The sequence below is a fragment of the Streptomyces sp. NPDC001348 genome, assembly GCF_053597535.1.
In genome coordinates, this window is the sequence record NZ_JBSFIK010000008.1 from 133929 (window position 1) to 231851 (window position 97923).

At 71.5% G+C, this 97923-nt stretch carries 95 protein-coding genes, 2 pseudogenes and 1 riboswitch; of the genes and pseudogenes, 48 read left to right on the top strand and 49 right to left on the bottom strand.

The features are described from left to right. Positions 1-326 precede the first annotated feature (326 nt). Together ACWC21_RS11240 and ACWC21_RS11245 are read right to left on the bottom strand one after the other, a co-directional pair. Positions 327-1202, bottom strand: a complete 876-nt coding sequence (locus ACWC21_RS11240; RefSeq protein WP_450880453.1) for an alpha/beta fold hydrolase — start codon at positions 1200-1202, stop codon at positions 327-329. A gap of 275 nt (positions 1203-1477) precedes the next feature. Next, positions 1478-2167 (bottom strand): metal-dependent transcriptional regulator, encoded by a 690-nt coding sequence (locus ACWC21_RS11245; protein WP_388804067.1) that lies wholly within the window; start codon positions 2165-2167, stop codon positions 1478-1480. Positions 2168-2425: 258 nt separating this feature from the next. Here ACWC21_RS11245 and ACWC21_RS11250 point away from each other — a divergent pair, with 258 nt between their 5' ends. Further along, complete coding sequence (locus ACWC21_RS11250) at positions 2426-3181, top strand: SIS domain-containing protein (RefSeq protein ID WP_450880455.1); 756 nt, start codon at positions 2426-2428, stop codon at positions 3179-3181. A 16-nt stretch (positions 3182-3197) separates the two neighbouring features. Here ACWC21_RS11250 and ACWC21_RS11255 read toward each other — a convergent pair whose 3' ends face one another. The 3 genes from ACWC21_RS11255 to ACWC21_RS11265 form a co-directional block, all read right to left on the bottom strand. Continuing rightward, positions 3198-4598, bottom strand: coding sequence for a PAS domain-containing protein (locus tag ACWC21_RS11255; protein WP_450880457.1), 1401 nt, complete (start codon positions 4596-4598; stop codon positions 3198-3200). 121 nt (positions 4599-4719) lie between these two features. Continuing rightward, complete coding sequence (locus ACWC21_RS11260) at positions 4720-5202, bottom strand: N-acetyltransferase family protein (RefSeq protein ID WP_450880459.1); 483 nt, start codon at positions 5200-5202, stop codon at positions 4720-4722. Between the two features lie 324 nt (positions 5203-5526). Beyond that, positions 5527-6627 (bottom strand): citrate synthase 2, encoded by a 1101-nt coding sequence (locus ACWC21_RS11265; RefSeq protein ID WP_450880461.1) that lies wholly within the window; start codon positions 6625-6627, stop codon positions 5527-5529. Positions 6628-6835: 208 nt separating this feature from the next. Here ACWC21_RS11265 and pdxH point away from each other — a divergent pair, with 208 nt between their 5' ends. Continuing rightward, the gene (gene pdxH, locus ACWC21_RS11270; protein WP_450880684.1) at positions 6836-7474 is read left to right on the top strand and encodes a pyridoxamine 5'-phosphate oxidase; all 639 of its coding nucleotides are present in this window, start codon (positions 6836-6838) and stop codon (positions 7472-7474) included. Between the two features lie 6 nt (positions 7475-7480). On the opposite strand, the gene ACWC21_RS11275 is transcribed toward pdxH, so the two are convergent. From ACWC21_RS11275 to ACWC21_RS11310, 8 genes are all read right to left on the bottom strand, one after another. Continuing rightward, positions 7481-8095 (bottom strand): TetR/AcrR family transcriptional regulator, encoded by a 615-nt coding sequence (locus tag ACWC21_RS11275; RefSeq protein ID WP_450880463.1) that lies wholly within the window; start codon positions 8093-8095, stop codon positions 7481-7483. Further along, positions 8083-8817, bottom strand: a complete 735-nt coding sequence (locus ACWC21_RS11280) for an enoyl-CoA hydratase family protein (RefSeq protein WP_450880465.1) — start codon at positions 8815-8817, stop codon at positions 8083-8085. Before ACWC21_RS11280 ends, ACWC21_RS11275 begins: the two co-directional genes overlap by 13 nt. Before the next feature lie 96 nt (positions 8818-8913). Beyond that, positions 8914-10074: an acyl-CoA dehydrogenase family protein gene (locus ACWC21_RS11285; RefSeq protein WP_450880466.1), complete on the bottom strand. Its 1161-nt coding sequence runs from the start codon at positions 10072-10074 to the stop codon at positions 8914-8916. Beyond that, positions 10071-11966, bottom strand: a complete 1896-nt coding sequence (locus ACWC21_RS11290; RefSeq protein ID WP_450880468.1) for an ATP-binding protein — start codon at positions 11964-11966, stop codon at positions 10071-10073. Before ACWC21_RS11290 ends, ACWC21_RS11285 begins: the two co-directional genes overlap by 4 nt. Before the next feature lie 10 nt (positions 11967-11976). After that, positions 11977-13575, bottom strand: coding sequence for an acyl-CoA carboxylase subunit beta (locus ACWC21_RS11295; protein WP_450880470.1), 1599 nt, complete (start codon positions 13573-13575; stop codon positions 11977-11979). Positions 13576-13885: 310 nt separating this feature from the next. Continuing rightward, the gene (locus tag ACWC21_RS11300) at positions 13886-15580 is read right to left on the bottom strand and encodes an acyclic terpene utilization AtuA family protein (protein WP_450880472.1); all 1695 of its coding nucleotides are present in this window, start codon (positions 15578-15580) and stop codon (positions 13886-13888) included. Then, the gene (locus ACWC21_RS11305) at positions 15577-16377 is read right to left on the bottom strand and encodes a TIGR03084 family metal-binding protein (protein ID WP_450880474.1); all 801 of its coding nucleotides are present in this window, start codon (positions 16375-16377) and stop codon (positions 15577-15579) included. The genes ACWC21_RS11300 and ACWC21_RS11305 overlap by 4 nt, the downstream gene beginning before the upstream one ends. Positions 16378-16473: 96 nt before the next feature. Continuing rightward, positions 16474-18189: an NAD-dependent malic enzyme gene (locus tag ACWC21_RS11310; protein ID WP_450880475.1), complete on the bottom strand. Its 1716-nt coding sequence runs from the start codon at positions 18187-18189 to the stop codon at positions 16474-16476. Positions 18190-18512: 323 nt separating this feature from the next. Here ACWC21_RS11310 and ACWC21_RS11315 point away from each other — a divergent pair, with 323 nt between their 5' ends. Further along, positions 18513-19040, top strand: a complete 528-nt coding sequence (locus ACWC21_RS11315) for a DUF1062 domain-containing protein (RefSeq protein ID WP_450880477.1) — start codon at positions 18513-18515, stop codon at positions 19038-19040. Between the two features lie 93 nt (positions 19041-19133). Here the strand turns inward: ACWC21_RS11315 and ACWC21_RS11320 are convergent, their stop codons facing one another. Beyond that, positions 19134-19721 (bottom strand): Uma2 family endonuclease, encoded by a 588-nt coding sequence (locus ACWC21_RS11320; protein WP_450880479.1) that lies wholly within the window; start codon positions 19719-19721, stop codon positions 19134-19136. A 95-nt stretch (positions 19722-19816) separates the two neighbouring features. Next, the gene (locus ACWC21_RS11325) at positions 19817-20497 is read right to left on the bottom strand and encodes a GDSL-type esterase/lipase family protein (RefSeq protein WP_450880481.1); all 681 of its coding nucleotides are present in this window, start codon (positions 20495-20497) and stop codon (positions 19817-19819) included. 98 nt (positions 20498-20595) lie between these two features. Between ACWC21_RS11325 and ACWC21_RS11330 the strand changes: the two genes are divergently transcribed. Both ACWC21_RS11330 and ACWC21_RS11335 read left to right on the top strand, forming a co-directional pair. After that, positions 20596-21597 carry a WD40 repeat domain-containing protein gene (locus ACWC21_RS11330; protein ID WP_450880483.1) on the top strand — a complete coding sequence of 334 codons (1002 nt, stop codon included), beginning with the start codon at positions 20596-20598 and terminating at the stop codon, positions 21595-21597. 151 nt (positions 21598-21748) lie between these two features. Then, positions 21749-23266 (top strand): cellulase family glycosylhydrolase, encoded by a 1518-nt coding sequence (locus ACWC21_RS11335; RefSeq protein ID WP_450880485.1) that lies wholly within the window; start codon positions 21749-21751, stop codon positions 23264-23266. Between the two features lie 66 nt (positions 23267-23332). Here ACWC21_RS11335 and ACWC21_RS11340 read toward each other — a convergent pair whose 3' ends face one another. Further along, positions 23333-24913: an alpha/beta hydrolase gene (locus tag ACWC21_RS11340; protein ID WP_450880487.1), complete on the bottom strand. Its 1581-nt coding sequence runs from the start codon at positions 24911-24913 to the stop codon at positions 23333-23335. A 283-nt stretch (positions 24914-25196) separates the two neighbouring features. Continuing rightward, a complete protein-coding gene (serC, locus tag ACWC21_RS11345; RefSeq protein WP_450880489.1) occupies positions 25197-26315 on the bottom strand; it encodes a phosphoserine transaminase in 1119 nt (372 codons plus the stop codon). Positions 26316-26423: 108 nt separating this feature from the next. Between serC and ACWC21_RS11350 the strand changes: the two genes are divergently transcribed. The 6 genes from ACWC21_RS11350 (at position 26424) to ACWC21_RS11375 (ending at position 35087) form a co-directional block, all read left to right on the top strand. Then, positions 26424-29258, top strand: a complete 2835-nt coding sequence (locus tag ACWC21_RS11350) for an FAD-binding and (Fe-S)-binding domain-containing protein (RefSeq protein ID WP_450880491.1) — start codon at positions 26424-26426, stop codon at positions 29256-29258. 88 nt (positions 29259-29346) lie between these two features. Further along, positions 29347-30468: a lipid II:glycine glycyltransferase FemX gene (locus ACWC21_RS11355; protein WP_450880493.1), complete on the top strand. Its 1122-nt coding sequence runs from the start codon at positions 29347-29349 to the stop codon at positions 30466-30468. 211 nt (positions 30469-30679) lie between these two features. After that, complete coding sequence (locus ACWC21_RS11360; protein ID WP_389154757.1) at positions 30680-30811, top strand: hypothetical protein; 132 nt, start codon at positions 30680-30682, stop codon at positions 30809-30811. A 115-nt stretch (positions 30812-30926) separates the two neighbouring features. Beyond that, positions 30927-33032 (top strand): ABC transporter ATP-binding protein, encoded by a 2106-nt coding sequence (locus ACWC21_RS11365; protein WP_450880686.1) that lies wholly within the window; start codon positions 30927-30929, stop codon positions 33030-33032. Between the two features lie 82 nt (positions 33033-33114). Next, entirely contained in the window at positions 33115-34002 is an 888-nt protein-coding gene (locus ACWC21_RS11370) for an EamA family transporter (protein WP_450880688.1), read from the top strand. 77 nt (positions 34003-34079) lie between these two features. Further along, positions 34080-35087, top strand: coding sequence for an aldo/keto reductase (locus ACWC21_RS11375; RefSeq protein WP_450880495.1), 1008 nt, complete (start codon positions 34080-34082; stop codon positions 35085-35087). Between the two features lie 119 nt (positions 35088-35206). Here ACWC21_RS11375 and thpR read toward each other — a convergent pair whose 3' ends face one another. Continuing rightward, a complete protein-coding gene (gene thpR / locus ACWC21_RS11380) occupies positions 35207-35791 on the bottom strand; it encodes an RNA 2',3'-cyclic phosphodiesterase (RefSeq protein ID WP_450880497.1) in 585 nt (194 codons plus the stop codon). Between the two features lie 40 nt (positions 35792-35831). Here thpR and ACWC21_RS11385 point away from each other — a divergent pair, with 40 nt between their 5' ends. Continuing rightward, the gene (locus ACWC21_RS11385) at positions 35832-36344 is read left to right on the top strand and encodes a GNAT family N-acetyltransferase (RefSeq protein ID WP_450880499.1); all 513 of its coding nucleotides are present in this window, start codon (positions 35832-35834) and stop codon (positions 36342-36344) included. A gap of 20 nt (positions 36345-36364) precedes the next feature. Here the strand turns inward: ACWC21_RS11385 and ACWC21_RS11390 are convergent, their stop codons facing one another. Both ACWC21_RS11390 and ACWC21_RS11395 read right to left on the bottom strand, forming a co-directional pair. Further along, a complete protein-coding gene (locus ACWC21_RS11390; RefSeq protein ID WP_450880501.1) occupies positions 36365-37717 on the bottom strand; it encodes an MFS transporter in 1353 nt (450 codons plus the stop codon). A gap of 34 nt (positions 37718-37751) precedes the next feature. Next, positions 37752-38189: a MarR family winged helix-turn-helix transcriptional regulator gene (locus tag ACWC21_RS11395; protein WP_388804150.1), complete on the bottom strand. Its 438-nt coding sequence runs from the start codon at positions 38187-38189 to the stop codon at positions 37752-37754. A gap of 154 nt (positions 38190-38343) precedes the next feature. Here ACWC21_RS11395 and ACWC21_RS11400 point away from each other — a divergent pair, with 154 nt between their 5' ends. Then, on the top strand, positions 38344-38526 hold the full coding sequence (locus ACWC21_RS11400; RefSeq protein ID WP_450880504.1) for a ribbon-helix-helix protein, CopG family: 183 nt from the start codon (positions 38344-38346) through the stop codon (positions 38524-38526). Between the two features lie 22 nt (positions 38527-38548). On the opposite strand, the gene ACWC21_RS11405 is transcribed toward ACWC21_RS11400, so the two are convergent. Continuing rightward, positions 38549-40000 carry an NCS2 family permease gene (locus ACWC21_RS11405; protein WP_450880506.1) on the bottom strand — a complete coding sequence of 484 codons (1452 nt, stop codon included), beginning with the start codon at positions 39998-40000 and terminating at the stop codon, positions 38549-38551. Positions 40001-40151: 151 nt separating this feature from the next. Between ACWC21_RS11405 and ACWC21_RS11410 the strand changes: the two genes are divergently transcribed. Further along, positions 40152-40436, top strand: coding sequence for a DUF2530 domain-containing protein (locus ACWC21_RS11410; protein ID WP_450880508.1), 285 nt, complete (start codon positions 40152-40154; stop codon positions 40434-40436). A gap of 161 nt (positions 40437-40597) precedes the next feature. Here ACWC21_RS11410 and ACWC21_RS11415 read toward each other — a convergent pair whose 3' ends face one another. The 3 genes from ACWC21_RS11415 to ACWC21_RS11425 form a co-directional block, all read right to left on the bottom strand. Then, positions 40598-41428 (bottom strand): hypothetical protein, encoded by an 831-nt coding sequence (locus tag ACWC21_RS11415; protein WP_450880510.1) that lies wholly within the window; start codon positions 41426-41428, stop codon positions 40598-40600. A gap of 232 nt (positions 41429-41660) precedes the next feature. Further along, positions 41661-42527, bottom strand: coding sequence for a hypothetical protein (locus ACWC21_RS11420; protein WP_450880512.1), 867 nt, complete (start codon positions 42525-42527; stop codon positions 41661-41663). A 188-nt stretch (positions 42528-42715) separates the two neighbouring features. Then, complete coding sequence (locus ACWC21_RS11425; protein ID WP_450880514.1) at positions 42716-43783, bottom strand: alpha/beta fold hydrolase; 1068 nt, start codon at positions 43781-43783, stop codon at positions 42716-42718. Positions 43784-43889: 106 nt separating this feature from the next. On the opposite strand from ACWC21_RS11425, the gene ACWC21_RS11430 reads away from it, so the two are divergent. Next, on the top strand, positions 43890-44651 hold the full coding sequence (locus tag ACWC21_RS11430; RefSeq protein ID WP_450880516.1) for a TetR/AcrR family transcriptional regulator: 762 nt from the start codon (positions 43890-43892) through the stop codon (positions 44649-44651). 215 nt (positions 44652-44866) lie between these two features. Here ACWC21_RS11430 and ACWC21_RS11435 read toward each other — a convergent pair whose 3' ends face one another. Further along, the gene (locus ACWC21_RS11435) at positions 44867-48013 is read right to left on the bottom strand and encodes a sacsin N-terminal ATP-binding-like domain-containing protein (RefSeq protein WP_450880518.1); all 3147 of its coding nucleotides are present in this window, start codon (positions 48011-48013) and stop codon (positions 44867-44869) included. Between the two features lie 207 nt (positions 48014-48220). Between ACWC21_RS11435 and ACWC21_RS11440 the strand changes: the two genes are divergently transcribed. Next, positions 48221-48439, top strand: a complete 219-nt coding sequence (locus tag ACWC21_RS11440) for a type II toxin-antitoxin system VapB family antitoxin (protein WP_450880520.1) — start codon at positions 48221-48223, stop codon at positions 48437-48439. Positions 48440-48488: 49 nt separating this feature from the next. Further along, a complete protein-coding gene (locus ACWC21_RS11445; protein WP_450880522.1) occupies positions 48489-49022 on the top strand; it encodes a hypothetical protein in 534 nt (177 codons plus the stop codon). A gap of 1 nt (position 49023) precedes the next feature. Here ACWC21_RS11445 and ACWC21_RS11450 read toward each other — a convergent pair whose 3' ends face one another. From ACWC21_RS11450 to ACWC21_RS11460, 3 genes are read right to left on the bottom strand one after another with little or no spacing between them, the layout of a single operon-like run. Further along, on the bottom strand, positions 49024-49233 hold the full coding sequence (locus ACWC21_RS11450) for a DUF397 domain-containing protein (RefSeq protein WP_450880524.1): 210 nt from the start codon (positions 49231-49233) through the stop codon (positions 49024-49026). A 37-nt stretch (positions 49234-49270) separates the two neighbouring features. Further along, on the bottom strand, positions 49271-49480 hold the full coding sequence (locus tag ACWC21_RS11455; protein ID WP_450880526.1) for a DUF397 domain-containing protein: 210 nt from the start codon (positions 49478-49480) through the stop codon (positions 49271-49273). Further along, positions 49477-50352 (bottom strand): helix-turn-helix domain-containing protein, encoded by an 876-nt coding sequence (locus tag ACWC21_RS11460; RefSeq protein ID WP_450880528.1) that lies wholly within the window; start codon positions 50350-50352, stop codon positions 49477-49479. The genes ACWC21_RS11455 and ACWC21_RS11460 overlap by 4 nt, the downstream gene beginning before the upstream one ends. A gap of 146 nt (positions 50353-50498) precedes the next feature. Between ACWC21_RS11460 and ACWC21_RS11465 the strand changes: the two are divergent. The 4 genes and pseudogenes from ACWC21_RS11465 to ACWC21_RS11480 all read left to right on the top strand — a co-directional run. Further along, a pseudogene (locus ACWC21_RS11465) lies at positions 50499-50912 on the top strand (ATP-binding protein); the annotation flags it as partial. Positions 50913-51168: 256 nt separating this feature from the next. Continuing rightward, positions 51169-52047, top strand: coding sequence for a helix-turn-helix domain-containing protein (locus ACWC21_RS11470; protein ID WP_450880530.1), 879 nt, complete (start codon positions 51169-51171; stop codon positions 52045-52047). A gap of 52 nt (positions 52048-52099) precedes the next feature. Then, on the top strand, positions 52100-52684 hold the full coding sequence (locus tag ACWC21_RS11475) for a Uma2 family endonuclease (protein WP_450880532.1): 585 nt from the start codon (positions 52100-52102) through the stop codon (positions 52682-52684). Positions 52685-52758: 74 nt separating this feature from the next. After that, a complete protein-coding gene (locus ACWC21_RS11480; RefSeq protein ID WP_450880533.1) occupies positions 52759-52998 on the top strand; it encodes a hypothetical protein in 240 nt (79 codons plus the stop codon). 78 nt (positions 52999-53076) lie between these two features. Here the strand turns inward: ACWC21_RS11480 and ACWC21_RS11485 are convergent, their stop codons facing one another. Beyond that, positions 53077-54003 (bottom strand): DUF3027 domain-containing protein, encoded by a 927-nt coding sequence (locus ACWC21_RS11485; protein ID WP_450880535.1) that lies wholly within the window; start codon positions 54001-54003, stop codon positions 53077-53079. 335 nt (positions 54004-54338) lie between these two features. Here ACWC21_RS11485 and ACWC21_RS11490 point away from each other — a divergent pair, with 335 nt between their 5' ends. From ACWC21_RS11490 to ACWC21_RS11505, 4 genes are all read left to right on the top strand, one after another. Next, the gene (locus ACWC21_RS11490) at positions 54339-55784 is read left to right on the top strand and encodes an MFS transporter (protein WP_450880537.1); all 1446 of its coding nucleotides are present in this window, start codon (positions 54339-54341) and stop codon (positions 55782-55784) included. A gap of 110 nt (positions 55785-55894) precedes the next feature. Next, positions 55895-56371, top strand: coding sequence for a DUF2771 domain-containing protein (locus ACWC21_RS11495; protein WP_450880539.1), 477 nt, complete (start codon positions 55895-55897; stop codon positions 56369-56371). Between the two features lie 11 nt (positions 56372-56382). Continuing rightward, positions 56383-57039 carry a futalosine hydrolase gene (locus ACWC21_RS11500; RefSeq protein WP_450880540.1) on the top strand — a complete coding sequence of 219 codons (657 nt, stop codon included), beginning with the start codon at positions 56383-56385 and terminating at the stop codon, positions 57037-57039. Beyond that, complete coding sequence (locus ACWC21_RS11505) at positions 57036-57926, top strand: 1,4-dihydroxy-6-naphthoate synthase (protein ID WP_450880542.1); 891 nt, start codon at positions 57036-57038, stop codon at positions 57924-57926. Before ACWC21_RS11500 ends, ACWC21_RS11505 begins: the two co-directional genes overlap by 4 nt. 9 nt (positions 57927-57935) lie before the next feature. Here ACWC21_RS11505 and ACWC21_RS11510 read toward each other — a convergent pair whose 3' ends face one another. Then, positions 57936-58319: a cold-shock protein gene (locus ACWC21_RS11510; protein ID WP_450880544.1), complete on the bottom strand. Its 384-nt coding sequence runs from the start codon at positions 58317-58319 to the stop codon at positions 57936-57938. Between the two features lie 176 nt (positions 58320-58495). On the opposite strand from ACWC21_RS11510, the gene ACWC21_RS11515 reads away from it, so the two are divergent. After that, positions 58496-58750: a hypothetical protein gene (locus ACWC21_RS11515; RefSeq protein ID WP_450880546.1), complete on the top strand. Its 255-nt coding sequence runs from the start codon at positions 58496-58498 to the stop codon at positions 58748-58750. 57 nt (positions 58751-58807) lie between these two features. Here ACWC21_RS11515 and ACWC21_RS11520 read toward each other — a convergent pair whose 3' ends face one another. Together ACWC21_RS11520 and ACWC21_RS11525 are read right to left on the bottom strand one after the other, a co-directional pair. Continuing rightward, a complete protein-coding gene (locus ACWC21_RS11520) occupies positions 58808-59437 on the bottom strand; it encodes an HAD family hydrolase (RefSeq protein WP_450880548.1) in 630 nt (209 codons plus the stop codon). Positions 59438-59492: 55 nt separating this feature from the next. Continuing rightward, complete coding sequence (locus ACWC21_RS11525) at positions 59493-60482, bottom strand: hypothetical protein (RefSeq protein WP_450880550.1); 990 nt, start codon at positions 60480-60482, stop codon at positions 59493-59495. Between the two features lie 239 nt (positions 60483-60721). Here ACWC21_RS11525 and ACWC21_RS11530 point away from each other — a divergent pair, with 239 nt between their 5' ends. After that, positions 60722-63259 carry a helicase-associated domain-containing protein gene (locus tag ACWC21_RS11530; RefSeq protein ID WP_450880552.1) on the top strand — a complete coding sequence of 846 codons (2538 nt, stop codon included), beginning with the start codon at positions 60722-60724 and terminating at the stop codon, positions 63257-63259. A gap of 314 nt (positions 63260-63573) precedes the next feature. Continuing rightward, positions 63574-65217 carry a DNA repair helicase XPB gene (locus ACWC21_RS11535; protein ID WP_450880554.1) on the top strand — a complete coding sequence of 548 codons (1644 nt, stop codon included), beginning with the start codon at positions 63574-63576 and terminating at the stop codon, positions 65215-65217. 35 nt (positions 65218-65252) lie between these two features. On the opposite strand, the gene ACWC21_RS11540 is transcribed toward ACWC21_RS11535, so the two are convergent. Further along, entirely contained in the window at positions 65253-65432 is a 180-nt protein-coding gene (locus ACWC21_RS11540; protein WP_450880556.1) for a hypothetical protein, read from the bottom strand. A gap of 285 nt (positions 65433-65717) precedes the next feature. Between ACWC21_RS11540 and ACWC21_RS11545 the strand changes: the two genes are divergently transcribed. Further along, positions 65718-67817: a HelD family protein gene (locus ACWC21_RS11545; RefSeq protein ID WP_450880558.1), complete on the top strand. Its 2100-nt coding sequence runs from the start codon at positions 65718-65720 to the stop codon at positions 67815-67817. 264 nt (positions 67818-68081) lie between these two features. Beyond that, the gene (locus ACWC21_RS11550) at positions 68082-68354 is read left to right on the top strand and encodes a hypothetical protein (protein ID WP_450880560.1); all 273 of its coding nucleotides are present in this window, start codon (positions 68082-68084) and stop codon (positions 68352-68354) included. A 296-nt stretch (positions 68355-68650) separates the two neighbouring features. Here the strand turns inward: ACWC21_RS11550 and ACWC21_RS11555 are convergent, their stop codons facing one another. The 3 genes from ACWC21_RS11555 to ACWC21_RS11565 form a co-directional block, all read right to left on the bottom strand. Continuing rightward, entirely contained in the window at positions 68651-69421 is a 771-nt protein-coding gene (locus tag ACWC21_RS11555; protein WP_450880562.1) for an alpha/beta fold hydrolase, read from the bottom strand. A gap of 99 nt (positions 69422-69520) precedes the next feature. Then, positions 69521-70219: a copper homeostasis protein CutC gene (locus ACWC21_RS11560; RefSeq protein WP_450880564.1), complete on the bottom strand. Its 699-nt coding sequence runs from the start codon at positions 70217-70219 to the stop codon at positions 69521-69523. Between the two features lie 103 nt (positions 70220-70322). Continuing rightward, positions 70323-70991, bottom strand: coding sequence for a maleylpyruvate isomerase family mycothiol-dependent enzyme (locus ACWC21_RS11565; RefSeq protein WP_450880566.1), 669 nt, complete (start codon positions 70989-70991; stop codon positions 70323-70325). A 17-nt stretch (positions 70992-71008) separates the two neighbouring features. Between ACWC21_RS11565 and ACWC21_RS11570 the strand changes: the two genes are divergently transcribed. From ACWC21_RS11570 to ACWC21_RS11580, 3 genes and pseudogenes are all read left to right on the top strand, one after another. Then, on the top strand, positions 71009-71194 hold the full coding sequence (locus ACWC21_RS11570; RefSeq protein WP_450880567.1) for a transposase: 186 nt from the start codon (positions 71009-71011) through the stop codon (positions 71192-71194). Between the two features lie 100 nt (positions 71195-71294). Further along, positions 71295-73112: a phytoene desaturase family protein gene (locus ACWC21_RS11575; protein WP_450880569.1), complete on the top strand. Its 1818-nt coding sequence runs from the start codon at positions 71295-71297 to the stop codon at positions 73110-73112. Between the two features lie 40 nt (positions 73113-73152). Next, positions 73153-73341: pseudogene (locus tag ACWC21_RS11580) on the top strand (hypothetical protein); the annotation flags it as partial. 88 nt (positions 73342-73429) lie between these two features. On the opposite strand, the gene ACWC21_RS11585 reads toward ACWC21_RS11580, so the two are convergent. Further along, positions 73430-73945: a MarR family transcriptional regulator gene (locus tag ACWC21_RS11585; protein ID WP_450880571.1), complete on the bottom strand. Its 516-nt coding sequence runs from the start codon at positions 73943-73945 to the stop codon at positions 73430-73432. Between the two features lie 114 nt (positions 73946-74059). Between ACWC21_RS11585 and ACWC21_RS11590 the strand changes: the two genes are divergently transcribed. The 3 genes from ACWC21_RS11590 to ACWC21_RS11600 all read left to right on the top strand — a co-directional run bounded on the left by ACWC21_RS11590 (position 74060) and on the right by ACWC21_RS11600 (position 76824). Continuing rightward, positions 74060-74902 (top strand): alpha/beta fold hydrolase, encoded by an 843-nt coding sequence (locus ACWC21_RS11590; protein ID WP_450880572.1) that lies wholly within the window; start codon positions 74060-74062, stop codon positions 74900-74902. 145 nt (positions 74903-75047) lie between these two features. Next, positions 75048-75692: an HD domain-containing protein gene (locus tag ACWC21_RS11595; RefSeq protein ID WP_450880574.1), complete on the top strand. Its 645-nt coding sequence runs from the start codon at positions 75048-75050 to the stop codon at positions 75690-75692. A gap of 28 nt (positions 75693-75720) precedes the next feature. Continuing rightward, entirely contained in the window at positions 75721-76824 is a 1104-nt protein-coding gene (locus ACWC21_RS11600; RefSeq protein WP_450880576.1) for a GNAT family N-acetyltransferase, read from the top strand. Positions 76825-76831: 7 nt separating this feature from the next. On the opposite strand, the gene ACWC21_RS11605 is transcribed toward ACWC21_RS11600, so the two are convergent. Together ACWC21_RS11605 and ACWC21_RS11610 are read right to left on the bottom strand one after the other, a co-directional pair. After that, positions 76832-77104, bottom strand: a complete 273-nt coding sequence (locus ACWC21_RS11605) for a DUF4031 domain-containing protein (RefSeq protein ID WP_450880578.1) — start codon at positions 77102-77104, stop codon at positions 76832-76834. Positions 77105-77111: 7 nt separating this feature from the next. Continuing rightward, positions 77112-77495, bottom strand: a complete 384-nt coding sequence (locus tag ACWC21_RS11610; protein ID WP_450880580.1) for a hypothetical protein — start codon at positions 77493-77495, stop codon at positions 77112-77114. 55 nt (positions 77496-77550) lie between these two features. Between ACWC21_RS11610 and ACWC21_RS11615 the strand changes: the two genes are divergently transcribed. The 4 genes from ACWC21_RS11615 to ACWC21_RS11630 are packed head-to-tail and all read left to right on the top strand — an operon-like array spanning position 77551 to position 81485. After that, positions 77551-78447 carry a MurR/RpiR family transcriptional regulator gene (locus ACWC21_RS11615; protein WP_450880582.1) on the top strand — a complete coding sequence of 299 codons (897 nt, stop codon included), beginning with the start codon at positions 77551-77553 and terminating at the stop codon, positions 78445-78447. Between the two features lie 54 nt (positions 78448-78501). Beyond that, positions 78502-79437, top strand: coding sequence for an N-acetylmuramic acid 6-phosphate etherase (gene murQ, locus ACWC21_RS11620; RefSeq protein WP_450880584.1), 936 nt, complete (start codon positions 78502-78504; stop codon positions 79435-79437). A gap of 15 nt (positions 79438-79452) precedes the next feature. Continuing rightward, positions 79453-80916: a PTS transporter subunit EIIC gene (locus tag ACWC21_RS11625; protein WP_450880586.1), complete on the top strand. Its 1464-nt coding sequence runs from the start codon at positions 79453-79455 to the stop codon at positions 80914-80916. Beyond that, complete coding sequence (locus ACWC21_RS11630; protein WP_450880587.1) at positions 80913-81485, top strand: hypothetical protein; 573 nt, start codon at positions 80913-80915, stop codon at positions 81483-81485. Before ACWC21_RS11625 ends, ACWC21_RS11630 begins: the two co-directional genes overlap by 4 nt. 18 nt (positions 81486-81503) lie before the next feature. Here ACWC21_RS11630 and ACWC21_RS11635 read toward each other — a convergent pair whose 3' ends face one another. The 3 genes from ACWC21_RS11635 to ACWC21_RS11645 all read right to left on the bottom strand — a co-directional run bounded on the left by ACWC21_RS11635 (position 81504) and on the right by ACWC21_RS11645 (position 83210). Next, positions 81504-82628: an NADH:flavin oxidoreductase gene (locus ACWC21_RS11635; RefSeq protein WP_450880588.1), complete on the bottom strand. Its 1125-nt coding sequence runs from the start codon at positions 82626-82628 to the stop codon at positions 81504-81506. A gap of 142 nt (positions 82629-82770) precedes the next feature. Beyond that, complete coding sequence (locus ACWC21_RS11640) at positions 82771-82980, bottom strand: hypothetical protein (protein ID WP_450880693.1); 210 nt, start codon at positions 82978-82980, stop codon at positions 82771-82773. Next, positions 82977-83210, bottom strand: a complete 234-nt coding sequence (locus ACWC21_RS11645; RefSeq protein ID WP_450880589.1) for a hypothetical protein — start codon at positions 83208-83210, stop codon at positions 82977-82979. The genes ACWC21_RS11640 and ACWC21_RS11645 overlap by 4 nt, the downstream gene beginning before the upstream one ends. A 116-nt stretch (positions 83211-83326) precedes the next feature. Between ACWC21_RS11645 and ACWC21_RS11650 the strand changes: the two genes are divergently transcribed. The 4 genes from ACWC21_RS11650 (at position 83327) to ACWC21_RS11665 (ending at position 86177) form a co-directional block, all read left to right on the top strand. Beyond that, complete coding sequence (locus ACWC21_RS11650) at positions 83327-84166, top strand: helix-turn-helix domain-containing protein (protein ID WP_450880591.1); 840 nt, start codon at positions 83327-83329, stop codon at positions 84164-84166. Next, on the top strand, positions 84150-84359 hold the full coding sequence (locus ACWC21_RS11655) for a DUF397 domain-containing protein (RefSeq protein WP_450880593.1): 210 nt from the start codon (positions 84150-84152) through the stop codon (positions 84357-84359). The genes ACWC21_RS11650 and ACWC21_RS11655 overlap by 17 nt, the downstream gene beginning before the upstream one ends. Positions 84360-84624: 265 nt before the next feature. After that, a complete protein-coding gene (locus ACWC21_RS11660; protein WP_450880690.1) occupies positions 84625-85440 on the top strand; it encodes a hypothetical protein in 816 nt (271 codons plus the stop codon). 59 nt (positions 85441-85499) lie between these two features. After that, positions 85500-86177 (top strand): Uma2 family endonuclease, encoded by a 678-nt coding sequence (locus tag ACWC21_RS11665; RefSeq protein WP_450880595.1) that lies wholly within the window; start codon positions 85500-85502, stop codon positions 86175-86177. Positions 86178-86258: 81 nt separating this feature from the next. On the opposite strand, the gene groL is transcribed toward ACWC21_RS11665, so the two are convergent. The 4 genes from groL to thrC form a co-directional block, all read right to left on the bottom strand. Continuing rightward, the gene (groL, locus tag ACWC21_RS11670) at positions 86259-87881 is read right to left on the bottom strand and encodes a chaperonin GroEL (RefSeq protein ID WP_388804265.1); all 1623 of its coding nucleotides are present in this window, start codon (positions 87879-87881) and stop codon (positions 86259-86261) included. A 319-nt stretch (positions 87882-88200) separates the two neighbouring features. Then, positions 88201-88407: a cold-shock protein gene (locus tag ACWC21_RS11675; protein ID WP_019057200.1), complete on the bottom strand. Its 207-nt coding sequence runs from the start codon at positions 88405-88407 to the stop codon at positions 88201-88203. A 442-nt stretch (positions 88408-88849) separates the two neighbouring features. After that, the gene (locus ACWC21_RS11680; RefSeq protein WP_450880597.1) at positions 88850-89125 is read right to left on the bottom strand and encodes a ubiquitin-like small modifier protein 1; all 276 of its coding nucleotides are present in this window, start codon (positions 89123-89125) and stop codon (positions 88850-88852) included. 41 nt (positions 89126-89166) lie between these two features. Further along, a complete protein-coding gene (thrC, locus tag ACWC21_RS11685; RefSeq protein WP_450880599.1) occupies positions 89167-90453 on the bottom strand; it encodes a threonine synthase in 1287 nt (428 codons plus the stop codon). Positions 90454-90471: 18 nt separating this feature from the next. Further along, positions 90472-90645: riboswitch (SAM riboswitch) on the bottom strand. Positions 90646-90775: 130 nt separating this feature from the next. On the opposite strand from thrC, the gene ACWC21_RS11690 reads away from it, so the two are divergent. Together ACWC21_RS11690 and ACWC21_RS11695 are read left to right on the top strand one after the other, a co-directional pair. Beyond that, on the top strand, positions 90776-91720 hold the full coding sequence (locus tag ACWC21_RS11690; RefSeq protein WP_450880601.1) for a glucosyl-3-phosphoglycerate synthase: 945 nt from the start codon (positions 90776-90778) through the stop codon (positions 91718-91720). A gap of 128 nt (positions 91721-91848) precedes the next feature. Then, positions 91849-93285, top strand: coding sequence for an alpha,alpha-trehalose-phosphate synthase (UDP-forming) (locus tag ACWC21_RS11695; RefSeq protein WP_450880603.1), 1437 nt, complete (start codon positions 91849-91851; stop codon positions 93283-93285). An 82-nt stretch (positions 93286-93367) separates the two neighbouring features. Here ACWC21_RS11695 and otsB read toward each other — a convergent pair whose 3' ends face one another. From otsB to ACWC21_RS11710, 3 genes are all read right to left on the bottom strand, one after another. Next, a complete protein-coding gene (gene otsB, locus ACWC21_RS11700) occupies positions 93368-94243 on the bottom strand; it encodes a trehalose-phosphatase (protein ID WP_450880605.1) in 876 nt (291 codons plus the stop codon). Between the two features lie 363 nt (positions 94244-94606). Further along, positions 94607-94840: a DUF3263 domain-containing protein gene (locus ACWC21_RS11705; RefSeq protein WP_450880607.1), complete on the bottom strand. Its 234-nt coding sequence runs from the start codon at positions 94838-94840 to the stop codon at positions 94607-94609. Positions 94841-94875: 35 nt separating this feature from the next. Continuing rightward, positions 94876-96144 (bottom strand): ABC transporter substrate-binding protein, encoded by a 1269-nt coding sequence (locus tag ACWC21_RS11710; RefSeq protein WP_450880609.1) that lies wholly within the window; start codon positions 96142-96144, stop codon positions 94876-94878. A gap of 109 nt (positions 96145-96253) precedes the next feature. Here ACWC21_RS11710 and ACWC21_RS11715 point away from each other — a divergent pair, with 109 nt between their 5' ends. Then, the gene (locus tag ACWC21_RS11715; protein ID WP_450880610.1) at positions 96254-97195 is read left to right on the top strand and encodes an ROK family protein; all 942 of its coding nucleotides are present in this window, start codon (positions 96254-96256) and stop codon (positions 97193-97195) included. Continuing rightward, on the top strand, positions 97195-97923 hold a 729-nt coding region (locus ACWC21_RS11720), incomplete at its 3' end, for an N-acetylglucosamine-6-phosphate deacetylase (RefSeq protein ID WP_450880612.1). The genes ACWC21_RS11715 and ACWC21_RS11720, both read left to right, overlap by 1 nt.

A 97923-nucleotide genomic window follows, 5' to 3' on the forward strand; every position in this document is an offset into this window, starting at 1 on the left:
ATGCGGCCCCGCCGCGCGGGCGCGAACAACCGCAGGCACCACGCAGCCCCGGCTCACCCCAACCCCCCAGGGGCGCGGGACTGTGCCGACATGCGGCCCCGCCGCGCGGGCGCGAACAACCGCAGGCACCACGCAGCCCCGGCTCACCCCAACCCCCCAGGGGCGCGGGACTGTGCCGACATGCGGCTCCGCCGCGCGGGCGCGAACAACCGCAGGCACCACGCAGCCCCGGCTCACCCCAACCCCCCAGGGGCGCGGGGAACTGCGCGACAAGCCACAACGCACCGGCACTCGCATACGACAGAACCCGGCAGATGAGAACGCGCTCAAACCCCCTGCACCGATTCAAGAAACGGCTCCACAGCCCCCCGCCAAGCCTCCGGCTGGTCATAGTGGACAAGGTGCCCCGCGTCCGCGACCTCCGCGTACTCCCCGCGCGGCAGCACGCGGACCATCTCCTGGGCCTCCGCCCGCCCCAGCTCCCCGTCGAGTCCGCGTACGACCAGCGCGGGGCACTCGACCAGGGCCAGTTCCTCCCAGTGCGCGTCGTACACCCAGGTCTCGCGGGATTTGAGCATCTGCTCGGGTTCGAAGACGGGGCGCCAGCCGTCCGGGGTCTCGTGCATGACCTCGGCGTAGAACGCGCCCCGGCGGGGGTTCGGGCGCTCCACCCGGGGATCGTCCTCGCCGAACCACTTGCGTACGTCGGCGAGCGTGGCGAAGGGGAGGGGCCAGGACCGGAACCAGTCGGCCCACTCTCGCTGCGAGGCCGCGCCGAGCGCGGAGGCCCGCATGTCGCAGATGATCAGGCCGCGCACCAGGTCGGGGCGCTTGGCGGCGAGCTGCCAGGCGGTCAGCGCGCCCATGGCGTGGCCGATGATGACGGCGGGCGCGAGGCCGAGCTGTTCCAGGGCGGCCTCGGCGTCCTCGATGTACGCGTCCCGGGTGTAGGCGGCCTGCGGGGGCTTGTCGCTCTGGCCGTGGCCCCGCTGGTCCAGCGCGACGGCGTGGTACCGCCCGGAGAGCCAGCGGGCGGTGGACGCCCAGTGCGCGGCACGGCCCATCAGGCCGTGCAGTAACAGCACGCCGGGCCGCGTCCGGCCGGAACCCGCGGCGGCCGGGTCACCCTTGGGAGGGTCCTCGTACTCCCAGGCGGCGAGTCGCACGCCACCCGCCCCCGTCACATCGATGCGCCGTGCCATGGGTCAGGCCCCCCTAGCTCCGCTCGGACACCCGCACACTATCGAATGACTATTCGAAAATTCCGGATCTGCGATCAACACCCCTCATTCGAGTGACACCCCTCAAGGAATGATCGTCGCCGCCCAGGGGATCTCTACTGCGGGGGGCGGACCGCTCGGGGAAACCGGTCCGCGGGGAATGACCCTGAGAGCTCGGGGCTCCGGGTCAGCACAGGGGAGGACAGGCCCCGGCGCCAGACGGCGCCGGGGCCTTCCACCTGTCCGCGGCCGGCGGATCAGGGCTTCGCCACGAACACGTGGGAGGCCACGTCCGCCTCCAGCTCGGCCGCCTCGCCCCCGCTGCCGACCAGCACACCGCCCGCCGCCTCCGTCACGCTCACCACCGAACCGGGCTGCACACCGGCCCGGCGCAGCGTGTACATCAGCTGGGCGTCCGTCTGGATGGGCTCACCGATCCGGCGGACCACGACCGTCTTGCCGTCTCCCGGATCCAGGTCGGCCAGCGACACCATGCCCTCGTCCAGGAACGGATTCGCACCGTCCTTCTCACCCAGCTCCTCCAGGCCCGGGATCGGATTGCCGTACGGCGACTCGGTCGGGTGACGCAGCAGCTCCAGCACGCGACGCTCCACGGCCTCGCTCATCACGTGCTCCCAGCGGCACGCCTCCGCGTGCACCTGCTCCCACTCCAGGCCGATCACGTCGACCAGCAGACACTCCGCCAGGCGGTGCTTGCGCATCACACGCGTGGCCAGCCGACGGCCCTCGTCGGTGAGCTCCAGATGCCGGTCACTGGCCACCGACACCAGGCCGTCACGCTCCATCCGCGCCACCGTCTGGCTCACCGTCGGCCCGCTCTGGTCGAGCCGCTCGGCGATGCGGGCGCGCATCGGGACCACGCCTTCCTCCTCGAGCTCGAGGATGGTGCGGAGATACATCTCCGTGGTGTCGATCAGTCCGGACATACGTGCCCCTTGATTGCTTCTGCCGGAAGCTCGCCGCTCCCCGGCGCGTGCGCTGGCCCTGACCCCAATTCTGACGCATACCAGTGACAACCGTGCCGCGCCACCGAAACCCACACGGCGAGGAGCACGCCCACACCGCGCCCGCCCCGGCCACCGTCACCGTATTGACAGCGCACTGGTCCAGACCGCACGGTGATCCGCGACACAGACGCCACGCACACAGGCGCCGCGAACACAGACTCCGCGAAGGGGCAACGCATGAGCGACGGCACGCCGGCCGACCGGTTCCTCGACGCCGCCATCGGCCTGCTGCGCCGGGTCAAGGAGGAGGAGTCGCAGACCATCACGGCCGCCGCCACGCTCCTCGCCGACACCGTCGAGGCCGGCGGCCGGCTGTTCGCCTTCGGCGCCGGCCACTCCTCGCTCGCCGCACAGGACGTCGTCTACCGCGCGGGCGGTCTCGCCCTCATGAACCTGCTCGCCGTCCCCGGCGTCGTCGGGGTCGACGTCGTCCCCGCCACCCTCGGCTCCGCCCTCGAGCGCGTCGACGGCCTGGCCACCGCCGTCCTCAGCACCTCACCGCTCCGCGCCGGCGACACCCTCGTGATCATCTCCCTCTCCGGCCGCAACGCCCTCCCCGTCGACATGGCGGCGGGCGCCCGCGCCCTCGGCGCCAAGGTCATCGGCGTGACATCGCTCGCCTACACCACCGGGACCACGTCCCGGCACTCCTCCGGGACCTTCCTCAAGGACCACTGCGACATCGTCCTCGACTCCAAGATCGCCGTCGGGGACGCCGAACTCACCCTCGACACCGTCCCCGCGCCCTTCGCCCCCGCCTCCACGGTGGTCACCGCCGCCCTCCTCCAGGCGGTCATGGCCACGGCAGCCGCCACCCTCGCCGACCGCGGCATCGAACCCCCGCTGCTGCGCTCCGGCAACGTGGACGGCGGCCACGACTGGAACCGCCGCGTCTTCGAGCAGTACCGGGACCGGATCTTCTATCAGCACTGAGCGCTGCGAACGGGGGTCACCCCGGCGCGGGCCCCTCCCCGACCGCCCCCGCCAGATCCAGCGCCACCGCGATCCGCACGGCGACATCCTCGGCGTACGCCGCGTCGGACCGCTCGAACCGGCTCCGCCCACGCCCCCGCAGGAAGGTCACCACACCCAGCGTCCGACCCCGGCTGCGCAGCACCGCGCACAAGGCGTGCACGCTGTCGGCGGGCCACTGCCGTGCCAGAGCCCACTCCCGGGCCCGCTCGGCCGGCACGTCACCCGCGTCCGCCCGCACGGCCCCCACCCGCTCCACGCACTGCAGCGCGGGATGCCCCTGCTCGTACAACACCGGCAGACCGGCCGCCCCCGTCACCAGACTCGGCCCGGGCGCCCCGGAGGGCGTCGCCGCGATCCGCACCAGCCGCACCGGCCCGGACGCCTCCGCCACCACCGGAAGGGCACCCGCCACCCGGTCGATCAGAGCATGGTCGGCGAACCCGGCCAACGCGAAGTCCAGGTGGATCGTGGCCGCCTCCGCCGGGTCCTCGCACTCCGCCGCCGCCCGCGCCGCCCGGTGCAGCTGGTTGCTGCGGAAACGCAGCAGCGCCGCCTCCTGCTCACCCTGCTTCGCCTCGGTGACGTCCTGGAACATCCAGCTCACCCCGAGCGGCACCGGCTCCTCCGCGAGCGGCGAGGCCAGCCGCAGGAACCAGCTGCGCCAGCACCGCCGCCGCTCACCCTCCGACGTGCGCACGCTCACCCACATCTCGGCGGGGGCGGGCGGCGCACCCTCGGCCAGCACATGGGTCAGCGCGCCCTCCAGCTCCTCCACACCCTGGGACAGCAGCTCCCCGAGCGGCCGCCCCAGCCCGGACGTACGCCCCACCCCCAACGCCCGCGCCGCGTGCGCGTTCACCACGGCGGGCCTGAGGTCGGCGTCGACGAGCACGACACCCCACGAGGCGTCCTCGAACAACGCCTCGCTCAGAGCGATGGACCGCTCCAGGTCGATCTGCGCGTGCACCTCGCTGAACGCGCAGTACACCCCCGCCGGCTTGCCGTCGGGCCCGCGCACGGCCGCGGACTGGGTCCGTACGAGCACCCGCCCGCCGTCCTTCGTCACCAGAGCGAACTCGTGCACCTGCCGACCGGGCGCGTGCATCGCGGACAGCAGCCGCCCCTCGACCTCCCCCGCGTCGGCGGTGCGCACCGCCCAGCCCGCGAACCCCTTGCGCCCCACCGCCTCCGCCGCGGTCCAGCCCAGGATCCGCTCCGCCTCACGGTTCCAGTGCGTGACGACCCCGTCCGCGTCGAAGGCGCACAGAGCCGCGTCCATACCGTCGAGCAGAGCGGCGAGCAGATCGGCTCCGTCCCGCTCGGGCCCGTCGGGCCCCAGCTCATCGGTGGTCCCACTACGCCGGGAAGCACTCACCTGGACCCCCTGCAGGCTGTGTCCGCGGTTACGGCACGAAGGTTCGCTCACTCACCTTCATTCAACTCGAACGTGACGCAGCGCACACTCGGTTCCCACAAGATTGAAGGAATCGTTGTAGTCAGCCGCTCTCTTTGAGAGTGCCCAGCCGGAGGTCGACCCACTCGTCGCTCTCCCCCTCCAGCACATACCGCTCGACCTCGACGAAACCACATTTCCCGGCGAACCTCAGCCCGCTCTCATTGACCGCCAGCACACACGTCTCGACCGCCTCCGCCCCCAGCACGCGCGCGTGGGCGAGCCCGTCCTCGTACAGCGCCCTGCCGTACCCGCGCCCCCGGCACTCGGGCAGCACCCGCGCGATCACCGTGGCCACGCCGTCCTGCGGCGGGCGCACGGTGGAACACCCGACGAGCACATCACCGACGTACGCGTTCACCAGCCGATTACGCCGCAACCGCCCCCGGGCGTCCTCCGACGACATGGCTGCCGGCGGCACGACCACGTTGTGCACATGCCGCCACTGCTCCAGCGCCGACTCGTCCTCAACGGGCCGAATCGTCAACCCCGGCCGCGGCTCAGCCGTCCCACGTCGCTCCGTCATGCCCGGGACGCTAGGTGAGCAGCGCGAACGTGTGCAACGAAAAAACGGTTGATCGGGAGCCGGGCGGTTCCTACTGTGTGTCTTACGCCGAAAGGAGGTGATCCGGTACATGAGTGAATCCCGGACGCGCGAGGTGGCTGCGGGCTAGCGGCCCGTCACCACATGAAGTGCGGTGCCGGACCAGCACGTGACACGCGTGCAGCCGGCCAATCCCAAGCAGTCACCCGACCCGCGAGCTCGCCGGTACGTCCGGCCGGCTCCCCCGCCGCGAGGCGGAGGGACCCGAGCTCGCGGGTCGTCTGCGTTCTCGCCGCAGGTGGGGTCTCAGTGCGCGATGTCCGCGTAGCCCTCGATCTCCTGCGGGCTGCGGGAGCCCGGGCCCACGTAGCGGGCGGAGGGGCGTACGAGGCGGCCCGTGCGCTTCTGTTCCAGGATGTGCGCCGACCAGCCGGCCGTGCGGGCGCAGGTGAACATCGAGGTGAACATGTGCGCCGGGACCTCGGCGAAGTCCAGGATGATCGCCGCCCAGAACTCCACGTTCGTGGCGAGGACACGGTCCGGGCGCCGGTTGTGGAGCTCCTCCAGGGCCGCCTTCTCCAGCGCTTCGGCGATCTCGTAGCGGGGGGCGCCCAGCTCTCGGGCGGTACGGCGCAGGACACGCGCGCGGGGGTCCTCGGCCCGGTACACCCGGTGCCCGAAGCCCATCAGGCGCTCGCCCCGGTCGAGGGCGTGCCGGACGTAGGCCTCCGCGTCGCCGGTCCGCTCGATCTCCTCGATCATGTGGAGCACGCGCGAGGGGGCGCCGCCGTGCAGCGGGCCGGACATGGCGCCGACGGCGCCGGAGAGGGCGGCGGCCACGTCGGCGCCGGTGGAGGCGATGACGCGGGCGGTGAAGGTGGAGGCGTTCATGCCGTGCTCGGCGGCGGAGGTCCAGTAGGCGTCGACGGCGGCGACGTGCTTGGGGTCGGGTTCGCCGCGCCAGCGGATCATGAACCGTTCGACGACGGACCGCGCCTTGTCGATCTCCCGCTGCGGCACCATCGGCAGGCCCTGGCCGCGCGCGGACTGGGCGACGTACGACAGGGCCATCACGGCGGCGCGGGCGAGGTCCTCGCGGGCCTGCTCGGCGTCGATGTCCAAGAGTGGCTTCAGACCCCAGACCGGGGCCAGCATGGCGAGCGCGGACTGCACGTCGACGCGGATGTCCCCGGAGTGGACGGGGATCGGGAAGGGTTCGGCGGGCGGCAGGCCGGGGTTGAAGGCGCCGTCGACGAGCAGCCCCCAGACGTTCCCGAACGAGACGTGGCCGACCAGTTCCTCGATGTCGACGCCCCGGTACCGCAGGGCGCCGCCCTCCTTGTCCGGTTCGGCGATCTCCGTCTCGAACGCGACGACTCCTTCGAGCCCGGGTACGAAGTCGGACATCAGGCGGCTCCTTGCGAGGTGTGAGTGAGGTGTGCGGCGCATGGGCTGCGAAGGTCCTCGGTCCCACTCGCACGATATCCCTGAGTGCCACCTTTGGGGAGACCGAACGGCACTGAGTGCCACACAACACGGTAGGGGGATACGGCAGGATGACCGCGTGACCGACCGTGACGTGACCGACCGTGACACCTTCCGCGACCCCGCCGACATGCGCAAGCAGTACCGCACGGAGGGCCTGGACGAGCACGAGCTGGCCCCGCATCCGATGGACCAGTTCACCCACTGGTTCGAGGACGCCGCGCAGGCGACCCTCCAGGGCACGCTGCACGAGCCGAACGCGATGGTCGTCTCGACCGCGGACGCCGCCGGCCGTCCCAGCTCACGCACGGTCCTGATGAAGCAGTACGACGCCGACGGCTTCGTCTTCTTCACCAACTACGGCTCACGCAAGGCGCGCGACCTGGCGGAGAACCCGCATGTGTCGCTGCTCTTCCCGTGGCATCCGATCGCCCGCCAGGTCATCGTCACCGGCATCGCCCGGCGCACGGGCAGTGACGAGACGGCCCGCTACTTCCGCACCCGTCCGCACGGCTCGCAGCTCGGTGCCTGGGCCAGCGCCCAGTCCTCGGTGATCGCCTCCCGTGCCGAGCTGGACGCTTCGTACGCCGAGCTCGGTGACCGTTATCCGGAAGGCGAGGAGGTCCCCGTCCCGTCGGACTGGGGCGGCTTCCGGGTCGCTCCGCGGTCGGTGGAGTTCTGGCAGGGGCGGGCGAACCGCCTGCACGACCGGTTGCGGTACGTGGCGGAGCCGGACGGCGGCTGGCGGGTGGAGCGGCTCAGCCCCTGAGGACGCTCAGTCCCTGAGGACCCCGTCCAGGATCCGCGCCCACTGCGCCACCACCCGCTCACGGCGTCCCCGGTCGTCGGTGAGGAGGTTGGCGAGGCCGAGGCCACGGGCCATGTCCAGCAGGCCCTGGACGGTCTCCCGGACGCCCGGGCGGGACTCGTCGGCGCCCAGCAGGTCCACCGCGATGCGATGGGTCTCGCGGCCGACGCGGGCCTCCAGCTCGGTGACGCGGGGGCGGAGCTGGGGCTCGTCGCCGGCGGCGACCCAGAGGTGGAGGGCGGCGCGGAAGAGCGGGCCGGTGTAGAGGTCGACGAGGGCGGAGACCACGGAGCGGCGGTCGGTGGCGCCCTCGGGGAAGAGGGCGCGCAGGGCGGTGGAGCGTTCCTCGGCGACGTATTCGACGGCCGCGGTGAAGAGGTCCTCGCGGGTGCGGAAGTGGTGCTGGGCGGCGCCCCGGGAGACGCCCGCGTGTTCGGCGACGACGGCGACCGTGGAGCCCGCCCAGCCGCGTTCGGCGAGGCAGGCCACGGCGGCCTGGAGGAGCCGCTGCCGGGTGGCCCGGCTGCGGTCCTGCTTGGGGACGCGCTCGGTCGGTTGCTCGTCTGTGCTCACAGCACCCATGAAGGTTCCCGTCGTTCCAGGAAGGCCGTCATCCCCTCGCGGGCCTGCGGGGAGGCGAACAGCCGGGCCGAGAGCGCGGTGAGGTCGGCCGCGTCCCGGTCGAATGCCTCCAGCACCCTAGCCGTGAGCAGCCGCTTCGTCTCGGCCAGCCCCTGGGGGGAGGAGCGGCGCAGACCGTCGAGGACGGGCCGCAGTACGGCGTCCACATCGTCCCCGGCCGCCGTCAGCAGGCCGGTCCGCACCGCCTCCGCCGCGTCGAGGCGTTCCCCGGTGAGGTAGTAGCGGGCGATCGCGCGCGGGTCCGTGCGGGGCAGGAGGGGCAGGGAGATCACGGCGGGGGCCACTCCGATCCGTACCTCGGTGAAGGCGAAGGTGGATCCGGTGGACGCCGCGGCGATGTCGCAGGCCGCCAGCAGGCCGAGGCCCCCGGCCCGGACGTGCCCGGTCACGCGCGCGAGGACGGGTTTGCGCAGCTCGACGATCCGTCTGAGCAGGGTGACCAGCGCGTCGGGGTGCGGGGGGTCGCGCAGGTCGGCGCCGGCGCAGAAGGTGTTGCCGGTGTGGGTGAGGACGACGGCCCGAACGCCGGTGTCCTCGGCGCAGTCGGTGAGGGCGTCCGCGAGTTCGCCGACGAGCGCGGCGGACAGGGCGTTGCGGGTGTCCGCCGAGTCGAGGCTGAGTGTCTCGATGCCACGCGCGCGTGTACGGCCGATCAGCGTCACGATCCCTCCTCGAGTTCGCTTGGTCCCCGCGGTTGCCGGCGGAGGATCTTGCCGGAGGCGGCGACGGGTACGCCGTCCTCCTCGCGCGTGCCCGGATCAGTAGGACTTGGGCAGGCCCAGGGTCTGGTGGGAGACGTAGTTGAGAATCATCTCCCGGCTCACCGGGGCGATACGAGCCACGCGCGCGGCGGTTATCAGCGAGGCGAGCCCGAACTCGCGGGTGAGGCCGTTGCCGCCGAGGGTGTGCACGGCCTGGTCGACGGCCTTCACACAGGCCTCCCCGGCCGCGTACTTGGCCATGTTGGCGGCCTCGCCCGCACCGGCGTCGTCCCCGGTGTCGTAGAGGTGGGCGGCCTTCTGCATCATCAGGCGGGCCAGTTCGAGGTCGATGTGCGCCTGCGCCAGGGGATGGGCGATGGCCTGGTGGGCACCGATGGGGGTCTTCCAGACGGTGCGGTCACGGGCGTACTCGACGGCGCGGGCGAGCGCGTGGCGGCCCATGCCGATCGCGAAGGCCGCCGTCATGATCCGCTCGGGGTTGAGCCCGGCGAACAACTGGAGCAGTCCGGCGTCCTCCTCACCGACGAGCGCCTCGGCGGGCAGTCGTACGTCGTCCAGTGTCAGCTCGAACTGCTTCTCGGCGGCGTTCAGTTCCATGTCGATGGGCCGGCGGGTGAAGCCCTCGGCGTCGCGCGGCACGATGAACAGGCAGGGCTTGAGACGACCGGTGCGAGCGTCCTCCGTACGGCCGACGATCAGGACCGCGTCCGCCCTGTCGACGCCGGAGATGAACACCTTGCGGCCGGTGAGCAGCCAGTCGGTGCCGTCGCGGCGGGCGGTGGTGGTGATGTGGTGGGAGTTGGATCCGGCGTCGGGTTCGGTGATGCCGAAGGCCATGAGCCGGGTGCCGTCGGCGAGGCCGGGCAGCCAGGTCCGTTTCTGCTCCTCGGTGCCGAAGCGGGCGATGACGTTCCCGCAGATGGCCGGGGAGACGACGAGCATGAGGAGGGGGCAGCCGGCGGCGCCGAGTTCCTCCAGGACGATGGCGAGTTCGCTGATGCCGCAGCCTCCGCCGCCGTACTCCTCGGGCAGGTTCACGCCGAGGTAGCCGAGCTTGCCGGCCTCCGACCAGAGTTCGTCGGGGTGGCCGCCGCCGGCGACGACGCGGGTGATGTAGTCACGGCCGTAGCGCTTGCCGAGGGCGGCGACGGCGGCCCGCAGGGCCTTGTGCTCCTCGGTTTCCAGGGTGCTGCTCATCTGTCCTGAACCTCCTCCTGTGCGGCCTGTGCGACCTGTTCGGCCTGTTCGGCCTGTACGACGGCGAGCAGGGCGCCGACCTCCACCTGCCGTCCGGGTACGGCGTGCAGGGCGGTGAGCGTCCCCGTGACGGGAGCGGTGATCCGGTGCTGCATCTTCATCGCCTCCAGCCAGATCAGGGGCTCACCGGCCCGTACGGCGGCGCCCTCGGTCAGGTCCTCGGCGACGCGGACGACCGTGCCGGGCATGGGGGCGAGGAGGGAGCCGGGGGCGTGGTGTGCGGTGGGGTCGGGGAAACGGGGCAGCGCGGTGAGGACGGTGGCGTTCACGTACACCTGGTCGCCGCCGTACCGGGCCACCTCGTACTTCCTGCGTACGCCGTCCGCTTCGAGGACGACGAGACGGGTGTCCGCGCGCACGACCCGCACCCCGTCCGCGGTCAGGCCCTCCCGGGTGTGCCGGTAGCGGACCTCGTGCTCCTCGCCCGCCATCAGGTACCGCTTGGTCTGCGGCTGGGAGGGCAGGTTGCGCCAGCCGCCGAAGCGGGAGCGGCCGTGGGCGTCGGCGAGGGCCGCGGCCAGGGGGGCGTACGGGTCGGGTGCGGGCCGGGTGAGACGGACGAGGTGGCGGTCGTAGAAGCCGGTGTCCATGCGGCCCGTCGTGAACTCCTCGTGCCGCAGGGAGCGGGCGAGGAGGTCGCGGTTGGTGACCGGGCCGTGGATCTCCGCCCGGTCCAGGGCGCCGGCGAGGGCGCGGATCGCCTCCGCGCGCGTGGGGGCGTGGGCGACGACCTTGGCGAGCATCGGGTCGTAGTGGACGCCGATGGTGTCGCCGTCGGTGTAGCCGGTGTCGAGGCGGACGCCGTCGGGCACGGCGAGCCGGTGCAGGGTGCCGGTCTGGGGGGCCCAGTCGCGGGCGGGGTCCTCGGCGTAGAGGCGGGCCTCGACGGCGTGGCCGCGCGGGCGGGGCGGCTCGGCGTCCAGGGCGTGGCCCTCGGCGACGCGGATCTGCAGGGCGACGAGGTCGATGCCGAACACGGCCTCGGTGACGGGGTGTTCGACCTGGAGGCGGGTGTTCATCTCCAGGAAGTGCGCCCTGCCGTCGGCGGTGACCAGGAACTCGACGGTTCCGGCGCCGGCGTAGGAGGTGAAGTGGGCGGCGCGCACCGCCGTCTCGTACAGCTCGGCGGTGAGTCCGGGTTCCAGTCCCGGGGCCGGGGCCTCCTCGATCACCTTCTGGTGGCGGCGCTGCAGGGAGCAGTCACGGGTGCCGAGCGTCCACACCGTGCCGTGGGTGTCGGCGAGGATCTGCACCTCGACGTGCCGGCCGTTCTCCACGTACGGCTCGACGAAGACCTCACCGTCCCCGAAGGCGCTCGCCGCCTCCGCGCGCGCGGCGGCCAGTTCGGCGTCCAGGTCGGCGAGCCGCCGCACGACCCGCATCCCGCGTCCGCCGCCGCCCGCCGCGGCCTTCACCAGCACGGGCAGGTCGGCCTCGGTGACCTCGCTCAGGCCCGCGATGTTCATGAGCTTCTTGGCGCGTGTCTTGGACGCCATCGCCTCGATCGCCCGGGGTGGCGGGCCGATCCAGACCAGGCCCGCGTCCAGGACGGCGCGGGCGAAGTCGGCGTTCTCGGAGAGGAACCCGTACCCCGGGTGCACGGCGTCGGCGCCCGCCGCGACGGCGGCCTTCACGATCAGGTCGCCGCGCAGATACGTGTCCGCGGGCGCCGCGCCGGGCAGTCGTACGGCCGTGTCCGCCACGCGCGCGTGGAGGGCGTTCTCGTCGGCGTCCGAGTGCACGGCGACCGTCCGGATTCCCAGCTCGCGGCAGGTGCGGAACACACGGCAGGCGATCTCGCCCCGGTTGGCGACGAGCACAGAAGTGATCACTGGTGGTTCCTCACATCCGGAAGACGCCGAACCCACCCCGCGCCCCCTCGTAGGGCGCGGTGTGGATCGCGGACAGGCACAGGCCGAGGACGGTGCGGGTGTCGCGCGGGTCGATGACGCCGTCGTCGTACAGCCGCCCGGACAGGAACATCGGCAGCGACTCGGACTCGATCTGCTGCTCCACCATGGCGCGCAGCGCCGCGTCCGCGTCCTCGTCGTACGGCTGCCCCTTCGCGGCGGCCGACTGGCGGGCGACGATCGACAGCACGCCGGCGAGCTGCTGCGGGCCCATGACGGCGGACTTGGCGCTGGGCCAGGCGAACAGGAACCGCGGGTCGTAGGCGCGGCCGCACATGCCGTAGTGCCCGGCGCCGTAGGAGGCGCCCATGAGGACGGACAGATGGGGGACGCGGCTGTTGCTGACGGCGTTGATCATCATCGCGCCGTGCTTGATGATGCCGCCCTGCTCGTACTCCCGGCCGACCATGTAGCCGGTGGTGTTGTGCAGGAAGAGGAGCGGGATGTCCCGCTGGTTGGCGAGCTGGATGAACTGGGCGGCCTTCTGCGACTCCTCGCTGAAGAGCACCCCGCGCGCGTTGGCGAGGATCCCCACCGGATAGCCGTGCAGGGACGCCCAGCCGGTCGTCAGGCTCGTCCCGTACAGCGGTTTGAACTCGTCGAAGTCGGAGGCGTCGACGAGCCGGGCGATGACCTCGCGCGGGTCGAAGGGGGTTTTCAGGTCGCCCGGGACGATGCCGAGGAGTTCCTCGGGGTCGTACTCGGGCGGCTCGGCCGGGCCGGGATCGGGGTGAGCCTTGCGGTGGTTGAGGCGGGCGACCACGCGCCGCGCCTGCCGCAGGGCGTCGGGTTCGTCGACGGCGAAGTGGTCCGCGAGCCCGGACACGCGCGCGTGCATCTCCGCGCCGCCCAGCGACTCGTCGTCGCTCTCCTCGCCGGTCGCCATCTTCACCAGCGGCGGCCCGCCGAGGAAGACCTTCGCCCGCTCCCTGACCATGATCACGTGGTCGGACATGCCGGGGATGTAGGCGCCGCCGGCCGTGGAGTTGCCGAAGACGACGGCGACGGTCGGGATCCCGGCGGCGGACAGCCGGGTCAGGTCCCGGAAGATCGCGCCCCCGGGGATGAAGATCTCCTTCTGGGAGGGCAGGTCCGCGCCACCCGACTCGACGAGGCTGATGCAGGGCAGCCGGTTGGCGAGCGCGATGTCGTTCGCGCGCAGGGCCTTCTTCAGGCTCCAGGGGTTGCTGGCGCCCCCGCGCACGGTCGGATCGTTGGCGGTGATCAGGCACTCCACGCCCTCGACGACACCGATACCGGTGACGAGGGAGGCGCCGACGGTGTACTCGCTCCCCCAGGCGGCCAGCGGTGACAGCTCCAGGAACGGCGTGTCCGGGTCCAGGAGCAGCTCGATCCGCTCCCGGGCGAGCAGCTTGCCGCGCTTGCGGTGCCGCTGGACGTACTTCTCACCGCCGCCCGCGAGGGCCTTGGCGTGCTCGGCGTCCAGATCGGTGAGCCTGGCCAGCATGGCGTCGCGGTTCGCCCGGTACTCGGGGCTCGCGGTGTCCAGCGTGGAGGGAAGGACGGTCACCTGAACTCCTCCGAGGTTGCGCCGACCTTCAGGTCGGGGAGGCGTCGACTTACCATGCGATAGCACAAAGAGCCGGATTTTGCCGTAAAAGAGAAAGAGGGCCCCAAAGACCGGTTAAGCTGTTCGCTGTGCGCTGCGAGAACCAAGCACGCATAACGCGCTGCGCGAGAGCCAAGCCGGCGCAATCCAACGCTTTCGGGCAACCGGGCAGGTTCCGTCCCGGCTGGTGTTGATGGAGTAAGACCTCTCGGGTCGCTGATCTGTGGGGCTTCCTGAGCCAGGAATCCCCCTGCTTCAGCCGGGGGAGGGTTCAAAGCAGGGCCTCCGGGATGTCCAGGTGGCGGGAGCGCAGCCATTCGCCGAGGGCCTTGGCCTGCGGGTCGAAACGGTGCTGGGCGGCGACACCCTCGCCGAGGAGTCCCTCCACGACGAAGTTGACGGCACGCAGGTTGGGGAGCGGGTGCCGGGTGACGGGCAGGTCGCGGCTCTCCGGGATCAGCTCCCGGAACCGGTCGACGTCGAGCGTGTGCACGAGCCACCGCCAGGCCTCGTCGGTGCGCGCCCACACCCCGACGTTCGCGTTGCCGCCCTTGTCGCCGCTGCGTGCGCCGACGACACGGCCGAGGGGGGCGCGGCGGGTGGGGCCGGGCGGGAGCGGGTCGGGGAGGGGAGGCCGCGGTACGTCGTGCGGTACGAGGGTGTCGGGGGCCGGGGAGACGGGCACCCGGCGGCCGTCGTGCAGGACGGCCACGTGGTCGACGGCGTCCTGGGGGACGTACACGTCTTTGAACACCCCGTAGGGGACGCCCTTGCCGGGTGGCGCGAGCACATGGAAGCCGGGGTAACTGGCGAGGGCGAGTTCCACGGCGGCACCGCCGAACGCGCGCCCCACCACCTCCTGGTCCGGGTCGCGTACGACGAGCCGGAGCAGCGCGCTGGCGGTCTCCTCGGTGGCGGCGTCGGGCCGGTCGGTGCGGACCAGCTCCCAACGAACCTGGGCGGGAGGGGACTTGGCGAGCGCGTCGGTCATCTGCGCCCGCACGAGGCGGGCCTTCGCCTCGATGTCGAGCCCGGTGAGGACGAAGACGACCTCGTTGCGGAAGCCGCCGAGCCGGTTGAGGCCGACCTTGAGGTCCGGGGGCGGCGCCTCACCGCGCACCCCCTCGATCCGGACCCGGTCCGGTCCCTCCTGGCTCAGCCGTACGGTGTCCAGCCGGGCGGTGACGTCGGGTCCCGCGTACCGGGCGCCGCCCGTCTCGTACAGCAGCTGGGCGGTGACCGTGCCCACGTCGACGAATCCGCCGGTGCCGGGGTGCTTGGTGATGACGCAGCTGCCGTCGGCGCGGACCTCGGCGAGCGGGAAGCCGGGCCGGCGGACGTCCCGCTCGCCGTCCTGGAAGAAGGCGTAGTTTCCGCCGGTGGCCTGCGCCCCGCACTCCAGGACGTGTCCGGCGACGACGGCGCCCGCGAGCCGGTCGTGATCGGTCGGCCGCCAGCCGAAGTGGGCGGCGGCCGGCCCGGTGACGAGGGCCGCGTCGGTGACCCGCCCGGTGACGACGACGTCGGCGCCTTCCCGCAGACAGGCAGCGATGCCGAAGCCGCCGAGGTAAGCGTTGGCGGTGAGGCTGCCCGGGTGCACGGCGGTGCGGTCGTCGCCCTCGACGTGGGCGACGCGGGCGGGGATGCCGAGGCGGTCGGCCAGGTCGCGGACGGCGTCGGCGAGTCCGGCGGGATTGAGGCCGCCGGCGTTGGTGACGATCCGCACTCCGCGCTCGTGGGCGAGGCCGAGGCACTCCTCGAGCCGGCGCAGGAACGTGCGGGCGTAACCGGCGGCGGGGTCCTTGAGCCGGTCCCGGCCGAGGATGAGCATGGTCAGCTCGGCGAGGTAGTCACCGGTGAGGACGTCGAGTTCGCCGCCGGTGAGCATCTCGCGCATGGCTTCGGAACGGTCGCCGTAGAAGCCGGAGAAGTTGCCGATGCGCAGGGGAGCCGCCTGGGCGGTCACTCCCCCGCCCCCTTCGGTGTGCGGCCGGTGCCGGGCGGGCCCGCGAAGGCCTGGGCGATGTCCAGCCAGCGGTCGGCGTCGGAGCCCTCGGCACGCAGGGCGAGGTCGGCGCGGTGTGCGCGCTGGGTGACGAGCAGGCAGAAGTCGAGGGCGGGGCCGGTGACGCGTTCGAGGGCGTCTTCGGGGCCGTACGTCCACGGCTCGCCGTCGCCGGAGGGCGGGGTGAGCTCGATCCGGAACTCCTCGAAGGGCGCGGGCAGTCCGTGCACGCCGAAGGCGAAGTCACGGGTGCGTACGCCGAGGCGGACGATGTGCCGGAGCCGGTCGGTGGGCGTGCGCACCACCCCCAGGGCGTCGGCGACGTCCTGCCCGTGCGCCCAGGTCTCCATCAGCCGGGCACTCGCCATGGACGCGACGGACATGGGCGGGCCGTACCAGGGAAACCGTGCATCGGCGGGTGCGGCGCGCAGGGCGTCCTCCAGGGCCTTGCGCCCGCCCCGCCAGTCCGCGAGCAGCCGCGCCGCCGGCTTCCCGGCCCCCTCCTCCGCCCCGTTGTCCACGAAGTCTCCCGGGGCGGCCAACGCCTTCTCGACCTCGCGGGCGAAGGCGTCCCGATCGGTCACGGCGAGCAGGGACGAGTGGTCGGTCCAGGCGAGGTGGGCGATCTGGTGGGCGACGGTCCAGCCGGGAGCAGGGGTCTCGAGCGACCACTGCTCCGGGCTCGACTCGGCCACCAGAAGGTCGAGTTCCTCGCCCTCCGCACGCAGGTCGTCGATCACGGGCGTCGGGTCAGCCATGGGGGGAGCATGGCAGCGGGAACGGAAACAATCAAGCGTGCTTGCATTTATTGTCTTGCATTCGTTGCCGGGTGGAACGGCGGGTTCGCGGGTGGCTCACACCGCCTCGATCGGCGGATAGACGGGCGCCCACGTCACCGCCCGCACGGCCGCGTCCACGTCGTCCAGGTCGGCGCGCGCGACGCCGTCCTCCGCGGCTGCCGTCGCCACCGCGGCAGCGACCGCCGCGGAGGTCTCACGCAGGTCGTGGATGGGAGGCAGTACGGGCGCGCCCGGGTCGGTCACGTCCGTCTGCCGGGCGACCGCGTCCGCCGCCGCACGCAGCATGCGGTCGGTGACCTGTGAGGCCTGGGCGACGATCGCGCCGAGTCCGAGGCCGGGAAAGATCAGGGCGTTGTTGGCCTGCCCGATGTGATACGTCGTACCGCCGTGCTCCACCGGGTCGAAGGGACTGCCGGTGGCGACGAGCGCCTTGCCGTCGGTCCAGGCGATGAGGTCGGCGGGCTTGGCCTCGGCCAGGTCGGTGGGGTTGGAGAGCGGGAGGACGATCGGGCGTGCCGTGTGCTCGGCCATCTCCCTGACGAGGGACTCGGTGAAGGAGCCGCCCTGGCCGGAGGTGCCGATGAGGATGGTCGGGCGGACCCGGCGCACCACCTCGGCGAGCGGGACACCGGGCAGACTGTCGTCGCGCCGCCAGTCGGAGACCTCGTCGGCGGGGCGGGCGTACGGCACCTGGAAGTCGCGGAGCTTGTCGCCCTGGTCGTCGGTGAGCAGGCCGTAGCGGTCGACGCACCAGAAGCGGGCGGTGGCCTCGTCGGCCGACAGGCCCTCCGACACCAGGGCGTCGCGGAGCTGTTCGGCGATGCCGATGCCGGCACTGCCCGCGCCGAACACGACGATGCGGTGCTCGCGCAGGGGCACGCCGCTGGCCTTGGCTCCCGAGAGGACGGCGGCGAGATTGACGGCGCCGGTGCCCTGGATGTCGTCGTTGAAGGTGAAGACGTGGTCGCGGTAGTGGTCGAGGATGCGACGGGCGTTGGCGGGACCGAAGTCCTCCCAGTGGAGCAGGGCCCGCGGGAAGAGCTTGGTCGCGGTGGTGACGTAGGCGTCGATGAAGGCGTCGTAGGTGTCGCGGTCGACGCGGGGGTGCCGGTTGCCGAGATAGAGGGGGTTGTCGAGGAGTTCCTGGCGGTTGGTGCCGACGTCGAGCATGACGGCGAGGGTGCGGCGCGGGTCGACACCGGCGGCGGCCGTGTAGACGGCGAGCTTGCCGACGGCGATGTCGATGCCGCCGACGCCCCAGTCACCGATGCCGAGGATGCCCTCGCCGTCGGTGGCGACGATCAGGTCGACGTCGTCGGGGCCGAGGCCCGCGGCGCGCAGGGAACGCTCGATGTCGCCGGGGGCGTCGACGGAGAGGTACACGCCTCGGGGGCGCCGGTACTCGTAGCTGTAGCGCTTGATGGCCGTGCCCACGGTGGGGGTGTAGACGATGGGCAGCATCTCCTCGAGGTGGTCTGCGACGAGCCGGTAGAACAGCACCTCGTTGCGGTCGTGCAGAGCGGTCAGGTACACGCTCTTGGCCAGGTCGCCGGGCTGCTCACGGAACTGCGCGTAGGCACGCTCGGCCTGCTCGTCCTGGGTGAGCACACGCGGCGGTACGAGACCGACGAGATCCAGGTCCCGGCGCTCCGCGTCGGTGAACGCGGTGCCCCGGTTGAGCCGGGGATCGGCGAGGACGGCGCGGCCGCGGGCCGTGGTCCTCAGGGGCTTGTAGGTGGTGTCCCGCTCGGTCGTCCGCTCGCTCGTCATGGGGCCTCCTGACGGAAGGTCTGCGCCGGTAACTGCACGTATCGCCTTTCCGTCCAGCTCTGTCGCAATCAGGGGTGTGACGGAGTTGTCGTGACGGGTGGGAGGTGTGGGGTGCGCGGTGCTCGAAAACCGGTGGAGCGGCGCCGCTGTGCGGCATTACCGTGCTGCCGACCAAGTCGTCTGGGACAGGACGTGCCGTTGTACACCGTGTGAGACCTCCCGAGTGCTGATTCGTCGCGCGTCGCGCAAGTGCGCCGCGCTCCTTTCTGCTGCGGATTTCTCACTGGAACCGGTGTACTTCTGTGCTCGAAAACTGGGTGGTCATGCCCACCTGCCTGCCCCTCGTCGTCCGTCGTTGCCACGCGTGCGCGTCCGAACGCTTCCGGGCGAACGGCAAGTTCCGTGTCAACGCCAACCACAAGCTTGTCGACGCCTGGCTCCTCGTGCTCTGCACCGCATGCGGAGTCACCGCCAAGCTCACGGTCCTGGAGCGGATGAACGTGCGCTCCGTACGACCCGAGCTGCTGGACCGGCTGCACGGCAACGACCCCGGCCTGGCCGCTGTGCTGCTTCAGGATCCGGTCGTGCGGCGGCGCAATCGCATCGCCCTCGACTGGGACGGCGCCTGGCGCCTGGACACCGGCGGATCGGAACACCTGGACCGTGAGGTGGTCGACGTCTCGGTCCGCTTCGCGGCGCGGATTCCCGTCCGGCCGGTGCGGCTGATCGCTGAAGGCTGCGGCCTCTCACGGGCCGAGGTCGGGAGACTGGTGGCGGAGGGGAAGCTCGTCTCGGCGGTCCGGCTGAACGGCCGGCTCTCCGGCGACTTCACCTTCACGCTGAAGCGCTGAGCCCTCCGCGCGCCTGGCTGGGCCTGTTCGGCAATCCTGTCGGACAGACCCGGCCGAGGTGCCGGGCTCCTCCGGCGGGCCGTCACGGAGGAGTCAGTCGCAGGGGAACTCGTCCGTCGTGAGGGTGAGGCCGACCACCGTGTCGGTGAGGTCCACGTCGTCACCGAAGTCGACCTTCGTCTCGGTGGCGTAGTCGTCGCCCTTGGGGTGGGTGTAGACGTGGCAGCGGCGCTGGTACGGGTCGGCGATGAGGTACACGGGCACCTCGGCCTTGGCGTAGGCCGCCTTCTTCGGACCGTAGTCGTTGGCGGCGGTGCCCTTGGAGATGACCTCGGCGACGAACTCGACGTCCTCGTGACGCCAGCGGCCGTCCTCGGTCTTGGCGGCGCCCTCGGCCATCGCGGTCACGTCGGTCGCGAACCCGTTCAGGTGTCCCGGGTAGTCGATGCGCACGTCGGACTTCACACGCTTCCGCGGATACTTGGTCCGCAGCTGCTCGTAGATGTCCGCGATGATCTCCCAGTGGGTGTCCCGCTGTGGCGACATGTAGACGAACCCCTCGACGATCTCGACCTTGTATCCCTCGGGGACGGGCATCGTCTCGAGCCGCTCGAAGATCTCGTCGAGCGTGATCGTGTCGTCGCTCTCGGCCATCGCGATCCTGTCTTCAAGGACGGTCATCCTGGCGCTCCTCCCCGGCTGCTCCCCGCACGAGCGCAGCCGCGCGGTACAACGATACGCACGGTCACCAGGTCACGCGGGGACACGAGCGTCGTTCAGGCGTACGAGCCGTACTCCCCGCCCACCCCCCACTCCTCCCACATCGCCCCCGCGAACGCCCCCGCCAGCTTCCGCTCCCCGCTCTCGTTCGGGTGGGTGCCGTCGTACGTGTCGGTCTGGATGTCGTACGACTCCGGGATCGGGGCCAGCAGGAGGGAGGACGTCGGCTCGTCGAGGTCGGCGACCGTCTTCTCCAGCAGCTCGTTGAAGCGGGTCAGCTCAGCGGCGAAGGGCTCGTCCGCCTCCGCCCGGATGTTCGGGATGACCGGCAGCAGCACCATCCGCACCCGGGGACCGGCCTCCCGCGCCTCCCTGACGAACTTCCGCACGTTCTGCGTCGTCTGCTCCGCGTTGGTATAGAAGCCCAGGTCGATCAGGCCCAGCGAGACCAGGAGCACGTCCGGCCGGTGCTCGCGCACCGCGTGGCCGATCAGCGGGGCCATGTGGGCCCAGCCCTCGCCCCAGCCGGCCAGGTGGGCGCGGGGGAAGTCGGGGGCGGCGTACGCGTACGAGGTCGGGGAGTCCGTCGCCTTGTCGTAGAGCGTCTCGCGCGGGCCGACGAACGTGAAGGGGCCGTCGTACGTGGCGCACAGGTGCTGCCACAGCCGGTAACGCCACGTGTGTTCGCCCGCGCTTCCGATCGTCATGGAGTCACCGACGGGCAGGAATCTGAGCATCCGCTCATGATGGACGATCAGTGGACGGTCGAGCGGACGGCTCGGGTGTGAGGCCCGCCACCTCCGTCAACGGCGGCGCGGGATGGCAGTCTTGGGGCATGCGCCGATCGCTCGCCCTGCTCGCCGGGGTTCTGCTCACGGGTGTGTTCGCCGTGCCCGCCTCCGCCACCGACGGTGACGGCGCCGGTGACCAGGGGTTCACGATCAAGGACTCGCGGATCACCGAGTCCAGCGGTCTGGCCGCCTCCCACCTGCACCCCGGGATCTACTGGACCCACAACGACAGCAACGACGGTCCGTACATCTACGCCGTGGACAGCCGGACCGGGAAGACCGTGGCCACGCTGACCCTGAAGGGCGTCGGCTCCCCCCGGGACGTGGAGGCGATCTCCATCGGGCCCGGGAACGAGATCTACGTCGGGGACATCGGCGACAACCTCGGCGGCAAGTGGCCCTATGTGTGGGTGTACAAGCTGCCCGAGCCGAAGGTGCTGAAGGACCGGACCGTCCTGGCCAAGCAGTACGTCGTCAAGTACGCGGACGGGCCCCGCAACGCCGAGTCGCTCCTCGTCCACCCGAAGACCGGGCGGGTCTACATCATCGACAAGAACGAGGACGGCGGACACCTTTACGAGGGGCCTGCCGAGCTCTCCTCCACGGGCAGCAACATCTTCCGTCCCGTCGCCACCGTCGACCTGTGGGCGACGGACGCCGCCTTCTCGCCGGGCGGCCGGCAGCTCGCCGTACGCGGGTACTTCGGCGGCATCTACTACGACTGGAACGGCGGGAGGATCAAGCGGCGGGGACGGCTGGACGTGCCCCTGCAGGGGCAGGGCGAGTCCGTCAGCTACTCGCCCGACGGGACCAAGCTGATGTACGGCAGCGAGGGCGCCGACAGCGCCGTCCAGGCGGAGGACGCGCCCGGTGACGCCTCGTCCGGCGACTCCCCGTCCGGGAAGGGCGGTTCCGCGGCGGGCGGCGGCGGTGGAGGCGGCGGTGCCGCGTCCGACGGCTTCAAGGTGGGCGCACTCGCCGTCGCCGTCGGAGCGGTCGCCTTCCTGGGGCTGCGGCGGCGACGGCGGACGAGCGGCGGGGGCTGAGGGCCCCGCCGCGAAGCCGCGGGACCGGAATCCGCCCGGGCACCCTCTCTTGACGTGGGCATGGTGGCTCAGTTTCCTTGTGGTGCGCGGCTTATGGGAGCGCTCCCATACAGTTCCGGGGCCGCGCCTCCCCCCGAGAGGAACCAGCCATATGTTCCGCAGCTTACGAAGGGCGCTGTGCGCTGCCGCGGCGGCGCTCCTCATCCCGCTGGCCGGGGCGCAGACGGCGCACGCCGACAGCGCTGCCACCCCCGGTGCCGGCTACTGGCACACCAGCGGCCGGCAGATCCTGGACGCGGCCGGGCAGCCGGTCCGGATCGCCGGGATCAACTGGTTCGGCTTCGAGACCGGCAACCACGTGGTGCACGGCCTCTGGTCACGCGACTACAAGAGCATGATCGACCAGATGAGGTCGCTGGGCTACAACACCATCCGGCTTCCCTACAGCGACGACATCTTCAAGAGCTCCACCGTCCCGGACAGCATCGACTTCTCCGGCGGCAAGAACGCCGACCTCCAGGGGCTCAACTCCCTGCAGGTCATGGACAAGATCGTGGCCTACGCCGGGCACGACGGGCTGAAGGTCATCCTGGACCGGCACCGCCCGGACTCCGGCGGCCAGTCGGCGCTCTGGTACACCGCGTCCGTCCCCGAGTCCACCTGGATCGCCGATCTGAAGTCGATCGCGGCGCGGTACAAGGGCCAGGACACCGTCATCGGCATCGACCTGCACAACGAGCCGCACGACCCCGCCTGCTGGGGCTGCGGCGACCAGGCGACCGACTGGCGGCTCGCCGCCGAGCGCGGGGGCGACGCGGTCCTCTCCGTCAACCCCAGCCTGCTGATCTTCGTCGAGGGCGTGCAGACGTTCAACGGTGTCTCCGACTGGTGGGGCGGCAACCTGATGGGAGTCGCCCAGTACCCGGTGCGGCTGAGCGTCGCCAACCGGATCGTGTACTCGGCCCACGACTACGCCACCAGCGTCGCCCAGCAGAGCTGGTTCAACGACCCGGCCTTCCCCGCGAACATGCCGGGCATCTGGGACAAGTACTGGGGCTACATCTTCAAGCAGAACATCGCCCCCGTGTGGGTCGGCGAGTTCGGTACCACTCTCCAAGCCTCCGTGGACCAGAAGTGGCTCGCCGCGCTGGTGAGTTACCTGCGGCCGACCTCCACCTACGGCGCGGACGGCTTCCAGTGGACCTTCTGGTCGTGGAACCCCGACTCCGGTGACACCGGCGGCATCCTCAAGGACGACTGGGCGACCGTGGACACGGTGAAGGACGGGTATCTCACGAGTGTGAAGGCACCGCTCTTCCCCGGGACCGGCACCGGCGGGGGCGACGGGAACGGCGGCGGTGGCGGTACCGCCGCGTGCAGCGCCTCCTACACCGTCAGCAGCGACTGGGGCGGCGGGTTCAACGCCGAGGTGAAGGTCACCAACACCGGGACCACGGCGATCAGCGGCTGGAAGGTGACCTGGACCTGGAGCGGGACGCAGAAGGTCACCAGCATGTGGAACGCGTCGTACACGCAGACCGGCGGGACGGTCACGGCCGTCAACGCCGCCCACAACGGCTCGGTCCCCGCGGGTGGTTCGGCGAGCTTCGGCTTCGGGGGAGCGCCCGGCGGCGGCGGGGTGCCCAGCGTGAGCTGCAGCGCGTCATGACAGAAGGGCGCCCGGTGTGGCACCGGGCGCCCTTCCGGCGTCCGTGGGGCCCGTCGGGGCCGGGGATCAGAAGCGGGGCGCCCCCGGGGTGAACGGCGGCACCGGCGCGATGGGCCGGCTCACGCCGGAGCCCTCGCGGGCGGGCGCCTTGCAGGTGACGTCCTCGGCGGGAAGCCGTCCGTTGCCCAGGTAGGCGTTGACGGTGCGGTCGGCGCAGGAGTTCGGGTCCGATCCGTAGACGCCGTGGCCCTCGCCGCCCTTGACGTACACCATGCGCGAGCCCTTCAGCGCGCGATGCATACCGAGGCCGCTGACCAGGGGCGTCTGGGAGTCCCACTGGTTCTGGACGGTGAGCAGGCCGACGTTGTCGTCCACCTTGGTAACGGGCTCGGCCGGCTTGTCCCAGAACGCGCAGGGCATGATGTTGGAGGCGAAGTCGCCGTAGAGCGGGTACTTCGCCTTGTCCCGGATCGCGTCACGCCGGTACTGCTCGGGGTCGCGCGGCCAGGCCGCGGTGTCACCGCAGACCACGCTCCAGAAGACGGCGGTGCCGTTGTCGGCCGGTGGCTGGGCGGCGCGTGTGGTGAACCGGCTCGGGCTCCGCCGGTCGCCGGTTGCGGGGAAACGGCGGAGGGCCGCATGGCCGTCGGCGGCCTTCTTCACGTCGGCGATCATCTCGGCCGCTGCCCGGGGGCTGAAGAACAGGGCGCGCACGCCGGCCCGGATGTCGTCCCCGGTGACCTTCTGGTCACCGTCCACGATGGGGGTGCGGTCGGCCCGGGCGATCAGGTCCCAGAACGTCTTCTTCACCTTGGCCGGGGTGTCGCCGAGTTTGTAGGTGCGGTCGTGCCGTGCGGTCCACTTCGTCCAGCGGGTGAACGCCGGCTCGGTGCCCTCCGCCCAGACCTGGATCATGCCGCGCCAGACCCGTGCGGGGTCGACCGAGCTGTCCAGCACGAACCGGTCGGTCTGCTTGGGGAACATCTGCGTGTAGACGGCCCCCAGGTAGGTGCCGTAGGAGATGCCCAGGTAGGAGATCTTCTTCTCGCCCAGCACGGCGCGGATGACGTCCATGTCGCGGGCGGTGTTGCGGGTGGTGATGTACCGGAGCGTGTCGCCGTTCTTCGCACGGCACTTGTCGGCGACCTTCCGGGCCCACTTGACGTCGTTGCCGAACGTCTCCGCGTGGTAGGCGTGTTGGAAGTTCTGCTCCGTGTCGTTGAGACCGCAGGTGAGGGGATTGCTGCGGCCCACGCCCCGCGGGTCGAAGCCGACGAGGTCGTACTGTTCGCGGACCTTCTTGGGCAGCACGTCCTTCACCATGACCGGCATGTCGAGGCCTTCGCCGCCCGGACCGCCGGGGTTGGACAGGAGCACACCGTGCCGCTTGCCGCTCACGCTGGTCTTCCAGCGGGAGATGGCCAGTTTGATCGTCTTGCCGTCGGGCCGGCTGTAGTCGAGCGGGACCTTGATCGTCGCGCACTGGAACGCGGCGGGCGTCGACGTGTCACATCTGTGCCACGCGGGCGTCTGGTTCGTGAATCTCCCCAGCGGTTCCGCCGCTGAGGCCTGAGCCGGGGCGAGAGCCGGGACCAGCGTCGCCGTGATCCCCGCGGCGAGCACGGGCGCGAGGCGTCCTATCCGCACGATGGCCGTTCCTTTCGGTGGGTTCCAGGACGGCTCGACGATTTCGTGTCACACGGGTGCGCGAATCCCTCTGTGGTGCTGTCTTGCTACGACTCGCGGAGGACACGGAAAGAGACGTACGGAGGAGAACCCGAACGGGCTGACGACCATCCGCAGCCACCGGTGACGGGCACAGCGAAGGGCGCCCCGCGGTACTCCGCGGGGCGCCCTCAACGTCCTTACTGGCGTGCGGCCTTGCGCAGGACGCCCTCAGGACGGCCCTCAGGACGTGCTCAGAGCATGCTCAGAGCTTGTCGATCACGTAGTCGACGCACTTCGTGAGCGCCTCGACGTCCGCCGGGTCGATCGCCGGGAACATCGCGACGCGCAGCTGGTTGCGGCCGAGCTTGCGGTACGGCTCGGTGTCGACGACGCCGTTGGCGCGCAGCACCTTGGCGACGGCCGCCGCGTCGATCTCGTCGGAGAAGTCGATCGTGCCGATGACCTGGGAGCGCTTGGCCGGGTCGGAGACGAACGGGGTCGCGTGCTTCGACTCCTCCGCCCAGCTGTAGAGGCGGGTCGAGGAGTCCTTCGTACGGGCCGTGGACCAGGCGAGGCCGCCCTGGCCGTTGATCCACTCCAGCTGCTGGTTCAGCAGGAACAGGGTGGCGAGCGCCGGGGTGTTGTACGTCTGGTTCTTGCGGGAGTTGTCGATCGCCGTCGGCAGGGAGAAGAACTCCGGGACGTGGCGGCCGGACGCGTGGATCCGCTCGGCCCGCTCGATCGCGGCCGGGGAGAAGACGCCGATCCACAGGCCGCCGTCGGAGGCGAAGGACTTCTGCGGGGCGAAGTAGTAGACGTCGGTCTCGGCGACGTCGACCGGGAGGCCGCCCGCGCCGGAGGTGGCGTCCACGAGCACCAGCGCGCCCTCGTCGGCGCCCGCGACCCGCTTGACCGGGGCGGCGACACCGGTGGAGGTCTCGTTGTGGGTGAAGGCGTAGACGTCGACGCCGGCCTCGGCCCGTGGCTCGGGGTGGGTGCCGGGGTCGGAGGCGATCACGGTGGGCTCGGCCAGCCAGGGCGCGAGCTTCGCGGCCTTGGCGAACTTCGAGGAGAACTCGCCGAAGTTCAGGTGCTGCGACTTGTTCTCGATCAGGCCGTGCGTGGCGATGTCCCAGAAGGCGGTGGAGCCGCCGTTGCCCAGGACGACCTCGTAGCCGTCGGGGAGGGAGAACAGCTCGGCGATGCCTTCGCGCACCTGGCCGACCAGGTTCTTCACCGGGGCCTGGCGGTGGGAGGTGCCCAGCAGGGACGTACCGGTGGCGGCCAGCGCGTCCAGCGCTTCCGTCCGCACCTTGGAGGGGCCCGCGCCGAAACGTCCGTCGGCGGGCTTGATGTCAGCGGGAATCTGGATCTCAGCCACGAGGCGAGGTTAGCGGCTGGGGGAAACCTGGGCGAAACCTCGTCCGTCGGGTGAGACGGCGTTTCCCACCGTGGCCCCCCGTGGACGAGGGGCTGGTTTGCTGGACCCATGAGGGATCTCGAAGCGGAGCTGCGTGCCGCCGTCCGGGGCGAGGTCGGGTTCGGCGTCACCGCACGGGCCCTGGTCACCATGGACGCGTCGAACTACCGGCGGGTCCCGCTGGGGGTGGTGGCCCCCCGGGACGCCGAGGACGTGGCCGCGGTGCTCGAGGTGTGCCGGGCGCACGGGGTGCCGGTGGTGGCCCGGGGCGGTGGTACGTCGATCGCGGGGCAGGCCACGGGGACCGGCGTGGTGCTGGACTTCACCCGGCACATGAACCGGCTGCTGGAGCTCGACCCCGCCTCCCGCACCGCGGTCGTCCAGCCGGGGCTCGTCCTGGACCGGCTCCAGGAGCAGGCGGCCCCGCACGGCCTGCGGTTCGGCCCGGACCCGTCCACGCACAGCCGGTGCACGCTCGGCGGGATGATCGGCAACAACTCGTGCGGCTCGCACTCGGTGGCCTGGGGGACGACGGCGGACAGCGTCCATGAGCTGGACGTGCTCACCGCGCGCGGGGAACCGCTGCGGCTCGGCAAGGGCTGGTCCGGCGCCCCGGACGGCCTGCGCGCGCTGGTGGAGGGCGACCTGGCCCGGCTGCGCACCGGTTTCCCGGAGCTGCCCCGGCGTATCTCCGGGTACGCGCTGGACGCCCTGCTCCCCGAGAAGGGCGCCGACGTCGCCCGCTCGTTCTGCGGCTCGGAGGGCACGCTGGGGGTGCTGACGGAGGCGGTCGTGGGGCTGATCGAGGCGCCACGCGCGCGTGCCCTGGCCGTGCTGGGTTACGCCGACGAGAGCGCCGCCGCGGATGCCGCCGCCGGGCTGCGGTCATGGGGGTCCCCCCGCTCGAGCGAAGTCGAGAGTGGGGGACACCCGCTCACCGTGGAGGGCATGGCGGCCGACCTGGTGCGCTCCCCGGCGGGGCTGCCCCGGGGCGCCGCGTGGCTGTTCGTGGAGACTGGCGGGGACACGGAGGCCGAGGCACGCGCGCGTGCGGAGACGGTCGTGCGGGCGGCCGACGTCGTGGACGCGTCCGTGGTCACCGGTGCGGCTGAGCAGCGTGCCCTGTGGCGCATCCGCGAGGACGCGTCCGGCACGGCGACCCGGATGCCCGACGGTTCCGAGGCCTGGCCCGGCTGGGAGGACTGCGCGGTACCGCCCGCCCGGCTCGGCGCCTATCTGCGCGACTTCCGGGCGCTGCTGTCCGGCCACGGTCTGCGCGGCACCCCGTACGGCCACTTCGGCGACGGCTGCATCCACGTCCGCATCGACTTCGACCTGCTCACCGAGGCGGGCATCGGCCGCTTCCGCCGCTTCTCCGAGGACCTCGCCGACCTGGTCGTGGCCCATGGCGGCTCGCTCTCCGGCGAGCACGGCGACGGACAGGCCCGCGCCGAACTGCTGCCCCGGATGTACGGCGAGGAACTGGTGGCCCTGTTCGAACGCGCCAAGGCTCTCTGGGACCCGGACGACCTGCTGAACCCGGGGATGCTGGTCCGCCCGGCACCGCTCGACGCCGGGCTCCGTTTCTCCGTGCTGCCGCGCGGGCCCGTCGACGTGGCCTTCGGCTACCCGGCCGACGGCGGCGACTTCGCGGCCGCCGTGCGCCGGTGCGTGGGGGTGGCGAAGTGCCGTACGACGGTGCCGGCGGCCTCCGCCGTCATGTGCCCGTCGTTCCGGGCGACCGGTGAGGAGGAGCATTCCACGCGCGGGCGGGCCCGGCTGCTGCACGAGATGCTCGCGGGCGAGCTGGTCACCGACGGCTGGCGCTCCACCGAGGTCCGGGACGCGCTGGACCTGTGCCTGTCCTGCAAGGGCTGCCGCTCCGACTGCCCGGTCGGGGTGGACATGGCCACGTACAAGGCGGAGTTCCTGCACCACCACTACCGGGGGCGGCGCCGCCCGGCCGCCCACTACGCGATGGGCCGACTGCCGCAGTGGCTGCGCTGGGTCGCCCGTACCCGCACCGCGCCGCTGCTCAACGCCCTCGCGCGCGTACGGCCCCTCGCGGGGGTGGCCCGGCGGCTGGGCGGGATCGCGGCCGAGCGGGAGATTCCGCGGGTGGCCGGGGAGACGTTCAGCCGGTGGTGGCGACGGCGGGACGGGACCGCCCGCCCCGGCACCGGACGCCCGGTCGTGCTGTGGCCGGACACCTTCACCGAGCACCTCTCGCCCTCCGTGGGCCGCGCGGCCGTACGGGTGCTGGAGGCGGCCGGGCTCGGCGTCACGGTGCCCGCGGGCGGGGTCTGCTGCGGGCTGACGTACGTCTCCACGGGCCAGCTCGACCACGCCCGCAGGGTGATGCGCCGCACCCTCGACCTGATGGACCCGGTCCTGGAGGCGGCGACCCCGGTGGTCGTCCTCGAGCCGAGCTGCGCCGCCGCGCTGCGCACCGACCTCCCGGAGCTGCTGCACGACGACCCGCGCGCGGCACGGCTGGCGGCGGCGGTGGTCACCTTCGCGGAGGCGCTCCAGCGGTACGCCCCCGACTGGACCCCGCCGCCCGTGAACCGCCCCGTCGTCGGCCAGACCCACTGCCACCAGCACGCTGTCCTCGGCGACGGGCCCGACCGCCGGCTGCGCGCGTCGGCGGGCCTGACCGGCGAGCTGAGCGGCGGCTGCTGCGGGCTGGCGGGCGACTTCGGCTTCACGAAGGGCCACTTCGAGGTGTCCCGGGCCTGTGCGGAGGAGCAGCTGCTGCCGTCGGTCCGTCGGGCACCGCAGGGGGCGGTGGTCCTGGCGGACGGGTTCTCCTGCCGTACGCAGCTGGCGCAGCTGGGCGGGGTGCGGGGGCGGCATGTGGCGGAGGTGCTGGCGGATGCCCTTGTTCAGTCGTCTGGCGCGTGATCAGCTTCTGACGCATGATCAGCCCTTCTGTTCCGACGCATGATCGGCCAGACGCCTGATCAGCCACCCTGCGAAAGGAGCCGTTCCCATGCCCCTGACCGTCCGGCCCATCACCCGTGCGGAGCACCTGGCGTTCGTCGCCGCCCGCCCCTCGGTGAGCCATATGCAGCTGCCGTCCTGGGGGGACGTGAAGCCCGACTGGCGGGCGGAGAGCCTGGGCTGGTTCGACGGGGGCGGGCGGATCGTCGGGGCGGGGCTGGTGCTGCTGAGACCGCTGCCCAGGCTGAAGCGGTACCTGGCGTACCTGCCGGAGGGCCCGGCCATCGACTGGCACGCTCCCGACCTGGAGCGCCGGCTGGACCCGCTGCTGGCGTACCTGAAGGGGCGCGGTGCCTTCTCCGTGAAGATGGGGCCGCCCGTCGTCGTACGCCGCTGGAACGCGGAGGCGGTGAAGGCGGCGATCGCCGACCCGGGCGCGCGGCGGCTGCGGGACGTGGAGGCGACGGCGGTCGACCCGGCCGCCCTCGAACTCGCCGGCCGGCTGCGGCGCATGGGCTGGCGGCAGACCGAGCCGGGCGGCGCGGACGGCTTCGCCGCCGGGCAGCCCCGCTACGTCTGCCAAGTCCCCTTCGCCGGGCGTTCCTTGGCGGACATCCACCGGGGCCTCAACCAGCAGTGGCGGCGCAACATCAAGAAGGCCGACAAGGCGGGCGTGAAAGTCGTCCGCGGCGGCCACGAGGACCTGCCCGCCTTCTACACGCTGTACACCGAGACCGCCGAACGCGACCGCTTCATCCCGCGACCGCTGCCCTACTTCCAGCGCATGTGGACCGCGCTCACCGCCGAACACCCGGACCGTATGCGGCTGTACCTCGCCCACCACGAGGGTGACGTCCTCGCCGCCGCCACGATGATCACCGTGGGCAGCCATGTCTGGTACTCCTACGGTGCCTCCACCAGCCGCAAGCGCGAGGTGCAGCCCAACAACGCGATCCAGTGGCGCATGATGACCGACGCCCATGAACTCGGCGCCGCCGTCTACGACTTCCGGGGCATCACCGACACCCTGGAGGAGTCCGACCACCTCCTCGGCCTGCTCCGCTTCAAGGTCGGCGCGGGCGGCGAGGCCGTCGAGTACCTCGGCGAGTGGGACTTCCCGCTGAACCGGCTGCTGCACAAGGCGCTGGACGTCTACATGGCCCGGCGCTGAGAGCGCGTCCTCAGGCTGCTCAAAGAAATCCCGGCTTCTCAAAGGAACTACCCAGCTCTCCAAGCAACTCCCAGGTAATGACAGGGAGTTCACAGTGCCCCTTTGCCATTTTTGCCGTTCGGGAGCAGGGGAAGTGTGTAAGTTTCCTGGTGTCGGAATCCGGAAACGGAAATCCGCGGACCATGGAACTTCGAAACACCAGGAGTCGGTAATGAGCTTCAAGAAGCTTGCCCCGCTGCCCCCGAAGCCCAAGTCGAAGCAGCTCCCCCCGCCGCCGAAGCCGAGGCCGAAGAAGCACGCCCACAAGCCGCTTCCCAAGCCGCTGCCCGGCCAGGACCACTGATCCGACGCTGAGAGAAAGGGGCCGATGGTGCACCGTCGGCCCCCTTCGCGCATTTCTGGATTTCAAAGAGCCGGGGGACACCGGGGACGGAAAGCGGAGGGAGCCTGAAATGGATATGGACGACGGTGAGAGCGACGAGCTCGCATACGAGGACACGCCCACCATTCCCGCCCGCACCGCGTTCCGTCGTTTCTGGCCGCTGACCGGAGGACTGCGCCACCGGCTCCTGGTCGTCTGGGTCTGCACCGTTCTCGCCGCGCTGGCCGAGACCGAGGCCATCCTGCTGTTCGGTGACCTCACCGACAACGCCCTGGAGAAGGGTTCGCTCGCCGCGTTCTGGTCCCCCGCGGTCAAGTGGCTGGGCGTCGCCGCGGTCGGCGCGGTCGTCGCGTACGCGGGCAACTCGCTCGCCGCCTGGACGACCGAACGCTTCGTGATGCGGCTGCGCGAGCACGTCTTCGACCATGTGCAGCAACTGCCGCCGCACTTCTTCCAGCGCCACCGCCAGGGCGATCTGCTCTCCCGTCTGACCGGTGACGTCGAGGCCATCGAGACGATGGTCGTGTCGGGTCTGGTGGGTGCCGCGTCCGCCGCCTTCAGCGCGTTGTTCTACGCGGCCGCCGCGTTCTGGCTGCGCTGGGACCTGGCCGCCGCCACCTTCGTCCTCGCGCCCCTGTTCTGGCTCGCGGCCCGCCGCTTCTCCGGCGCCATCAAGGACGTCTCGCGTGCGGGCCGGGTCGCCGACGGTGCGATCACCTCGGTCGTCGAGGAGTCCCTCGGCAACATCGTGCTCACCCAGGCCTACGACCGCCGGGACGCGGAGCGGCGCCGCCTGAACGAGGAGGCGACCGCCTGGTTCCGCGCCTCGGTCCGCTCGACCCGTCTGAACGAGGCGTACGAGCAGCTGGTGCAGGTCATCGAGACGGTCTGCGTCCTCGCCGTGATCGGCATCGGTGCCTGGGAGATCTCCACCGGCCGCATGACCCTCGGCCAGCTCCTCGCCTTCGCCGCCTTCCTCGGCTACCTCTACCCGCCCGTACGCGGCCTGGCGCAGCTGGGTCTCACGGTCACGGCGGCCACCGCGGGCGCCGAGCGGCTCATCGAGATCCTGGACGTGCGGCCGTCGGTCACCGACCCCCGCCACGGCGGCACGGGGACCGGTCGCCCCGACGGCACGGTGGAGGTGCGGAACGTGTACTTCGGCTACCCCGGCACGGAGAAGCCCGCGCTCAAGGACCTCTCCTTCAGGGTCGGCCCCGGCGAGCTCGTGATCATCACCGGCCCGAGCGGCGCGGGCAAGTCCACGGTCTCCAAGCTCCTCCTCCGCTTCTACGACCCGGACGCGGGCGACCTGCTCCTCGACGGCGTACCCCTGCGGGAGTTCCCCCTGGCCCGGCTGCGCGAGTACATCACCCTGCTCCCCCAGGAGACCCTGGTCCTGCACGACACCGTCCGCGCGAACATCGCCTGCGGCCGGCCCGGCGCCAGTGACCAGGCGATCGAGGAGGCGGCGCGGGCGGCCGACGCCCACGACTTCATCGTCCGGCTCCCCGACGGCTACGACACCAAGGTCGACCCCAACTCGGCCCGTCTGTCCGGCGGCCAGCTCCAGCGCCTGGCGATCGCCCGCGCGATCCTGCGCGACGCGCCGGTCCTGGTACTGGACGAGCCCACGACGGGCCTCGACGCGATGGCGGCACGCCGTGTCGTCAAGCCGCTGCGCCGACTGATGAGCGGCCGCGCGACCATCATGATCACCCACGACCTCAACCTCGCCCCCGACGCCGACCGCATCCTGGTCGTGGACCGGGGCCGCATCGTGGAGACGGGCCGCCACGAGGAGCTGCTCGCGCGCGGCGGGGCGTACGCACGACTGCACCGCTCGCAGAACAGCGCCGTGATGGACACCGGTGAGCTGCGGTTGCCGCTGTCGTTCGAGACCGGGCAGGGGGTGTACGTCCAGTTCGAGGGGGACGGGCGGGTGCAGGGGTACGGGGAGGCGCGGGTGCAGGGGTACGGGCAGGGGCGGGAGTACGGGCAGTACGGGGAGGCGCAGGGGTACGGCCAGGGGCACAGCGGCTACGCCCACACCCCTGGGGGCTGGCCCGATCCCGCCGCGCATGGCCACGGCCCCGGCGGCCCCGGCGCCTCCCTCTACGACGGGCGCCCCCTGTTCCGCGACGAGGCGGTACATTACCCTGGACCGGAAAGTACATCGTGATGAACACACGCTGACCCACAGCCCCCAGCACCAGGACTGCCCCGTGAGCACCTCCCCCGCCGCCCCTCCCTCGTCCCCGCCCATGGTCTCCGCAGGCGGTGGCCGCACTCCCCGCCGGTCCGGTTCGCTCGGGCCGGTCGGCCTGGTGCTCGCGGGCGGCGTCTCGGTGCAGTTCGGCGGGGCCCTCGCCGTGACCCTGATGCCCCGGGCCGGTGCGCTCGGTGTCGTGACGCTGCGACTGCTGGCGGCGGCGCTGGTCCTGCTGCTGGTCTGCCGCCCCCGGCTGCGCGGCCACTCGCGCACCGACTGGGGCACGGTGATCGTCTTCGGTGTCACGATGGGCGCGATGAACGGCCTCTTCTACGAGGCGGTGGCCCGTATCCCCCTGGGCGCGGCCGTCACCCTGGAGGTCCTGGGCCCCCTCGCCCTTTCGGTCCTGGCCTCCCGCCGTGCGATCAACGCGGTCTGGGCGGGACTGGCCCTCCTCGGTGTCTTCCTGCTGGGCGGCGGAGGGTTCGGCGACCTCGACCTGCCGGGCACGGCCTTCGCCCTGGGGGCGGGGGCCATGTGGGCGACGTACATCGTCTTCAGCGCCCGTACCGGCCGCCGCTTCCCGCAGGCGGACGGGCTGGCGCTGGCCATGGCGGTGGCGGCGCTGCTGTTCCTTCCCCTGGGCGTCGCGGGATCGGGCGGCAGGCTCCTCGACCCGGTGACGATCGCCCTCGGCTCGGCGGTCGCGCTGCTGTCCTCCGTCCTCCCCTACACGCTGGAACTGCTCGCGCTCCGCCGTCTTCCCGCCCCCGCGTTCGCCATCCTCATGAGCCTGGAACCGGCCATCGCGGCAACGGCCGGCTTCCTGATCCTCCACCAGACCCTCTCCCCCCTCCAGAGCCTCGCCATCGCCCTGGTGATCGCGGCGAGCATGGGAGCGGTACGGACGCAGGCGGGCCGGGGCGCGGGTGGAGGGTGACCGGGCCGGACGGCACCGGCGGACGGTCTCCGGCTCACCTTGCGTAGAGCGCACTCCAAGCCGTTGGCTTGTGCCCCATGGAGTACACGCAGCTCGGACGTACCGGACTCAAGGTCAGCCGACTCGTCCTCGGCACCATGAACTTCGGCCCGCAGACCGATGAGGCCGACAGTCACTCGATCATGGACGCGGCGCTGGACGCGGGTATCAACTTCTTCGACACCGCCAATGTGTACGGGTGGGGTGAGAACAAGGGCCGTACCGAGACGATCATCGGTAACTGGTTCGCCAAGGGCGGCGACCGCCGCGACAAGGTCGTCCTCGCCACCAAGGTGTACGGCAACATGGCGCCGGACGCGCACGCCGCCGCGCCGGCCGCCTGGCCCAACCACGACAAGCTGTCCGCGCTGAACATCCGGCGGGCGGTGGACGCCAGCCTGAAGCGGCTGCGGACCGACCACATCGACGTCTACCAGTTCCACCACGTCGACCGGAACACGCCGTTCGAGGAGATCTGGCAGGCGATCGACGTCCTGGTGCAGCAGGGCAAGATCCTCTACGTCGGCTCCTCCAACTTCCCCGGCTACAAGATCGCCCAGGCCAACGAGATCGCCGCGCGGAGGAACGGGACGATCGGGCTGGTCAGCGAGCAGTGCCTGTACAACCTCGCCGAGCGCCGCGCCGAGATGGAGGTGATCCCGGCCGCACAGGACTACGGGCTCGGAGTGATCCCGTGGTCGCCGCTGCACGGCGGGCTGCTGGGCGGGGTCATCAGGAAGCAGGTGGAGGGCGGCCGCAGGGCGAGCGGGCGGGCCGCCGCCGCCCTGGCCGACCCCGCCGTCCGCGACCAGATCCAGGCCTACGAGGACCTGCTCGGCAAGCACGGGCTCGAGCCCGGCGAGGCCGCGCTCGCGTGGCTGCTCACCCGGCCCGGGGTGACCGGTCCGATCGTGGGCCCGCGCACGGCCGAGCAGCTGGCGTCCGCGGTGCGGGCCGTGGAGCTGGAGCTGTCGGAGGAGGTCCTGACCGGGCTGGACGAGATCTTCCCGGGTCCTGGGCCGTCGCCGGAGGCCTTCGCCTGGTAGCGGGCGAGTCGGCGGCGGTCTACTTTCGGACCGCCGCCGCCACCGCCACCAACACGAACATCAGCACGAGCGCACCGGCCATGATCCGGTTCCGGGTTTTCGGGTCCACGCGTCCGAGCCTAACCGGCCCCGCCCGCGGGGGTTCCGAGCGGCCAGCGGTCGACGGCCTCGTAGCGGGGCTGTTCCCCCGGCACCCCGGACCCCGGCAGGTGGCTGCGCACCAGTACCAGCTCCCGTACCGTCCAGGTGCTGCCGGTGAATCCGGAGAGGGAGTCGACGTACGGGCGTACGTCCATGGCGTCCCGGCTCCTGGCCACCGTCAGGTGGGCCTTGTACCGGCGGTGCTCCCCCATCGGCACGCCCGCCTTCCGCGCCGCCGCCTCCGCCCGTTCGGCCAGCAGCCGCAGGGCCGGCAGGTCGCCCTCGGCCCCCGTCCACAGGGCGCGGCCGTGACCGAACTGGCCGCCGCCGCGCAGTGCCAGCGGGAAGGACGGGGTACGGGCGGCCGCGCGGCGCAGGCGGGTGGACAGGCCGGGTACGAGTTCCTCGTCGACCTCGCCGTAGAAGGCGAGGGTGAAGTGCCATCCGGGGCGGCCGGTCCAGCGCAGGGCGTCCGCACCGGGGAGCTTCTTCAACCGGGCTACTTCGGCGGCGAGTTGCTCGGAGGCGTCCGGCGGGGGCAGCACGGCGGCGAAGAGTCTCATAGGCACCAGGGTGTCATCGGGGCGCTGCCATGATGAGGTGATGGAGATCAAAATCAGAGAAGGCGGCCCGGAGGACGTCCCCTTGATACTCGGCATGCTCGACAGCTCGGTGAAGTGGCTGGTCGCACAGGGCCGGACCCGGCAGTGGGGTACCAAGCCCTGGTCGGAGAATCCCCGGGCGGTGGACCTGGTCCACCGGTACGTCGCCGACGGCTCCCCCTTCGTCGCCGAGCTGGACGGCGTTCCGGCGGCCACCCTCACGCTCAGCAAGGCGCCCGGCCCGTACCTGGAGCCCGCCGGTGAGCCCGAGCGGTACATCCACCTGTTCGCCTCGGACCGCCGCTTCAAGGGCCACGGCGCCGGCGCCGCACTGCTGGCGCACGCCGTCGAGGAGACCCGCCGGGCGGGAGTGTCCCTGCTGCGCGTGGACTGTTACGCGGGCGACGACCGCAAGCTGGTCGCCTACTACGAGCGCAACGGCTTCACACCGACGGAGGCCTTCACCCACGGCGAGGACGAGTGGCCCGGGCAGGTGCTGGCCCGGAGGGTGTAGCCCCCCGGGCCCGGCTGCCCTCAGGCCGCGGTGGCCAGCTGCTCCCGCTCGCGCGGCACGAACCGGAGCCGCGGATGGCCGTGGTACCAGCCCACCGACAGGCGCAGGCCCCCGATGCGGGCCAGGACCAGTCCGACGGTGACGGCGGCGGCGGCCGAGACGACACCGCCGAGGGCGAAGCCGACGCGGGGTCCGTAGGTGTCGGTGATCCAGCCGACGACCGGCGCGCCCAGCGGTGTGCCGCCCATGAAGACCATCATGAACAGGGCCATCACCCGGCCGCGCATGGCCGGGTCGGTGGCCATCTGGACCGCGGTGTTCGCGGTGACGTTGACCGTCAGGCCGGCGATCCCTATCGGGGTCATGAGCAGCGCGAACAGCCAGTACGACGGTGCCAGCGCGGCCACGATCTCCAGCGTGCCGAAGGCCGCGGCGGCCGCGATCAGCAGACGCAGGCGGGCCGTGCCGCGCCGGGCGGCGAGCAGGGCGCCGACCAGGGAGCCGATGGCCATGAGCGTGTTGAAGAGGCTGTAGGCGCCGGCGCCCGCGTGGAAGACGTCGTCGGCGTAGGCGGACAGCCACACCGGGAAGTTGAAGCCGAAGGTGCCGATGAAGCCGACGAGGACGATCGGCCAGATGAGGTCCGGGCGTCCGGCGACGTAACGCAGGCCCTCGCGGAGCTGGCCCTTCCCCCGGGGCGCCCGCTGGGCGACGTGCAGCTCACGGGCGCGCATCAGCAGCAGGCCGCCGATGGGCGCGACGAAGGACAGGCCGTTGACGAGGAACGCCCAGCCGGTGCCGACGCCGGTGATCATGACGCCCGCGACGGCGGGGCCGACCAGGCGGGCGGACTGGAAGTTGGCCGAGTTCAGGCTGACCGCGTTCTGCAGCTGCTCGGGGCCGACCATCTCGGAGACGAAGGACTGGCGGGCCGGGTTGTCGACGACCGTGGCGAGGCCGACGGCGAAGGCGGCGAGGTAGACGTGCCAGACCTGGACGTGTCCGGTGAGGGTGAGCGCGGCGAGCACGAGGCCGGTGACGGCCATCGCGGACTGGGTGACGAGCAGCGCGGGGCGCTTGGGCAGGCGGTCGACGAGGACACCGCCGTACAGGCCGAACAGCAGCATCGGCAGGAACTGCAGGGCCGTGGTGATGCCGACGGCCGCGGAGGAGCCGGTGAGGCTGAGGACGAGCCAGTCCTGGGCGATGCGCTGCATCCAGGTGCCGGTGTTGGAGACGACCTGGCCGATGAAGAAGAGGCGGTAGTTCCGGATCCTCAGCGAGCTGAACATCGAGGACTTGCGCCGGGGGGCGGGCGGGGAGTCGTGGGTGGTCGGTGCGGGGGCGGAAGCTGCTCCGGGTCCCGAACTCAAAGGGTTCGCCTCCTTGCGATGGGCACGCGGGTGCTTAGAGGTGTGCGAGTTTTTCCAGCACGGGAGCGGCGGCGCGCAGTTTCGCCCACTCGTCCTCGTCGAGGCCCTCGACCAGGCCGGCCAGGAACGCGTTGCGTTTGCGGCGGCTCTCCTCGAGCATCGCCTCGGCCTGCTCGGTCTGGGTGACGACCTTCTGGCGCCGGTCCTCGGGGTGCGGTTCCAGACGGACCAGCCCCTTGGCCTCGAGCAGCGCCACGATGCGGGTCATCGAGGGCGGCTGCACGTGCTCCTTGCGGGCGAGTTCGCCCGGGGTGGCGCTGCCGCAGCGGGACAGGGTGCCCAGCACCGACATCTCGGTGGGGCTCAGCGACTCGTCGACGCGCTGGTGCTTGAGGCGACGGGACAGTCGCATCACGGCGGAGCGCAGTGAGTTCACGGCGGCAGCGTTGTCGCCATGGGTAAGGTCCGACATGTTCTTTAGCGTAACTCATTACCCTGGCTAAAGAACACTGGGAACACACCGAACGGCCGTGACCCTGGCCACTGGGCCCCAATGTCACTCATATGGGTGATCCCTGTGCGGAACGTGACACAGGACACCGAAGAGTGCCGCGACCCTCGTACGCATGGGGACCAGCGTGCTCAGCCTGCGCATGGACCGCGAGCTGCTCGAACGGCTCCGCCACCATGCCGCCAAAAGAGGAATGAGCGTCCAGGACTACGTGGTCCGGACGCTCATTCGGGACGACTTCGACGAGCGGTTCCAGACCGCGGTCGAGGAGACGGAGAGGTTCTACGGGGTCACGTGACCCCGGGCGGCCGAACGGCCGCTCACGTGAGGCCGAGGGCCGGCATCAGGTAGTAGAAGGCGAACACGGCCGAGACGACGTACATCGCCACCGGGATCTCCCGGGCCCGGCCGGCCGCCAGGCGCAGCACCACGAAGGTGATGAAGCCCATGCCGATGCCGTTGGTGATCGAGTAGGTGAACGGCATCATCACCATCGTCACGAAGGCCGGCATCGCGAGCGTGGGGTCGCTCCAGTCGATCTCCTTGACCGAGCCCGCCAGGATCAGGAAGCCGACCGCGATCAGCGCGGGGGTGGCCGCCTGGGAGGGGACCATCGTGGCGACCGGGGTCAGGAACAGGGCGAGGGCGAACAGCGTGCCGGTGACGACGTTGGCGAAGCCGGTGCGGGCGCCCTCGCCGACTCCGGCGGTGGACTCCACGAAGCAGGTGGTGGCCGAGGAGGAGCTGGCGCCGCCGGCGGCGACGGCGATGCCGTCCACGAAGAGGACCTTGTTGATGCCGGGCATCTGCCCCTGGGCGTCGGTGAGCCTGGCCTCGTCGCTGACGCCCATGATCGTGCCCATGGCGTCGAAGAAGCAGGACAGCAGCACGGTGAAGACGAACAGGATGCCGGTCAGCGCACCGACCTTGCCGAAGCCGCCGAAGAGGCTGACCTGGCCGATGAGCCCGAAGTCGGGAGGGGCGACGGGGTTGCCGGGCCACTTCGGGGTGGTGAGCCCCCAGGTGGACACGTGCGTGACCGCGTTGACGGCGAGGCTCAGCACGGTCATCGACACGATCGAGATCAGGATCGCCCCGGAGACCTTGCGCACGATCAGCGCGAGGGTGAGCAGGGTGCCGAGGACGAAGACCAGCACCGGCCAGCCGGTGAGGTGGCCGTCGCCGCCGAGCTGCAGCGGAACGGTGGTGTGGGCGACGTCCGGGATACGGGTGACGAAGCCGGAGTCGACCAGGCCGATCAGCATGATGAACAGGCCGATGCCGATGGAGATGGCCTTGCGCAGGCTGTAGGGCACCGCGTTCATGACGCGCTCCCGGAGCCCGGTGGCGACGAGCAGCATCACGACGAACCCGGCGAGCACGACCATGCCCATGGCGTCCGGCCAGGACATACGGGGCGCGAGCTGCAGCGCGACGACGGAGTTGACGCCGAGGCCGGCCGCGAGCGCGATCGGCACGTTGCCGATGACGCCCATCAGCAGCGTGGTGAACGCGGCGGTCAGGGCGGTGGCCGTGACCAGCTGGCCGTGGTCGAGCTGGTGCCCGTACATGTCCTTGGCGCTGCCGAGGATGATCGGGTTCAGCACGATGATGTACGCCATCGCGAAGAAGGTGGCGAAGCCGCCGCGGACCTCGCGCGACAGCGTGCTGCCCCGCTCGGAGATCCTGAAGAAGCGGTCGAGCGTACCGTGCCCGGACGCATCGCCCGGCTGCTGCGGGACGGGAGCCTTGGCGGGGGCCGAGGTGGACATGCGGGACCTTTCGTCACCAGCGGGCATCCCCCAGCCCGTTTGGTGTTTCCTACAAACAGAAGTGGCCAAAGACAAACGGATTCAGTATGAACATATAACGTTCATAGCGCTATCTCCGCGCGTAGACCTGATCGCCTCGTAAGCTGTCCGCATGAAGAAGTGGACCCCCACGCACGAGGCACCGGAGCCCCTGGAAGGCCCGGTGGTCGCCACCATCACCGGCGGCACGATCGTCTGGTTCGTCCTCTTCCTCGCCCAGCTCCCCTTCTACCGCTGGTACGCCGACCACGGCCACACCTGGTGGATCTGGACCTGCCTGGCCGGAGGCGGCCTCGGCCTCATCGGCGTCTGGTACGTCCGCAGGCGGGACGCGGCGATCAAGAGGGACGCGGCGGTCAAGCGGACGGCGGATGTGCGGCCGGGCGCCGCTGAATAGTCCCGGTGGGGGACTTCGCAGCCGACCGTCACGAGTGGGTGGGCGGGAAACGGGGTCCAGGGGCGGAGCCCCTGGCGGGGGCTGGGGCGGAGCCCCAGGGGCGGCAGGGAAAGGGCCTCCCGGAAACGCTCCCGGGAGGCCCTTCGTAGCTGCCGCCGGCGTTACTGCACGTCGACGTAGTCACCCGCGGCGCTGACCGCCGGGGTCGTCGTGGTGCCCGCGAAGGAGAAGCGCCAGTAGCCGTCGTACGCCGCGGTGGCCGTGGCCTTCAGGTTGCCGGAGGAGTCCGAGTACACCGTCTTCACCGTGGTGTACGTGGTCGTGCCCGCCTTGCGGAACTGCAGCTTGACCGGCTGGCTGGTGTAACCGTGGTACAGGTGGTCCTCCCAGTTGGCCCGGGAGAGCTTGCCCGTGGTGGTGAGCGTCGCGCCCTTCTTCACCGGCTCCGGGCCCGCGTCGGCGGTGAGCTTGGAGTAGCGCTGCACGTTGGTGGTGGCGAGGCTGCCCTGGTCCTTGAAGCCGACCTTGCTCAGGTCGGGGTTGTTCGGGTCCTGGCCGTTGAAGGCGGTGGCCTCCGCGGCGACCGACCAGCTGCCGGCGTCGGCGTTCTTGAGCTCGCCGTCACCCGGGTAGATGTCCACGGTGCCGGTGCAGGTCTCGGTGGTGGACGAGGTGACCGTGCAGGTGGCGAAGTCGTCGCCCTCCAGCGTCTTGGTCTGGTCGTCCATGGTGCCGCGGTAGAGGTAGGCGTCGCTGTAGAAGTCGGACGCGGTGACGTCCACGTCCGCGCCGTGCGTCAGCGTGTACGAGTACGTGGTGCTGACCTTGTTGGTGGTGCCGACCTTGATCGCGGAGGCGATCTTGAGGTTGGAGAAGCTGACGTCCATCGTGTACGGCGTACCGCTGGACCCGGTGGCGTGCGCGGCCGGCACGGCGAGGGCGGAGAGGGCCAGGGCGCCGGAGACGGCGGCCACGGTGGCTCGTATGCGCATTGCGTTCCCCATGTGGGAGAAGTGATCGGTGAGTCTGTTGACTCGGCAGATCTGATCATTGGCACATGCAACTGGTTGTACGCCGTCGACCGGATCCGGCCATTCTTTGTGCGGCCATTGCCATCTGATGGCCAGGAACAGAGGTTGAGGGAACGATTCGGCCCCAGGAGGCCGGCTGCGTCCTGGGGCCGAAACGAGTGCTGCCTACTGCCTACTGCTTACTGCCTACTGCCTACTGCACGTCGACGAAGTCACCCGTGGCGTTGACCGCCGGGGTGGTCGTGGTGCCCGCGAAGGAGTACCGGAAGTAGCCGTCGACCGTCGCGGTGGTCGTGGTCTTCAGGTCGCCGGTGGAGTTCGACTTGATGGTCTTCAGCGTGGTGTAGGTGCTGGTGCCCGACTTGCGGAACTGCAGCTTCACGGACTGGTTGGTGTAGCCGTGGTACTTGTGGTCCTCCCAGTTGGCGCGGGAGAGCTTGCCGGTGACCGTGATGGTCTTGCCCTTCGCCACCGGCTCCGGCGCGGCGTTGACCGTCAGCTTGGAGTAGCGCTGGACCAGGGTCGTGCCGAGGCCGAACTGGGCGGTGCTGTCCTCGGTGCTGTACTTGACGGCCAGCCCGCCGCCGTTCCAGGTGCCGGCGTCCGAGTTGGACAGCGCCCCGTCGTCGCCGGGGTAGATGTCGATGTCGCCCTTGCAGCTGGCGGTGGTCGCCGAGGTCGCGGTGCAGGTCGCCGGGTCGTCGCCGAACAGGACGTTGGTCGGGGCGCTCGAGGTGCCCTTGTAGATGAACGGACCGTTGGCGAAGTCCGAGGAGGTGATGTCGATGTCGGCGCCGTGGGTCAGCGTGTAGGTGACCGTGGTGGCGACGTGGTTGGTGGTGCCGACCTTGATCACCTTGGCGATCTTGAAGTTCGAGAAGCTGACGTCCAGGTCCGCGGCCGTGGTGGCGGTGTACGCGCTCTTGCCGGAAGCGGCGTGCTGGACGGCCTGCGCGGCCTCGGCACGGTAGGACGAGGCGTCGGCCTGGGCGGCCGGCACGGCGAAGGCGGAAAGGGCCAGGGCGCCGGAGACGGCGGCCACGGTGGCACGAATGCGCATGCGTTCCCCTGCATGGAGAAGAGTGGGCGCGAGGCCCAAATGATCGTGGAGTCTGTTGACTCGGATGATCAGATCCGTGACCGATGGGAATGGTTGTACGGGAGTTGAAGAAATCGTGAGGGCTTCGGGAACCTCGGAGGAGACACCCTTGCCGAGCACCGGCGCCGCACTCGCCGGGCCCCGGCGCCTCACTTGCCGAGCGTCGGCCGCACCTTGCCCAGCATCAGCTCAAGGAACCGGTCCGGGTGCCTGAAGGAGGCGAAGTGGCTGGCGTCCTCGATGAGGGCGAAGTCCTTGACCGGAGCGGTGACGTCCTCGAAGAAGCGCCGCGCCGGCTCCGGCGGGGTGAGGGCGTCACGGTCGCCCTGGAAGAGGAAGAACGGCAGCCGGAAGTCGGTGCCCGCGGCCCGCTCGTCGACGGTCAGGGCCTGTGGGCCCAGCCGCTCGGCGAAGGTCATGCCCTTCAGGTAGGTGCGCAGCCCGCGCAGGGTGTGCAGCGGTGAGAACCACAGCGAGCGGATCACCACGGTCTTCATCGTGTCGTAGCTGAGCGGGTCGCTGGTGATGACCAGCTTGTTGAACTCCGACCACTGCTCGGTGCTCCACGCCGTCCGGTCCGCCCCCATCGCGGCGACGGCGGCGTACGCCTTGCGCTTGCCCGACTTCTCCAGCCGGCCGAGCAGCGCGTCGTAGGCCTGCCGCTCGCGCCCGCCCGCGATGACGTTCTGGTCGGTGCCTACGTAGGCGGAGTACAGCTCGGGATGGTTGCGGGCCAGGCGCAGGCCGGTGACCGTGCCGAAGGAGTTGGCGACCAGCACGACCTTGTCGACGCCGAGGCGGGCGCGGACGTGCTCGGTGACCTCTAGGGCGTCCCGGTAGTACCGCTCGAGGCTCATCTCGCCCTGCCCGTCCGCGCCGCCGCGGGCGAAGGTCAGACCGGAGCCGCGCATGTCCCAGCGCACGATCGTGAAGTGCCGCTCCCAGCCGCGGGTGCGCGGGATGTAGATCTGGTTGGAGGCGCCGGGGCCGCCGTGAAGTTCGAGGACGACCGGGTTGGCGCGGTCCTCGCCGCGTACGGAGACCCACTGATCGATGCCGCCTATACGGACGTACCCGGACTCGTCGATGCCGTTCGGCGTGGTGATGGCGAGGCGTCTGGCGTTCGCCGCGCGCTTGAGCTGCCGGTAGCCCAGCAGGCCGGCGACGGGAGCGGCGGCCAGGGTGACGGCCGAGGCGGTGAGGACGGTGGCGAGCATGACGGTACCCCCTGAAACTGTTTATCTCGTCAGCAGTTGTGTTTACGGTATATACAGTTAAGGGCCGGGGTCAACAGGCTCCGCCCGCCGACCGAGAGGGACCGTCATGCCGAGGGGCACAGCGAAGAGCACGGACCGGGACAAGCCGCGCGATCCGCGGGCCGGGGTCGCCTTGCTGTGGGGTGAACAGGACCAGCCCACGCGAGGACCGAAGCCCAGCCTGTCGCCGCAGCGCATCGCCGCCGCGGCCGTGGCACTGGCGGACGCCGAGGGGCTGGACGCCGTGTCGATGAACAAGGTCGCCGCCGGGTTCGGCGTCTCGGCGATGGCGCTGTACCGCTACGTCCCGGGCAAGACCGAACTGGTCGAGCTGATGGTCGAGTCCGTCCTCGCCACCCCGCCGGACCTGTCGTCCCTGGCCGGCGACTGGCGGGCGGGCGCGCGGGAGTGGACCCGCCGGTCCTGGCAGGTCTACGAGGCCCACCCCTGGCTGCTGGCCGCCACCGCGATGCGCCGCCAGGCCATGGGCCCGGGCCAACTCGGCTGGCTGGACTCGATCCTCGGCGCGCTGGCCCCTACAGGCCTGACGGCGGCCGAACTGCACCAGGTCTTCCTGCTGCTGGCGGGCCTGGTGCGCAACCTCGCCCAGCAGCTCGTCGACTTCGACGAGGAGCACGGCCGCGAGTTCACCCGCCTCACCGCTGAACTCCTCGACCGCCACGCCGACCGCTTCCCGGCCCTGACCCGGGCCATCGCCGACGGCTTCTTCGCACCGACCCCCATCGACCCGCTCGACTTCGCCCTCGACCGCGTCCTCGACGGCGTCCAGTCACTCATCGACCGTGCGGGGCCGTCCCGGACGCACTGACCGCGCTGGCCTCGCGATCGAGTCAGGGGGCTCGCCTCGTCGCGGGATCACGGGTCGGAGCCGGCGCTGCCAGGGCAGGCGGTCGCACTTGTCGTGGTCGCGGGCCGCGGTCGGCCGACGGCGCGTCAGCCCATCGGTGCGTCGGGCCATCGGCGCGGCCCGCCGACCCCGGCCGGCGACCGCCGGGATCCTGTCGAGCAGGGGACACCGGTCAGTCAGTCGAACCAGCGGTCCCGCGCCAGCTCCTCCGTCCGCGACGGGTCCTCCAGCAGGGCCGCCACCTCGAACCGCCGCGGCCACTGGCCCGCCGCCCAGGCCAGCCCCGCGGCGACACCTTCGAGGGTGGTGGCGTGCAGGACGCCGTCGTCGGTCAGGCGCCAGTCGATCTCCACGCCGTCGACCACGAGTTCGTCGTGCTCGACGTAGGTGTCCGGGGTGCGCGGGCCCAGCAGCACACGTACCGACTCCGGCACGTCGTGTTCGGTGCCCTCCGAGTTCACCGTCCCGGTCACGGACTCGCTCAGCCGCCGCACCTGGAACAGCTCGGCCAGCTCGGCGGCCCGGGCGGGGCGGACCGGCAGCAGCGGCACCCCGGACGTGAACGGCAGCAGGTCGGGCGAGTCGACGACGACGGCTTCCCCGGCGTCCACCACCGTCACCCGCCCGTCCACGACGGCCCGCAGCTCGTCCGGCAGGGTCACCTGCTCGGGGTCGAGGTCGGCCAGCGCGCTGTACAGGCCGTGCAGTTGGGCCGGCGTGACCGGGCGCTCCGGGTCGGCGAGGCGGTCCAGGAGTTCGGCGGCGCCGCCGGGTTCGTCGAGCAGGGCGGCGACGGACGTGCGTACGCCGAGGGCCTTGAGGACCTGCTCGTCCTCGAAGCCGGTGGCGTCGGCCTGGTCGTACAGGCCGTGCAGGAGCGGGTCGCCGCCGGCCGCGAGGAGGCCCGCCGGGCGGCGGCCGTCGAGGACCGGGTGCCCGCGCAGCCACCATGCGGTGTAGGGCCGTACGACCTCGTGGGTGCCGTCCGGCAGCAGGATGCGCACCGGCTGGGTGAGCGCGTCGCGCAGCGGCGGGCGGGCCAGCAGGGTGAGGGCCTGCGGCCAGTGGTCGTCGTCGACGAGGTCGAGGTCGCGGACGGCGACGAGTTCGGTGGCGACCGGGGGTACGGGGGTGTCGGGGAAGCGGTCGAGGATGTCCTCGCACCACACGTCGACGGCGTCGAGCAGGCCAGCGTCGTCGGGCTCGGCGAAATCGCCGTCGCGGGGCTCGAGTTCGTCCGGGTCGAGGACGACGTCGGTGGCCCGCACGAGGGCGAAGTCGGCCAGCACGCCACAGGCGGCCAGCGGGCGCTCGCCCCACTTCTCAGCCAACTCGGCTTCCACGCAGGCGAGTTCGCCCTCGCGGATGACCTGGGCGAAGGGGCTGCCGGGGAAGACGAGTTCACCTGCGGGCGCGAGTTCGCCGTCCTCGTCGGGCAGGGCGAGGGCGCCCAGCCAGGGCTCGTCCCCGGGTTCGAGTCCCGCGTCGCGGACCAGGGCCAGGACGGTGTCGGCGAGTTCCTCGGCGTCGAGGGCGTCCTCCTCCCAGGCCACGGCGCCCTCGTCGTCGAGGGAGGCGGCGACGGCGGCCCGCACCTGCGGGGTGGTGAGGACCGCACGCGGCGTCGCGGGCAGCGCGCCGAGCTTCTCCAGGAGCGGGTGCGCGGCGTCCGGGTGGGCGACCTTCAGGCCGAGCCGGGCGAGTACCTCCGGGTCGATGGCGGCGTCCGGGGTGGGCAGCAGGACCTGGCGGGGGCCGATGGTCGTACGGCCGTCGGCAAGGGGGACCGGCAGCCCGGAGAGCCGGTCGGGGTCGACACCGGCGAGGCTGTCGTAGAGCCGCCACCACCAGTCGGGGGACTTCTCCAGACCGGCCAGCCGGTCGACGGCGTCGGCGAGCGGCAGCCGGGCCACGCCGAGCGTGCGCAGCTCGACGCGGCGTTCCAGGCCGGCGGGCAGCAGCGTGGGCAGCACCTCGGCGAGGACCCGGACGGTGTCGGCGCCGGCGCCCTCTGCGATCTCCGCGTCGCGGGGACGCAGGACCTCGGGCAGGGAGCCGGCTTCGGGGGCCTCCTCGTCCGCCTGGTGCTTCGGCGGTACGGCCGGAGGCAGGAAGGCCGTGCGCGGGAGACGGTCGAGGATGGCCTGGCGCAGGGCGCCGTCGAGTTCGCCCTTGCCGAGCGGGCCGGGCACGAGGTCGATGATGCCCTCGGTCACCGGGCGCCAGCCGGCGAGGAGTTCGGCGTACGCGTCCGCCGCGCGCTGCACCAGGAAGTCGGTGAGCGGGCCGGGGGCGGCGTGCCGGCGGGTGGTGTCCAGCGGGAAGGAGGCGATGAGCAGGGCCGGAACGCCGAGGGGCTCGTCGCTGGGGGTGGGCGCGTGCACCACGGGGGTGGTGCGGGGGCGGGCGGGGGTGCCGTCCGGGTCGGGCACGGCCCAGGTGACCGACCAGTGCGGGCGCAGGCGCTCCTCGACCGGACGGTCCGCGAGCAGGTCCGGGGTGAGAGGGCCGTGGGCGGAGACCGTGCGCCAGCGGGTCGTGCCGTCGCGGGAGTCCGTGACGACCGTGTGGGCGCCCTCGGTGCGGCGGCGCAGCGTGCGGGGGATGTCGTCGTTGACCTCGACGACGACTTCCTCCAGGCCGGGCAGGGCGAGGAGCAGGGCGTCGTCGACGGCGTGCAGGAGGCGTTCGGCGAGGTCGGTGGCGGCGGTGTCGCGCAGCGGGAGGATGACGACGGTGTCGTACGGGTCCGGGGCGGAGCCCTCGGCGGGGAACGGCAGGCGCAGCAGCGGTACGTGTCCGTCGCGGCGGCGGATCTCGTCGCCCAGGCCGGGGCTGTGCCGGGCGGCGTCGGCGGCGAGTTCCCGGGCCTCGGCGAGGGACCAGCGGACGCCGCCGTGCCGGCCCACGACCGCGGGTTCGTCGGTGACGGCGAGCACGGCGGCGAAGCCCACGCCGAAGCGGCCGACGGTTGCCTGGCCTTCCTGGGACTCACGCTTGGCGGAGGCGCGGAGGGTGGAGAGCGACTCGACGCCCGCCGCGTCCAGGGGGGCGCCGGTGTTGGCGGCGACCAGGACGCCGTCGCGGAGGGTGAGGCGGAGGCGGCCGGGTACGTGGGCGCGGGCGGCGGCGTCGGCGGCGTTCTGCGCCAGCTCCACGACGAGACGGTCCCGGTAGCCGCCGAGGACCAGGTCCTCCTCGGCGTTGGCGTCCTCACGGAAACGGGCGGGACTGGTGGCCCAGGCGTCGATCACCCCGCGGCGGAGACGGGCGGTACCGAAGGGGTCGGCGCCCTCGGTCGCGGGCCGGACGAACATGCTCACGTTCACCTCTTCATCGTCGCCGTGAGGACGAAGGTACCGCTCATCGAGGGGGGCATGCGGTGTGCCCCCCTCCGCGAAGAACGCGAGCTGCGGTCACGGGATCCTCGGGTGGACGGGCTGGTGGCACCGCCGCCCCGGGTGGGGCTGCGTTACCGCCCCCACAGAGGCGGTCTGATATATGATCGCTAGCCCGCTCAGGGAGGCCTGATGTCCAAGATCCTCGTCGATATCGACGACGACAAGCTGGCCTTCGCTCAGCGGCAGCTCGGCACCAGGACCAAACGGGAGACCATCGACCGCGCGCTGACCATAGCGTCGGCGATCAGCGCCGACGACCGGGCACGTGCCCTGCGCTGGCTCCAGGAGAACGCCGACGCGTTCCTGGACTTCGACGCTCTCGCAGAACGAGAACAGTCAGGCCTGTAAGAAGAGGCCAGGATCGTTGCATCGAGGCGTCAGCGAGAGAGGCACTCACATGGCACTTCTGGCCGAGTACAGCTGCAAGGCCACACCAGGCCGCCGCGTATTAGAGGTCTACGACGCGGACGCATATCTCGGCGACGACGACGCCATGGCAGCCGCCCGCAGACAGGTGGTAGCCGGAAACGGCTACCACCTCTACCTGCTCAGCCTCCAGCCAGCCATCGGCGTCGAGATCACCATCCGCATCTGGGACACGCCACCCAGCCCGCCGACTGACGCTGAAGGCCACGTGGACATCAGCATCGAGTCCGAAACCGGAATTCTGGTTGTCGGTCAACTCGACAGCGGTCCCGCAGACGACGTGACCCTGCCGCGCCCCGGTGTGTATGAGGGCCACGCCTGGTGGATCAACCGCCAGGCAACCGCCGACTACTACGACACCACCCTCGACCGGCTTGCCGACGATGCCCCCGAAGACTGGCTGGGCGAGGCCTGGGACAGCTGCCCCGTCACCGAACGCTACGTTCTGGACCTCGCCTACATCCGAGAACCCATTCCTATTGAGGACGAGGACATCTGGGCATAGATCAGGCCTCGGACGCGTACGGGACGAAGCGCGTCCACGTGTCCGGGGTGAACGCGAGCCGGGGGCCTGCGGGGCTCTTGGAGTCGCGGACGTGGATGGTGCCGGGGGTGACGGCAAGCTCGACGCAAGACTCGCCATCGGTACCGCCGCTGTAGCTGCTCTTGAACCACGCCAGGTCGGAGGCGTCCGCGTCGGATGCCTTGCGCATCACGTCTCTCCCAACAGTTGCTCGATGAAGGCGAATGCGTTCAGTCCATGGAGGCGTAGGGGACGAAGCGCGCCCATGCGTCAGGGGCGAACGCGAGGCGGGGGCCTGCGGTGTTCTTGGAGTCGCGGACATGGATGGCGCCGGGGGCGGTGGCGATTTCGACGCATGAGTCGCCTTCATTGCCGCTGCTGTAGCTGCTCTTGAACCACGCCAGCTCGGTGGCGTCCTCCGCAGAGGCCTTGCAGATCATGTTTCCCCCAGCAGTTGCTCGATGAAGGCCAGCGACTCGCGTGGTGAGAGAGCTTGAGCCCGGATAGTGCTGTAGCGAAGCTCAAGGATGCGCAGATGCTTGGGCTCCGAAATCGGGCGGCCGTTGAACGCGCCGTCGGAGCGCCCCACCGCCGTACCGTCCGCGAATTTGAGCACCTCGATCCTCCCGTCCAGTCCGGGGTGTGCCTCACACCGCAGTGGCATCACCTGGAGTGTGACGTTGTGCAAACTCCCCACTTCCAGCAGCCGTTCGAGCTGCTGGCGCCAGACCATTGTGCCTCCGATGGGACGTCTCAACGCTGCCTCTTCCTGGACGAGGCTCAGCGCCGGAGCCGGTGAACGAGCGAAGATCGAATGCCTGGCGAGGCGAGCCGCTACCAAGCGCTCGACCTCGTCCGGTGTGTACGGAGGTTGCCGAGCCGTGAACAGCGCCCTCGCGTGTTCGGAAGTCTGCAACAGACCGTTGATGCTGTGGCTCTCGTAGACACCCATCTCGACGGCCCGGGCCTCCAACGTCGCCAGTTCCCGAAGCCGCTTCGGATAGCGGACCTTTCTCACGTCCTCCTTCATTGCCGAGATGAGCCCACCCGCGCTCAGCACCTCGTCGGCCGTGTCCAGATAGTCGGGCCGAGGGATCCGCTTCCCGCTCTCGATCTTGTAGACCATGTCCTCGCCGTAGCCCACGGCCTTGCCGAACTCGGCTGCCCGCATCCCCACGGCCTCGCGCCGGAGTTTCAACTGCCGCCCCACCGTGGTGATGACGGCGACGCCCCACTCGTCGTCGGGGTCCACCTCCCACCCGGGCTCGTCCGCCTCGTCCCTGAGCCGTACCGCCTCACCGTCCACCGACATCCGCGCGCCCCTCCGTCGTAGCGTGCCGTCCTGCTCGTACCAACCGTGGGGACAGGCAGGACAGCACCGGACAAGCCCCGGACAGTCACCGTACGCAACCGTCCCGTCACTCATCACGGTAGGCATATCCGGTCACTCTGGGTGGCGTGAATCAGAAATCCGCCGAGAACTTCAGCGTGCTGCTCTCCTCCACGCCGCGAGGCGCCCGCCTGGCCCGTCTGCTCGCCGACGAGCAACTGCGCCGTTGGGGACTGCCGACGGAGAGCGCGATCCTGGTCGTGGCCGAGCTGGCGGCCAACGCGGCGACGCACGGCCGTGTGCCGGGGCGGGACTTCCGGCTGTCGCTGTGTGTGGTCGGCGACGACGTCCTCCGTATCGAGGTCACGGACACACGCGGTGAGCGGCTCCCCGAGGTGCAACCGCCCTCGCCCGACGCCGAGTCCGGCCGCGGTCTGCTCCTCGTGGACGCGCTTGCGGACCGCTGGGGAGTGGTCGAGGAGCGCTTCCCTCGCAAGACCGTCTGGGCCGAAATGCGCTGCTCACGGCCGGAGCCCGATCTTTCGGGCTGCGGCGTCGCAGGCGGTCCCCACTCAAAGAATCCGGGGGAGAAAGAACCCCTCCAAACCCCACCCCTCCCGCCCGTCGCGCAAACTCACTCGCGCGAGTGAACATCGCGAACTCGACTGGATTCCGGGCCGGTTGCCTGCCCTACGCTCAGCGCGACAGCACCACAACCGCAGACATGCGACGGCCCCCGCCGGGAGTGGCTTCCCAGTGCGAGGGCCTGACCACCAAGGAAGAAAAGGCCTCTTCCCGATGGATACGCAGAACCCTAGCGCGCCCCCGCATGCCCAGTCCCGCGTTGGCGGCAACAAACACCCGAACCGGCGGTCCGGGCACCACTCCGGTGGACTGATCCACGACCACACCCGCCACACCACCCGGTTCACGGTGATCGGCAACCACCTCGCCCAGCACCCGGAGCTCTCCGGGCTCGCCATCGGGCTCGGCGTGCACATCCAGTCGCTCCCGGCCGGTGCCCGCGTGGACATCAGGACTCTCGCCGAGCGCTTCCCTGAAGGGCGCGAGCGGATCGCCGCCGCACTGCGCGAGCTGGAGACCCACGGCTACCTGCGCCGAGTACGCGAACGCGCCCCCAGCGGCCGTATCGTCACCCGGACGATCTCCTGCAACCAGCCCGGACGGCGCCGCGAGGACGAAAGCGCGTGTCCGGAGTCCGAGCGCCCGGCTGCCGCCCCGAAGAAGCACACGCCCCGCAAGCCCCTCCCGCCCGTACCGAGTCCGGCCTTCCCGGCCCCCGCACTCCTCCAGGCCGCCACCGACCTCCTGGCTGACCTCCGCACCCACGATTCCCGCCTGCTCCTCTCCGCCTGCGACACGGCCCACCTGGCCCCGGGTGTCGCTGCCTGGCTGGAGCGTGACGTCAGCCCCGACGCCGTACGCCGCGCCCTGACCGCCGACCTGCCACCGGAGGGCCCGCGCCGCCCGGCCGCCCTCCTGGCGCACCGGCTGGCCGCCCAGTTGCCTCCGCCGCCCCCGTTCCGCGCTCCGGAGCCGCCGCCGGCCGTTCGGCACGACTTCACCAACTGCGACGGCTGCGACCGCGCCTTCCGCTCCCCCACACCCGGTGGTCGCTGCCGTGACTGCCGATCCGATTCCTCGGGGGCCGCCTAGCATGAACGTGACGATCCTTGCCCCGGGGCACGTACGACGAGGAGCGCGCGCCATGACCATCGCATCGGGCCACGTCTACCGGGCCATGCGGGACCTCGTTCAGTCCATGGACGACACCATTCCGGGCAAGTTCGAGATCACCAAGAAAGGGATCGTCCACGACATGATGGCGCCGATCGGCCCGCATGAGCTGACCACTCTGCACCTGCGGAAACGGCTCGAAAAGATCATGCCGGAAGAGATCGTGGCCCACACGGGGGAGCCCGACGTCGAGGACGAGGCCGAGGGCATCATGCGCCGCCCCGACGTGATGGTGATCGCCCTGGCGGACATGGATGTTCCCGGTTCCTTTGATCCCCGCACGGTGATCGCCGCGGTCGAGGTCGTCTCACGGTCCAACCCGGAGAACGACTGGGAGGACAAGATGCGGGACTACCCGCTGATCGGCATCCCCGTCTACGCGGTCTTCGATCCCCGCTCCGGCACCGGCGCCGTCCTCACCGACATCCACCCCACCCCTGACGGGCCGCGTTACGCCACGCGCAAGGATTTCGTGTACGGCGAGGACGTCACCATCGGCGACTGGACGATCTCGACGGAGAACCTGCCGCTCTACAAGACCACGGGCACGAGCTGATTCCCCGACCGGAGCTCACCCCCGATGCTCTCCGGGCCGCCCTCGCCGTCGTCGACCCGGGGCGCCTGGACGAAATGCAGGCCGAGAAAGACGAAGCCTTTGCGAAGGCCGTCGAGTGGCAGTCTCTGAGCCCGGTGCAGAGCTGGGTCCTGATCTGGGCAAGGGACATCGAGATCGCCCGTCGGCCCGATCTGTCCGCCCGCTGCACCCGGGCGAAGAGCGATCTGGAAGACCCGGATCCGGCTGTCGCCCAGGAAGCCCTGCGCAGCCTGAGTGCCGTCCTGGACGAAGCCATGAAGGCAGTTCGCGAGTGAGCTGGAAGCAGATCACTCACCTGGGCTTCTGAGCAGGAGCCGCCCGCACGCACAAGCGGCCCGCCGCAGTCGGCGGCGCTAAGAGTGCCCCAGCTCCGCCGTCTCCTCGTCCCCCACCACCGGTACCGACCCGGAGTCCGCCGCCGGGCGGAGCGGGAACGGGTCGACCCTCGTCTCGTCGATGACCGGTGGCGCCGGCTGGGGCGGCTTGGGCATGACCGCGGCCTCGGAGTGGCCGCCGCAGCCGTAGGACAGGGAGACGACGCGGCCGTCGGCCGGGGCGAACTCGTTGGCGCAGACGCCGAAGGCCTGGCCGAGGGAGCCGCCCATGGGGACGAGGAAGCCGCAGCTGGCGCAGGAGGCGGGGGCCGCCTGGGCCATGGGGGTATTGGCGCCGAAGGCCTCGTCCCAGCGGTCGGCGGCGATGTGGAGGCCATAGCGGGACAGCACTCGGGCGCGGCGCATCCCGAGTTCCTCCGCCACCGCGGCGATGGTGCCGCGGGCGGGGGTCACCGGCTGCGCGGCGGGGGCGCCGGGGGTGACCTCGGCGTCCTCGGCCTCCGCCAGTTCCGCCATCTCCTCGGAGACCGGGGAATTCACCGGCGGTTCTTCCACGCCGGCGTAGCCGGGCTCGAGGCGGAGGTCCTCGGCGTCGGTGGGCAGCAGGTCGCCGGGGCCCATGTCGCCGGGGCGCAGGCGTTCGCTCCACGGGACCCACTCGGGGGCGAGGAGGGCGTCGGGGCCGGGGAGGAGCACGACCTCGTCCAGCGTCACGATCTTGGCGCGGGACGCGCGGGCCACCGTGGCCGCCCAGCGCCAGCCCCGGTACCCGAGTTCCTTGCACTCGAAGAAGTGCGTGACGACGCGGTCGCCCTCGGCGATCATGCCCGCGTGCTCGCCGACGACGCCTGGAGCGGCGGCCTCCTCGGCTGCGGCGCGGGCGAGGTCGACGGCCTCGGCGCACAGGCGGTCGGGGGTGCGGCTTCGCGTGGTCGCTGCGCTCACAGGTATCGCTTCTCTCCTACGCCGTCTCACGGGTGCGCGGGCCTGAAGGCGGTGGAACGGACGGAGCGGACCTGTGGGCCGCATCGACGTCCGCGTCCGATCGCACTCGGGCGCACCTCTGCCATCCATTCTGCGGGATGGCTGAGATAGGCACGCTACCCGGTCACCGGCGCTGGGCCTACACCGACGGACGGGATCGTCTGCGCGACCTCTGTTTCCGACCGTCCCGCTCGACTGTCCACCACCGTCCCACTCGACTGCTTCCGACCGTCCCACTCGACTCGCCTGGCTGCAAACCGCACTATCCGCGCCCGACTCGGGGCACTATGAACGTCGTGGCAGCCACGAGGCCGCCCCAGGGTGTCACCGGGACCGGCGGCACCGGGGGGAGCAGTCGAGGTGGCGGTGCGGGTCCGGTGCGCGGGGCCGCCCGCGCGGTCGGTCGTGCCCTGCACTTCCCCGTCACGAAAACCGCCCGCGGCATCCGCAGGGCGACGCACGCGCACGGCGCCGGGGAGTCCGGGCTCGGCAAGCTGATCGAGCTGCACGCGGTCAACGGCGCGGGCGATGTCATGATCACCGTGGCGCTCGCGTCCACGGTGTTCTTCTCGGTGCCCACCGACGAGGCCCGCGGGCGGGTCGCGCTCTACCTCGCCATCACGATGGCCCCGTTCACGGTTCTCGCGCCGGTGATCGGCCCGCTCCTCGACAAGCTGCCGCACGGCCGCCGGGCCGCGATGGCCGGAACGATGCTCGCCCGCGCCCTGCTCGCCCTGATCATCTCGGGGGCCGCGGCCAGCGGCAGCCTGGAGCTGTATCCGGCGGCGCTGGGGGTCCTGGTCGCCTCCAAGGCGTACGGGGTCGTCAGAAGCGCCGTGGTGCCCCGGCTGCTGCCACCGGCGTTCTCTCTGGTGAAGGCCAACTCACGGGTGACCCTGGGCGGGCTGCTGGCCACCGGGATCGCCGCGCCGATCGGGGCGGGACTGCAGTCGATCGGCTCCCCGTGGCCGCTCTACGGCTCCTTCGTGATCTTCATGGCGGGAACGTTCCTGTCCTTCTCACTGCCCGCCAAGGTCGACTCGGCCAAGGGTGAGGACATCGCGCTGCTCGCCTCCGACGAACGGCACCGGCACGGATCGCGCCGCGAGGAGGAGTCGAAGCGGCAGGAGCAGTCGAAGCGGCCGGGGCTGCGCACGGTCGGCCCGGCCGTCACGAACGCGCTCGGCGCCAACGCCTCGCTGCGCTGCCTGTCCGGCTTCCTGATCTTCTTCCTGGCCTTCCTGCTGCGGGAGCATCCGCTGACCGGCGAGAGCGCCGCGGTGTCGATGGGGATAGTGGGTGTGTCGGCCGGGGTGGGCAACGCGCTGGGTACGGCGGTCGGGGCGTGGCTGAGGTCCCGGGCGCCGGAGAGGCTCATCGTGACCGTGGTGGCCGTGGTGGCGGGGACGGCCGTCGTCGCCGCGGTGTTCTTCGGGGCGTTCCTGGTGGCGTGCCTGGCCGCGGTCGCCGGGTTCGGGCAGGCGCTGGGCAAACTGTCGCTGGACGCGCTGATCCAGCGGGACGTGCCGGAGCTGGTGCGCACGTCGGCGTTCGCCCGGTCGGAGACGCTGCTGCAGATGGCCTGGGTGTTCGGCGGCGCGGTCGGCATCGTCATGCCGCTCAACGGCACGCTGGGGCTGGCGGTGGGCGCCGCCTTCGTCGCCGCGGGCTGGCTGGGCACGACGCGCGGGCTGCTGGCCTCGGCGCGGCACGGTGGCCGGACGCGGCCGCGGGTGGCGTAGACGGCGGGTGGCGCAGACGGCGGGTGGCGCAGACGGCGAGTGGCGTAACCAACCGGGCACGCCGCACCCCGCGTGGGGGGCGGTCGGGACACGCCAGATAGCCTTCGGGCATGACCACGCTGCACTCCGTTGTTGTGCGACGCCGCCGCGCCGTCGCCGCCGCCGGCGCCGTTTCCGCCGGACTGCTTCTGTTGTCGGCCTGCGACAAGCCGACCCCGATGTCGACGATCACCGTCGGCACGAGCTCGGTCGACTCCGAGGCCACCTGCTACAACGACGGCAACGCCCTGGACACGGCGTCGCTGGGGAAGTGCCTGAAGAACACCGACATCAAGTCCATCAAGGTGGACCCGGACGAGACCGTGCGCTTCGGCGTCGACCCGGCGATCGCGGACAACGGCTGGACGATCCTGATGAACGGCCAGCCGCTGACCGACTCCAGCAAGAAGACGTACCGCACCATCCCGGGCAGCGTCTTCTTCAACGCCCAGTACGGCGCGTCGGGCAACGCCACCGCGGTGTCCATCAAGGAGGGCGACAAGACGGTCAAGGGTCTGTGGAACTTCAAGCTGAAGAAGGACTCCTGACCACGTCGTCCGTGCCTGACCCACGGGTCCTGGTGGCCACCGCGGTTCCCGCCGAACGGGACGCGGTGGCTCGGGTGTTTCCCGGTGCCGAGGTGATCGCCGCCGGGGTGGGACCCGCCCTGGCCGCCGCCTCCACCGCGACCGCCCTCACCACCGCCGCCCTGCGCGGCGCCCCGTACGGCCTTGTCGTGTCGGCGGGGATCGGCGGGGGCTTCCTGCCCGGGGCGCCCCTCGGCTCCCTGGTCGTCGCCGACGAGATCACCGTCGCCGATCTGGGCGCCGACACGCCGGAGGGCTTCGTTCCGGTCACCGAACTGGGATTCGGGACCGTCACCCACCGTCCGCCGGAATCACTCGTACGAGAGGTGACCGCGGCGACCGGTGCGCCCGCCGGAACCGTGCTCACCGTCTCGACCGTCACCGGAACCGCCGCCCGCGCCGCCGAGCTGCGCGCCCGCCACCCCCGCGCCCTGGCCGAGGCCATGGAGGGCTTCGGGGTCGCCGAGGCGGCCGCCGCGCACGGCACGCCCGTGCTGGAGATCCGTGCGGTCTCCAACCCCGTCGGCCCGCGCGACCGCGCCGCCTGGCGCATCCGCGAGGCCCTCGCGGCCCTCGCCGAGGGGTTCGGGAAGCTGGCGCCCGTACTGGAGAGTTGGAAACAGGTATGACCGACCGTCGTGGAACCGAGTCGCTGCGGATCGCGTACTCGCCCTGCCCCAACGACACCTTCGTCTTCGACGCCCTCGCCCACGGCCGGGTCCCCGGCGCGCCCGCCCTCGACGTCACCTTCGCGGACATCGACGTCACCAACGGCATGGCCGAACGGGGCGAGTCCGACGTACTGAAGGTGTCGTACGCGGTGCTGCCGTACGTCCTCGACGAGTACGCGCTGCTGCCGTGCGGGGGCGCGCTGGGCCGGGGCTGCGGGCCGCTGGTGCTGACGCGGGAGGCGGGGGCTGGGGGCACCTCCCACGCTTTCGGCAGTGGGGGACTTACGGGGCGTACCGTCGCGGTGCCCAGCGAGAAGTCGACCGCCTACCTGCTGTTCCGGCTCTGGGCCGCGGACACGCTGCCCGGCGGGGTCGGCGAGATCGTGGTCATGCCGTTCCACGAGATCATGCCGGCCGTGCGGGACGGGAAGGTCGACGCGGGGCTGGTCATCCACGAGGCGCGCTTCACGTACCAGAACTACGGGCTGCACAAGCTCGCCGACATGGGCGAGCACTGGGAGGACACCACCGGGCTGCCGATCCCGCTGGGCGCGATCATCGCGAAGCGGTCGCTGGGCGCGGACACGCTGCGGCTGCTCGCCGAGTCGATCCGTACGTCCGTGCACACGGCCTGGGACGATCCCGAGGCCTCCCGCCCGTACGTCATGGAGCACGCCCAGGAGATGGACCCGGCCGTCGCCGACCAGCACATCGGGCTGTACGTCAACGAGTTCACGTCGGAACTCGGGGAGGACGGCTATGCCGCGGTGCGGGGCCTGCTCACCCGCGCGGCGGCCGAGGGGCTGGTGCCGCCCCTCGGGCCGAACGCGCTCGAGTTTCCCTGAGCGGGCGGGTCACACGTCCAGCTGGTCGGCGACCGCCCGCAGCAGGCCGGCGATCTTCTTGCCGGAGGTCTTCTCGGGGTAACGGCCCTTCTCGAGCATCGGGGTGATGTTCTCCAGGAGGGTCGTCAGATCCTGCACGATGGAGGCCAGCTCGTCCGGCTTCTTGCGGGTAGCGGCCGCGACCGAGGGGGTGGGGTCCAGCACGACCACGGAGAGCGCCTGGTCACCGCGCTGACCGGCGACGACGCCGAACTCCACGCGCTGCCCCGGCTTGAGTGCGTCGACTCCGGCGGGGAGGACCGAGGAATGGACGAAGACGTCACCGCCGTCGTCGCGGGAGAGAAAGCCGAAGCCCTTCTCGCTGTTGAACCACTTGACCTTGCCGGTAGGCACGTCTGTCCTCGTCCTCGTACTCGTCGGAAAACTGCTTCGGAAAACAGCTATGGAACGGCTCTTGATAGCACTGGGGCGGGTCGACCGTGACCCGCCGCTACCAAGGCTAATGGTCTTGGAGCGGCTGACAAGACGTCGCCCGGTTGTTCCTTCGCGCTGGGAACTACCCTGGTCGGGTGCGTGACAAAACCCAAACGAATTCCGCCGTACCCGGCGACGGACTGATCCGTGCCGGGGCCGTCGTGTTCTTCATCGGTGCCGTGGCCACTCTCGTCACCGTGGCCCCGCTGCTCCTCGGAGCGAAACCATTTCCGGCCTTCATGTACGGCCTGTGCATGCTGATGGGCGTCGGCTTCCTCGTCGCGGGCGCGGGAGTGCTGCGTTCGATCGCGGCGGGGCGACGGCAGGGGCGGGAAGCGGCCTCGCGTTAGGCGCGGTCGCGGCTCGGCCCGGGCGGCCGGCTTCGACGTCCTGCTCAGACGTCCGGCTCAGGCGGCCCGGCGGTACTCCGTGAGCCAGGCCGGGAGTTCCGTCAGGTCGTTGAGGACCACGTCCGCGCCCACCGTGCGCAGTTCGTCCGCGCTGCACGGGCCGGTCGCCACGGCCACGGACAGGGCGCCGGCCGCGCGGGCCCCGCGTACGTCACCCACATGGTCGCCGACGTAGACGCCCGCACCGTGCTCGCGCAGCGCCTGCGCCTTCTGTTCGGCCCACAGGTCGCCGACGACCGCGTCGGGTTCGATCCCCAGGTGGCTGAGGTGCAGCTTGGCGTTCGGTTCGTACTTGGCGGTGACGACGAGAGTCCGTCCGCCGGTCTCCCGTACCGCGTCGATCGCCTCGCGGGCGCCCGGCAGCGCGGGCGTGGCGGTGATGGCGATCGTCGGGTACATCTCCCGGTACAGCTCGCTCATCGGCGCCACCTGCTCGGCCGGGAACCAGTTGACCAGTTCATCGGCCAGCGGCGGCCCCAGCCGGGTGACCGCCAGGTCGGCGTCGATGTACGTCCCCGTCCGCTCCGACAGCGCCTGGTAGCAGGCACGGATGCCGGGGCGGGAGTCGATCAGGGTCATGTCGAGGTCGAAGCCGACGGTCAGCGGGCGCGAGGTCATGTCGGCCATTGTGCCCAGGCGGTACGGCTCCCAGGCCCGCCGGGGCTGTGAGCCCGGCGACCCGTCACCGTCGCTGCGAGCGCCACACCAGGAACAGCGCCGAGGCGACGGCCGCGCCGCGCACCATCCACGGCCAGGTCTCGGCGAAGGCGTCGTTCATGTGGCCCTGGGCGATGGGGGCGCCCCAGCGGCCGTCGCTCCGGCCCCAGACCCAGAGCACCCCGGCCGCCAGCGCCAGGCCGGGCATGCCCATGACCGCCCACTTGGACTCCGTGGGGGTGAGCCGACGAGAGCCGTACGCGATGACCCAGCCCAGGAGCAGCGCGAACCAGTTGCCCATGACCGCGCCGGCGACCAGCGCGGCGGCGGCCAGCAGCAGGAGGGGGTTGGTCCAGCCGGCGGCGGGGCGGGGCAACGGGAACCCGCGGCGCCGGGCGGGAGCGTCCGGGTCCGCGACGGCCGCGGCGTCACCCGCGTCCCCGGCTGCCGCGACGACGGGCGCGGTCTCCTCCGCCGGTGCCTTCTCCAGCTTCGGCGGCTGCCTGAGCAGCTCGGGGATCTCCACACCGCCGACGAACCCCGGCACGCCGTCGCCCGCCCCGAAGGGGCCGCTGTCCACCCGCCACCAGTCGGGCTGCAGGGCGCTGTCGCCGAGTTCGTCCGTCCCCGCCAGGTGGGGCGGGGACGGGGCGCGGGAGGGCGGGGCGGGGTCCGGCTCGGCCGGGCGGGGGCGTGGTACGACCCGGCGCACTCCCTTGGGCCGGGTGCTTCCCTCGCCGCCCGGCTGCTCGGGCACCGCGGCGGGCGGCGCCTCCGGGGCCGCGGGGGTGCCGCCCGCCGCCGCGACGACCTCGTCCGGGGTGCCGAGGCGGTCCAGGATGCGGCGGACCGCGGCGGGACTGTCCACCGGCGTCTTCGCCCGGTGCCGGTCGATCTCGTTGCGCAGCTCCGTGACGAGGCGCATCCGTGTGGACGACGGCAACTGGTGTTGCTGGGCCACGTCGCCGACGCGGCTCAGGTATGCGTAGACGACCTGGTCGCTCTCGATCCCCACGAAGTCCCTCCGGGGGTTTGGCCGTTAGTTCCCCGGGTCGACGGTACCGCGTATCGGCAGGGTGCCGGTGCCGGTGTGGCCGCCCGCTGGGGGCCGCGCCCCCGGACCCCCGCTTCGGCCTGAACGGCCTCGTCCTCGATCTCCCCCGGAGGGGGCACCCCCGGACGGGCTGAACGATGTGGGCCGGCGCCCACAAGTCGCCCCAGCCCTCGTCATACGCACCCGCTAACGTGGGGCAGATGAGCCCCGAGGACCGCCCGGCGCCGCGCTCGCTCGCGGAGGCGCTTCGCGCACGTGACGAGGCGTCCCTTGCCTTGCTCCTGCGCGCCCGCCCGGATCTCGTCACGCCCGTGCCCACCGACCTGACCCAGCTGGCGACGCGTGCGGGGACCCGGGCCTCGGTGCTGCGGGCTCTGGAGCGGCTGGACCGCTTCGCGTTGCAGACGGCGGAGGCGCTGGCCGTGGCGGGGGACCCGGCGACGTACGACGAGGTGCTGGGGCTGATGGCCGGGGACACCGGTGATCCGGTGGTCTCGGCTGCGCTGCCCCGTGCCGTGGCCGCCCTCCGCGATCAGGCGCTGGCGTGGGGCGGCGACGACCGGCTACGGCTGGTCCGCACCGCCCGTGAGCTGCTCGCCCCGTCGCCGCAGCACCCGTCGCCGACGGGGCTGGGGCCGGCCGTGCAGGAGGCGACGGCGGGGATGTCGCCGGGGCGGATCCAGGAGATCGTCACCACGGCCGGGCTGGCGTCCACCCATGACTCGGTGTCGGCCGTGACCGCGCTGACCGCCCTGTTCACGGACCGCAAGCGGATGGCGGCACTGCTCCGTCAGGCGCCCGGGGAGTCCCTGGAGGTGCTCGAACGGCTGGTGTGGGGGCCGCCGTACGGGCAGGTCACCGCCGATCCGGCGCCCCGGCTGCGCTGGCTGCTCGACCGCGGTCTGCTGCTGCCCACGGCGCCCGGCACGGTCGTGCTGCCCCGCGAGGTCGCCCTGCATCTGCGTGCGGGCCGCGCCCACCGGGAGCCGGAGCCGGTGCCGCCCGCGGTGGAGCCGGCGTCGGCGCACCGGCCCGAGGCGGTGGACTCGACGGCCGCCGGGCAGGCGTACACGGCGCTGGCCACCGTCGAGGAGCTGCTGAAGGACTGGGACGAGGGCGGGCCCGCGGTGCTGCGGGCGGGTGGGCTGAGCGTGCGGGACCTGAAGCGGACGGCCGTCGCCCTCGACGTGGCCGAGCCGGTCGCCGCCTTCTGGGTGGAGCTGGCCTACGCGGCCGGGCTGCTGGCCTCCGACGGCGAGGCGGACGAGCGGTACGCGCCCACGCCCGCCTACGACGAGTGGCTGGAGCAGCCCGCCGCCGAGCGCTGGGCGCGGCTGGCCGGGGCGTGGCTGGTGGCCACGCGGACGCCGGGGCTGGTCGGCGGCCGGGACGCGAAGGACCGTACGTTGTCGGCGCTGGGGCCGGGGCTGGACCGGTCCGCCGCGCCCGAGGTGCGCCACCGGGTGCTCACGCTGCTGGCCGGGCTGCCGGCGGGCGGCGCCCCGGCCGTCGACTCCGTGCTGGCCCGGCTGCGCTGGGAGCGTCCGCTGCGCGGCCCCCAGCAGGACGACGACCTGCGGTCGCGGCTCGCCCGGTGGACCCTGTCGGAGGCGGAGCTGCTGGGGGTGACCGGCCGGGGCGCGTTGTCCGCGCACGGGCGTGCCCTGCTCGGTGCGCCGGAGCCGCGTCCGGCCGAGGCGGAGCCCGCCGGGCCGGGTGACAAGCTGCCGGTGCATCACCGGCACCACGAGCCGGTCGTGCGGGAGACCCTGTCCGCCGCCGAGCAGGCCGCTGCCACGGCGGCCGCCGCCCGGCTGCTCGCCCCGCTGCTTCCCGAGCCGCTGGACCATGTGCTGCTCCAGGCCGATCTGACGGCGGTGGCCCCGGGTCCGCTGGAGCGGCCGCTGGCCGAGGTGCTGGGCGTGCTCGCGGACGTCGAGTCCAAGGGGGGTGCCACCGTCTACCGGTTCACGCCCGGCTCCGTACGGCGTGCGCTGGACGCCGGGCGGGCCGCCTCCGATCTGCACGACTTCCTTGCGGCGCACTCCCGTACGCCGGTGCCGCAGCCGCTGGCCTACCTGATCGACGACGTGGCCCGTAAGCACGGCCGGCTGCGGGTGGGTGCCGCGTCGGCGTATGTGCGCTGCGACGACGACGCGTTGCTGAACGAGATCCTCGCCGACAGGCGGGCGGCGGCCCTGCGGCTGCGCCGGCTGGCGCCGACCGTGCTGGCCGCCCAGGCCGACCCGGCCGCGCTCCTGGAGGGCCTGCGCGGCATGGGGTACGCCCCGGCCGCCGAGTCCGCCGAGGGGGATGTGGTGATCACCCGCGCCCACGCGCACCGCACCCCGCCGCGCACGGCGCCCGAACCTGTCCCGGACGGCCCGCCGCCGCCCGACGCCACTCTGCTGTCGGCCGCGGTCCGGGCCATCCGGGCGGGCGACCTCGCCGCCACGGCCCCGCGCAGGCCCGCCGCCGGCGGCCCGGTCCCCGACGGCGATCTGCCGCGCACCAGCTCCGCCGAGACCCTCGCCACCATGCAGGCCGCCGTCCTCACCGGCGAGGCCCTGTGGATCGGCTACGTCAACGCCGAGGGCACCGCCAGCCAGCGCGTCATCGCCCCGATCCGCGTCGAGGGCGGCTTCGTGACGGCGTACGACCACACGGCGGACGAGGTCCGCACGTATCCGCTGCACCGGGTGACGGGGGTGGCGGAGCTGGCGGACGACGAGGACTGACGGAGCGGGCGGACGACGGGGGCCGACCCGGCCGCCCCGGCGTGGGCGGGTGCCCGGCGGCGGGCTCCCGCGCGGTGCCGGGCCCCGACCGCCGGGATCCGACCGTGGGCCGGGACCGGGCCCCGACCACCGGGGCCCGACCACCGGGCCCCGACCGCCGGGATCCGACCGAGGACCGGGACCGGGGCCCGGACCGTGTCCGTCGGCCGCCGTCGGCCGCCGTCGGTCGTCGACGGCCGTCGTGATCGTCGGCCGGTAGGGCACACTGGACGTTTGGCCGTATGGAATGGCCGTGTGGAAAGGGTGTGCCGCGCGTGAATGGTCCGTTGATCGTCCAGTCCGACAAGACCCTGCTCCTGGAAGTCGACCACGAGCGGGCCGACGACTGCCGTCGGGCCATCGCGCCGTTCGCGGAACTGGAGCGGGCGCCGGAGCACATCCACACCTACCGGGTGACGCCGCTGGGGCTGTGGAACGCGCGGGCCGCGGGGCACGACGCCGAGCAGGTCGTGGACGCGCTCGTCCAGTACAGCCGCTACCCGGTGCCGCACGCGCTGCTCGTCGACGTCGCCGAGACCATGGACCGGTACGGGCGGCTGACCCTCACCAAGCACCCCGCGCACGGACTCGTCCTCAGCACCACCGACCGGCCGGTGCTGGAGGAGGTTCTGAAGTCCAAGCGGATCGCTCCTCTCGTCGGAGCCCGGATCGACCCGGACACCGTCGTCGTGCACCCCTCGGAGCGGGGGCAGATCAAGCAGACGCTGCTGAAGCTGGGCTGGCCGGCCGAGGACCTCGCCGGATACGTGGACGGTGAGGCGCACCCGATCGACCTGGCCGAGGACGGCTGGGCGCTGCGGCCCTACCAGAAGCAGGCCGTGGAGAACTTCTGGCACGGCGGCAGCGGTGTGGTCGTGCTGCCCTGTGGCGCCGGGAAGACGCTGGTCGGGGCCGGGGCGATGGCCGAGGCGAAGTCGACCACGCTGATCCTGGTCACGAACACCGTCTCCGCCCGGCAGTGGAAGCACGAGCTGGTGAAGCGGACCTCGCTGACCGAGGAGGAGATCGGCGAGTACAGCGGTACGCGCAAGGAGATCCGGCCGGTCACCATCGCCACCTACCAGGTGCTGACCACCAGGCGGAAGGGCGTCTACCCCCATCTGGAGCTGTTCGACTCCCGTGACTGGGGGCTGATCGTCTACGACGAGGTGCACCTGCTGCCCGCCCCCGTCTTCAAGTTCACCGCCGATCTGCAGGCGCGGCGGCGGCTCGGGCTGACGGCGACACTGGTGCGTGAGGACGGCCGGGAGTCGGACGTGTTCTCCCTGATCGGGCCCAAGCGGTTCGACGCGCCGTGGAAGGAGATCGAGGCGCAGGGGTACATCGCGCCCGCCGACTGCGTCGAGGTCCGGGTCAACCTGACGGACTCGGAGCGGCTGGCGTACGCGACCGCGGAGACGGAGGAGAAGTACCGCTTCTGCGCGACCACCGCGACCAAGCGGAAGGTGACGGAGGCGATCGTGCGGCGGTTCGCCGGTCAGCAGATCCTCGTCATCGGACAGTACATCGACCAGCTCGACGAGCTGGGCGAGCACCTGGACGCCCCGGTGATCAAGGGTGAGACGTCGAACGCCCAGCGGGAGAAGCTGTTCGACGCCTTCCGGGAGGGCGAGATCAGCGTGCTGGTGGTGTCGAAGGTGGCGAACTTCTCCATCGACCTGCCGGAGGCGACGGTCGCCATCCAGGTGTCGGGGACCTTCGGGTCACGTCAGGAGGAGGCCCAGCGGCTCGGGCGCGTCCTGCGCCCGAAGGCCGACGGCCACCAGGCCCACTTCTACTCCGTCGTCGCCCGCGACACCATCGACCAGGACTTCGCCGCCCACCGCCAGCGGTTCCTCGCGGAGCAGGGGTACGCCTACCGGATCGTGGACGCCGACGAGATCCTGGCCGGGGGCTGAGCGGACGGAGGGGCCGAGGCCGGCACCGTCGGCGCCTACTTGTGGCGTATGCCGGCTTCCTCGCCGTACTCGCCGAGGACGGCGACGCTGATCGCGGCGCTCGCGAAGACCTTGACGGCACGCAGGGCGTCGCCCAGCCAGTGATGGTGGTCGCCCCGGACGGCCGTGGCGCCGGCCGGCCGGACAGGGGACGGAGGGATGGTTGCTGCGCTCATGACTCCATCGTCACTCTCGCACGACATGGTCGGCATCGGTCTTCAGAGCCAACCTCCTCACCGTCCACGTACCCCTCTGGGGGGACCGTCTCCCCTACGCCGGGCGGCTTCCGTCCCCTAGGGGACGGCTCGCGGCCGGGTGAAAACCGTTGGCTTCCACCCGCGCTCCCTCACTACAATCCCCGCTCTTGCCCGCCTCCCTCCGGGAGTGCGGCCGACCGGACGGAAACCGGTCGGCACCCCGCAGCCAGCCGCCCCTCCCGCAGGCCTTCCGGAGGCATTCCCGTGTCCACGCCCACCGACGACCCGCTCGCCCGGGAACGCTCCCACCTCGCCGACTCCCGTGCCGCGCTGCGCGCCATGCGGGAGGACGTGGAGTCGCTCGACATCAAGGACGTCACCGCGAACTGGGTCAACGCCGAGGTACTGGCCCGTCAGATCGAGGAGCGCATCAAGGCGCTGGCGGACCTCAGCGACACGCCGCTGTTCTTCGGCCGCCTCGACTACCTGCACGCTCCGGGTGCCGAACAGGCGGAGGGCGCCGAGAAATCAAAGGGGCGCGCAGCGCCTTCCTCGGAAGGGCGGCGGTGGGAGACGGGCGAGCGGTTCTACATCGGCCGGCGGCATGTGCACGACGCCGACGGCGACCCGATGGTCATCGACTGGCGGGCACCGGTGTCGCAGCCGTTCTACCGCGCGTCCAAGAAGGACCCGATGGACATCGGGCTGCGCCGCCGCTTCGGGTACACGGGCGGCGCTCTGACGGCGTACGAGGACGAGCACCTCTCCGACCCCGCCGATCGGTCGGGGGCCGCGACCACCAGCAAGCTGCTCCAGCAGGAGATCGAGCGCCCGCGCGTCGGTCCGATGCGTGACATCGTCGCCACGATCCAGCCGGAGCAGGACGAGATCGTCCGCAGCGGGCTGGGCGGCACGGTCTGTGTGCAGGGAGGTCCGGGCACCGGGAAGACGGCCGTGGGCCTGCACCGGGTCGCCTACCTCCTCTACGCCCACCGTGAGCGGCTGGCCCGCACCGGCACCCTGGTGATCGGACCGAACCGGTCCTTCCTGCACTACATCGAGCAGGTGCTGCCCGCGCTGGGTGAGCTGACCGTCCGTCAGGCGACCGTCGACGACCTCGTGGGCCACGTCGAGGTGCGCGGCACCGACGAAGCGGCGGCCGCGATCGTCAAGGGCGACGCGCGGATGGCCCAGGTGCTGCGCAGGGCCCTCTACTCGCACGTCACCATGCCCACCGAGCCCGTGGTCGTGGTGCGCGGGTCACGGCGCTGGCGGGTCCCGGCGTACGAAGTCGAGGACATCGTCCGCCAGTTGCTGGACCGGGACATCCGCTACGGGGCCGCCCGCGAGGCCCTGCCGCAGCGCATCGCGCACGCGGTGCTGGTGCAGATGGAGCGCTCCGGCGAGGCCCCGGACGACCGGGTGCAGGACGCCGTGGCCCGCAACAGTGCGGTGAAGGCGGCGGTGAAGCAGGTCTGGCCGGTCGTCGACCCGGCGAAGCTCGTCCTGCGCCTGCTGACCGACGCGGACTTCCTCGCCGAACACGCCGAGGGGATCCTCGGCGAGGACGAGCGGAAGACGATCCTCTGGGCGAAGCCGGCGCGCAGCGTGAAGTCGGCCAGGTGGTCGGCGGCGGACGCGGTGCTGATCGACGAGGCCACCGATCTGATCCAGCGCACGCACTCGCTCGGGCACGTCGTCCTCGACGAGGCGCAGGACCTCTCCCCCATGCAGTACCGGGCCGTCGGCCGCCGCTGCACGACCGGTTCCGCGACCGTGCTCGGCGACCTCGCGCAGGGCACCACGCCGTGGGCGACCCGGAGCTGGCACGAGGCGCTGGCCCACCTCGGGAAGACGGACGGGGTGGTGGAGGAGCTGACCGCCGGTTTCCGCGTGCCGACGGACGTCATCACCTACGCGTCACGGCTGCTGCCGCACATCGCGCCGGGCCTGACCCCGGTCGCCTCGGTCCGTGAGAACCCGGGCTTCTTCGAGGTACGGGCCGTCGGCGGCGACGCGGAAGTCGTCGCCGCGTGCGAGGAGTTGCTGCGCAACGAGGGCTCCACCGGCCTGATCGCCGCGGACGCCCGCGTTCCCGCGCTCGCGGAGGCGCTCGCCGAGGCCGGGATCACCTGCCTGTCCCCCGGCGAGGAGACCACCGAGGAGTCCCGCCTGACCCTGGTCCCGGCCTCGCTCGCCAAGGGCCTGGAGTACGACTACGTGGTCCTCGACGAGCCGCAGGCGGTGGTGGACGGGGAACCTGACGAGCGGACCGGCCTGCGTCGCCTGTACGTCACCCTGACCCGAGCAGTGTCCGGCCTGATCGTCACCCACGCGGCGCCGCTGCCGCCGCAGCTGGACTAGGACCCGTCGCGTCCGTACGGAAGCCGAGGTCGGTGGGGTCATCACCGGGCCGACCGGATGCAGAAACATGCACCTGCATGCCTTGGACCCTTCCGGACGCGGAGCGGCTCCAGCAGAGTCGTCCTGGTTTGGCCATCACGTCTTCCTGCCGTGCCTCGGCACTCCGCCCCGCCGGCGACTCAATGGTGGAACTCCGCGAGCGGATCAACGACGCCGTCGCCTGCCGCACCGACCGACACCGTCACCACCGACCTAGGAGGCAAGTTGGACACCATCCAGACGACCCTCAGCGCGGCCACACTCCTGAAGAGCGCACGCACCGCCGTGGAGCAGAGCTATCCCTGTGACGACTCGTTGGCCAGGGCGGCTCTGCACCTGATCGAGTGCGCCACCGATGCCGTCGTGCGCCTGCCCGACCGCGATCTGGACTCCGCGCGGGACGTCCTGGGCCTGGCACGGGCCGCCGTGGTGACGGCGACCGTCGCGGTGGGCGAGATCCACGACCGGACGAGGAGTGCGCCGGTCGCCGAGCACTGAGCTGGAAGGGCGGCGGCGAACTCGCCGGTGGTCCCTGGGCGTCCCCTCGGGCCTGTTGCAACAGGCCCTGGCCGTGCGGGGCGTCGAATTCCATACTGACAAAGCCCCGTCGCCGAGGGCGGTTTCCCAGCCGCCGGCGACGGGGCTTTCGCTGTGGCTCTGTGCGATCACTCGACCTCACACGGGAGTTGGCGATGAGCGTGTCCGGGGTCCCCATCGCGGCGTAGGCGAGGTGCCTCGTGCCCCGCACACCGAGCGTCCGCGGGGCACGAGGCGTTGTGCGGCCGGGAAGGACGTCACTCCCGGCGCAGTGCGGTCGCAGTGGCGACGGCGAAGGCTTCCGGGTTGTCCAGCATGATGTTGTGCCCGCAGTTCGGGATCGGCACCACGACCACCCCCGACTCGGTGAGCCCGTCGGCGCCCGGGAGCGGACCGTCCTCCTCGGGCAACAGGTAGGTGCGGGGGATCTTCAGCTCCCGCAGGATGTCACGCATGGTGGGGGTGGTGCCGCGGGTGAGATGGAGCGCGCTGCGGTACAGGGCCTCGCGGCCGGCCAGCCGCATGGTGGACCACCAGTGCGGGCCGGCCAGTCTGCGGATCTCCTGCCAGCCGCCTGCCAGGAACTCCTCCTCGGAGTAGGCGGCGATGCCGCTGCTGCCGCCCGAGCCGGGTCGGCGGGGAAGAGGGTCGAGGTTGGCGTCGACCAGGACCAGACGGGAGACCAGGCGGGGGTGCCGGGCCGCCAGGAGGATGGCCACCGAACCGCCCATGCTGTGGGCGATCACCTCGGCGCCGGTGACACCGGCAGAGGTCAGGGCTTCGGCAAGCGCGTCGGCGTGCGCCTCCATGGTGTAGTCGAATCCCGTCGGCCGATCGCTGATGCCGTGGCCCAGCAGGTCGATCAGCAGGGAACGGTGTCCGGCCAGCAGCGGGTTGACCGCTGTCTCCGTGAAGTAGGCGGGCGAGGTGGCGCCCAGACCGTGTATGTAGACACGGACGGGCTCCCGCCCGGGCAGTTCCACCCAGCGGATCCGGTCACCCTCGGTCGTCGCGACGGCGCTGCGCAAGGTTCTGGCTCCCCGTGGTCAGGATCGGTAGGGCGACGAGGGTAGTGGATGCCCGTCGACGTCTTCCGCCGGGCCGCTGCCCTGCGGGGGTGCGGCGGCTCACACGCCGTCCAGCGCCGCCCGCCACTGAGCCACGGCCGCCGCCGCCACGGGCTCGTCCCAGCCCCCGGGCCTCGCCGCCCCGCCGATGTGAAACCCGTCGATGCCCGCCGCACGCAGCGTCGGCACATGGTCGAGGCGGAGTCCGCCGCCCACCAGCAGGCGCTGCGCGTAACCCGGTTCGCCTCGCCGCCGGGCCTCGGCGAGCAGGGTGGGCAAGCCGTCGTCCACGCCCGAGGCCGAGCCGGCGGTGAGGTAGCAGTCCAGGCCGGGCAGGTCGGCCAGCTGCTTGCGCAGGGCCTCGCGGTCGGCGGCCCGGTCGATCGCCCGGTGGAAGGTCCAGCGGCAGCCGTCCAGTTCGGCGACGACCCGCTCCACGGCGTCGAGGTCCACCCCGCCGTCCGGGCCGAGGAAGCCGAGCACGAACTGGTCGGCGCCGGCCGCGCGCAGCTCTGCCGCGATCCGTACCAGGCCGTCCACGTCGCCCGCCGCGAAGCCGTCCGCGAGCCGCAGCATCACGCGCAGGTCGAGGTCGACGGCGGCGCGGACACCGGCGAAGGTACGGGCCGACGGGGTGAGCCCGTCCGCCGCCATGTCGGCGACCAGCTCGAGGCGGTCCGCGCCTCCGGCCTGGGCGGCGACCGCGTCCTCGGGGTCGAGGGCGATCACCTCCAGGACAGCACGCGTGATGGTACTCATCGGGCCCCTTCCGTCGGCGCACCCTGAACGGCTACAGGTCTAGTCCAATCTCAGGGTACGCGGGGAAGGCGCCGGCCCGCGAGACGGCCCCCTCGCCGCCGCCTCAGCCGAAGATGTTCAGCTCCCCCGCCTCCGCCCCCGCCAGCTCGTACGCCGCCCCGTCGAGCGGCCGTCCCGAGTACAGGCGTACGAGCGTGGCGGCGTCCCCGATGAACCGCGCCGGGGTCCGCGTCCCGTCCTCCGCTCCGAGCCGCAGCGGCTCGTCGTGGTCGTCGAGGTCGGCCTGCAGCGGTGGACGGCCCTTCTCTCGGGTGATCCGGGCCAGCAGGGTCAGCGCGTGCGGCAGCCCGTCGCCGGCGTAGGCGCCCGGCTCGCCGAAGGTCTCGCGGACGTCACCCGCGTGCACCCACTCCCCCAGAGCGATCATGTCCAGCACCCCGCCCGCCTTCGCGATCACCGGTCCGGCCTCGGTCATCCCGCGCTCCAGCTCGTCGACCACCCGCGCGTTCGTCCACCCGGCGCGCTCGGCGATGTCCCGGTCGTTGGACTCCGGCGAGAACACCCCCTTCTCGAAACGGCTCTCCACCACCCGTGTCAACGCGGCCGAGCAGTGCGCCAGCACGTCCCGCACCGTCCACCCCGGACACGCCGCGGTCGCCAGCGCGAAGTCCGCCTCCGACCGCCCCCGCAGCAGCGGTATCAGCGCGTCCCGCTCGACGGTCAGCAGGCGGCCGGGGAGTTCGGGGTCGCGTACCTCGTGAATGTCAGTCATGCGCACCAAGCTAAGCCGTGTTTTCGAGCTGGGCTTCACCGTTCGTCCTGCGCCGTCATGATCGCTGGGGCAGGCCGACGGTGGGGCGGAGGAGGCTGATCGATGGGATCCGATGGCGCGTTCGCACCGGTGCTCCGTGGAGGTATCTGCCGTCGGGCTACGGTCCGTGCCAGACGGTCTATGGGCTCTTCCGCCGTCGCTGAATATCGGTCAGCCCAAGAAGCAGATGGCCGCCGGGGGGTGTCAATCTCGCAACCCAGTGCCACCAGGCAGGACTGACCGTCGGACTGCCTGCCGGCATCGATGTCGCTCGAAGTTGTCCTCTTGAGCGAGGCGGCGACAGCTGATGATCGATTGCAGAGCAGACGGAGCGGTGTCGACCCGTCGGGCACTCTCCAGGGCAGTAGCCGACAGAAACGAAACCCCTGCCGGGTCGTTGACAGCGTAGGGCAGGTACCCCGAGCTGGGGCCAACTCGGGCGGGGGGCAGGTGGATCGGCACGTGGGGGAAGCGGCTTTGCCGGGACGCACGGCTGTTGCCGGGCGTGCCCCGCGCACTGTGGTCATCGGCTCCGGTATGGGCGGTTCCGCGGTGACTCTGCTTCTTGCGTATGCGGGTGTGCCGGTGACTTTGCTGGAGAAGAACAAGCATGTGGGTGGCTCATGCGCGGGCTACGAGAAGCAGGGTTTCCACATCGACTTCGGCACTCATCTGTTCACGCGGGGGCCTTACGGTCCGCTGGGGCAGGTGTTGGAGCGGGTGGGGCGACCTGATGCGGTGCAGTTCCGGCGGGCCCGGGATTTCGCCGAGTTGCGCTACGCCGCGCGGCCCGGCTCCGACGAGATCAGTAGCCTCCGGGTGGAACTGCGGCCCCATCGGCTGCCGGTCTTCATCGGCCGCGTCCGTCGACTGCTGCGCCTCAGCGCCGTCGAAGCCGTGCAGGCCGCTCGTTTGACGGCAAGGCTGTTGACCATCTCGGGCGATGCCGCTGATGCCTGGAACGGCCGCACAGCCGAGGAGTTTCTGCGTCGGTACTGTACGAACCCTCGCCTTGTCCCGCTGCTCGAATTCCTGCTGGGGCTGGCCTTCGTGCTTCCGCCATGGCAGATCTCGGCGGGTGAGGCGATCTACTGCATCCAGCGGATGATGCGGGACAACGGACTGAGTTACCCCCTGGGAGGTTCAAGAGCCGTACCCCTCACGTACTGCCGTCTGGCTCAGCAGATGGGCGCGCAGGTGCACACCCGGGCGCAGGTGCGGCGCATCCTCACCGAGGACGGCAGGGTGAGGGGCGTGGAACTGCGCGATGGCAGCCGGGTCGAGGCCGATGTGGTCGTTTCGACTTCCAGTGTCCGTACGACCGCGCTTCGCCTGTGCGATCCAGGGACGCTGCCGCACGCATACACCGCGCGTGCGGGCCGGATCGTCGGTTCGCAGTCGGCCGTACAGGTCAAGATCGCTCTCAAGCGCAAGGTGGTGGATGCGGGCCTTCTCATCGGCGGACTCGGTGACCACATCGACCTGGTGCACGCCGGGGAACACGCCTTCGCCAGGACTGTCCGGCAAAATGCCGAGGGACTGGTGCCGGACATGAAGTTCTTCTACTGCCCTGTGCCCACCAACTTCGATCCAGCGCTGGCCCCGCCCGGCCACCAGCTCCTCACCGCCTGCATGATGGCCCCCACCACGGACATCGAACGGCAAGTGCCCAACAGGGCCTGGGAGGAAGCGCTGCTGCGCACGATGCGACGCGTCGTCCCCGATCTTGAGGATCATGTGCTGTTCGTGGACCGGACGACGGTTCCGTGGCTGGAGCACTGGATGGGCAAGGAGTTCGGACCAGCCATCTCCACGGCGCAGACGCCGGAGCAGGTGGGAGCGTTGCGTCCTTCGGTGGTGACCCCGGTCAGAGGTCTGTACTTGGCGGGGTGCGGGGCCGGCGGGCGTGGGGTGGGGGCAGAACTGGCCGCGGACAGCGGGATGGAGTGTGCTGAGCGCGTGCTGGCCGATCTGGGCTGGTCTCTGCCGGCAGCGTGGCGCAGGCCCCGGCATGAGGTCATCCCCTTGGCGCTCGGTATCGGGCGTTCGCTGCGGCCCGCACGCTGGCCGTCAAGCCGGTGAGCTCAACGGCAACAGCTGCTCCTGGCTGCAGGTCCGGGGGCTCGCCCTCCGCCTGCGCGATCAGGGGCGGTCGGTGATGGTCGTCTCGCATCTGGCCTGGGACACCGAGGGCCTGGAGGAGCTGTGGCGCCTGGATGGTGGAGTGCCGGTGCCCACGGCGATGGGACCACCGCTGCGGGCGCGGAGAGCAGAACCAGGCTCAGCAGGCCGTGGCCGCCCAATCGGCTGAAGGTGTTCCTGGCGGACATGGACGGCGACAGGAACCGCGCCCCGCAGCTGGCGATCACCGTTTCGGCGATCAAGGCCGCGGTCAATTGTCAGGGGCCGGGCTTTCGGTGTGCTGGGGTTTTGTGCCGCCGTGCGGTGTCGAGGCTGCGGGCGCGGGCGGCCGCCTCGGGGGTGAGGTGGCGGGCCAGGACCTGAAGCGCTGTGGTGATCTCATGGAGTGTGTCCTGGGCCGGGGCAGTGCCGTCGGCGGCGGTGAGGGCGGCGGTGAGGGCGGCGTCGATGGTGGTGGCGCGGACCTCGGCGAGGCGGGCCGAGGGCTTGGCGGCGGGGTGGATGAGCCGGCGGCGGCGGTCGGCCGGATCGGGGCGGGTGTCGACCGAGCCGGCTTCTTCGAGCCGGGCGACCGCGCCTGAGACCTGGCTCTGCGGCACTCCCGTGCGTGCGGCGATCTCGCCGACGGTGGTGCCGGGGTGGGTGACGATGTCGCCGAGTGCGACGAGTACCGAGCGGATCGAGCCTTGCGCCTGCGTTGCGGGCTCGGGCATGGCCTGCTCGCCGATCTTCATGAGAGTGCGGCCCAGAAGGAAGAGTTCGACTCCGTTCACGACAACCAGAGTACATCGAAATTGATGCATCCTTATTGATGCATCTTCCTTGATGGTTTAGCCTCGTGGTGCCGACCACAAAGGGCCGGCCGCAGACCTCTTGGGGGAACCGCCATGGCCACGAACACCGCCCGCGTCCTGTCCGTGCCGGGCGCCGTCCTCCACTACCAGGTGCAAGGCAGCGGGCCGGTTCTGCTGCTCTCCCAGAGCGGTGAGGGCGACGCCGACCGCACCGTCGACCTCGTGCCGCACCTGGCCGACGCCTTCACCGTCGTCACTTACGACCGCCGGGGCCTGTCACGCAGCACGCTCGACGATCCGGCCCGGCCCGTCACCATGGGCGACCACGCCGACGACGCCGCGCGGCTGCTCGCCGAGCTCACCGACGCCCCGGCACTGATGGCCGGGTTCAGCATGGGCGGCGCGATCGGGCTGCAGGTCGTGGCCCGGCACCCGGGCGTGCTGGGAACGCTCATCGCGCACGAGCCCGTGACGCCGAACCTGCTGCCCACAGCGGACCGCGCCCAGCATGTGTCGGAACTGGCGGCCATACAGCAGATCTACGCCACCGACGGGCTGCCGGCGGCCTTCCGGGCCATCGCCCGGCACCTCGGAATCGACCCCGCCCACGAGGACACCGAGGATGGCCTCACCCCCCAGCCGATGACGCCCCGGCGCCGGGCCAACTTCGGCCACTTCATCAACACCGAGTTCACGGCCGTCATGACCGACCGGCTCGATCCCGCCGAGCCGGTACGGGCCGCAGCACGCACCGGGACGCGGATCACAGCCGCCACGGGCCGAACCACCCGGCACACCGTGCACACCTACCGCTGCGCGCTGGCACTGGCCCGACTGCTGGGCACCAAGCCCGTCGCCTTCCCGGGCGGGCACAACGGGAATACCGCCTTCCCCAGGGCCACCGCCCAGGCGCTGAAGGCCGCCCTCGCCGCATGAAGCAGGTGGGTCGGCAGTTCGGACCAGGTGCCGTCACGTTCCCTCGCCCCACACCGCGATCATGACGGCGCAGGACGAACGATGAAGCCGATCTCCAAACCAGCTAGGCGCCACGGGCACCCCCGGGCGCGGGAGAATGAAGGGCATGCCCGACCTCGAAGCCCTGCGCGCCCGTTTCGTCCGCGCCCTCGAAGGAGCCCGCGGCCCCGGTGCCGGCCCCGACCCGGCGCCGTACGCCGAGAACCTGCTGGCCCGCTGGCAGGAGCCGCAACGGCACTACCACACCCTCACGCACCTCACCGCGGTCCTCGACCACGTCGACGCGCTGGAGGAGTACGCCGCCGACCCGGACGTCGTACGCCTGGCCGCGTGGTTCCACGACGCCGTCTACCTGCCCGAGCGGTCCGAGAACGAGGAGCGGTCGGCACGGCTCGCCGAGCGGGCGCTGGCCGAGGCCGGGGTGCCGGACGGAAATACCGCCGAGGTCGCCCGGCTGGTCCGGCTGACCGTCACGCACGACCCCGCCGACGACGACCGCGACGGCCAGGTGCTGTGCGACGCCGACCTGGCGGTCCTCGCCGCGCCGCCGTCCGCGTACGCCGCCTACACCGCCGCGGTCCGCGAGGAGTACCACTTCGTGCCGAACGAGGCCTTCCGCTCCGGGCGGGCCGCGATCCTGCGCCAACTCCTCGACCTGCCAAGGCTGTTCAGGACGCCGTACGCGCGGGAGAAGTGGGAGGCGACGGCCCGCTGGAACCTGGCCGGCGAGCTCGAAATGCTGTCGACCTGAGTGGCCCCGCCCGCCTAGTGTGCGGCCCATGCGTGCCATAGGTGGGGATCAGGTGGAAGAGGCCGTCGCGGGCTGCGTGACGGCGCTGCGGCCGGCCGTGGAGCGGGACTGGCGAGGGGTGCGGGCCGGAGGGCTGGAGTGGAGTTGCCACGAGACGGCGTTCCACATCGCCGAGGATCTGATCGCGTACGGGGGCAACCTGGCGGGAGGCGCCCAGGACGCCTACGTCCCCTTCGAGATCGTCCTCGAGGACGGCACGGACAACGCGGGCCTGCTGCACGTCATCACGACGACCGGCGCCCTGCTCGCCGCCGCCGTCCGCACCGCCCCGCGCGACGCCCGCGGCTTCCACCCCTACCCCTTCCGCAGCGCCGACCGTGAGGGCTTCGCCGCGATGGGCATCGCGGAGGTGCTGCTGCACACGCATGACATCGCACAGGGCCTGGGGCTGCCGTACGAGCCCTCCGAGGAACTCGCCGAGGCCGTACTGACCTGGCTCTTCCCGCACGTCCAGCCCGGCCCGGCCGCCTGGCCGACGCTGCTGTGGGCCACCGGCCGCGGCGAACTGCCCGGCCGCGCCCCGGTCACCGAGTGGCGCTGGCGCAACAACCTGGTCATCCCCACCGAGCGCCTCACCCTGGTCGGTGTCCGCCCGGCCGCCGCCCGTGACCTCCGCCTCGGCGGCGACGGCGGCTTCGAGTGGATCGAGGGCGGACCGTTCGAGGGCACGCGGGACGCCGCCGGGATGGTGGTGAAGGCCTACGAGGCGGGCGTGCACCGGCCGGAGTTCGGGCTGTTCGTGCTGGTCCGCCGGGAGGACGGCCGCGCGGTCGGCGGCATGGGCTTCCACGGCGCACCGGACGAGGAGGGCCGCGCCGAGGTGGGGTACGACCTCGCCGAGGGCGCCCGCGGCCGGGGCTACGCCACCGAAGCGCTGCGCGCCCTGTCCGAGTGGGCGCTCGCCCGGGACGACGTGGAGCTGCTGATGGCCGCCGTCGACCAGGACAACGTGCCCTCGCAGGGCGTGGTGACCCGGTCCGGTTACACCCGGGCGACCGTGGAGGAGGAGCGGACGGCCCACGACGAGCACGACATGGACAGCGTCCTGCGGCTCTACCTCCGCCGGGCCTGAGCCCGGCTCAGCCGTCCGCGGGGCCGTGCTTGCGCCTGCGCAGTCCCGCCTTGTACAGCAGCCGCACCACCTCGCGGCTGCTGACCTCCACGGCGCCGGCGGCCACCGCGTCCGCGTACCGGTGCGACGGGATGTCGTAGTGGTCGCGTTCGAAAGCCCGCCGCGGAGCGCCCAGTTCCGCGGCGAAGGCGTGCAGTTCGTCGTACGACACGTCGCTCACCAGGTGCGACCACAGCGTTCCGTGTCCGGGCCAGGCCGGCGGGTCGATGTACACCGTCACCGGAGCCTCACGAGGAAGGCCCCCGGCCCGTCGCCGAACCCAGCGCCCCCACCGCCGCGACCCGTACGCCCGCCTTGTGGCACACCCACTGCGGGTCGGGCCCGAGCTCCGGCTCGACCTCCAGCGCGTGCGGGTCGCCGGAGCCGCACACCGGGCACAGCGGCCAGCGCCCGTACCGCTCCAGGAGCGCGTCCTGCACGTCCTGCGCGACCAGCCCGGCCACATAGCCGGCCCCCTCCGGCCACTGCTCCACCCACCACCGCCGCTGCACGACGGACTCCTCGACCAGCGAGACGACGTCCGCCTCGGCCACGTCACCGGCGATCAGATCGGCCAGCACGAGTGCGCGGGCGGCGTGCAGAACCTGCTCCAAGGGGCTGATGGGGTCCATGCACCCATTGTGCGCACTCTTGACCGGGACACCGAACCGAAAATATCTTTCAGACGTGACCCGGGATGTGAAGGAAATTTTCGGGGGAGCACTGGCCGCCAAGGTCCGCACGCTCGCCCCGTCGATGACCCGCTCCATGCAGCGCGTCGCCGAGGCCGTCGCGAGCGACCCGGCGGGCTGCGCGGCCCTCACCGTCACCGGCCTCGCCGAGCGCACCGGCACCAGCGAGGCGACCGTCGTGCGCACGGCCCGTCTGCTCGGCTACCCGGGCTACCGCGACCTGCGTCTCGCCCTGGCCGGTCTCGCCGCCCAGCAGCAGTCCGGGCGCGCGCCCGCCATCACCACCGACATAGCGGTGGACGATTCCATCGCGGACGTCGTCGCCAAGCTCGCCTACGACGAGCAGCAGACCCTCGCCGACACCGCCGCGGGCCTCGACACCGCCCAGCTGGACGCCGCCGTCGCCGCGCTCGCGGGGGCCGGGCGGACCGACGTGTACGGGATCGGTGCCTCGGGCCTGGTCGCGCAGGACCTCGCCCAGAAGCTGCTGCGCATCGGGCGGATAGCCCACGCGCACAGCGACGCGCACCTCGCCGTGACGAACGCCGTGCAGCTGCGCACGGGGGACGTGGCGATAGCGATCACGCACTCCGGGACGACGGGCGACGTGATAGAGCCGCTGCGGGTCGCCTTCGAACGCGGGGCGACGACGGTGGCGGTCACCGGGCGGCCGGACAGCGCGGTCACCCAGTACGCCGACCACGTCCTGACCACGTCGACCGCGCGGGAGAGCGAGCTGCGGCCGGCGGCCATGTCCTCCCGGACGAGTCAGCTGCTGGTGGTGGACTGCCTGTTCGTGGGAGTCGCCCAGCGGACCTACGAGACGGCGGCGCCGGCGCTGGCCGCTTCCTACGAGGCGTTGGCGCACCGGCACCGGAGCGGGTCGCGATAGACCTGGGTATGGCTGCGTCTGCTGACCGAAAACAGACCGGAAAGAGCTGCCCCGATGACCTCCCCCTCCGACTCGCGTGACCTCGACGCCCACTTGGCGACCCTGACCACCGAAGCGTTCCGGCCCGAGCTCGCCGAGATCGACCGGCTGCCCACGCTGGAGATCGCCCGGCTGATGAACGGCGAGGACAGCGCCGTACCCGCCGCGGTCGCCGAGCAGCTGCCGCGGATCGCGGCCGCGATCGACGCCGTCGCCGAGCGCATGCGGCGCGGCGGCCGGCTGGTGTACGCGGGTGCGGGCACCGCCGGACGGCTCGGGGTGCTGGACGCCTCCGAGTGCCCGCCGACCTTCGACACCGACCCCGAGCAGGTCGTCGGCCTGATCGCGGGCGGCCCGGACGCCCTGGTCACCTCCGTGGAGGGCGCGGAGGACGACAAGGAGCTGGCGCACCGCGACCTGGACGCGCTGAAGCTGACCCCCGAGGACACGGTGGTCGGGGTCTCCGCCTCCGGCCGCACCCCGTACGCGATCGGTGCCGTCGAACACGCGCGCGCCCAGGGGGCTCTGACCATCGGACTGTCCTGCAACCGGGGCAGCGCGCTCGCGGCGGCCGCGGACCACGGCATCGAGGTCGTCGTCGGCCCGGAACTGGTCACCGGGTCCACCCGGCTGAAGGCGGGCACCGCGCAGAAGCTGGTGCTGAACATGCTGTCGACGATCACGATGATCCGGCTGGGCAAGACGTACGGGAACCTGATGGTCGACGTGCGGGCCTCGAACGACAAGCTGCGGGCCCGCTCCCGCCGTATCGTCGCGCTGGCCACCGGGGCGGCGGACGGGGAGATCGAGAAGGCGCTCACCGAGACCGGCGGCGAGGTGAAGAACGCGATCCTGACCCTCCTGGCCGGTGTCGACGGCCCGACGGCCGCCCGCCTTCTGGAGGAGTCCGGCGGCCATCTGCGTGCCGCGCTGGCGGCGGCGGCCGGCTGACCGCACGCTCGGGGTGTGCAGACCTCGAACGACACCGCCGCCGCCCTGCTCCCGCTGGTCGGCGGCCCCGCGAACGTCACCTCCGTCGCCCACTGCGTGACCCGGCTGCGCCTCGGGCTGGCCGACCGGTCGCTGGTGGACGCGGAGGCGCTGCGGGCCCTGCCCGGCGTCCTCGGCGTGGTCGACGACGACACCTACCAGATCGTGCTGGGCCCGGGGGTGGTGGGAGAGGTCGCGGCACGGGTGGAGGCACTGCTGGCGACCCGCAGCACCGCGGAGGAACTGGCTTCACTGGGTGCGGAGTTGCGGGAGCGGCGGCGGCAGCGCAACGCCACCCCGGTGAAGAACGCCCTGCGCCGGATCGCGAACGTCTTCGTCCCGCTCATCCCCGCGCTGATCGGCTGCGGCGTCCTCGCGGGCCTGAACGGACTGCTGGTGAACGCCGGCCTGCTGCCGGGCCTGACCCCCGCCCTGGCCGCCGTCTCCTCCGCTTTCATGGCGCTCATCGCGGTGTTCGTCGGATACCAGACGGCGAAGGAGTTCGGGGGCACGCCGGTGCTCGGCGGGGCGGTGGCGGCCGTGGTCGTGTACCCGGGCGTGGCGAAGGTGACCGCGTTCGGGGTGCACCTGGCGCCCGGGCAGGGCGGGGTGCTCGGCGCGCTGGCGGCGGCGCTGCTGGGGGTGTACGTGGAGCGGTGGTGCCGGGGCCGGCTGCCGGGCGCCCTGGACGTGCTGCTGACCCCGACGGTGACCGTGCTGGTCGCCGGGCTGGTGACGCTGTACGGCCTGATGTACACGGCGGGCGCGGTCTCGTCGGCGATCGGCACGGCGGCCGACCGGCTGCTGACGACCACCGGCGCGTTCGCGGGGCTGGTCCTCGGCGGCCTGTTCCTGCCCCTGGTCATGCTGGGCCTGCACCAGGCGCTGATCCCCATTCACACCACGCTGATCGAACAGCAGGGCTACACGGTCCTGCTGCCCGTCCTCGCCATGGCCGGCGCCGGCCAGGTGGGCGCGGCCCTGGCGGTGTACGTCCGCCTCCGCCACGACACCTCCCTGCGTACGACGATCAGGTCGGCGCTGCCCGCGGGGCTGCTCGGGGTCGGCGAGCCCCTCATCTACGGCGTCTCCCTCCCGCTGGGCCGGCCGTTCCTGACCGCCTGTGCGGGCGGCGCGGCGGGCGGGGCCTTCGTCGGGTTCTTCGCGATGCTCGGCGACCGGGTGGGGGCGACGGCGATCGGACCGTCCGGCTGGGCCCTGTTCCCGCTGCTGGCCGGGAACAGGGGCCCGGCCCTGACGGCGGCGATCTACGCGGGGGGCCTGCTGACCGGGTACGGGGTGGGTTTCCTGGCGACGTACCTGACCCTCGGGCCCAATGCCGGAGACCTCGGCCCCGTGGGCGCCGCCCGTCCGTCCCGGGGCACCATGGAGGGCGGAAGTGACAGCGCGCCGCGGAAGGACCACGTGGAAAGACCATGAACCACGCCCAACTCACCGCCCTGGGCCGCGCCCTGCGCGTCCTCGGCGAGCACGGCGAGGCACTCACCGCCGACACACCGGACGCCAAGCTGCACGAGGTGAAGGCCGATCTGCGGCGGGCGCTGGACCTGCTGGACGAGAGCGTGACGGGGGCGGCCACGACCACCCGGTGCGCCGAGCACCCGACCGGGCCCGTCGACAAGAGCGCCCCCGACCTGTGCCTCCTGTGCGAGACCCGGCGTCGGGCGGCCCGGCGCGCTGAGTACGGCGGCGGACGCCCGCAACCGGCCGAGCCCGTCCCGTCCGCCCCGTCCCGTTACGGGGTCCGGGGCGACCGCCCCCAGCCCCAGCAGCGCTGGCTGCCGGAGCTGTGGAACGGCCGGGAGTGGCAGCTGTGCGGGACGCCGAGGCGGGACCGCCGCGAGGCGGAGCTCTACCTCGCCGCCCAGCGGCGCGGCTCGCGGCCCGCCATGGCGTACCGGCTGGTGCACGAGTTCACCGACTACGAGGTGCTGCGGGTGTGGGGCAACCCCGTGCAGGCCGACATCGAGCCGCTGGGGAACCTCTAGCCCGCGCGCGGCGCGTCGTCAGCTGAGCGACTTCAGGGAAGCGGCGTCGTACGGCTTCAGCTCGTCGAAGCGGCCGGCCAGGACCTTCGCCGCCCACTCCGGGTCCTGCAGCACGGCGCGGCCGATGGCGACCAGGTCGAACTCGTCGGACTCCAGGCGGTCGAGGAGGTCGTCGATGCCCTTGACCGCGGCGCCCTCGCCCTGGAAGGCCTTGATGAACTCGCCGTCGAGGCCGACCGAGCCGACGCTGATGGAGGGCTTGCCGGTGAGCTTCTTCGTCCAGCCCGCGAGGTTGAGGTCCGAGCCCTCGAACTCCGGGAGCCAGTAGCGGCGGGTGGAGGCGTGGAAGGCGTCGACACCGGCGGCCGCGAGCGGGGCCAGGAGGGCCTCGAGCTCCTCCGGGGTCTCGGCGAGGCGGGCGGTGAAGTCCTGCTGCTTCCACTGCGAGTAGCGGAAGATGACGGGGAACTCGGCGGAGACCTTCTCGCGGACCGCGGCGACCACCTCGGCCGCGAACTTCGTGCGGGCGACCAGGTCGCCGCCGTAGGCGTCGGTGCGCCGGTTGGTGCCGGCCCACAGGAACTGGTCGATGAGGTAGCCGTGCGCGCCGTGGATCTCCACGCCGTCGAAGCCGAGCCGCTCGGCGTCCGCGGCGGCCTGGGCGAACGCGCCGATCACCGCGTCGATGTCGGCCTGGGTCATGGCCTTGCCGGTGACCTCGGCACCGGCGGTGCGCAGCCCGGAGGGGCCGACGGCGGGGGCCTCGGGGAACGGCGGCCGGCCCTGCTCGCGCACCATGCCGACGTGCCACAGCTGCGGCACGATGGTGCCGCCTGCCGCGTGCACCGCCTCGACGACCTTCGACCAGCCCGCCAGCTGCTCCTCGCCGTGGAACCGCGGGACGCGGTCGCTGTACCCGGCGGACTCGTGCCCGACGTACGTGCCCTCGGTCACGATCAGCCCGACCCCGGCGGCCGCGCGGCGGGCGTAGTACGAGACCACGTCCTCGCCGGGGATGCCGCCCGGGGAGAACTCACGGGTCATCGGCGCCATCGCGATGCGGTTCGGGACGGTCAGGCCGTTGATCGTCGTCGGCCGGGAGAGGATCTGGGCCGCGCGGGAGGCGGCGGGCGTGACGGTCACGTGGGGAACTCCTCAGCAATTGCGGGGAAAACCGGTAGATATGTGCACGCGCATTGTTGCACCTACTTAAGGAACCCCCCGCCCCGCGTCGCACATTCCTCACCCGGCCACGTCATCCTGTGATCCAGCACACACCCGGACGTCATGCCCGCAGGCGGGCGTCCCGGTTGAGCCGCCGCACCCGCTCCCGCAGCACGTCGGCCGGCGCCGCCTCCGCCAGCTCGTCGGGCGGACAGTCCCACTCCCGCCCGCCCCCCACGGGCCGCAGCTGCACGTACCCGCCCACCCGCCCCATGACCTCACCGATCCGGCCGTCCCGCCCGTCCACGGCATACGCGGGAGTACCGCTCACGCGCCTGCACTCCGCCCGCGCAGGACGGCGGCCAGCCGGGAGGCCACGCCCAGGTTGCACCGGCCGAGGTCGACCAGCGCGTACGGGTCGCCGTGTGCGCCGGTCACGGGGTCGATCCGGAGCGACGGCAGGACGATCCCGACGTCACGCAGGGCTGTGCGGAGCCGTTCCACAGCCTCCTCGGCGGACCGGGCGGGCCGTTCGTCCGCCGTCGTTTCCCTCGCATCCATCGCGCCGATTCCTCCACTCTGAGTGTTCGCGTTCACCACACAGAGTGGCCGAGGCGGCTCTAACCTGGCCAGATACGGCGGTCCAACAACCACGTCTGTAGGACCAGGGAGTCTCCATGCCAGGACCGAAGGGCCTCGACCCGTCGTCGTCACCCCGCGCTTTGCTGGGCGCCGAGTTACGCCACGTCCGCGAGCGGAAAGGGCTGAGCCAGGAGCAGTTGGGCCAGCGGCTGTTCGTGAGCGGGTCGTTCATCGGGCAGTTGGAGGCGGGGACGCGGCGGATGCAGCCGGAGTACGCGCGGATGCTGGACGAGGCGCTGGGGACGGAGGGTTTCTTCGCCCGGAACTGCGGGGCGTCGGCCAAGTCGAAGTACGAGGAGCCCTTCGAGGAGGCAGCGGAGGCGGAGACACAGGCCGCGGCAATCAGGCAGTACGCGCCGCTCCTGATCCCCGGACTTCTTCAGACACCCACGTACGCACGGGCCGTGAACCGCGCGTACGACCCGACGGCATCGAAGGAGACCGTCGACGAGTGGGTAGAAGGCCGGATGGAGCGGACCCGCCTGCTCGACCATCCAACAAAGCCTTTGTTGTGGGTGGTGCTCGACGAGGCGGCGTTGCGCCGGGAGACCGGTGGCCGGACGGTGATGGCGGAGACCCTGCGCCACATCGCCGGCTTGGTCCGCCGGAACCGGGTCATCGCGCAGGTGCTGCCCCTCTGCGCGGGAGCACACCCTGCAATGCAGGGAGCCCTCAAGCTGATGGAGTTTGAGGACGCTCCTCCCCTGGCCTACTTCGAGGGAGTGCGCACCGGACGGCTGGAGGACGACCCGGCCACGGTCGCCCGACTGAGGTTCACGTTCGATCTCCTCGTGGCCTCCGCCCTCTCACAGGAGAAGTCCGTGACTCTCATCGAGGCGTTGGCGCAGGATTACGGCCATGAGGAGCATCCCTGAGCACGACCCGAGCATGGCCGCATGGATCAAATCCACCTATAGCCAAGGCGGCAACGACTGCCTCGAAGTAGCCGTCGGCTCCCCCACCACCATCCCCGTCCGCGACTCCAAGACCCCCCTCGGCCCGAAGCTCGTGTTCCGGGCGGAGGCATGGTCGGCGTTCGTCGAAAACCTCAAGGACACCAGGCCCTGAGCTTCGGGCGCCGAGACCCGAGCCCTCTTTGTTCGGAATGGGTGGAGGGCCTCAACCCGCCCTCCCACCCCGCGTGTTGACTTGACGCGACCGATTTGCCACGCACAGTCACAAGGGTCTAGCGTGCCCGAATAACGAACAGCCCCCGCCAGGCGCTACCAACACCTGCGGGGGCTTGACCATCAAGATCGAATACGAGGTTCGATCCGTGGCTGAAGCCAAGCTTAGTCCTGCCCCCACGTCCGCGCACGCGTCCCCGCACCCGATGGCCAATCCGGGATACGGCAAACGCTCCGCGCCGGGCCAACTCCCCCGCACCAACCACGACTTCACGCACCTCCCGCGCCGCGAGGCGGCCATCGCCGCGTACGTCGACCGGCTCCCCGACGGCGCCGACATCTCGGTGAAGACGCTGGCCAAGGAGCTGCCCTACGGCCAGTGCGCGCTGCGGACAGCCCTCAACAACCTGCATCGGGCGGGTCACTTGAGGCGGGGCCGGGAGAACATCACCGGTCCGGGCGGTTCGCGCTGGATCACCCGATCGTGGTGGTCCCGTACCGCACGCGACGACGACTGGTGGGCCGCCTTCACGCGCGGCGACGTACCGGAGAACGCCCCACCGGAACGCGCCCGCCCCACCCGCTCCCGCGCCCACATCCTGCTCGCCGCCCTCGGCCGTACGGCCCCCGCCCTGTCCCTCTCCGAGGCCGACTGCGCGCGGCTCGCTCCGCTGGTGGCGGAGTGGTTCGCACGCGGGGCGACGGACGAGGCCGTGGTCACCGCCCTGACCGCCGGCCTGCCCACCCCGGTGCACCACCCGGCGGCCCTGCTCCACCGCCGCCTGACCGCCAAACTCCCACCGGCGCCCGCCCCGCGCCCGCCGCTCCGGATCCTGGAATGCGCGGAATGCCGCATTCCCGGCCCCCCGGAGGCCCTGCCGGGCGGCCTCTGCGGCGCATGCCGCGGAGAACGCTCCCCCGCCCGCCCCCACACGCCCCTGTCCGCTTCCGCGGTCCAGGTCCGCGCGGATGAGATCCGCGCTGCGATGTCCCTACGACGAGGAGAGAAGGCACCCGTATGACCGCGCCTACGGTCCGACGACATCACCCCGGGGCACGATGGAGGGGAGGAGGCGATGTCATGACCCCTGGTACCGCCCAGCGCCCGCAGATGTCCGCCGAGGACTTCGAGGAACTCGCCCGCAAGGCCCCACGGAACGTGCAGCTCGAGTTCATCAACGGGCGGCTGTACGTGAAGGGCGACCGCATCTCGGTCGAGGACTTCGAGGAACTGGCCCGCAGGGCTCCCGAAGGCGTCAATCTCGAGCTCATTGACGGAAGGCTAGAGGTCAAGCCGATGCCGGACCAGCGTCACAGGGGCATCGTCATGTGGCTCCTCCGGCTGTTCATGCAGCTGCGGCCTGAATTGGCGCTGTACCCGGAGCAGGGTCTCAGAGTCGGTGCCTATCGCAAGGGGCATGCCTGTGCGGACGGCGCGCTGGCACCGTTCAACCACTTCATCGCTCAGGAAGGCGACTGGGCGGACCCCGACGGCGTCCTCATGGTCGTGGAAGTCACCTCTCGTGACCGTGACACCGACCGCCGCGACCGCATCGACAAGGTCCGTGGCTACGCCGAAGCCGGTATCCCTGTATACCTGCTGATCGACCGGGACAACGACACGATCGTCGTACACAGCCGGCCCAAGGACGGTCGCTACCAACAGTCCCCGTCGTACCCCTGGGGCGCCACCGTCGAGTTGCCGCCGCCGGTCGGCATCACGCTGGAAACCGAGGATCTCAAGGACTACGCCGACTGAGCCCCACACATGCCCGAGGGCGGCACCCCCAGCCAGAAGCTGGGAGTGCCGCCCTCGGAAAGGACAGGTGACCCGGGAGGATCAGAAGTCCATGTCACCGCCCGGCATGCCGCCACCGGCAGGCGCGGCGGCCTTCTCCGGCTTGTCGGCGATGACGGCCTCGGTGGTGAGGAACAGCGCGGCGATGGAGGCGGCGTTCTGCAGCGCGGAACGGGTCACCTTCGCCGGGTCGATGATGCCCTCGGCGATCATGTCGACGTACTCGCCGGTCGCGGCGTTCAGGCCGTGGCCGACCGTCAGGTTGCGCACCTTCTCGACGACGACGCCACCCTCGAGACCACCGTTGACGGCGATCTGCTTGAGCGGGGCCTCCAGGGCGAGCTTCACGGCGTTGGCGCCGGTCGCCTCGTCACCCTCGAGCTCCAGCTTCTCGAAGACCTGGGAGGCCTGCAGCAGGGCCACGCCACCACCGGCGACGATGCCCTCCTCGACGGCCGCCTTGGCGTTGCGGACGGCGTCCTCGATGCGGTGCTTGCGCTCCTTGAGCTCGACCTCGGTGGCGGCACCGGCCTTGATGACGGCCACGCCGCCCGCGAGCTTGGCCAGGCGCTCCTGGAGCTTCTCGCGGTCGTAGTCGGAGTCGCTGTTCTCGATCTCGGCGCGGATCTGGTTCACGCGGCCGTTGACCTGGTCGGAGGAGCCGGCACCGTCGACGATGGTGGTCTCGTCCTTGGTGATGACCACCTTGCGGGCCTTGCCCAGCAGGTCGAGGGTGGCGTTCTCCAGCTTGAGACCGACCTCCTCGGAGATGACCTCGCCGCCCGTGAGGATGGCGATGTCGCCGAGCATGGCCTTGCGGCGGTCGCCGAAGCCCGGGGCCTTGACGGCGACGGACTTGAAGGTGCCGCGGATCTTGTTGACGACCAGGGTCGACAGGGCCTCGCCCTCGACGTCCTCGGCGATGATCAGCAGCGGCTTGCCCGACTGCATGACCTTCTCCAGGAGCGGGAGCAGGTCCTTGACCGCGGAGATCTTGGAGTTGGCGATCAGGATGTACGGGTCGTCGAGGACGGCCTCCATACGCTCCATGTCGGTGGCGAAGTACGCCGAGATGTAGCCCTTGTCGAAGCGCATACCCTCGGTGAGCTCCAGCTCCAGACCGAAGGTCTGGGACTCCTCGACGGTGATGACGCCTTCCTTGCCGACCTTGTCCATGGCCTCGGCGATGAGCTCGCCGATCTGGGTGTCGGCGGCGGAGATGGAGGCCGTGGAGGCGATCTGCTCCTTGGTCTCGACGTCCTTCGCCTGCTCCAGCAGGGCGGCGGAGACGGCCTCGACGGCCTTCTCGATACCGCGCTTCAGGGCCATCGGGTTGGCACCGGCGGCCACGTTGCGCAGGCCCTCGCGGACCAGCGCCTGGGCCAGGACGGTCGCCGTGGTCGTACCGTCACCGGCGACGTCGTCCGTCTTCTTGGCGACTTCCTTGACCAGCTCGGCGCCGATCTTCTCGTACGGGTCCTCGAGCTCGATCTCCTTGGCGATGGAGACGCCGTCGTTGGTGATCGTGGGCGCGCCCCACTTCTTCTCGAGGACGACGTTGCGGCCCTTGGGGCCGAGCGTCACCTTCACGGCGTCCGCGAGCTGGTTCATGCCGCGCTCGAGGCCGCGCCGCGCCTCCTCGTCGAACGCGATGATCTTGGCCATGTGAAGTGGTCCCTCCAGGACTGGGGGTGATTCCTTCGGACCGCGCCCGCGCCCGCGACGGACGGCTCGCGGACCCCGTGGTTCCTTGCCCCACGTGGTCTGCGGGCCTCACCGACCCGGTCCTTCGCTGTCACTCTCACCTTCAGAGTGCTAACGCCAATGATTAGCACTCGCCCATGCCGAGTGCAAGCGGCTCGAGCGGATACCCAGGTGAACAGCGGGCTCCACGGGCGTCCGGACAGGCCGAAGGGCCCGTACCCCGGGGGGTACGGGCCCTTCGAAGATGCACAGAAGAACGTCGTCGCAGTCGGCGCGTGCTTCAGCTGGTCGCGAGCCGGACCATGTCCGCCTGCGGCCCCTTCTGTCCCTGCGAGATCTCGAAATCGACCCGCTGACCCTCTTCCAGGGTGCGGTAACCGTCCATCTGGATCGCACTGTAGTGGACGAAAACATCCGCACCACCGTCGACCGCGATGAAGCCGTACCCCTTCTCCGCGTTGAACCACTTGACGGTGCCCTGAGCCATGCCTAACTCCCCTATTACTGGCCCTTGCACAGATCCACACTTCGCGGATCCGGGTCAGACCTCACCCCCCATGGACTGGGGGCGTGCGCCGGAACGCGTCGACCGCGGCTGAATGTATCTGTCCAACTGCCGTCTGCAACAGGTCAATCGGACGAGAAATCTGGACGTCGCCGGTCGGGAATCTGCCAAAAATTCGGCTGAATTCAGGGCAATTCGGACCCGGCAAAGGGCACATAAGGCGCAAAAGACTCGCACACTTTGGCTACTTCTTGTCGGGTGTGCGGCACGAATCCAGGGCCCCCGACCCGCGTTCCGGGAGCGCGTTCCCCAACTGTACCGCGCTCAACCGCACTGAATTGCCCCCTCCGTTTCTCGTACGGCGGGGGCAATTCGATGAACCCTCGGTAATCGCTGTTACCGAAGGTAATGTTCGGTCATTCGGTCAGCCGCCGGCGACGGCCGGAATGATGGAGACGCCCGCGCCGTCCGGAGTCGCGGTCTCCAGCCCCTGCTCGAAGCGCACGTCGTCGTCGTTGACGTACACGTTGACGAAGCGGCGCAGCTTGCCCTGGTCGTCCAGGACCCGGGCGGCGATCCCGGTGTGGTTCTTCTCCAGGTCGGAGATGACCTCGCCGAGGGTCGCGCCCTCGGCCTGGACCTCCGCCCGGCCGCCCGTGTAGGTGCGCAGGATGGTGGGGATGCGAACGGTGACGCTCATACGGGTGTGACCTCCGGTCGGGTAAGCAGGGCCAGCGCGTACTACGCGAGGCCGGCCTCTCGGAACGAGTCCAGGTTGGGACGGATCGTGGCGGTCAGGCCGGTGCCCGCCACCGCGTCCAGCGTCTTCAGCCCGTCGCCCGTGTTGAGGACGACGGTCGTCTTGGCCGGGTCGAGGACGCCGCTCTCGACCAGCTTGCGCGTGACACCCACCGTCACGCCGCCCGCCGTCTCCGCGAAGATCCCCTCCGTGCGGGCCAGCAGCTTGATGGCGTCCACCACCTGCTCGTCCGTCACGTCCTCCACCGCCCCGCCGGTGCGGCGCGCGATGTCCAGGACGTACGGCCCGTCCGCCGGGTTGCCGATGGCGAGGGACTTGGCGATGGTGTTCGGCTTCTGCGGGCGCACCACGTCGTGGCCCGCCTTGAACGCGGTCGACACCGGCGAGCAGCCCTCGGCCTGGGCGCCGAAGATCTTGTACGGCCGGTCCTCGACGAGACCGAGCTTCACCAGCTCCTGCAGCCCCTTGTCGATCTTGGTGAGCTGGGAGCCGGAGGCGATCGGGACCACGATCTGGTCCGGGAGCCGCCAGCCGAGCTGCTCGCAGATCTCGTACGCCAGGGTCTTGGACCCCTCGGCGTAGTAGGGCCGCAGATTGACGTTGACGAAGCCCCAGCCCTCGCCGGCCGGGTCGCCGATCAGCTCGGAGCAGAAGCGGTTCACGTCGTCGTAGTTGCCCTCGATGCCGACGAGCTCACCGCCGTAGACCGCGGCCATGACGACCTTGCCCTGCTCCAGGTCGTGCGGGATGAACACGCAGGAGCGGAAGCCGGCCCGGGCCGCCGCGGCACCCACCGCGCCGGCCAGGTTGCCGGTGGAGGAGCAGGACAGGGTGGTGAAACCGAAGGCGCGCGCCGCCTCCAGCGCCTGCGCGACCACGCGGTCCTTGAAGGAGTGCGTCGGGTTGCCCGAGTCGTCCTTCACATACAGCTTCGACGCCTCGATGCCGAGCTCACGGGCGAGGTTGTCGGCCTGCACGAGCTTGGTCCAGCCGGGGTTGATGTTCGGCTTGGTCGCCACGTCCGCCGGGACGGGCAGCAGGGGTGCGTAGCGCCAGATGTTCGCGGGTCCCGCCTCGATCCGCTTGCGGAGCTCCTCGGTGTCGTAGGCCGAGAAGTCGTACGCGATCTCGAGCGGGCCGAAACACTCCTCGCAGGCGAAGACCGGTCCGAGCGGCACCCGGTGGCCGCACTCGCGGCAGCTCAGAGCGGCGGCGGGGCCGAGGTCTACGGTGGAGTCGGTGGTGCTTTCAGCAGTCTGCACAGCCATGTGAGGCGAGGCCCTTTCTCCTCATCTTCCTCACGACGCATCTCGCCGTGAGACGGATTTGGCACCTTCCCTAGCCGGGAGCCTCGCGGAACGATCAGGACTGATTCAACTGATCCAACTGATCTACGAGAACCGACTGGAGGGTTGCCGGGGCTTCATCGGGCCGTGTCCCTCTGCCCCTCTGGATGAGCGGTATGCGGTTGTGAACGGCGGTGACCCCGGACATGCGATGGTCATCGGCGTTGTTCAAGACTGTAACCGAAGGCCGGGACAGTTGAGATAGTCGTCCGAAGCGCGAGACAACAGTGAGGAGCCGCACACCGTGCTGGAAGAAGTCGAGCGCTGGCTGAGCACCCGCTCCTGGTCCGTGACCGATCGCCCGCTCCACCAGATCCTGGCCGCCAAGCAGCGCACGGGCCAGTCGGTCAGTGTCGTGCTGCCGGCACTCAACGAGGAGGAGACGGTCGGCGACATCGTCGCGATCGTCCGCCACGACCTCATGCAGCAGGTCCCGCTCGTCGACGAGATCGTGGTCGTCGACTCGGGGTCCACCGACCGCACCTCCGAGGTGGCCGCCGCGGCGGGCGCCCGGGTCGTCCACCGCGACGACGTCCTGCCGCGGATACCGGCCGTGCCCGGCAAGGGCGAGGTGCTGTGGCGTTCGCTCCTCGTCACCCACGGGGACATCGTCTGCTTCATCGACGCCGACCTGAAGGACTTCTCCTCCGACTTCGTCTCGGGGATCGTCGGCCCGCTGCTGACCGACCCGGAAGTGGACCTGGTGAAGGGCATGTACGACCGTCCGCTCGCGGGCGCGTCGGGCCAGGGCGGCCGGGTCACCGAGCTGATGGCCCGCCCGCTGCTCAACATGCACTGGCCGCAGCTGGCCGGATTCGTGCAGCCGCTCGGCGGTGAGTACGCGGCCCGCCGCTCGCTCCTGGAGCAGCTGCCCTTCCCCGTCGGATACGGGGTGGAGCTGGGCATGCTGGTCGACGCGCTGCACCTGGTGGGCCTGAACGCCCTGGCCCAGGTGGACGTGGGGGTGCGCAAGCACCGCCACCAGGACGGGCAGGCACTCGGCCGGATGGCCGCCGCCATCTACCGCACCGCCCAGCTGCGCCTGGCCCGCGGCCACCTCGTACGGCCCTCGCTCACCCAGTTCGAGCGGGGCGAGGAGGGCTTCGAGCCGCGCACCTACTCCGTGGACACGGAGGAACGGCCGCCGATGGCGGAGATCGCGGAGTACGCCGCGCGCCGCGTGGCCTGACCCCGGCCGTACCCCGGCCGTACCCCGGCCGGATCCCGTCGACATCCCGCCGACATCCCGCCGGTGTCACTCCGCCAGCGAGGGAACCGTACGTTTGAGCGTTTCCGGGCCGGGCTAGGTTGAGACTCATGGCTTCCACGCACGGTGCTGAGGTGCTGGTCGCGTCCAATCGCGGCCCGGTTTCGTACGAAGTCCGCGAGGACGGTTCGCTGCACGCCAAGCGGGGTGGCGGCGGACTGGTGTCCGGGCTGTCGGCCATCGGGCCGGACGCGAACGCGCTCTGGGTGTGCGCCGCGCTGAGCGACGCCGACCGGGAGGCGGTGCGCCGCTCCCACGGCGGCCGGCGGCTGTCCGAGGACGCGACCGGCGGACAGCAGGTCCGGATGATCGACATCGACGCGGCCGTGTTCTCCGACGCGTACAACGGCATCGCCAACTCGGTGCTGTGGTTCGTCCACCACATGCTGTACCAGACCCCGCTGGAACCCGTCCTCGACGCGGAGTTCCGGCGACAGTGGGCGTCCTACGAGGCCTACAACCGGGCGTTCGCCGAAGCGCTCGCCGAGGAGGCGGCGCAGGGAGCGGTGGTGGTCGTCCAGGACTACCACCTGGCCCTGGCTCCCCGGATGCTCCGGGAACTCCGCCCCGACCTGCGCATCGGCCACTTCTCGCACACCCCGTGGGCGCCGCCGGACTACTTCCGGCTGCTCCCCGACGACATCGCGGCCGAGCTGCTCGGCGGAATCCTGGGCGCGGACCGGGCGGGCTTCCTCACCCAGCGCTGGGCGGACGCGTTCACCGCCTGCTGCGAGACGGTCCTCGGCCCCGGCTCCGTCTCCGGCACCCGGATCGGGGTGCACGGCCTGGGCGCGGACGCGGACTTCCTGCGGCAGCGCGCGCACCGGCCGGACGTGGACGAGCGGATGACGGCGCTGCGGGCGGAGATCGGTACGGCGCCCGACGGCAGGGCACGCAGGACGATCGTCCGGGTCGACCGCACGGAGCTGTCGAAGAACATCGTGCGCGGGCTGCTCGCCTACCGGCAGCTTCTCGACGACCGCCCGGAATGGCGCGAGCGGGTGGTGCACGTGGCGTTCGCCTACCCCTCGCGGCAGGACCTCGCGGTGTACCGCGACTACACCGCCGAGGTGCAACGGGTCGCGGAGGAGATCAACTCCGCGTACGGCACGCCGGACTGGACCCCGGTCGTCCTCCACGTCAAGGACGACTTCGCCCGCTCCCTGGCCGCGTACCGGCTGGCCGACGTCGCCCTGGTCAACCCCATCCGGGACGGCATGAACCTGGTCGCCAAGGAGGTCCCGGTCGTCTCCGACGAGGGCTGCGCGCTGGTGCTGTCCCGGGAGGCCGGAGCCTACGAGGAGCTGGGCGAGGACGCGGTGACGGTGAACCCGTACGACATCACGGGCACGGCGCACGCCCTCCACCAGGCGCTCACCATGTCCGAGGGCGAGCGCGCGGAGCGCACCAAGCGCCTCACGGCGGCGGCCACGGCGTTGCCCCCGGCCCAGTGGTTCCTGGACCAGCTGCACGCGCTGGAAAACTGACGCGGGGGGGCGGACGCCGGTGTCCGCCCCCCGTTCGCCCGCTCACCCGCTCACCCGCTCACCCGCTCACCCGCTCACCCGCTCAGCCAAGCGCCGCCGCGAGCCCCCGCAACAGCGACACGACGCCCTCGGGGCCGTCCACCACCAGGTCCGCGCGTTCCGCGAGTTCCGTCACCTCCGTGCTGCCGCTGCAGACCAGGAGGCCGGGTACGCCGTCGGAGCGGAGTTTTTCGACGGCGGCGAAGGCGGGGAGGTCACCGAGGTCGTCGCCCGCGTAGAGGACGGCCTCGGCGCCGGTCTCGCGGACGTACTCCAGCAGGGCGACGCCCTTGTCCATGCCGGGCGGGCGGAGTTCGAGGACCATGCGGCCCGGCTCGACGATCAGGCCGTTGCGGGCGGCGAGGTCGGTGAGGGGTTCGCGCAGGGCCTCGAAGGCGGCCTGCGGGTCCTCGGCGCGGCGGGTGTGCACGGCCACGGCCCGGCCCTTCTCCTCGATCCAGGTGCCGTGCCAGGCGCCGATGCGGTCGAGGAAGCCGGGCAGTTCGGCGCGGACGGCGGTGACGCCGGGGTGCGGGGCGGGGGCGTTGACGGTGCCGCTGACGGCGTCCCAGCGTTCGGCGCCGTAGTGGCCGAGGACGACGAGGTGCTCCAGCCCGGGAACGCCCGCGAAGCCGCCGTAGCGCACCGCGACCCCGGCCGGCCGGCCGGTGACCACGGCGACGGAGGCCACCTTGGGAGCGAGGGCGGCAAGCGCCGGGACCGCCCGCGGGTGGGCGCGGGCCTGGTCGGGGTCCGCGACGATCGGCGCCAGCGTCCCGTCGAAGTCGAGCCCGACCACCGCGGAGCGGGGCCGGGCGAGCAGCGCGTTCATCCCGTCCCGCCCGGCCTGGGTGACGGGGGTCGGCAGCGGGTCCATGGGGTTGTCCGGGTCCGTGGAGTCCGTCGTGTGGATGCCCATGGATCGACCCTATCCACGCAACCACGAATGCACTCCTGGGAGCTTCACCGCTCCCCGCCGGGGGTGCGTTTCCGCGGGCGGAGCCCCGCCAGGGGTGCAGGGGACGGAGTCCCCGCCGGGGTCTGGGGCGGAGCCCCAGGGCGGGGGACTCTCCAGCCGACCGTCACGGGCGGGTGGGTGGGAAACGCCGGGGTCCAGGGGCGCAGCCCCAGGCGGGGTCTGGGGCGGAGCCCCAGGGCGGGGGACTCTCCAGCCGACGGCCACGGGCGGGTGGGTGGGAAACGCCGGGGTCCAGGGGCGCAGCCCCAGGGCGGGGCGCTCCACCCGACGGCACCCGAACCCCGGCCAAGCCCCGCGCAGCGGCTACCGCTGGCCCCGCCGCACCTCCCGCACCCGGCGCAGACGGTTGACCGTGACCGGATCGTGGGCCAGGGCCCGCTCGTCGTCGAGGAGCGCGTTGAGCAGCTGGTAGTAGCGGACCGGCGCCAGCCCGAGTTCCTCGCGTATCGCACGCTCCTTCGCGCCGGGGCCGCTGAAGCCCCGGCGTTCCAGCGCGAGGATGCCCTGCTCGCGTCGGCCCAGCTCGTCCCGTTCCATGCCCGGAACGGTAACGCGGGGCACCGACAGGGCGCTCAGCTCCCGGTGCTGTTGTCCGCGGCGTTCGCCGTCGCCTCGAGGCGGCTGAGGACGCCGAGGGGGCTGCCGTCGGGGGCGACCGCCTGGCCGATGGTCTTCTTCAGGCCCGCGCTGACCGACGCCCAGGACGTCTTGCCGACGGGGTACAGCTCGGAGGTGGGGAGTTCCTGCAGGAAGGACCGCAGTGGCTTGTCCCGGCCGGAGTCGGTCATGACGTCGGACGCGGAGGTCGTGACCGGCAGCAGCCCGTAGCGGCGGGAGAAGTCGAGGACGTTCTTCTCGTTGTAGACGAAGTCGAGGAAGTCGCCGACCTGTTCGGCGTGGCCGTTCTGCTTGAACGCCATCATCCAGTCCGCGACGCCCATGGACGCCCTGGACGGCGCCGTCCGCCCGGGCATCGGCACCGTGCCGAACTTCACGCCCTTCTTCTCGGCCTGCTGGATCAGCGTCGGGTGCCCGTTGAGCATGCCCACCTGTCCGTCGGTGAAGGCGGCGAACGCCTGGGCCCGGTTGAGCTTGCCCGGGGCGACGGGGCCGGTGAGCCCCTTGCCGACGAGGTCGTCCTTGAGCCAGGTGAGGGTGTTGACGTTCTGCGTGGAGGCCAGGTCGTAGCCGCCGATGTCGTCGGTGTAGCCGCCGCCCCCGCTGAGCAGCCACTGCATGGTCTCGGCCTGCGCCTCCTCCGGGCCGAGCGGCAGCGCGTAGGGGTACTTCACGCCCATGGCCTTCAGCTTCTCGGCGTCGGCGGCGAGCTCGCTCCAGGTGGTGGGCGGGGTGAGGGAGGCCTTGGCGAAGAGGGTCTTGTTGTAGAAGAGCACCCGGGTGGAGGCCGCGAAGGGCATGCCGTACTGGGTGTGGTTCCACTGACCGGCCTCGGCGAGCTGGGAGACGAAGTCGGCCTGCACGGGTATGGACAGCAGGTCGGAGACGTCGTACAGCTTGCCCGCGGCGGCGTAGTCGGCGTAGGCGCCGATCTGCGCCATGTCGGGCGCCTTGCCGGCGGCGACCATGTCCTTCACCTTGCGGTCGACGTCGTTCCAGGAGTAGACGGTGACGTCGATCTTCACGCCGGAGTGCTTGGCCTCGTACTCCTTGGCCAGCTCGTCCCAGTACTTCTTCGAGCTGCTGGCCGCCGAGTCGCCGTAGTCGGCCGCGACCAGTCTCAGGGTCACGTCGGACGATCCGGTGCTCCCGCAGCCCCCGAGGACCGCGGTCATGCCCAGCGCGGCGACCGCCGCGATCGTTCCTGCCGTACGACGCCCCACAGTTCCTGCACCAAACCCTACTGACTCGTCATCTGATATGTGAACACCACAAGGTCTACACCATATAGTGGACTAGACCTCTTGTGGGTTCGCGGGCCACACTGTTCCCGTGAGACATGTCATCGCCATCGATGTGGGCGGCACCGGGATGAAGGCCGCCCTGATCGGGCCGAACGGCGAACTGCTGCACCAGGACCGCCGGGCCACGGGCCGCGAGCGCGGGCCCGACGCGGTGGTCGAGGGCATCCTCGGCTTCGCGGCCTCCCTCTACGCCCACGGCGCGGAGCACCTCGGCGAACCCGCCGCCGCGGCCGGACTCGCCGTACCCGGCATCGTGGACGAGGACCGTGGGACCGCCGTCTACGCGGCCAACCTCGGCTGGCGCGACGTCCCCCTGCGCGCCCTGCTCACCGAGCGGCTCGGCATCCCCGTGGCCCTCGGGCACGACGTGCGCACCGGCGGGCTCGCCGAGGGCCGCACCGGTGCGGGCAAGGGCGCCGACCGGTTCCTGTTCGTGGCGCTGGGCACCGGGATCGCCGGCGCCATCGGCCTCGACGGACGGGTGGAGGCGGGCGCGCACGGCTTCGCGGGCGAGATCGGCCACATCGTCGTACGCCCCGGTGGCATCGCCTGCCCGTGCGGGCAGCGCGGCTGCCTGGAGCGGTACGCGTCCGCGGCGGCGGTCGGCGAAGCGTGGGCGACCGCCTCCGGCAGCCCGGACGCGGACGCCGCCGACTGTGCGAAGGCGGTCGTGTCCGGTGACCCGAACGCCGTCCGGGTCTGGCAGGAGGCCGTGGACGCGCTCGCCGACGGCCTGGTCACCGCCCTCACCCTGCTGGATCCGCGCACGCTGATCATCGGCGGCGGGCTCGCCGAGGCGGGGGAAACCCTGTTCACACCGCTCAGGGCGGCCGTCCGGCGGCGCGTCACCTTCCAGAAACTGCCGTCCGTGGTCCCCGCCGCCCTCGGGGACGCCGCCGGATGCCTGGGCGCGGGACTGCTCGCCCGGGATCTCCTCGAAACCACCGACCCCTCGGAGGTAACCGCCTGATGCCCCCCACCAAGGTTCTCGCCGGCGCCTCCGTGGTGCTGCCCACCGGGACCGTGCCCGCCGGGCGTGTGATCGTCGAGGGCACGCGGATCGCGGCCACCGCCCCTCCGGACGCGGAACTCATCGACGTCAGCGGCCACTGGCTGGTCCCCGGATTCGTCGACCTGCACAACCACGGCGGCGGCGGAGCCTCCTTCTCCGGCCCGGTGGACGACGTACTGAAAGCCGTCGCCGCCCACCACCGGCACGGCACGACCACGCTGGTCGCCTCCACCGTCACCGACGACACGGACGTCCTGGTCCGGCAGGCGGGCCTGCTGAGCGAGCTGGCCGAACAGGGCGACATCGCCGGCATCCACTTCGAGGGCCCGTTCATCTCGCCGTGCCGCAAGGGCGCGCACTCCGTGGAACTGCTGCGCGACCCGGACCCGGCAGAGGTCCGCAAGCTCCTCGACGCGGCACGCGGGCAGGCGAGGATGGTCACCCTCGCCACCGAACTGCCCGGCGGCATCGACTCGGTGCGGCTGCTGGCCGAGCAGGGCGTGATCGCGGCGGTCGGGCACACGGACGCGACGTACGAGCAGACGGTGGAGGCGATCGACGCGGGCGCCACCGTCGCCACCCACCTGTTCAACGCCATGCCCGTGCTCGGGCACCGCTCCCCCGGCCCGGTCGCCGCCCTGCTGGAGGACGAGCGGGTCACGGTCGAGCTGATCAACGACGGCACG

Coding starts and splice junctions, on each gene's coding strand:
- ACWC21_RS11240 (WP_450880453.1), bottom strand. CDS start 1,202: ATGGCACGGCGCATCGATGTGACGGGGGCGGGTGGCGTGCGACTCGCC.
- ACWC21_RS11245 (WP_388804067.1), bottom strand. CDS start 2,167: ATGTCCGGACTGATCGACACCACGGAGATGTATCTCCGCACCATCCTC.
- ACWC21_RS11250 (WP_450880455.1), top strand. CDS start 2,426: ATGAGCGACGGCACGCCGGCCGACCGGTTCCTCGACGCCGCCATCGGC.
- ACWC21_RS11260 (WP_450880459.1), bottom strand. CDS start 5,202: ATGACGGAGCGACGTGGGACGGCTGAGCCGCGGCCGGGGTTGACGATT.
- ACWC21_RS11265 (WP_450880461.1), bottom strand. CDS start 6,627: ATGTCCGACTTCGTACCCGGGCTCGAAGGAGTCGTCGCGTTCGAGACG.
- pdxH (WP_450880684.1), top strand. CDS start 6,836: ATGCGCAAGCAGTACCGCACGGAGGGCCTGGACGAGCACGAGCTGGCC.
- ACWC21_RS11275 (WP_450880463.1), bottom strand. CDS start 8,095: ATGGGTGCTGTGAGCACAGACGAGCAACCGACCGAGCGCGTCCCCAAG.
- ACWC21_RS11285 (WP_450880466.1), bottom strand. CDS start 10,074: ATGAGCAGCACCCTGGAAACCGAGGAGCACAAGGCCCTGCGGGCCGCC.
- ACWC21_RS11305 (WP_450880474.1), bottom strand. CDS start 16,377: ATGGCTGACCCGACGCCCGTGATCGACGACCTGCGTGCGGAGGGCGAG.
- ACWC21_RS11310 (WP_450880475.1), bottom strand. CDS start 18,189: ATGACGAGCGAGCGGACGACCGAGCGGGACACCACCTACAAGCCCCTG.
- ACWC21_RS11315 (WP_450880477.1), top strand. CDS start 18,513: ATGCCCACCTGCCTGCCCCTCGTCGTCCGTCGTTGCCACGCGTGCGCG.
- ACWC21_RS11320 (WP_450880479.1), bottom strand. CDS start 19,721: ATGACCGTCCTTGAAGACAGGATCGCGATGGCCGAGAGCGACGACACG.
- ACWC21_RS11325 (WP_450880481.1), bottom strand. CDS start 20,497: ATGCTCAGATTCCTGCCCGTCGGTGACTCCATGACGATCGGAAGCGCG.
- ACWC21_RS11330 (WP_450880483.1), top strand. CDS start 20,596: ATGCGCCGATCGCTCGCCCTGCTCGCCGGGGTTCTGCTCACGGGTGTG.
- ACWC21_RS11335 (WP_450880485.1), top strand. CDS start 21,749: ATGTTCCGCAGCTTACGAAGGGCGCTGTGCGCTGCCGCGGCGGCGCTC.
- ACWC21_RS11350 (WP_450880491.1), top strand. CDS start 26,424: ATGAGGGATCTCGAAGCGGAGCTGCGTGCCGCCGTCCGGGGCGAGGTC.
- ACWC21_RS11355 (WP_450880493.1), top strand. CDS start 29,347: ATGCCCCTGACCGTCCGGCCCATCACCCGTGCGGAGCACCTGGCGTTC.
- ACWC21_RS11360 (WP_389154757.1), top strand. CDS start 30,680: ATGAGCTTCAAGAAGCTTGCCCCGCTGCCCCCGAAGCCCAAGTCGAAG.
- ACWC21_RS11365 (WP_450880686.1), top strand. CDS start 30,927: ATGGACGACGGTGAGAGCGACGAGCTCGCATACGAGGACACGCCCACC.
- ACWC21_RS11370 (WP_450880688.1), top strand. CDS start 33,115: ATGGTCTCCGCAGGCGGTGGCCGCACTCCCCGCCGGTCCGGTTCGCTC.
- ACWC21_RS11375 (WP_450880495.1), top strand. CDS start 34,080: ATGGAGTACACGCAGCTCGGACGTACCGGACTCAAGGTCAGCCGACTC.
- thpR (WP_450880497.1), bottom strand. CDS start 35,791: ATGAGACTCTTCGCCGCCGTGCTGCCCCCGCCGGACGCCTCCGAGCAA.
- ACWC21_RS11385 (WP_450880499.1), top strand. CDS start 35,832: ATGGAGATCAAAATCAGAGAAGGCGGCCCGGAGGACGTCCCCTTGATA.
- ACWC21_RS11395 (WP_388804150.1), bottom strand. CDS start 38,189: ATGTCGGACCTTACCCATGGCGACAACGCTGCCGCCGTGAACTCACTG.
- ACWC21_RS11400 (WP_450880504.1), top strand. CDS start 38,344: ATGGGGACCAGCGTGCTCAGCCTGCGCATGGACCGCGAGCTGCTCGAA.
- ACWC21_RS11405 (WP_450880506.1), bottom strand. CDS start 40,000: ATGTCCACCTCGGCCCCCGCCAAGGCTCCCGTCCCGCAGCAGCCGGGC.
- ACWC21_RS11410 (WP_450880508.1), top strand. CDS start 40,152: ATGAAGAAGTGGACCCCCACGCACGAGGCACCGGAGCCCCTGGAAGGC.
- ACWC21_RS11415 (WP_450880510.1), bottom strand. CDS start 41,428: ATGCGCATACGAGCCACCGTGGCCGCCGTCTCCGGCGCCCTGGCCCTC.
- ACWC21_RS11420 (WP_450880512.1), bottom strand. CDS start 42,527: ATGCGCATTCGTGCCACCGTGGCCGCCGTCTCCGGCGCCCTGGCCCTT.
- ACWC21_RS11425 (WP_450880514.1), bottom strand. CDS start 43,783: ATGCTCGCCACCGTCCTCACCGCCTCGGCCGTCACCCTGGCCGCCGCT.
- ACWC21_RS11430 (WP_450880516.1), top strand. CDS start 43,890: ATGCCGAGGGGCACAGCGAAGAGCACGGACCGGGACAAGCCGCGCGAT.
- ACWC21_RS11440 (WP_450880520.1), top strand. CDS start 48,221: ATGTCCAAGATCCTCGTCGATATCGACGACGACAAGCTGGCCTTCGCT.
- ACWC21_RS11445 (WP_450880522.1), top strand. CDS start 48,489: ATGGCACTTCTGGCCGAGTACAGCTGCAAGGCCACACCAGGCCGCCGC.
- ACWC21_RS11455 (WP_450880526.1), bottom strand. CDS start 49,480: ATGATCTGCAAGGCCTCTGCGGAGGACGCCACCGAGCTGGCGTGGTTC.
- ACWC21_RS11460 (WP_450880528.1), bottom strand. CDS start 50,352: ATGTCGGTGGACGGTGAGGCGGTACGGCTCAGGGACGAGGCGGACGAG.
- ACWC21_RS11470 (WP_450880530.1), top strand. CDS start 51,169: ATGGATACGCAGAACCCTAGCGCGCCCCCGCATGCCCAGTCCCGCGTT.
- ACWC21_RS11475 (WP_450880532.1), top strand. CDS start 52,100: ATGACCATCGCATCGGGCCACGTCTACCGGGCCATGCGGGACCTCGTT.
- ACWC21_RS11480 (WP_450880533.1), top strand. CDS start 52,759: ATGCAGGCCGAGAAAGACGAAGCCTTTGCGAAGGCCGTCGAGTGGCAG.
- ACWC21_RS11495 (WP_450880539.1), top strand. CDS start 55,895: ATGACCACGCTGCACTCCGTTGTTGTGCGACGCCGCCGCGCCGTCGCC.
- ACWC21_RS11505 (WP_450880542.1), top strand. CDS start 57,036: ATGACCGACCGTCGTGGAACCGAGTCGCTGCGGATCGCGTACTCGCCC.
- ACWC21_RS11520 (WP_450880548.1), bottom strand. CDS start 59,437: ATGGCCGACATGACCTCGCGCCCGCTGACCGTCGGCTTCGACCTCGAC.
- ACWC21_RS11530 (WP_450880552.1), top strand. CDS start 60,722: ATGAGCCCCGAGGACCGCCCGGCGCCGCGCTCGCTCGCGGAGGCGCTT.
- ACWC21_RS11540 (WP_450880556.1), bottom strand. CDS start 65,432: ATGAGCGCAGCAACCATCCCTCCGTCCCCTGTCCGGCCGGCCGGCGCC.
- ACWC21_RS11560 (WP_450880564.1), bottom strand. CDS start 70,219: ATGAGTACCATCACGCGTGCTGTCCTGGAGGTGATCGCCCTCGACCCC.
- ACWC21_RS11565 (WP_450880566.1), bottom strand. CDS start 70,991: ATGACTGACATTCACGAGGTACGCGACCCCGAACTCCCCGGCCGCCTG.
- ACWC21_RS11575 (WP_450880569.1), top strand. CDS start 71,295: ATGTCGCTCGAAGTTGTCCTCTTGAGCGAGGCGGCGACAGCTGATGAT.
- ACWC21_RS11590 (WP_450880572.1), top strand. CDS start 74,060: ATGGCCACGAACACCGCCCGCGTCCTGTCCGTGCCGGGCGCCGTCCTC.
- ACWC21_RS11595 (WP_450880574.1), top strand. CDS start 75,048: ATGCCCGACCTCGAAGCCCTGCGCGCCCGTTTCGTCCGCGCCCTCGAA.
- ACWC21_RS11600 (WP_450880576.1), top strand. CDS start 75,721: ATGCGTGCCATAGGTGGGGATCAGGTGGAAGAGGCCGTCGCGGGCTGC.
- ACWC21_RS11610 (WP_450880580.1), bottom strand. CDS start 77,495: ATGGACCCCATCAGCCCCTTGGAGCAGGTTCTGCACGCCGCCCGCGCA.
- murQ (WP_450880584.1), top strand. CDS start 78,502: ATGACCTCCCCCTCCGACTCGCGTGACCTCGACGCCCACTTGGCGACC.
- ACWC21_RS11630 (WP_450880587.1), top strand. CDS start 80,913: ATGAACCACGCCCAACTCACCGCCCTGGGCCGCGCCCTGCGCGTCCTC.
- ACWC21_RS11645 (WP_450880589.1), bottom strand. CDS start 83,210: ATGGATGCGAGGGAAACGACGGCGGACGAACGGCCCGCCCGGTCCGCC.
- ACWC21_RS11650 (WP_450880591.1), top strand. CDS start 83,327: ATGCCAGGACCGAAGGGCCTCGACCCGTCGTCGTCACCCCGCGCTTTG.
- ACWC21_RS11655 (WP_450880593.1), top strand. CDS start 84,150: ATGAGGAGCATCCCTGAGCACGACCCGAGCATGGCCGCATGGATCAAA.
- ACWC21_RS11660 (WP_450880690.1), top strand. CDS start 84,625: ATGGCCAATCCGGGATACGGCAAACGCTCCGCGCCGGGCCAACTCCCC.
- ACWC21_RS11665 (WP_450880595.1), top strand. CDS start 85,500: ATGACCCCTGGTACCGCCCAGCGCCCGCAGATGTCCGCCGAGGACTTC.
- groL (WP_388804265.1), bottom strand. CDS start 87,881: ATGGCCAAGATCATCGCGTTCGACGAGGAGGCGCGGCGCGGCCTCGAG.
- ACWC21_RS11675 (WP_019057200.1), bottom strand. CDS start 88,407: ATGGCTCAGGGCACCGTCAAGTGGTTCAACGCGGAGAAGGGGTACGGC.
- ACWC21_RS11680 (WP_450880597.1), bottom strand. CDS start 89,125: ATGAGCGTCACCGTTCGCATCCCCACCATCCTGCGCACCTACACGGGC.
- thrC (WP_450880599.1), bottom strand. CDS start 90,453: ATGGCTGTGCAGACTGCTGAAAGCACCACCGACTCCACCGTAGACCTC.
- ACWC21_RS11695 (WP_450880603.1), top strand. CDS start 91,849: ATGGCTTCCACGCACGGTGCTGAGGTGCTGGTCGCGTCCAATCGCGGC.
- otsB (WP_450880605.1), bottom strand. CDS start 94,243: ATGGGCATCCACACGACGGACTCCACGGACCCGGACAACCCCATGGAC.
- ACWC21_RS11705 (WP_450880607.1), bottom strand. CDS start 94,840: ATGGAACGGGACGAGCTGGGCCGACGCGAGCAGGGCATCCTCGCGCTG.